General features: G+C 65.3%; 108 protein-coding genes and 1 tRNA gene (2 of these 109 cut by a window edge). 43 read left to right on the top strand and 66 right to left on the bottom strand.

Annotated features, from left to right (window positions below):
- On the bottom strand, positions 1-61 hold the 5' end (the start) of the coding sequence (locus tag ACW9UR_RS12575; RefSeq protein ID WP_458917337.1) for a hypothetical protein. It extends 404 nt beyond the left edge of the window; only the first 61 of its 465 coding nucleotides appear in the window; the start codon lies at positions 59-61; its stop codon lies beyond the left edge, outside the window.
- 124 nt (positions 62-185) lie between these two features.
- Here ACW9UR_RS12575 and ACW9UR_RS12570 point away from each other — a divergent pair, with 124 nt between their 5' ends.
- Positions 186-614, top strand: a complete 429-nt coding sequence (locus ACW9UR_RS12570; protein WP_458917336.1) for a SufE family protein — start codon at positions 186-188, stop codon at positions 612-614.
- Entirely contained in the window at positions 611-1,621 is a 1,011-nt protein-coding gene (gene bmt / locus ACW9UR_RS12565; RefSeq protein ID WP_458917335.1) for a betaine--homocysteine S-methyltransferase, read from the top strand. Before ACW9UR_RS12570 ends, bmt begins: the two co-directional genes overlap by 4 nt.
- Here bmt and ACW9UR_RS12560 read toward each other — a convergent pair.
- The gene (locus ACW9UR_RS12560; protein ID WP_458917334.1) at positions 1,618-2,703 is read right to left on the bottom strand and encodes a PA0069 family radical SAM protein; all 1,086 of its coding nucleotides are present in this window, start codon (positions 2,701-2,703) and stop codon (positions 1,618-1,620) included. The two genes, bmt and ACW9UR_RS12560, sit on opposite strands and share 4 nt — an antisense overlap.
- A 157-nt stretch (positions 2,704-2,860) precedes the next feature.
- Between ACW9UR_RS12560 and ACW9UR_RS12555 the strand changes: the two genes are divergently transcribed.
- Entirely contained in the window at positions 2,861-3,568 is a 708-nt protein-coding gene (locus ACW9UR_RS12555; protein WP_458917333.1) for a corrinoid protein, read from the top strand.
- An 8-nt stretch (positions 3,569-3,576) separates the two neighbouring features.
- Here ACW9UR_RS12555 and ACW9UR_RS12550 read toward each other — a convergent pair whose 3' ends face one another.
- A complete protein-coding gene (locus ACW9UR_RS12550) occupies positions 3,577-4,317 on the bottom strand; it encodes an aspartyl/asparaginyl beta-hydroxylase domain-containing protein (RefSeq protein WP_458917332.1) in 741 nt (246 codons plus the stop codon).
- Between the two features lie 67 nt (positions 4,318-4,384).
- Here ACW9UR_RS12550 and ACW9UR_RS12545 point away from each other — a divergent pair, with 67 nt between their 5' ends.
- Positions 4,385-5,032, top strand: a complete 648-nt coding sequence (locus tag ACW9UR_RS12545; protein WP_458917331.1) for a DUF1638 domain-containing protein — start codon at positions 4,385-4,387, stop codon at positions 5,030-5,032.
- Positions 5,033-5,105: 73 nt separating this feature from the next.
- On the opposite strand, the gene ACW9UR_RS12540 is transcribed toward ACW9UR_RS12545, so the two are convergent.
- Genes ACW9UR_RS12540 through purC form a run of 6 tightly spaced genes read right to left on the bottom strand, consistent with a single transcriptional unit; the run spans position 5,106 to position 11,027 of the window.
- Positions 5,106-6,455 carry a sigma-54-dependent transcriptional regulator gene (locus ACW9UR_RS12540; RefSeq protein WP_458917330.1) on the bottom strand — a complete coding sequence of 450 codons (1,350 nt, stop codon included), beginning with the start codon at positions 6,453-6,455 and terminating at the stop codon, positions 5,106-5,108.
- Positions 6,456-6,462: 7 nt separating this feature from the next.
- On the bottom strand, positions 6,463-8,253 hold the full coding sequence (locus ACW9UR_RS12535; protein ID WP_458917329.1) for a sensor histidine kinase: 1,791 nt from the start codon (positions 8,251-8,253) through the stop codon (positions 6,463-6,465).
- Positions 8,254-8,310: 57 nt separating this feature from the next.
- Positions 8,311-8,985 carry a phosphoribosylformylglycinamidine synthase subunit PurQ gene (gene purQ, locus ACW9UR_RS12530; RefSeq protein ID WP_458917328.1) on the bottom strand — a complete coding sequence of 225 codons (675 nt, stop codon included), beginning with the start codon at positions 8,983-8,985 and terminating at the stop codon, positions 8,311-8,313.
- Positions 8,982-10,019: a zinc-dependent alcohol dehydrogenase family protein gene (locus ACW9UR_RS12525; RefSeq protein WP_458917327.1), complete on the bottom strand. Its 1,038-nt coding sequence runs from the start codon at positions 10,017-10,019 to the stop codon at positions 8,982-8,984. Before ACW9UR_RS12525 ends, purQ begins: the two co-directional genes overlap by 4 nt.
- A 1-nt stretch (position 10,020) precedes the next feature.
- Complete coding sequence (purS, locus tag ACW9UR_RS12520) at positions 10,021-10,260, bottom strand: phosphoribosylformylglycinamidine synthase subunit PurS (RefSeq protein WP_458917326.1); 240 nt, start codon at positions 10,258-10,260, stop codon at positions 10,021-10,023.
- Positions 10,261-10,265: 5 nt separating this feature from the next.
- On the bottom strand, positions 10,266-11,027 hold the full coding sequence (gene purC, locus ACW9UR_RS12515; RefSeq protein ID WP_458917325.1) for a phosphoribosylaminoimidazolesuccinocarboxamide synthase: 762 nt from the start codon (positions 11,025-11,027) through the stop codon (positions 10,266-10,268).
- Between the two features lie 196 nt (positions 11,028-11,223).
- On the opposite strand from purC, the gene ACW9UR_RS12510 reads away from it, so the two are divergent.
- Together ACW9UR_RS12510 and ACW9UR_RS12505 are read left to right on the top strand one after the other, a co-directional pair.
- Positions 11,224-11,544 carry a DUF1476 domain-containing protein gene (locus ACW9UR_RS12510; RefSeq protein WP_458917324.1) on the top strand — a complete coding sequence of 107 codons (321 nt, stop codon included), beginning with the start codon at positions 11,224-11,226 and terminating at the stop codon, positions 11,542-11,544.
- 4 nt (positions 11,545-11,548) lie between these two features.
- Positions 11,549-11,695: a DUF2256 domain-containing protein gene (locus ACW9UR_RS12505; protein WP_458917323.1), complete on the top strand. Its 147-nt coding sequence runs from the start codon at positions 11,549-11,551 to the stop codon at positions 11,693-11,695.
- 43 nt (positions 11,696-11,738) lie between these two features.
- Here ACW9UR_RS12505 and ACW9UR_RS12500 read toward each other — a convergent pair whose 3' ends face one another.
- The 3 genes from ACW9UR_RS12500 to purB all read right to left on the bottom strand — a co-directional run bounded on the left by ACW9UR_RS12500 (position 11,739) and on the right by purB (position 14,233).
- A complete protein-coding gene (locus ACW9UR_RS12500; RefSeq protein WP_458917322.1) occupies positions 11,739-12,263 on the bottom strand; it encodes a glutathione peroxidase in 525 nt (174 codons plus the stop codon).
- A gap of 59 nt (positions 12,264-12,322) precedes the next feature.
- Positions 12,323-12,835 (bottom strand): superoxide dismutase family protein, encoded by a 513-nt coding sequence (locus ACW9UR_RS12495; protein WP_458917321.1) that lies wholly within the window; start codon positions 12,833-12,835, stop codon positions 12,323-12,325.
- A gap of 90 nt (positions 12,836-12,925) precedes the next feature.
- Complete coding sequence (gene purB / locus ACW9UR_RS12490; RefSeq protein WP_458917320.1) at positions 12,926-14,233, bottom strand: adenylosuccinate lyase; 1,308 nt, start codon at positions 14,231-14,233, stop codon at positions 12,926-12,928.
- A gap of 45 nt (positions 14,234-14,278) precedes the next feature.
- Here purB and ACW9UR_RS12485 point away from each other — a divergent pair, with 45 nt between their 5' ends.
- Positions 14,279-14,698: a DUF6314 family protein gene (locus ACW9UR_RS12485; protein WP_458917319.1), complete on the top strand. Its 420-nt coding sequence runs from the start codon at positions 14,279-14,281 to the stop codon at positions 14,696-14,698.
- A 68-nt stretch (positions 14,699-14,766) separates the two neighbouring features.
- Entirely contained in the window at positions 14,767-15,372 is a 606-nt protein-coding gene (locus ACW9UR_RS12480; RefSeq protein WP_458917318.1) for a biotin transporter BioY, read from the top strand.
- Between the two features lie 54 nt (positions 15,373-15,426).
- Here ACW9UR_RS12480 and ACW9UR_RS12475 read toward each other — a convergent pair whose 3' ends face one another.
- Positions 15,427-17,058: an ABC transporter substrate-binding protein gene (locus ACW9UR_RS12475; RefSeq protein WP_458917317.1), complete on the bottom strand. Its 1,632-nt coding sequence runs from the start codon at positions 17,056-17,058 to the stop codon at positions 15,427-15,429.
- A 208-nt stretch (positions 17,059-17,266) separates the two neighbouring features.
- Between ACW9UR_RS12475 and ACW9UR_RS12470 the strand changes: the two genes are divergently transcribed.
- The 3 genes from ACW9UR_RS12470 (at position 17,267) to ACW9UR_RS12460 (ending at position 20,487) form a co-directional block, all read left to right on the top strand.
- On the top strand, positions 17,267-18,880 hold the full coding sequence (locus ACW9UR_RS12470) for an ABC transporter substrate-binding protein (protein WP_458917316.1): 1,614 nt from the start codon (positions 17,267-17,269) through the stop codon (positions 18,878-18,880).
- 127 nt (positions 18,881-19,007) lie between these two features.
- A complete protein-coding gene (locus ACW9UR_RS12465; protein ID WP_458917315.1) occupies positions 19,008-19,430 on the top strand; it encodes an OsmC family protein in 423 nt (140 codons plus the stop codon).
- 181 nt (positions 19,431-19,611) lie between these two features.
- Complete coding sequence (locus ACW9UR_RS12460; RefSeq protein WP_458917314.1) at positions 19,612-20,487, top strand: DUF2189 domain-containing protein; 876 nt, start codon at positions 19,612-19,614, stop codon at positions 20,485-20,487.
- A 24-nt stretch (positions 20,488-20,511) separates the two neighbouring features.
- On the opposite strand, the gene ACW9UR_RS12455 is transcribed toward ACW9UR_RS12460, so the two are convergent.
- The 3 genes from ACW9UR_RS12455 to ACW9UR_RS12445 are packed head-to-tail and all read right to left on the bottom strand — an operon-like array spanning position 20,512 to position 24,202.
- Positions 20,512-22,170 carry an ABC transporter ATP-binding protein gene (locus ACW9UR_RS12455; protein ID WP_458917313.1) on the bottom strand — a complete coding sequence of 553 codons (1,659 nt, stop codon included), beginning with the start codon at positions 22,168-22,170 and terminating at the stop codon, positions 20,512-20,514.
- A 3-nt stretch (positions 22,171-22,173) separates the two neighbouring features.
- Positions 22,174-23,235 (bottom strand): ABC transporter permease, encoded by a 1,062-nt coding sequence (locus ACW9UR_RS12450; RefSeq protein ID WP_458917312.1) that lies wholly within the window; start codon positions 23,233-23,235, stop codon positions 22,174-22,176.
- A 10-nt stretch (positions 23,236-23,245) separates the two neighbouring features.
- The gene (locus ACW9UR_RS12445; protein WP_458917311.1) at positions 23,246-24,202 is read right to left on the bottom strand and encodes an ABC transporter permease; all 957 of its coding nucleotides are present in this window, start codon (positions 24,200-24,202) and stop codon (positions 23,246-23,248) included.
- 347 nt (positions 24,203-24,549) lie between these two features.
- On the opposite strand from ACW9UR_RS12445, the gene miaA reads away from it, so the two are divergent.
- Positions 24,550-25,467: a tRNA (adenosine(37)-N6)-dimethylallyltransferase MiaA gene (miaA, locus tag ACW9UR_RS12440; RefSeq protein WP_458917310.1), complete on the top strand. Its 918-nt coding sequence runs from the start codon at positions 24,550-24,552 to the stop codon at positions 25,465-25,467.
- Here the strand turns inward: miaA and hflX are convergent.
- The 9 genes from hflX to dusB all read right to left on the bottom strand — a co-directional run bounded on the left by hflX (position 25,456) and on the right by dusB (position 37,296).
- A complete protein-coding gene (gene hflX, locus ACW9UR_RS12435) occupies positions 25,456-26,724 on the bottom strand; it encodes a GTPase HflX (RefSeq protein WP_458917309.1) in 1,269 nt (422 codons plus the stop codon). The two genes, miaA and hflX, sit on opposite strands and share 12 nt — an antisense overlap.
- Entirely contained in the window at positions 26,725-26,967 is a 243-nt protein-coding gene (hfq, locus tag ACW9UR_RS12430; protein WP_458917308.1) for an RNA chaperone Hfq, read from the bottom strand.
- Positions 26,968-27,099: 132 nt separating this feature from the next.
- Positions 27,100-28,611, bottom strand: a complete 1,512-nt coding sequence (locus ACW9UR_RS12425) for a potassium transporter TrkG (protein WP_458917307.1) — start codon at positions 28,609-28,611, stop codon at positions 27,100-27,102.
- Between the two features lie 15 nt (positions 28,612-28,626).
- Positions 28,627-30,003 carry a Trk system potassium transporter TrkA gene (gene trkA / locus ACW9UR_RS12420; protein ID WP_458917306.1) on the bottom strand — a complete coding sequence of 459 codons (1,377 nt, stop codon included), beginning with the start codon at positions 30,001-30,003 and terminating at the stop codon, positions 28,627-28,629.
- A 10-nt stretch (positions 30,004-30,013) separates the two neighbouring features.
- Positions 30,014-31,426 carry a nitrogen assimilation response regulator NtrX gene (gene ntrX, locus ACW9UR_RS12415; RefSeq protein ID WP_458917305.1) on the bottom strand — a complete coding sequence of 471 codons (1,413 nt, stop codon included), beginning with the start codon at positions 31,424-31,426 and terminating at the stop codon, positions 30,014-30,016.
- A gap of 53 nt (positions 31,427-31,479) precedes the next feature.
- Positions 31,480-33,708 (bottom strand): sensor histidine kinase NtrY-like, encoded by a 2,229-nt coding sequence (locus tag ACW9UR_RS12410; protein ID WP_458917304.1) that lies wholly within the window; start codon positions 33,706-33,708, stop codon positions 31,480-31,482.
- Between the two features lie 74 nt (positions 33,709-33,782).
- Entirely contained in the window at positions 33,783-35,228 is a 1,446-nt protein-coding gene (gene ntrC / locus ACW9UR_RS12405) for a nitrogen regulation protein NR(I) (protein WP_458917303.1), read from the bottom strand.
- The gene (locus ACW9UR_RS12400) at positions 35,228-36,316 is read right to left on the bottom strand and encodes a two-component system sensor histidine kinase NtrB (RefSeq protein WP_458917302.1); all 1,089 of its coding nucleotides are present in this window, start codon (positions 36,314-36,316) and stop codon (positions 35,228-35,230) included. The genes ntrC and ACW9UR_RS12400 overlap by 1 nt, the downstream gene beginning before the upstream one ends.
- Positions 36,313-37,296: a tRNA dihydrouridine synthase DusB gene (gene dusB, locus ACW9UR_RS12395; protein WP_458917301.1), complete on the bottom strand. Its 984-nt coding sequence runs from the start codon at positions 37,294-37,296 to the stop codon at positions 36,313-36,315. Before dusB ends, ACW9UR_RS12400 begins: the two co-directional genes overlap by 4 nt.
- Before the next feature lie 103 nt (positions 37,297-37,399).
- Between dusB and ACW9UR_RS12390 the strand changes: the two genes are divergently transcribed.
- From ACW9UR_RS12390 to ACW9UR_RS12380, 3 genes are read left to right on the top strand one after another with little or no spacing between them, the layout of a single operon-like run.
- Entirely contained in the window at positions 37,400-38,575 is a 1,176-nt protein-coding gene (locus tag ACW9UR_RS12390; protein WP_458917300.1) for a bifunctional 2-C-methyl-D-erythritol 4-phosphate cytidylyltransferase/2-C-methyl-D-erythritol 2,4-cyclodiphosphate synthase, read from the top strand.
- On the top strand, positions 38,572-39,057 hold the full coding sequence (locus ACW9UR_RS12385) for a phosphatidylglycerophosphatase A family protein (protein WP_458917299.1): 486 nt from the start codon (positions 38,572-38,574) through the stop codon (positions 39,055-39,057). Before ACW9UR_RS12390 ends, ACW9UR_RS12385 begins: the two co-directional genes overlap by 4 nt.
- Complete coding sequence (locus ACW9UR_RS12380; protein WP_458917298.1) at positions 39,054-39,527, top strand: CinA family protein; 474 nt, start codon at positions 39,054-39,056, stop codon at positions 39,525-39,527. The genes ACW9UR_RS12385 and ACW9UR_RS12380 overlap by 4 nt, the downstream gene beginning before the upstream one ends.
- A 237-nt stretch (positions 39,528-39,764) precedes the next feature.
- Here the strand turns inward: ACW9UR_RS12380 and ACW9UR_RS12375 are convergent, their stop codons facing one another.
- Positions 39,765-40,226: a type II toxin-antitoxin system RatA family toxin gene (locus tag ACW9UR_RS12375; RefSeq protein ID WP_458917297.1), complete on the bottom strand. Its 462-nt coding sequence runs from the start codon at positions 40,224-40,226 to the stop codon at positions 39,765-39,767.
- 90 nt (positions 40,227-40,316) lie between these two features.
- Here ACW9UR_RS12375 and hpt point away from each other — a divergent pair, with 90 nt between their 5' ends.
- Entirely contained in the window at positions 40,317-40,868 is a 552-nt protein-coding gene (hpt, locus tag ACW9UR_RS12370; RefSeq protein ID WP_458917296.1) for a hypoxanthine phosphoribosyltransferase, read from the top strand.
- Positions 40,869-40,984: 116 nt separating this feature from the next.
- The gene (locus ACW9UR_RS12365) at positions 40,985-41,521 is read left to right on the top strand and encodes a CBS domain-containing protein (protein ID WP_458917295.1); all 537 of its coding nucleotides are present in this window, start codon (positions 40,985-40,987) and stop codon (positions 41,519-41,521) included.
- Between the two features lie 3 nt (positions 41,522-41,524).
- Here ACW9UR_RS12365 and lipA read toward each other — a convergent pair whose 3' ends face one another.
- Positions 41,525-42,481, bottom strand: coding sequence for a lipoyl synthase (gene lipA / locus ACW9UR_RS12360; RefSeq protein ID WP_458917790.1), 957 nt, complete (start codon positions 42,479-42,481; stop codon positions 41,525-41,527).
- Positions 42,482-42,769: 288 nt separating this feature from the next.
- On the opposite strand from lipA, the gene ACW9UR_RS12355 reads away from it, so the two are divergent.
- Together ACW9UR_RS12355 and ACW9UR_RS12350 are read left to right on the top strand one after the other, a co-directional pair.
- Positions 42,770-43,486, top strand: a complete 717-nt coding sequence (locus ACW9UR_RS12355; protein WP_458917294.1) for a hypothetical protein — start codon at positions 42,770-42,772, stop codon at positions 43,484-43,486.
- Between the two features lie 9 nt (positions 43,487-43,495).
- Positions 43,496-44,227, top strand: coding sequence for a VIT1/CCC1 transporter family protein (locus tag ACW9UR_RS12350; RefSeq protein ID WP_458917293.1), 732 nt, complete (start codon positions 43,496-43,498; stop codon positions 44,225-44,227).
- 573 nt (positions 44,228-44,800) lie between these two features.
- Here ACW9UR_RS12350 and ACW9UR_RS12345 read toward each other — a convergent pair.
- The 4 genes from ACW9UR_RS12345 to ACW9UR_RS12330 all read right to left on the bottom strand — a co-directional run bounded on the left by ACW9UR_RS12345 (position 44,801) and on the right by ACW9UR_RS12330 (position 49,954).
- Positions 44,801-46,732, bottom strand: coding sequence for an ATP-binding response regulator (locus ACW9UR_RS12345; RefSeq protein ID WP_458917292.1), 1,932 nt, complete (start codon positions 46,730-46,732; stop codon positions 44,801-44,803).
- Between the two features lie 88 nt (positions 46,733-46,820).
- Positions 46,821-47,975 (bottom strand): RsmB/NOP family class I SAM-dependent RNA methyltransferase, encoded by a 1,155-nt coding sequence (locus ACW9UR_RS12340; protein WP_458917291.1) that lies wholly within the window; start codon positions 47,973-47,975, stop codon positions 46,821-46,823.
- 898 nt (positions 47,976-48,873) lie between these two features.
- Positions 48,874-48,948, bottom strand: a tRNA-Asn gene (locus ACW9UR_RS12335).
- 112 nt (positions 48,949-49,060) lie between these two features.
- The gene (locus tag ACW9UR_RS12330) at positions 49,061-49,954 is read right to left on the bottom strand and encodes an MBL fold metallo-hydrolase (RefSeq protein WP_458917290.1); all 894 of its coding nucleotides are present in this window, start codon (positions 49,952-49,954) and stop codon (positions 49,061-49,063) included.
- Positions 49,955-49,999: 45 nt separating this feature from the next.
- Between ACW9UR_RS12330 and ACW9UR_RS12325 the strand changes: the two genes are divergently transcribed.
- Positions 50,000-51,334, top strand: a complete 1,335-nt coding sequence (locus tag ACW9UR_RS12325) for an ATP-binding protein (protein ID WP_458917289.1) — start codon at positions 50,000-50,002, stop codon at positions 51,332-51,334.
- A gap of 261 nt (positions 51,335-51,595) precedes the next feature.
- On the opposite strand, the gene ACW9UR_RS12320 is transcribed toward ACW9UR_RS12325, so the two are convergent.
- The 5 genes from ACW9UR_RS12320 to rplM form a co-directional block, all read right to left on the bottom strand.
- Complete coding sequence (locus ACW9UR_RS12320) at positions 51,596-52,564, bottom strand: TAXI family TRAP transporter solute-binding subunit (protein ID WP_458917288.1); 969 nt, start codon at positions 52,562-52,564, stop codon at positions 51,596-51,598.
- A 161-nt stretch (positions 52,565-52,725) separates the two neighbouring features.
- A complete protein-coding gene (locus ACW9UR_RS12315) occupies positions 52,726-53,136 on the bottom strand; it encodes a (R)-mandelonitrile lyase (RefSeq protein WP_458917287.1) in 411 nt (136 codons plus the stop codon).
- On the bottom strand, positions 53,072-55,036 hold the full coding sequence (locus ACW9UR_RS12310; RefSeq protein WP_458917286.1) for an acyltransferase family protein: 1,965 nt from the start codon (positions 55,034-55,036) through the stop codon (positions 53,072-53,074). Before ACW9UR_RS12310 ends, ACW9UR_RS12315 begins: the two co-directional genes overlap by 65 nt.
- Positions 55,037-55,156: 120 nt before the next feature.
- Entirely contained in the window at positions 55,157-55,651 is a 495-nt protein-coding gene (gene rpsI / locus ACW9UR_RS12305; RefSeq protein ID WP_458917285.1) for a 30S ribosomal protein S9, read from the bottom strand.
- Positions 55,648-56,118 carry a 50S ribosomal protein L13 gene (gene rplM / locus ACW9UR_RS12300; RefSeq protein ID WP_458917284.1) on the bottom strand — a complete coding sequence of 157 codons (471 nt, stop codon included), beginning with the start codon at positions 56,116-56,118 and terminating at the stop codon, positions 55,648-55,650. Before rplM ends, rpsI begins: the two co-directional genes overlap by 4 nt.
- Positions 56,119-56,460: 342 nt before the next feature.
- Here rplM and ACW9UR_RS12295 point away from each other — a divergent pair, with 342 nt between their 5' ends.
- From ACW9UR_RS12295 to speE, 3 genes are all read left to right on the top strand, one after another.
- Positions 56,461-57,045, top strand: coding sequence for a hypothetical protein (locus tag ACW9UR_RS12295; RefSeq protein WP_458917283.1), 585 nt, complete (start codon positions 56,461-56,463; stop codon positions 57,043-57,045).
- A gap of 200 nt (positions 57,046-57,245) precedes the next feature.
- Positions 57,246-57,773, top strand: coding sequence for an adenosylmethionine decarboxylase (gene speD, locus ACW9UR_RS12290; RefSeq protein ID WP_458917282.1), 528 nt, complete (start codon positions 57,246-57,248; stop codon positions 57,771-57,773).
- A 54-nt stretch (positions 57,774-57,827) separates the two neighbouring features.
- Positions 57,828-58,703: a polyamine aminopropyltransferase gene (gene speE / locus ACW9UR_RS12285; RefSeq protein ID WP_458917281.1), complete on the top strand. Its 876-nt coding sequence runs from the start codon at positions 57,828-57,830 to the stop codon at positions 58,701-58,703.
- 22 nt (positions 58,704-58,725) lie between these two features.
- On the opposite strand, the gene ACW9UR_RS12280 is transcribed toward speE, so the two are convergent.
- The 3 genes from ACW9UR_RS12280 to ACW9UR_RS12270 all read right to left on the bottom strand — a co-directional run bounded on the left by ACW9UR_RS12280 (position 58,726) and on the right by ACW9UR_RS12270 (position 61,135).
- Positions 58,726-59,106: a PaaI family thioesterase gene (locus tag ACW9UR_RS12280; RefSeq protein WP_458917789.1), complete on the bottom strand. Its 381-nt coding sequence runs from the start codon at positions 59,104-59,106 to the stop codon at positions 58,726-58,728.
- A gap of 46 nt (positions 59,107-59,152) precedes the next feature.
- Positions 59,153-60,286: a heme A synthase gene (gene ctaA, locus ACW9UR_RS12275; protein ID WP_458917280.1), complete on the bottom strand. Its 1,134-nt coding sequence runs from the start codon at positions 60,284-60,286 to the stop codon at positions 59,153-59,155.
- Positions 60,287-60,370: 84 nt separating this feature from the next.
- Positions 60,371-61,135 carry an RNA methyltransferase gene (locus tag ACW9UR_RS12270; protein WP_458917279.1) on the bottom strand — a complete coding sequence of 255 codons (765 nt, stop codon included), beginning with the start codon at positions 61,133-61,135 and terminating at the stop codon, positions 60,371-60,373.
- 99 nt (positions 61,136-61,234) lie between these two features.
- On the opposite strand from ACW9UR_RS12270, the gene ACW9UR_RS12265 reads away from it, so the two are divergent.
- The 5 genes from ACW9UR_RS12265 (at position 61,235) to ACW9UR_RS12245 (ending at position 64,831) form a co-directional block, all read left to right on the top strand.
- Positions 61,235-61,561, top strand: coding sequence for a TfoX/Sxy family protein (locus ACW9UR_RS12265; RefSeq protein ID WP_458917278.1), 327 nt, complete (start codon positions 61,235-61,237; stop codon positions 61,559-61,561).
- Positions 61,562-61,657: 96 nt separating this feature from the next.
- Positions 61,658-62,872 (top strand): NADP-dependent isocitrate dehydrogenase, encoded by a 1,215-nt coding sequence (locus tag ACW9UR_RS12260; protein ID WP_458917277.1) that lies wholly within the window; start codon positions 61,658-61,660, stop codon positions 62,870-62,872.
- Between the two features lie 104 nt (positions 62,873-62,976).
- Positions 62,977-63,579, top strand: a complete 603-nt coding sequence (locus tag ACW9UR_RS12255) for a YitT family protein (RefSeq protein ID WP_458917276.1) — start codon at positions 62,977-62,979, stop codon at positions 63,577-63,579.
- 9 nt (positions 63,580-63,588) lie between these two features.
- Positions 63,589-63,918, top strand: coding sequence for a DMT family transporter (locus tag ACW9UR_RS12250; RefSeq protein ID WP_458917275.1), 330 nt, complete (start codon positions 63,589-63,591; stop codon positions 63,916-63,918).
- 94 nt (positions 63,919-64,012) lie between these two features.
- Positions 64,013-64,831, top strand: a complete 819-nt coding sequence (locus ACW9UR_RS12245; protein WP_458917274.1) for a hypothetical protein — start codon at positions 64,013-64,015, stop codon at positions 64,829-64,831.
- Between the two features lie 64 nt (positions 64,832-64,895).
- Here the strand turns inward: ACW9UR_RS12245 and ACW9UR_RS12240 are convergent, their stop codons facing one another.
- The 4 genes from ACW9UR_RS12240 to recA all read right to left on the bottom strand — a co-directional run bounded on the left by ACW9UR_RS12240 (position 64,896) and on the right by recA (position 69,303).
- Positions 64,896-65,183 (bottom strand): DUF1330 domain-containing protein, encoded by a 288-nt coding sequence (locus ACW9UR_RS12240; RefSeq protein WP_458917273.1) that lies wholly within the window; start codon positions 65,181-65,183, stop codon positions 64,896-64,898.
- 1 nt (position 65,184) lies between these two features.
- The gene (locus ACW9UR_RS12235) at positions 65,185-65,469 is read right to left on the bottom strand and encodes a DUF1330 domain-containing protein (RefSeq protein ID WP_458917272.1); all 285 of its coding nucleotides are present in this window, start codon (positions 65,467-65,469) and stop codon (positions 65,185-65,187) included.
- Positions 65,470-65,471: 2 nt separating this feature from the next.
- Positions 65,472-68,129 carry an alanine--tRNA ligase gene (gene alaS, locus ACW9UR_RS12230; RefSeq protein WP_458917271.1) on the bottom strand — a complete coding sequence of 886 codons (2,658 nt, stop codon included), beginning with the start codon at positions 68,127-68,129 and terminating at the stop codon, positions 65,472-65,474.
- Positions 68,130-68,238: 109 nt separating this feature from the next.
- Positions 68,239-69,303 carry a recombinase RecA gene (gene recA / locus ACW9UR_RS12225; RefSeq protein WP_458917270.1) on the bottom strand — a complete coding sequence of 355 codons (1,065 nt, stop codon included), beginning with the start codon at positions 69,301-69,303 and terminating at the stop codon, positions 68,239-68,241.
- Positions 69,304-69,512: 209 nt separating this feature from the next.
- Here recA and ACW9UR_RS12220 point away from each other — a divergent pair, with 209 nt between their 5' ends.
- Positions 69,513-70,145 carry a hypothetical protein gene (locus ACW9UR_RS12220; protein WP_458917269.1) on the top strand — a complete coding sequence of 211 codons (633 nt, stop codon included), beginning with the start codon at positions 69,513-69,515 and terminating at the stop codon, positions 70,143-70,145.
- Here ACW9UR_RS12220 and ACW9UR_RS12215 read toward each other — a convergent pair.
- From ACW9UR_RS12215 to ACW9UR_RS12190, 6 genes are all read right to left on the bottom strand, one after another.
- On the bottom strand, positions 70,142-71,758 hold the full coding sequence (locus tag ACW9UR_RS12215; RefSeq protein ID WP_458917268.1) for a Na/Pi cotransporter family protein: 1,617 nt from the start codon (positions 71,756-71,758) through the stop codon (positions 70,142-70,144). The two genes, ACW9UR_RS12220 and ACW9UR_RS12215, sit on opposite strands and share 4 nt — an antisense overlap.
- A gap of 108 nt (positions 71,759-71,866) precedes the next feature.
- The gene (lpdA, locus tag ACW9UR_RS12210; protein WP_458917267.1) at positions 71,867-73,264 is read right to left on the bottom strand and encodes a dihydrolipoyl dehydrogenase; all 1,398 of its coding nucleotides are present in this window, start codon (positions 73,262-73,264) and stop codon (positions 71,867-71,869) included.
- Between the two features lie 78 nt (positions 73,265-73,342).
- Entirely contained in the window at positions 73,343-73,939 is a 597-nt protein-coding gene (locus tag ACW9UR_RS12205) for a DUF924 family protein (RefSeq protein ID WP_458917266.1), read from the bottom strand.
- A gap of 33 nt (positions 73,940-73,972) precedes the next feature.
- Positions 73,973-75,268, bottom strand: coding sequence for an MFS transporter (locus tag ACW9UR_RS12200; RefSeq protein ID WP_458917265.1), 1,296 nt, complete (start codon positions 75,266-75,268; stop codon positions 73,973-73,975).
- Positions 75,269-75,349: 81 nt separating this feature from the next.
- Complete coding sequence (queA, locus tag ACW9UR_RS12195) at positions 75,350-76,405, bottom strand: tRNA preQ1(34) S-adenosylmethionine ribosyltransferase-isomerase QueA (RefSeq protein ID WP_458917788.1); 1,056 nt, start codon at positions 76,403-76,405, stop codon at positions 75,350-75,352.
- Positions 76,406-76,432: 27 nt separating this feature from the next.
- Positions 76,433-79,786, bottom strand: a complete 3,354-nt coding sequence (locus ACW9UR_RS12190) for a hypothetical protein (RefSeq protein ID WP_458917264.1) — start codon at positions 79,784-79,786, stop codon at positions 76,433-76,435.
- A gap of 168 nt (positions 79,787-79,954) precedes the next feature.
- Between ACW9UR_RS12190 and bcp the strand changes: the two genes are divergently transcribed.
- The 4 genes from bcp to ACW9UR_RS12170 all read left to right on the top strand — a co-directional run bounded on the left by bcp (position 79,955) and on the right by ACW9UR_RS12170 (position 83,277).
- Positions 79,955-80,422, top strand: a complete 468-nt coding sequence (gene bcp, locus ACW9UR_RS12185; protein ID WP_458917263.1) for a thioredoxin-dependent thiol peroxidase — start codon at positions 79,955-79,957, stop codon at positions 80,420-80,422.
- Entirely contained in the window at positions 80,419-81,261 is an 843-nt protein-coding gene (locus tag ACW9UR_RS12180) for a ferritin-like domain-containing protein (protein WP_458917262.1), read from the top strand. The genes bcp and ACW9UR_RS12180 overlap by 4 nt, the downstream gene beginning before the upstream one ends.
- Positions 81,262-81,446: 185 nt before the next feature.
- Positions 81,447-82,772, top strand: a complete 1,326-nt coding sequence (locus ACW9UR_RS12175; protein ID WP_458917261.1) for a DUF5930 domain-containing protein — start codon at positions 81,447-81,449, stop codon at positions 82,770-82,772.
- Positions 82,762-83,277: a bactofilin family protein gene (locus ACW9UR_RS12170; protein ID WP_458917260.1), complete on the top strand. Its 516-nt coding sequence runs from the start codon at positions 82,762-82,764 to the stop codon at positions 83,275-83,277. The genes ACW9UR_RS12175 and ACW9UR_RS12170 overlap by 11 nt, the downstream gene beginning before the upstream one ends.
- Positions 83,278-83,816: 539 nt before the next feature.
- On the opposite strand, the gene ACW9UR_RS12165 is transcribed toward ACW9UR_RS12170, so the two are convergent.
- The 6 genes from ACW9UR_RS12165 to ACW9UR_RS12140 form a co-directional block, all read right to left on the bottom strand.
- The gene (locus ACW9UR_RS12165) at positions 83,817-84,998 is read right to left on the bottom strand and encodes an ammonium transporter (protein WP_458917259.1); all 1,182 of its coding nucleotides are present in this window, start codon (positions 84,996-84,998) and stop codon (positions 83,817-83,819) included.
- A 186-nt stretch (positions 84,999-85,184) separates the two neighbouring features.
- Positions 85,185-85,619 (bottom strand): DUF4112 domain-containing protein, encoded by a 435-nt coding sequence (locus ACW9UR_RS12160; RefSeq protein ID WP_458917258.1) that lies wholly within the window; start codon positions 85,617-85,619, stop codon positions 85,185-85,187.
- A gap of 4 nt (positions 85,620-85,623) precedes the next feature.
- The gene (locus ACW9UR_RS12155; RefSeq protein ID WP_458917257.1) at positions 85,624-85,800 is read right to left on the bottom strand and encodes a YqaE/Pmp3 family membrane protein; all 177 of its coding nucleotides are present in this window, start codon (positions 85,798-85,800) and stop codon (positions 85,624-85,626) included.
- 70 nt (positions 85,801-85,870) lie between these two features.
- Positions 85,871-86,992, bottom strand: coding sequence for a peptide chain release factor 2 (gene prfB, locus ACW9UR_RS12150; RefSeq protein ID WP_458917256.1), 1,122 nt, complete (start codon positions 86,990-86,992; stop codon positions 85,871-85,873).
- An 85-nt stretch (positions 86,993-87,077) separates the two neighbouring features.
- A complete protein-coding gene (locus tag ACW9UR_RS12145; RefSeq protein WP_458917787.1) occupies positions 87,078-89,579 on the bottom strand; it encodes a penicillin-binding protein 1A in 2,502 nt (833 codons plus the stop codon).
- Positions 89,580-89,693: 114 nt separating this feature from the next.
- Positions 89,694-90,884 (bottom strand): N-acetylmuramoyl-L-alanine amidase, encoded by a 1,191-nt coding sequence (locus tag ACW9UR_RS12140; RefSeq protein ID WP_458917255.1) that lies wholly within the window; start codon positions 90,882-90,884, stop codon positions 89,694-89,696.
- Positions 90,885-91,318: 434 nt separating this feature from the next.
- On the opposite strand from ACW9UR_RS12140, the gene ACW9UR_RS12135 reads away from it, so the two are divergent.
- The gene (locus tag ACW9UR_RS12135; protein WP_458917254.1) at positions 91,319-94,252 is read left to right on the top strand and encodes an Rne/Rng family ribonuclease; all 2,934 of its coding nucleotides are present in this window, start codon (positions 91,319-91,321) and stop codon (positions 94,250-94,252) included.
- 75 nt (positions 94,253-94,327) lie between these two features.
- Here ACW9UR_RS12135 and ACW9UR_RS12130 read toward each other — a convergent pair whose 3' ends face one another.
- A complete protein-coding gene (locus ACW9UR_RS12130) occupies positions 94,328-95,473 on the bottom strand; it encodes an aminotransferase class I/II-fold pyridoxal phosphate-dependent enzyme (protein ID WP_458917253.1) in 1,146 nt (381 codons plus the stop codon).
- Between the two features lie 87 nt (positions 95,474-95,560).
- On the opposite strand from ACW9UR_RS12130, the gene ACW9UR_RS12125 reads away from it, so the two are divergent.
- From ACW9UR_RS12125 to aat, 5 genes are all read left to right on the top strand, one after another.
- Positions 95,561-96,856, top strand: coding sequence for a M48 family metalloprotease (locus tag ACW9UR_RS12125; RefSeq protein WP_458917252.1), 1,296 nt, complete (start codon positions 95,561-95,563; stop codon positions 96,854-96,856).
- Between the two features lie 20 nt (positions 96,857-96,876).
- On the top strand, positions 96,877-97,623 hold the full coding sequence (locus ACW9UR_RS12120; protein ID WP_458917251.1) for a DsbA family protein: 747 nt from the start codon (positions 96,877-96,879) through the stop codon (positions 97,621-97,623).
- Positions 97,624-97,736: 113 nt separating this feature from the next.
- A complete protein-coding gene (gene accB / locus ACW9UR_RS12115) occupies positions 97,737-98,237 on the top strand; it encodes an acetyl-CoA carboxylase biotin carboxyl carrier protein (protein WP_458917250.1) in 501 nt (166 codons plus the stop codon).
- Positions 98,238-98,247: 10 nt separating this feature from the next.
- Entirely contained in the window at positions 98,248-99,591 is a 1,344-nt protein-coding gene (accC, locus tag ACW9UR_RS12110) for an acetyl-CoA carboxylase biotin carboxylase subunit (RefSeq protein WP_458917249.1), read from the top strand.
- A 29-nt stretch (positions 99,592-99,620) separates the two neighbouring features.
- Entirely contained in the window at positions 99,621-100,277 is a 657-nt protein-coding gene (gene aat / locus ACW9UR_RS12105; RefSeq protein WP_458917248.1) for a leucyl/phenylalanyl-tRNA--protein transferase, read from the top strand.
- On the opposite strand, the gene ACW9UR_RS12100 is transcribed toward aat, so the two are convergent.
- The 5 genes from ACW9UR_RS12100 to ACW9UR_RS12080 form a co-directional block, all read right to left on the bottom strand.
- Positions 100,241-100,828, bottom strand: coding sequence for a DUF2155 domain-containing protein (locus ACW9UR_RS12100; RefSeq protein ID WP_458917247.1), 588 nt, complete (start codon positions 100,826-100,828; stop codon positions 100,241-100,243). The genes aat and ACW9UR_RS12100 overlap by 37 nt on opposite strands.
- Positions 100,829-100,830: 2 nt before the next feature.
- Positions 100,831-101,286 (bottom strand): outer membrane lipid asymmetry maintenance protein MlaD, encoded by a 456-nt coding sequence (gene mlaD / locus ACW9UR_RS12095; RefSeq protein ID WP_458917246.1) that lies wholly within the window; start codon positions 101,284-101,286, stop codon positions 100,831-100,833.
- Positions 101,287-101,290: 4 nt separating this feature from the next.
- Entirely contained in the window at positions 101,291-101,665 is a 375-nt protein-coding gene (locus ACW9UR_RS12090) for an NADH:ubiquinone oxidoreductase subunit NDUFA12 (RefSeq protein ID WP_458917245.1), read from the bottom strand.
- 60 nt (positions 101,666-101,725) lie between these two features.
- Positions 101,726-102,109, bottom strand: a complete 384-nt coding sequence (locus ACW9UR_RS12085) for a RidA family protein (protein WP_458917244.1) — start codon at positions 102,107-102,109, stop codon at positions 101,726-101,728.
- Positions 102,110-102,184: 75 nt separating this feature from the next.
- On the bottom strand, positions 102,185-102,352 hold the full coding sequence (locus tag ACW9UR_RS12080; protein ID WP_458917243.1) for a hypothetical protein: 168 nt from the start codon (positions 102,350-102,352) through the stop codon (positions 102,185-102,187).
- A gap of 297 nt (positions 102,353-102,649) precedes the next feature.
- Between ACW9UR_RS12080 and ACW9UR_RS12075 the strand changes: the two genes are divergently transcribed.
- On the top strand, positions 102,650-104,752 hold the full coding sequence (locus ACW9UR_RS12075; protein WP_458917242.1) for an alkyl/aryl-sulfatase: 2,103 nt from the start codon (positions 102,650-102,652) through the stop codon (positions 104,750-104,752).
- Between the two features lie 124 nt (positions 104,753-104,876).
- On the opposite strand, the gene clpX is transcribed toward ACW9UR_RS12075, so the two are convergent.
- Both clpX and ACW9UR_RS12065 read right to left on the bottom strand, forming a co-directional pair.
- Positions 104,877-106,142, bottom strand: a complete 1,266-nt coding sequence (gene clpX, locus ACW9UR_RS12070; protein WP_458917241.1) for an ATP-dependent Clp protease ATP-binding subunit ClpX — start codon at positions 106,140-106,142, stop codon at positions 104,877-104,879.
- A 251-nt stretch (positions 106,143-106,393) separates the two neighbouring features.
- Positions 106,394-107,014: an ATP-dependent Clp protease proteolytic subunit gene (locus ACW9UR_RS12065; RefSeq protein WP_458917240.1), complete on the bottom strand. Its 621-nt coding sequence runs from the start codon at positions 107,012-107,014 to the stop codon at positions 106,394-106,396.
- A 190-nt stretch (positions 107,015-107,204) separates the two neighbouring features.
- Here ACW9UR_RS12065 and ACW9UR_RS12060 point away from each other — a divergent pair, with 190 nt between their 5' ends.
- Positions 107,205-108,098 (top strand): CE1 family esterase, encoded by an 894-nt coding sequence (locus ACW9UR_RS12060; RefSeq protein WP_458917239.1) that lies wholly within the window; start codon positions 107,205-107,207, stop codon positions 108,096-108,098.
- Positions 108,099-108,107: 9 nt separating this feature from the next.
- On the opposite strand, the gene ACW9UR_RS12055 is transcribed toward ACW9UR_RS12060, so the two are convergent.
- Together ACW9UR_RS12055 and ACW9UR_RS12050 are read right to left on the bottom strand one after the other, a co-directional pair.
- Positions 108,108-108,761, bottom strand: a complete 654-nt coding sequence (locus tag ACW9UR_RS12055) for a 5-formyltetrahydrofolate cyclo-ligase (RefSeq protein ID WP_458917238.1) — start codon at positions 108,759-108,761, stop codon at positions 108,108-108,110.
- 204 nt (positions 108,762-108,965) lie between these two features.
- The gene (locus ACW9UR_RS12050) at positions 108,966-109,490 is read right to left on the bottom strand and encodes an acyloxyacyl hydrolase (RefSeq protein WP_458917237.1); all 525 of its coding nucleotides are present in this window, start codon (positions 109,488-109,490) and stop codon (positions 108,966-108,968) included.
- Between the two features lie 169 nt (positions 109,491-109,659).
- On the opposite strand from ACW9UR_RS12050, the gene ACW9UR_RS12045 reads away from it, so the two are divergent.
- Entirely contained in the window at positions 109,660-110,529 is an 870-nt protein-coding gene (locus ACW9UR_RS12045) for a DMT family transporter (protein WP_458917236.1), read from the top strand.
- A gap of 155 nt (positions 110,530-110,684) precedes the next feature.
- Positions 110,685-111,395: a PRC-barrel domain-containing protein gene (locus ACW9UR_RS12040; protein ID WP_458917235.1), complete on the top strand. Its 711-nt coding sequence runs from the start codon at positions 110,685-110,687 to the stop codon at positions 111,393-111,395.
- An 82-nt stretch (positions 111,396-111,477) separates the two neighbouring features.
- Here the strand turns inward: ACW9UR_RS12040 and ACW9UR_RS12035 are convergent, their stop codons facing one another.
- Positions 111,478-112,619, bottom strand: the 3' portion of a protein-coding gene (locus ACW9UR_RS12035) for a phospholipase D family protein (RefSeq protein WP_458917234.1). 454 nt of this gene lie beyond the right edge of the window; the window shows 1,142 of its 1,596 coding nt (coding positions 455-1,596); its start codon lies beyond the right edge, outside the window; its stop codon occupies positions 111,478-111,480.

Here is a 112,619-nt window from a genome sequence, read left to right as displayed (position 1 = left end):
GCGGTTCCCCCTGGGAACAGGCCGTCATCGCAAAGATCGCCAGAACCGCAGCGCGCCGCATCCGTTTCCTCCGGAATACCAACTCCATGACCGTCGATACAGAAGCCGCGCGCCGATGAAAAGCCGCGACTGGACGCGCGCGGCGGATAGGCTTACCTAAAAGACCAGCAGAACGGAGCCGACCCATGTCCGCCAGTTTCGACGAGATCGCCGACAACTTCGCCTTCCTCGACGAGTGGGAGGATCGCTATCGCTATGTTATCGAGCTCGGGAAGGAAATGCCGCCCCTAGACGAGACGCAGAAGCTTCCTGCCACCAAGGTCGAGGGTTGCGCCAGCCAAGTGTGGCTGGTGCCGCACGTCGATGGCGAGGGGCAGGGCGCTCGGATAAGTTTCGATGGCGACAGTGACGCGCTGATCGTACGTGGCCTGATCGCGATTCTGCGCGCACTCTACAATGGCAAGACCGCCGCCGAGATCGCCGGGATCGACGCTCAGGCGCGGTTGGGCGACCTCGGTCTACAGCAGCATCTGTCCGCGCAGCGCTCCAACGGCCTGCGCGCCATGATCGGGCGGGTCGAGGCCATCGCCCGACAGGTGAGGGAAGCTGCGTGAAAGCGGCGCTCGATGCGCTGCTGGCCGAGCGCGACTGGCTGTTGGCGGATGGCGCGACGGGAACCACGCTCTTTAACATGGGTCTCGAGGCGGGCGAAGCGCCGGAGCTCTGGAACACAGACGCACCAGAAAAAATCCGCGCGCTCTACCAAGGGGCGGTGGATGCGGGCAGCGATCTGTTCCTGACCAACAGTTTTGGCGGCACTTCCGCCCGGCTGAAATTGCACCATGCCGAGGATCGCGTACACGAGTTGAACCGCACTGCCGCGCTTCTGGCGCGCGAGGTCGCCGATGCGGCCAACCGCCCGGTGGTCGTTGCGGGCTCGATGGGGCCGACCGGCGAGATCCTGGAACCCGTCGGCAGCCTGCCCCCGGAAGAGGCTGCCGCCATGTTCGAGGCCCAGGCGCGCGGATTGGTCGACGGTGGCGCGGATGTGTTGTGGGTCGAGACGATCTCGGCCCCCGAGGAACTGCGCGCGGCTGCAGCCGCGATCGGCCGAGTCGGTGCACCCTGGTGCTGTACGATGAGCTTCGATACGGCCGGGCGGACGATGATGGGCGTGACGTCGGCCGATATGGTGGCGCTGGTCGCGGATCTTGCCCCTGCGCCGCTGGCGTTCGGCGCGAACTGCGGGGTGGGGGCTTCGGACCTGCTGCGCACCATCAGGGGCATGACCGAGGCTGGCGCGCCGCTGCCGCTGATTTCCAAGGGCAACGCGGGCATCCCGCATTTCGTCGACGGTCACGTGCATTATGACGGGACGCCCGAGTTGATGGCGGACTATGCCGAGCTGGCCCGCGCGTGCGGCGCCCGGATCATCGGCGGCTGTTGCGGCACCGGTCCCGAGCATTTGCGGGCGATGCGCGCCCGCCTTGAGACACTCGACGGAACGCAGGCGATTCCGTCGCTCGCCGAGATCGCGGCCCGGCTCGGCGCCTTCTCGTCGGAAAGTGACGGGACCGGTGACGCACCCGTTGGCCGCCCTCGGCGTCGTCGGCGCGGCTAGAAGAGCGACAGCTGGTCTCCGGGTTTCGGCGGGACGCGGAACAGATCGCGGCGCAGTGCTGGAAGCTGGCGTGACAGGCCGTTGCGCGCCATGGCAACCTCGTAGCGCTTTGCCAGCAGCTCGGCCCAGAGCCCCTCGCCGCGCATGCGCTTGCCCCATTTGGGATCGTAGTCCCGCCCACCGTGCAACTCCTGCACCCGGCCCATGACCCGGCGAGCGCGATCCGGATAGACCTCGTCCAGCCATTCCCGAAACAGCGGCGAGACCTCGAGCGGAAGCCGAAGCACGATGTAGCTGGCTGCCTTGGCGCCTGCATCGGCCCCCGCTTTCATCAGTGCCTCCAGCTCGTGATCGGTCAGGCCCGGCACGACGGGCGCGATCATCGCCCGTACCGGAATACCGGCCTTCGCCAGCAACTCGATGGTGCGCAACCTGTGCGCAGGCGCGGCAGCGCGCGGCTCCATCTTCCGGCTCAGGCCGGGATCCAGCGTCGTCAGTGAGATCCCGACATGCACCAGGCTTTCCGCGGCCATCTCCGCCAGCAGACCGAGGTCCCGACGGATCAGCGCACCCTTGGTTACGATGGCCACGGGGTGCCGGAACTCCTGCAGCACCTCCAGCACGCCGCGCATGATTCCCAACCGCTGCTCCACGGGCTGATAGGGATCGGTGTTCGTCCCCATTGCGATCACATCAGGCCGGTAGCTTCTCTTCGAGAGTGTGGCACGCAGAAGCTCTGGAGCATGGGGCTTGGAAAACAGCCGCGTCTCGAAATCCAGCCCGGGCGACAGGCCGAGGTAAGCGTGTGTCGGCCGCGCGAAGCAATAGATGCAGCCATGCTCGCAACCACGGTAAGGGTTGATCGACCGGTCGAAGGGAATGTCGGGTGACGTGTTCCGGGCGAGGATGGATTTGCTGCGATCCTCCTGCACCTGGGTGCGAACCAGCGCCTCGGGCTCGCGCTCCCAGCCGTCATCGGCGTGCAGGCGGCGGTGGGGCTCGAACCTGCCCGCCGCATTGGATATGGCGCCACGGCCGCGCGCGGCGCCAGGTAGCACCCGTTCTGATTCGTGTTCGGACATTCCCCGATAAGAACATAACGGGAACATATGCGCCAGCGTGAGATGCCCATAGAGCACAGGTCGCCAGCGAGCAGTTCCGCGTCGCAAATTACTCTCCGGCTTGGCGAAATTCGTGCGACGCAAGTATTCAGGGAAACCGAATGCGGAGGCGTGGGCCATGTCCGACGAAGAAGACGACATCGTCCTCAGCGAGCTCGACGACGAAGAGCTTGTGCAGCAGATGCACGATGACCTCTACGATGGTCTGAAGGACGAGATCGAAGAGGCCGTGCATATATTGCTGGACCGCGGCTGGATGCCCTATGACATCCTGACCAAGGCGCTGGTGGAAGGCATGCGCATCGTCGGCATCGATTTCCGCGACGGCATCCTCTTCGTCCCCGAGGTGCTTCTGGCCGCCAACGCCATGAAGGGCGGCATGGCGATCCTGAAACCGCTCCTGGCCGAGACCGGCGCGCCGCGGCTCGGACGCATGGTGATCGGCACGGTGAAGGGCGATATCCACGACATCGGCAAGAATCTGGTCTCGATGATGATGGAGGGCGCGGGCTTCGAGGTGGTGGACCTAGGGATCAACAACGCCGTCGAGGCTTACCTGGAAGCACTGGAGAAAGAGCAGCCGGATATTCTGGGAATGTCGGCGCTGCTGACCACGACCATGCCATACATGAAGGTCGTCATCGACACGATGGTCGAGAAGGGGCTTCGCGACGACTACATCGTGCTGGTCGGCGGCGCGCCACTAAACGAGGAGTTCGGTCGCGCGATCGGCGCCGACGCCTACTGCCGCGATGCAGCCGTTGCTGTGGAAACCGCCAAGGAGTTCATGGCCCGAAAGCACAACCAGCCCGTGGTGTCGGGCTGATCGCGCGTTCAGCGCACGACTGCGGCCCGCTCGCCCATGCCGCGCACGCCCTGCGCGGTCTTGGCTACACCCAGCACGGATTTCGACATCCAGCCCAGCCACCACGGATGCGGGCGCAACACGTCCAGCAGCAGGACGATGCGCGGCGTCTCCGCCCGGTTGATCGCCGCGTGCATGTAGGTGTCGTCCCACAGCAGATCGTCGCCCGTGTGCAGGTAGTGGGTCTTGCCGTCGATCACCAACTCGCCCGAGGTCTTTCCCTCGCCCAGTTCCTCGACCAGGTAGGCCAGGTGATAGCGCCAGACGCCTTTCCACGGGCCCCGGTGCGGGCGCAGGTGTTTGCCACCCGGAAACACAGACACCGTCGCCGAGACCACATGCGGATTGCGCCGCAGGAAGTCCGCCATCAACGGCATCTGCTTGAGGTTCGCCTCGTAGTCGTAGCTGTAGGCCCGAAGCGCAACCATCTTCCACGGGATCTGGTCGTGGTCGTAGAAGGTTCTCTGCTCGGGCATGATCTCGTGGTTCGCGGGCAGATCGCGCCCGGTGGCGACCGCCAGAGCCTCGGCCCTGAAGGCATCGAAATTGGCGCGCAGTTCGGCCGCCTCGGGGAACTCGGCCAGCAGGTCGTCGGCGACGGCCGGCGTCGGAAACGCCTTTTCATAGGGCGCGCGCATCAATTCACGCCAGAAGCGGTAGCCCCAAGGGCCGTATTTGACGAACTTGCGCAGGCGTTTCTTCAGCTTCATTTCTGTCCTCAGCGCCGGAATATGTCCTCATGTCTACCGCATCCGGCCTGATGGTAAAGGGAAAGCCATGAACGGCGCGAAACCGGCACCGGATGACCATAGTCTCGCGGAGCGCGGGCTGCCTCCCGAGGGTGAGGGTCGCATCCTGCTGCTCGCCTGCGGGGCTTTGGCGCGCGAAATCCTCGCCCTTCGGCAGATCAACGACTGGGCGCATATGGACCTGCAATGCCTGCCAGCCAAACTGCACCTGACACCGCAGGCGATACCGGATGCCGTCGAGGCCGCGGTCAACGCTGCACGGGGCTACGAGCGCATCTTCGTGGTATACGCCGATTGCGGCACAGGCGGGCTGCTCCAGGCACGCTGCGCCGACCTGGGTGTCGAGATGATCGCAGGGCCACATTGCTACAGCTTTTTCGATGGCAACGAGGCCTTCGCCACCTGCGCCGAGGAGGAGGTCACCAGCTTCTATCTGACCGATTTTCTGGTACGCCAGTTCGACGCCTTCGTCTGGCGCCCGATGGGCCTCGACCGGCATCCGGAACTCCGAGACATGCTGTTCGGAAACTACGAGCGCCTCGTCTACCTCGCACAGACCCGCGATCCGGCGCTTGAAACCTTGGCGCAAGACGCTGCGCAGCGGCTCGGCCTCGAATACCGGTACCGCTTCACCGGCTACGGCGACCTCGCCACGGCGCTGGAAGGCCAGGCCTGACGCCCCGCCTTCTACGTTCTCCAAATATCCCCGCTGGAGGCTCCAACGTCGTCACCGGGAACCGCGGGCGGGATCAAAGGTACTCCGCCCGCACCAGCCCGTACTTCGCCATCTTCTCATTGAGCGTCCGACGGGGCAGGGCCAACTCCTCCATCACGGCGGACACGGCCCCCCGATTCCGCCGCAGCGCGTTGTCGATCAGCATTTTCTCGAAGGCCTCGACATGTTCACGCAAGGGCTTCTCGACCATGATGCTGGGTGCGGCGGGCATCGCCGTGCCCTCGTCCAACAGGTTCGCGATCCCATCCTCGCCGCGCCGTTTCTGAAGCACCGCGCGCTCGGCGACATTCATCAGTTGCCGGATGTTACCGGGCCATTGCGCCTGGATGAGCCGGGCAGCGTCCTCGGCCGAGACCTCGGGCGGCTCACATCCATAGTCTTCTGCAAAACGGGCGCAGAATCGATTGAAAAGCAACAAGATATCCTCCCCGCGATCACGTAGTGGCGGGGTCGACAGGTGCAACGCGGCCAGTCTGTAAAACAGCTCGTCGCGCATCCCTTCGGGCAGCGTATCCGTCGTGCTGATCTGGCTGGAAATCGAGATGATATGCAGGTTGCGCGGCGCCTGTTCGACGTCCGCGGTTTCGCCCCGGCGCAGTTCGGACACAAGTCGGGCCTGCAGCGCCTCAGGCAGGCTCTCGACATGTTCCAGGCACAGGGTTCCGCCGTCCGAGGCTTCTATTGCCGGGCGATCTTCCGGCTCCTCCGCAGGGCCGAACAGAAGTTTCTCAAGGTCTTCGGGCGAATGCGCCGCGCAGTTCACGTAGATGTAAGGCTTGCCCTTGCGCGGCCCGCAGGCGTGCAGAGCATGCGCGATCAGCGACTTTCCGGTGCCGCTTTCGCCCGTGATCAGCACATGACCGTCGGCCTGCGCCAGGTCCAGGATCGTCTCGCGCAGCTTCTCGATCACCTGGGACGAGCCGACCAGCCGGCGCAGCAGCATAGAGCCGTCGGTCATCTCGCGTCGCAGGTTGCGGTTGTCGAGCGTCAGCCGGCGGGTAACCGACGCGCGGCGAACCATTTCGGCCAGGCGCTCGGGGTCGAAAGGTTTCTCGATGAAGTCATAGGCGCCCAGTCGCATGGCCTCGACCGCCAGGCTGACGTCACCGTGGCCGGTGATCAGGATCACCGGTAAGCCCGGATCGACGCTCTGCAGACGGCGTAGCAGGGTCATGCCGTCCATGCCTGGCATCCGAATGTCCGAGATCACGACTCCGGCGAAATCGGCGCGGATTTCCCGCAGGGCGTTCTCGCCGGATTCGAAGCTGACCGGGTCATAGCCGGACAGGTTCAGCCATTGCGCGATGGAGCCGCGCATATCGGCTTCGTCGTCGATGATCGCAACGGGTGTCTTGGTGTTCATGCTTCACTCACTCCGCAGCTTGCGCGGCACGGCTTTCCGCCCGCGGCAACCGCAATTCGAAGATGGCGCCGTGCGGCTCCGCGTTGCGGGCCAGCAGTCGGCCGCCAAGCTCCTTGGCAATCCCGGCCGAGATGGCGAGGCCGAGGCCGACGCCCTCTCCGGGTTTCTTGGTAGTATAGAACGGCTCGAAAAGGGCGTCGGGATCCTTGATCCCGTGTCCGTTGTCACGCACCGAAAGCGAAACCTGTCGGCCCTGCACGACGAGAATATCGATCATCGGATCGTCCTCGTCCGCCACGGCCTCGACGGCGTTGCGCAGCAGGTTTACGATGATCTGGTCCAGACGCACCGGGTCGGCCAGAACCTTGACCGGCACGTTCGGCATTGTCTTGCGGATCTCGACCCGGGTTTCGCCCAGTTGCGGCGCCATCATCGACAGGCTGCCGTCTACCGCATCGCGCAAGTCCACCTCGACCAGCGTGTCGGTGCCCTTTCGCGCGTAACTCTTCATCTGCTTGGTGATCGTGCCCATGCGTTCGAGCAGGTCGTCGATCCGATGGAACGATGTCAGAGATTCGTCGACGCGGCCCCGTTGGAGAAGCAGGCGGGCACCCGCGAGGTAGGTCCGCATTGCGGCCAGGGGCTGGTTCAGTTCGTGGCTGACGGCCGCAGACATCTGCCCGATGGCCGCAAGTTTCGACGCTTGTTCAAGGCTTTGCTCGGCGACTTCGAGATTTCGTTCGACCTTCTGACGCTCCTCTATTTCGGCGCTGAGGCGAGCGTTGAGTAGGCGGAGCTGGTCCGACTCCTCGGCAATCAGCCGAGATTGACGCCGCAAGCGCTTATTCGCCAGGAACATCAGCCCGGCCATCAGCAGCGCCAGACCAAGGCCTTCGAGCGCGAGGATCGCGTTTACCTGCGTCCGCACGTCCTCGAGCGTGGCAAAAAACGTCAACCGCCAGCCACGGAAACCGGTCTTGATTTCGGTCCTCAGCAACCGCTCGCCGTCCATGAAGACATAAGGCGTCTCTTCCGCCGTATCGCGCGGGGCTACGCCGAAGGCCTGTCTTACCGTCGACGGTGGCGGTTCCGATGCAAGCACGTTCGTCAGCGTGTTGTTGCGCCATTCCGGACGTGAGGCCAGCACGATCCGGTCCGAGGCGTCGGTCACCGCGACAAGGTCGTTGCGATTGCGCCAGCTGAGCTCGACGATGCGCATGTCGACCTCGACCACGACCACCCCGATGGCGTTCGGTCCGTCGGTCACCTTCCGCGCATAGTGGAAGCGGATGTCGCCGCCGTTCTCCTCGCCGGTCACGGTAAAGATCGTCGCCGGATCCCGAAGCGCACTGCTGAAATAGGGCTGTTCAAGCAGCGTCGTGCCTAGTTCGCGCCGGTCAGAACTGGCGACGATCCGGCCCTGCTGATCCAGAAGCATGATCCGCTGGACGTTGATGTCCTCGGCAACCTCGATCAACCGCTGCGAGGTGTTGGTGAAATCCTTTGACTGCAGGGCGGTGATCAGCACCGGGTCTCGGGCCAGTAGCTGCGGCACCAGCGACTGTTGCCGCAGCAGCGTCACCATGTTCCCGGAATAGAGCGCCGCGCGCAGCTGGCTTTCAGTGCGCAGCGTCTCCGAGAACCGCGCCGTCAGCCAGCTGTTTGAGGCCAGCAGAAACGCGATGGCAGCGACGAGCAGCAACCCCGCCGCCGCCCGCATCCGGGGCGACATGCTGGTGCGCAGCATCTGGATGCGCGTCGGCTCGGGCCGCGCGCTGTCTTGCGCCGTCTCGTTCATGGTCGAAAGCTAGGCCGAAGCGGGAGGGGCGGCAAGAGCACCCAAGTCGACGCGCGGTCAGGCGCCGATGGACGCCATGCCCGCCAACCCCTTGAACAGCGCCGCCCCATCGGTCCCGCCGATCGCCGGGTCCACGGCGCGCTCGGGGTGGGGCATCATGCCCAGCACACGGCGGTTCTCGGATAATACGCCGGCGATGTCCGCGGTCGAACCGTTAGGGTTCCCGCGATAGGTGAACGCAATCCGATCATCGCCGCGCAGCCGCTCAAGCAGGGTGGCGTCGGCCAGGTAGTTTCCGTCGTGATGTGCCACCGGCACGGTTAGGGTCTGGCCCTTGGTGTACTCACTGGTGAAGACGCTGTCGGATGTCGCGACCTCGAGCGCCACGTCGCGGCATACGAAGGTCAGTCCGGCGTTGCGCATCAGCGCGCCCGGCAGCAGCCCGGCCTCGATCAGCACCTGGAAACCGTTGCAGACGCCCAGCACGTGCCCGCCCTTGTTGGCGAACTCGACGACCGAGCGCATCACCGGCGCCTGCGCGGCGATTGCACCGCAGCGCAGGTAATCCCCGAACGAGAAGCCGCCGGGGATCGCCACCAGGTCCAGCCCCTCGGGCAGGGCGGCGTCCTTGTGCCACACCATCTGGGGCTTGCGGCCGGTGGCCTGCTCCAGCGCGACGGCCATGTCGCGATCGCAGTTCGAGCCCGGAAAGACGATGACGGCGGTTTTCATGCGTCAAACCTCGTGATGACGGCGACGCCCGGAGCGGTCGGCCCGTTGAACGCGCGCAGCTCGGCCGAGGCGTCGGACAGCGCCACCTCGCGGCCGATCAGCGGCGACAGGTCCACAGCGCCTGAGCGGATCAGGTTGAAAAGTGGCGGATAAGCCCGCGTCGGCATACCGCGCGAACCATAAAGTGCGAGGTTGCCCATGTAGACGGCGCTCATGTTGATCTCCATGTGCGCGGTGTGGCCGACGGGCATGCCGACCTGCACATGACGGCCCAACGGACGCAGGCATTCCAGCGAGGCGTTTGCAACGGCCGGGTGGCCCAGCGCCTCGATGGAGACATGAGCGCCACCGCCCGTGATCTCACGGATCGCCTCGGCGGTGTTTTCGGTCTTGGCGTTGACCGCAGCATCGGCGCCCAATTGCTTGGCGTGGTTCAGCTTTTCGTCGACGATATCGACAACGACCACGCGTGCCCCGAGCGCCTTGCCCAAAAGCATCGCGGACAGGCCAATACCGCCAGTGCCGTGAACGGCCAGCCATTCGCCGGGGTGCAGGTTCGCGCGTCCGGTCAATGCGTGCCAAGCGGTAGTGACGCGGCATCCGAGCCCCGCCGCCATCACCGGCGACATGTCCTCGGGCAGAAGCGAAAGGTTGTGGTCGCGCGGGACGGCGATCATGTCGGCGAATGCGCCCGGTTCAATGAAGCCCGGCAGGCGCTGGTCGGCACAGGTGTTTTGCTCCCCCGCGCGGCAGGCGGGGCAGGTGCCACAGGACAGAATGAACGGGGCAATAAGCCGGTCGCCGACTTTGTGGGTTGCGCGAGGACCGGCAGCGACGACTTCGCCGCAATACTCATGGCCGGGGATCTGCGGTGGCTTCACACGGGGATGCTCGCCCACCCAGCCATGCCAATCCGAGCGGCAGATGCCACAGGCCAGCGTTCTGAGGACGACCCCGTCCTCGGGTACGGCGGGATCGGGCAGCGTCTGGAGTTCCAGGTCCGCATTGTACTCGACCATCACCGCCGCGCGCATGTTACAGAAGCTCCACGCGATAGTCTTCGATCACGGTGTTGGCCAGCAGCTTCTCGCACATCTCGGCCAGCTTGACCTCGGCTTCCTCGCGCGAGGTTGCGTCCAGCTCGATGTCCAGCAGCTTGCCCTGACGGATACCGCCGACACCGTCGAAACCCAGAGACCCGAGGGCGTGGCGCACGGCCTCTCCCTGGGGGTCGAGCACACCCTGTTTCAGGGTCACGTAGATCCTTGCCTGCATCGTCCTCACTGCACCAGTTTGGGGCCCTTGGTGGTTGCGCCGTTGCGGGGCAGGACGCCCAGTCGCCGCGCAACCTCGGTATAGGCGTCAGACAGGTCACCCAGATCCTGCCGGAAGACGTCCTTGTCCAGCTTTTGACCGCTTTCCACATCCCACAGCCGGCAGCTGTCGGGACTGATTTCATCGGCCACGATCAACCGTTGGAAATCGCCCTCGAAGATCCGGCCGATCTCGATCTTGAAATCGATCAGCTTGATGCCAACGCCATACATCAGGCCCGACATGTAGTCGTTCACCCGGAGGGCCAGCGCGATCATGTCGTCGATGTCCTGCTGGCTGGCCCAGTTGAAGGCTATGATGTGCTCTTCGGTGACCAGCGGGTCACCCAGCTTGTCGTCCTTGAGGTAGAACTCGATGATCGGACGGGGCAGGGGCGTGCCCTCTTCGATGCCCAACCGCTTGGCCATGCTGCCGGCGGCGGTGTTGCGCACCACGACTTCCAGCGGAATGATCTCGACCATCCGCACCAGTTGCTCGCGCATGTTGAGCCGGCGGATGAAGTGGTTCGGAACCCCGATCTGCGTTAGCCCCGACATGAAGAACTCGGAGAGCCGGTTGTTCAGCACGCCCTTACCCTCGATCACCGCATGTTTCTCGGCGTTGAAGGCGGTCGCGTCATCCTTGAAGTATTGGATGAGCGTGTCAGGCTCAGGCCCTTCATAAAGGATCTTGGCCTTGCCTTCATAGATCATGCGGCGGCGTGCCATGGGTCTGCTCCGATGCGTGGAATTGGCCGCAGCTATAGGGCAGGGGCGCATCGGGGGCAAGTGGACTCGCGTCCGTGATTTTCGGCGGCCCTGCGGCAAGATGGGGCGCAGAGCACTGGTGCATCGGGGGGTGCATGTGGCTATATGGGACAACACGGGCCAACACGGCCGGAATGGCCACAGGAGAGAGTGCGATATGACCACGTTCGACGATCGGGAACAGGCGTTCGAGAAGAAATACGCCCACGACGCCGAGATGCAGTTCAAGGCGGAAGCACGGCGGAACAAGCTGCTGGGTCTCTGGGCGGCGGAACTGCTGGGCAAGCGCGGTGACGAGGCTGATGCCTACGCCCGCGAAGTGATCAAGGCCGATTTCAAGGAAGCCGGTCACGAGGATGTCGTGCGGAAGGTTTCCGACGACCTCGGCGACATGGCGACCGACGAGGAAGTGCGGGCCAAAATGGCCGAGCTTCTGGGCCGCGCCAAGGACCAGGTCCTGACCGAAAAGGGCGACTGATCGGTTGGCTGCCCCGGTTCGCAACCCGAACGACCTGCCGGTGAAGACCTGCGCCGCCTGTGGGCGGCCCTTCACCTGGCGCCGGAAATGGGCGCGCGACTGGGAAAACGTCAAGTATTGCTCTGACCGCTGCCGGAAGGCGCGGGGATAAGACGGGGGCGGGCCACGGGGTCCGCCCTTTCGGTTTTAACGCCTCAGAGAAGCCGGTCGATTGCCGATATCAAAGCGGGATCGTCGGGGCGTACGCCGCTCGCGAAGTCCCCGGCAATCCGCCCGTCGCCATCCAGCAAGATCTTGTGGAAGTTCCAGCGCGGTTGGACACCCTGTGCCGCCGCCCAGGCGTAGAACGGGTGCGCCCCGCCGCCGCGCACCGTCGTGATCTCGGTCATCGGCAGGGTCAGGTCGAAGTTCACCTCGCAGAACGCCTTCACCTCGACCTCGCTCGCAAACTCCTGACCGCCGAAGTCCTGGCTTGGCACCGCCAGAACAAGCGCGCGGCCCTCGTAGCGCTCATGGAGTGCTTGAAGAGCGTCGTATTGCGGCGTGTAGGCGCAGCGAGAAGCGGTGTTTACCACGAGCACCGGCTTGCCGCGCCAGTCGGCGAGGTCGATCTCGCCACCGTCGATGCTGGGAAAGGCGAAACCGGGGGCCCCTGCGTACAGGCGCAGGGGGATGGCCGCGGCGAGCGCGGTCAGAGCAAATTGGCGTCGGTCGAGCATGAACATATCCTCCGTGCTGGGATTACGGCATGCAGCCGACGCCGGTTCACTTGCGCATCTCATCCAGCGAACGAGACCACACCGCAGGCGATCCGGCCGCCCGCTCCCGCATCCTCGCCATAGCTGTCCGGGTTCTCGTGGACGATGACGGCAGTGCCGTCGTTGTCATTCAACGTGGCGTCCCCATCGACCTGCAGGGTCACGTCCGAGGTGAACACGTCGGCTTTCGCCATACCATCCGCGGTCACCCAGATGTTCGGAAGATCGCCCGCGTGATGGTCAGCGCCCGCAAGCAGGCCGTGCCCCGCGCCGTCCGGGTTATAGTGATCCCCCGCGGCCGCGAAATCGGGATCGCAGCTGCCTGTCTCATGAAGGTGGAAGCCGTGCCAGCCCTCGGACAGACCGGTCAGTTCGGCGCGGATCAGGACGCCCTGATCGCTCTCCATGAAGGTCACGGTCCCGACGGCGTTGCCGTCCGTGTCCTTCATCTGCGCGGTCGCGCCCGGAGACTGCGCTGCGACGGGTGCAGCCAGTGCAAAAACGATAAAAGTTGTGAAAACGGCATTCGGCATCGTCGGATCCTCCCCCTTGCCCAAGGTGCCGGGTGCAACAATAGCACCCGGACGCCCAACGTGCGAAAGCTGGATTGGATACGGCGGATATCAGCTCTCGCCGAAGACCCGCGCGAAGATCGTGTCGACGTGCTTGGTGTGGTAGCCGAGGTCGAACTTTTCCTCGATCTCGGCGGCCGACAGCGCCTTGGTCACGTCGGCATCACCCTTGAGTTCGGCCATGAAATCAGCGCCTTGCTCCCAGACCTTCATCGCATTTCGCTGAACCAGGCGATAGGCGTCCTCGCGGCTGACGCCCTTCTGGGTCAACGCCAGCAGCACGCGTTGGGAATGCACGAGGCCGCGGAACTTGTTCATGTTGGCGATCATGTTGTCGGGGTAGATCACCAGCTTGTCGATCACCTGCGTCAGGCGCGCCAGCGCGAAGTCCAGCGTCACGGTGGCATCCGGGCCGATGTTCCGCTCGACCGAGCTGTGAGAGATGTCCCGCTCATGCCACAGCGCGACGTTCTCCATCGCCGGGACGACGGCCATCCGCACCAGTCGGGCGAGGCCGGTGAGGTTCTCGGTCAGCACCGGGTTGCGCTTGTGGGGCATCGCCGACGAGCCCTTCTGGCCTTTCGAGAAGAACTCCTCGGCCTCGAGCACCTCGGTCCGCTGCATGTGGCGGATCTCGGTGGCGACGTTTTCGATCGAGCTGGCGACGACACCGAGCGCCGCGAAGAAGGCCGCGTGACGGTCCCGCGGGATCACCTGGGTGCTGATCGGTTCGGGCTCCAGTCCCAGCTTTTCGCAGACATGCGCCTCGACCGCCGGGTCGATGTTCGCGAATGTGCCCACGGCGCCGGAAATAGCACCGGTGGCGATCTCTTTGCGTGCAACTTCAAGGCGTTCACGGTTGCGCTTCATCTCGGCATAGAAGCGGGCGAAGGTCAGGCCCATCGTCGTCGGCTCGGCATGAATGCCATGGCTGCGGCCGATGCGGATGGTGTCCTTGTGCTCCAGCGCGCGGCGCTTCAGCGCGTCCAGAAGACCGTCCATATCCCCCAGCAGGATGTCGGCGGCGCGCACAAGCTGCACGTTGAAGGTCGTGTCCAGAACGTCCGAGCTGGTCATGCCCTGATGGACGAAACGGGCTTCCTCGTTGCCGATGATTTCGGCCAGGTGCGTGAGGAAGGCGATGACGTCGTGCTTGGTCTCGCGCTCGATCTCGTCGATCCGGTCAACGTCGAACTCGACGTCCTTGGCTTTCCAGACCGCCTGCGCGGACTCCTTCGGGATCACGCCCAGATCCGCCTGGGCGTCGCAGGCATGGGCCTCGATCTCGTACCAGATGCGGAACTTGGTCTCGGGCGACCAGATGGCGACCATGTCGGGGCGGGAGTAGCGCGGGATCATCGGCAGGCCTTTCGTATGGGACGCGCGCTCTGATAGGGCAGGGGCATGACAGTGACAAGCCTTGCCGATTTCCGTGGCCTTTGGACCCTGACCCGCCGGATCGAAGATGCGCGCGCCGGCGAAGTGCTTGCGCTGACCGGCACCGCGCGGTTCTCGGACTATGTCGAGGGGCTGATCTGCGAAGAAGCAGGTACGCTGACCCGCGCCGGGCAGCCGCCGATGACCGCGACGCGGCGCTACCTCTGGCGGCAGTCAGGCCCCCGGATCGAGGTTCTGTTCGAAGACGGACGTCCCTTCCACGGTTTCGCGCCGGGGTCGCGCGCCAGTGCGAAACATCACTGCATGCCAGATACTTACGAGGTGGAGTACGACTTCACACGCTGGCCGGACTGGCGTGCGATCTGGACGGTCCGCGGGCCGCGCAAGGACTACGTGATGGTCTCGGACTACACGCTCTCCGGCTGATTGCATCTTGCACTGCAATGCGCGCTCGTGCCAAATCCCCGGCAACCGTTAACTGACGAGGGCATATCATGGCATTCGCGACGACCGACAAGGTTCTGGCCGACCTCGGCCCGGCCGAGGGCACGGGTCTCTGGGTAAAGCGTGCGGTACTGGTCGCCGCCGGCATCGCTGCAATGGCGATCGCGGCGAAGATCCGCGTGCCGATGTGGCCGGTGCCGGGTACGATGCAGACGTTCGTCGTGCTGTCGGTGGGCGCCGCTTATGGCATGCGCCTGGGCCTCGCCACCATGCTGGGCTACCTGCTGGTCGGCGCCTTCGGATACGACGTGTTCACCAGCTCGTCCGCAAGCTCGAATGGCCTCGCCTACATGGTCGGCCCGACCGGTGGCTACCTGGCCGGTTTCGCCGTCGCTGCCGGCGTCATGGGCTGGCTGGCGCGGAAGGGCTGGGACCGGACCTTCGTGAAGATGGCCGCAGCGATGCTGATCGGCAACTTGATCGTTTACGCTTTCGGCCTACCCTGGATGGCATACCTGTTCGCTGCCGAGAAGGGCATGGAATGGGTAATCAGCTGGGGCATGACCAACTTCTTGGTCTTCGACGCGCTGAAACTCGCGCTCGCCGCCATGCTGTTCCCAGTGCTGTGGAAGATGGTGGGCGACGCCCGCGGCTGAGCCTGTCTTCCAGACGACCGGAACGGGGCGTCCTTCGGGGCGCCCCTTTTCGTTTCAACCTGCTACCGCCCAGAGGTCGTGGTGATGCTCGTTCATCGGGTGCCGGGTCACGCCCAGAACGCCGGGACGGTGATGCAGGAACAACTCACGCCAGTAGGGCTGTATGATTGTGCCATCGGCCAGCAGTGTCCGCTCCATTGTTGCCATGTGCGGGCGGCGGGCTTCGGGATCCGGCTCGGCCAGGGCCCGCACAAGGGCGGCATCGAACTCGGGATCCGAGAAGCCGGTTTCGTTCCAAGCGCTGCCGCTGGCATAGGCAAGGGCCATGTTCTGCACCCCCAGGGGCCGCATGTTCCATTGCGTGCACGAGAACGGGTGCTCGCGCCAACCCTCCCAGAAGCTGGTGCCGTCCATCAGCGTTCGTTTGATCCGGAACCCGGCGTCCCGCAGTTGGGCTATGATCGCGTCTGTGCTGGCGCGGATCCAGTCGTCGTCGATGGCCCGCAGCTCGTGTTCTGCCTCTGCGGCGCCAGCCTCGCGGAGCAGGGAAAGTGCCTGTGAGGGATCGGGGTCCGGCGCCGAGATCTGTGCGTGATCCGGGTGCATCGGCCCCACATGGTGGTTTTGCGCCGGTAGCCCGAGCCCGGCATAGCCGAGTTCCAGCACGACCGTATTGTCCACCGCCAAAGCCATAGCCCGGCGCACACGCGCATCGCCGTAGAGCTCCGGTGCAGCATCACGGTTGCCGCGCGCCACCAGCGTCGCCCCCGAGAGCACCGCGCTGCGCTCCAGCCCCATGCCGTCCAGCAGGTCGACATAAATGCCGGTGCTTTCGTAGACCATGTCGATCAGTCCGGTCTCGAACCCAAACACAAACTCGGAGGGATCCGTACCGAGATCCAGATAGGCGATCCGCTCCAGCGCCACGGCACCGCCCCACCAGCCTTCGCGGCGCACCAGCGTTGCAGAGGTTCCCGGCGTCAGATTCTCAATCAGATAAGGACCGGTGCCAACGGTATCCGGTCCGATGCCCGCCGGCGCATCGAACCCGCGGTGCACGACGAGGGCAGGGTAGTCCGCCAGTCCCGCGATCAAGGTGGCGTCCGGGGCCTCGAGGCTCAGCCGGACGGTCAAATCGTCAACACGGTCCACCGCACCGCTCCGAAGCTGTCCGGTCTCCGTATCGACCAGCGCGGCCACCCGCTGCGCCATCGAGTTCCCGGGCACCGTGCGGTCCGCCCAGCGCTCCAGGTTGAAGATCACGTCGTCCGCGGTGAACGCGTCGCCGTTCGACCAGGTGACCTCAGGCCTAAGATGCAGGGTGTAAACCCGGCCGCCGTCGGTGATATCCCAGCGATCCAGAAGCCAGGGTTCCAGCGTGAAATCATGAGTGTAGCGAACCAGGTTCTCAAGCGTACCGCGTGCCAGGTTGCCCTTTTCCGACCAGTCGAACAGCCGCGGGTCGTCCAGTTCGAAAACCCGCATCTGACAGGTCAACTGGGCGTCGGTTTCGGCTTGGGCTCGCGCACTCCTTGGAGCCGCCGCCCCAAGCAAACCATAGGCTGAGGCTGTACCGAGCCCCAACGACGTCACGCCGGCCAGGAATTCCCGTCGCCCGAGATGTCCCCGGCGCAGGGCGCGGAGATGTACGTGCACGGCTGCGTCGTTCGTGATCGGGCGGGTCATTTCCGTCGCTCCCCTGGCTGCGGCTCCCGTTCCGGGGTTTCACAGAATGCGAAGCGCCCGTCTTCTCAATTGTGTTCCACATCACGGCGTTCGGGGCAACTCTCCGGGCGGCGTTGTTGCGTCCCGAAACTGTCGCTTTCATTTCACCGACAATGGGTTAGTTTCAAAAGGGCATCCAAGAGGAAACGCGAAACCAACGGGAGAGATCATGTCAGACAAGCAAATCGACCGTATCGTCGCCGAGATCATGGCACAGGCGAAGGCGAAGAAGCTTAACCGTCGCGGCTTCATGGAGGGCATGCTTGCCACCGGCGCCACAGTCGCCGGGGCATCGGCCCTGTGGGGAACCAAGGTTGCGGCGCAGACCCCGAAGAGAGGCGGGACCTTCCGCGTGGGTGTCCATGACGGTAATACCGCCGACAGCCTGGATCCGGGGACCACGGAATCGGTCTTCATGATCCAGCTCAACCACGCCACCCGTTCCTATTTGACAGAGATCACCAACACGAACGAGCTTGGCCCGGACCTGGCGGACAGCTGGGAAGCAACCAAGGACGACGCGTCGGAATGGCGCTTCGTGCTGAATTCGAACGCGACCTTCCACAATGGCAACAAGGTCACCCCGGAAGACGTTGTGGCGTCGATCAATTTCCATCGCGGGGATGAAACCGCCTCGGCCGCGAAAGCGCTGCTGACCGACGTGACCGACGTGAAGGCTGACGGCGACAATGCCGTCGTAATCACCATGGCCTCGGGCAATGCCGACCTGCCGTACCTGATGTCGGACTACCACCTGGTGATCCTGCCGGCGAACCCCGACGGCACCATCGACTGGGAAAGCGGCGTCGGCTCGGGTCCCTACAAGATCGAGAACCTTGAGGCCGGCGTGCGCGCGGAACTTGTCCGCCACGACGGCTGGCACCGGGAGGGCGCGTGGTTCGACAGCATCAACATGCTGGTGCTGAACGACCCGAACGCGCGTCAGACCGCGCTGATTACGGGCGAGGTGGACGCGGTGACGCTGGTCGACCTCAAGACCTCGTCGCTGCTGCAGCGCGCTCCGGGCGTCCTGCTCGACGATGTGCCGTCTGGCGCGCACATCACCCTGCCGATGTTCTGCGATGTCGAGCCGTTCAACGACGTCAACGTCCGCCTGGCGCTGAAGCATGCGATCAACCGCGAGGAACTGATCGACAAATTCCTGTTCGGCCATGGCACCATCGGCAACGACCACCCGATCGCGCCGACGTTGCCCTACCACGCGGCGGATATCGAGCAGCGGACCTACGATCCCGACAAGGCCAAGTTCCACCTCAAGGAAGCCGGGCTCGACAATCTTTCGGTCAAGCTTTCGGCGGCCGACTCGGCGTTCTCTGGTGCGGTCGACATGTGCGTGCTCTTCTCCGAGCAGGCCAAGAGCGCCGATATCGATATCGAGGTCGTACGCGAGCCGAACGACGGCTACTGGTCCAATGTCTGGCTGGTGAAACCGTTTGTCTTCGTCGCCTGGGGCGCGCGACCGACGCCGGACGTGATGTTCTCGCTGGCCTACAAATCGGACGCCGCCTGGAACGAGAGTCACTGGCAGAACGAGCGCTTCAACGAACTTCTGCTGCAGGCCAAGTCCGAACTGGACGATGCCAAGCGGACCGAGATGTACGCCGAGATGCAGCTGCTCTGCCGCGACGACGGCGGCACCATCGTCCCGGTGTTCAACAACCGTGTCGGCGCACGGCGCGACAACGTCATGCACGAGGAAAACATCGCCTCGAACTGGGAGCTTGACGGCGCGCGCGGTTACCACCGCTGGTGGTTCGCCTGATACTGACGGGGCCCGGACCAGCCCGGCTCTGATTTCGATTGCTGGCGCGGGTCGCGCCGGATCTTCACTTCATGCGGCGCGCCGGTGTGGACCCGGCGCGCCCTTTTCTCCCGGGAGGTAACTACCGATGAAACGTAAGGCTTCCGCCGTTTGGACCGGCGATCTGAAGAATGGCGAGGGCACCGTATCCAGCGCCAGCGGGGTGCTGGACGATACCCGCTACGGGTTCAAATCCCGCTTCGAGGAAGGTCCCGGCACCAACCCCGAGGAACTGATCGGCGCGGCGCATGCTGGCTGCTTCTCTATGGCGCTTTCGGCGATCCTCGGCGAACAGGGTGTGACGCCCGAACGGATCGAAACCAGCGCTACCGTGTCACTGGAGAAAGTCGGCGACGGGTTCGAGGTCACGAAAATTCACCTCGATGTATCTGCAAAGATTGCCGGAATCGATGATGAGGCCTTCCAGAATGCGGCCGCGGCGGCCAAGGCCGGCTGCCCAATCTCGAAGCTGCTGAAGGCTGAGATCAGCATGGACGCGAAGCTCGCCTGAGCCGTCGCACGGTGCGCCGGACCCCGGCGCACCGCAACACCGTATCGTGACAGCGAAACGGCTGATTTTTCCCTGAATTTCTGGTATCTTGAAGCTTGGGGTTGCCCGGGCCGCGCACTGGCTTGCCCGCTTTTCACGGCCTCGGCCGCCGGACACGGAAACGAATGCCGGAGGGGAAGCCATGGTCAAGACGATAGGGAACCCGCTCTCGTGGAGCGTCGGAGCGCTGGAAGAGGCCGGTCGCGGGGCCGGGCATCTGGCCGGTCGGTTGGGCGGCGTCGAGGAAACCGGGCCGCCCGTGGTCCGCACGCTCGATCAGGAGGATCTGCGTGAAGCCCTGCGGCGCGGGATCGAGGATTTCCGCGTGTTCCGCTCGGATGTCGTCATGCTCTGCCTGCTTTACCCGGTGATCGGCGGGCTGCTGGTTTGGTTCGCGCTCGACCGCGATCTGCTGCCACTGCTGTTCCCGCTTATTTCGGGGTTTGCTCTCGTCGGCCCGCTGGCCGCCGTCGGCCTCTATGAGCTCAGCCGTCGGCGCGAGCGGGGGTTGGAGGCAAACTGGGGCGATGCGCTCGGCGTGATCCGCTCGCCCGCCTTCGCGCCTATCATGGCGCTCGGGTTGTTCCTTCTGGCGCTGTTCGTTGCGTGGATGTTCGCCGCGTGGTTGATCTACGGTATCACGCTTGGCCCGGAACCGCCTGTTTCCCTTGGGGCTTTCATCATGGACGTGCTGACGTCGGGGGCGGGTTGGGCGATGGTCATACTGGGCGCAGCCGTAGGCTGCGTCTTCGCCATCGTGGCACTCTCCGTATCTGTCACCGCGTTCCCGATGCTGCTCGACCGGGACGTGGGCGTGCCGCTCGCCGTCATCACCTCGGTCGAGCTTTGCCGGCGCAATCCGCGCGTGATGGCGCAATGGGGCCTGGTCGTCGCAGTCTCGCTGGCATTAGGGGCGATCCCCGCGCTCCTCGGTCTCGCGCTGGTACTCCCGATCCTGGGGCACGCGACCTGGCATCTCTACCGGCGCGGCGTGGGCTTCGAGGGGCAGGGGGGCTGATACCCCCCTGGATGCAAAGGCGGTTCAGGCGCCCGCTGCGCCAGCCGCCTCGCCGATATTGTCGCGTCCACGCTCTTCCAGAAGCTCGGTCAACCAGTCCGGGTCCATCTCGGGCACCGAACTGAGCAGGAGGTCGGTGTAGGGATGGTGCGGCGGACGGAACATCTGGTCCTTCGGTCCCGCCTCGACAACCTCACCCTCCTTCATCACCACAACCTCGTCGGCGATGGAGCGCACGGTCGCAAGATCGTGGGTGATGAACATGTAGGCGAGGTCCAGCTCCTTCTGAAGCTCGTCCAGCAGCCGCAGGATGCCCTCGGCGACCAGTTGGTCGAGGGCGCTCGTTACCTCGTCACAGATGATAAGTTCGGGCTCCGCCGCAAGCGCGCGCGCGATACCGACGCGCTGTTTCTGGCCGCCGGACAGCTCTGACGGCAGCCGGTGATAGAACTTCGACGGCGACAACTCGATCTGGTCAAGCAGCCCGTCGACGCGTTTCTTGAGCTCGGCGCCCTTGAGCCCTTGGTAGAAGCGCAGCGGACGCCCGATGATCTGACCGATGGTCTGCTTCGGGTTCAGCGCCGTGTCCGCCATCTGATAGATCATCTGCGCCTGGCGCAGCTGTTCCTTGTTGCGGTCCTGGTATCGGGCGGGCAGGGGCTTACCGTTCCACAGGATCTCACCGTCGATCGGCGGCAGAAGTCCGGTGATACAACGCGCCGTGGTCGATTTTCCGGACCCCGACTCGCCCACGACAGCCACCGTCCTGCCCTTGTGGATGTCGAAACTGACTCCATCCAGCACTTTGGTATCGCCATAGGCCGCCGAGACGTTCTTCACCGATAGCAGTGGTACCGTGCCGTCGGCCGGTCGGGGCTTCTGCTCGCGCTTGAAACTGCGCACCGCCCAGAGCGACTTGGTGTAGTCCTCCTTCGGGTCTGAAAGCATCTCGCGCGTTGGTGCCTCCTCGACCTCGTCGCCACGCAGCAGCACCTTGATGCGGTCGGCCATCTGCGCGACCACCGCCAGGTCATGCGTGATGTAGAGTGCGGCCGTGTCGAACTGGTCGACGATGTCGCGGATCGCCGCCAGCACCTCGATCTGAGTGGTCACGTCCAGCGCGGTGGTTGGCTCATCGAAGATGATCAGGTCGGGCCGGCAGCTCATCGCCATGGCAGTCATCGCGCGCTGCAACTGGCCGCCCGAAACCTGATGCGGATAGCGGAAGCCAATTTCCTCGGGGTTCGGAAGACGCAGGCGGCGATAAAGCTCGATCGCGTCCGCCTCGCTTTCTTTCCGGCTCATCCGGCCATGTAGCACCGGCGCTTCGGTATGCTGGTCGATCAACTTGTGCGCCGGGTTGAACGAGGCCGCCGCAGACTGCGCGACATAGGCTATCCTGCTGCCGCGCAGAGCGCGCTTTTCGGATTCGCTGGCCGACGTCAGGTCCATACCGTCGAAGACAACCTCCCCACCCGAGAACCGGCAGCCGTCGCGTGTGAAGCCCATGGCCGCGAGACCAATCGTCGATTTCCCCGCACCGGATTCGCCGATCAGGCCCATGACCTCGCCGCGGTGCAGTTGCAGGTCGATCCCGTGGACGATCTCGAACCACTTGTCCTCGGCGAAGCCTTCGATCCGCAGGTCGCGAATGTCGAGCAGCAGCTCCTTGTTCTTGGCCATGGTCTACTCCTTCAGACCCGAGGAGATGTGCAGCATCCAGTCCACGATGAAATTCACCGCGACTGTCAGCAAGGCGATGGCGGCGGCGGGGATCAGCGGGGTGATCTCGCCGAAGCTGATGAGCGAGGCGTTTTCCCGCACCATCGAGCCCCAGTCCGCCGTCGGTGGCTGGATACCCAGGCCCAGGAACGACAGCGCCGAGATCGCAAGGAACACGAAGCAGAAGCGCAGGCCGAATTCCGCGGCCAGCGGCGCCGTGATGTTCGGAAGCACTTCTTTCGCGATAACGTACCATGTACGCTCGCCGCGCAGGCGCGCCGCCTCGATATAGTCCATCACGACGATGCCGCCAGCAACCGCACGGGTCAGACGGAAGATCAGCGGCGAATAGAGCAGGGCGATCACCAGCGTCACGTTCACGACGCTTGGCCCGGTGATGGTCAGCAGCAGCAGCGCGAAGATCAGTTGCGGGATTGCCAGCAGCGTGTCCACGATCCGACCTAGAACCTGGTCCACCCAGCCGCCCATGCTGGCGGCGATCAGGCCCGTCACGGTGCCGACGACAAAAGCGATGGCCGTGGTCACAAGAGCGATGCCGACGGTGTTCCGTGCCCCATAGACCAGCCGGCTGAACAGGTCGCGACCCAGCTGGTCGCCGCCCAAAAGCATACTCTCGTCGGCAGGCTGGAAGGCTGCGCCGACGACCTCGGACTCGCCATAGGGCGCGATCACCGGTGCGAAAATTGCCGTCAGGATATAGATCGCAACGACCAGCATGCCGAAGACCGCCGTCAGCGGCGCGGTCTTGATCAGCCGCCCCCCGGCCTCGGGCAGGATGTGCACGAGGCTCTCGCGCACCATGAACGAAATGCCTGCAGCGGCGGCCAGAACGGCGGCGAAATAGCTGATCGTGCGCAGGACGCCCGGTCCCATGATCATGGCCGCCAGCCCGGACAGGCAAAGCAGAACGAACAACAACAGCAGCGGTCCACGCCGCTGCATCAGCCCGGCGATCACGCCGCCCAGGATCAGCACCGCAAAATAGGCGAGGGTAAACCAGCTCATGTCCAGGCCCTCACTTCGGATGCCGCAAACGCGGGTTCGACAGGATGGCACCCACGTCCGCGATCAGATTGAACAGGATAAACGTCGCCGCGAAGATCAGACAGCAGGCCTGCACCACGGGGAAATCCCGTTTCGAGACGCTGTCGACCAGCAATTGGCCGACGCCCGGATAGACGAAGACCACCTCGACCAACACGACCCCCGTGATCAGATAGGCAAGGTTCAGCGCTACGACGTTGATGATCGGCGCCAGCGCGTTCGGCAGCGCGTGTTTCAGGATCACCCGGCGGTTCGGAACGCCTTTAAGCCGGGCCATCTCGATATACGGGCTGGCGAGCAGGTTGATGATCGCGGCGCGCGTCATCCGCATCATGTAGGCCGTCACGACCAGCGCCATCGTGATGGCGGGCAGGGCACAGGCCCGGATCCGGTCGGGCAGGGGCGTGTCGGGCGTGACATTCGCGATCGCCGGAAAGACCGGATTCTGCACCGCGAAGAAGAAGATCAGGATGTAGCCCAGGAAAAACTCCGGGCTCGAGATCGACACGAGGCTCGTCGCGTTCGCGACCCGGTCGAAGATCGAGTTGCGGAACAGCGCCGCCATGACGCCCAATGTGATCGCGAGCGGCACAGCGATGATTGCCGCCATGCCAGCAAGGAACAGCGTGTTCATGAAACGCGGCCCAAGCTGCTCGGCCACGGAGCGCTTGTTGGCCAGCGAGGTTCCGAAATCGCCCTGAAGTGCGTTTCCGAGCCATTCGAAATAGCGAATATAGGGCGGTTGATCGAGGCCGAGCTGACGGCGCAATTGCGCAACGGTCTCTTCGGTGGCGGACTGGCCCAGGATCTGCTGCGCCACATCGCCTGGAAGGAATTCGACCGCGCTGAAGATGATGATCGAGACAACCAGTAGAGTGACAAGTCCCAGAAGTAGCCGTTTTCCGATCAGCGGTAGAACGCTGCTCATTATGGATCACCTCCGGGGGATGTTGTCAGCATGATTTCGCGGCGTGTCCCTTGTTGTTCTTGTCCAGCGCGCCCGCAAGGCGCGGGCCGGGGCGAGCGACGAGCTATGTTGTCGATCAGCGGCGTTCATGTTTGCCGCGTCACTTGGATCGCCTTCAGTTATGTAGCCGCAATTTACGTGCGAAAACAACAGGGCACAGCAAAGGTTTCTTATGCGAAGCAGCGCAGGGCGGATATCTGAGGGCATGCAGCGTCGGGTTACTAGAATACCGATAATCATTATTATGTTAATTAAAGCATTGGCAAACGGGCTGGACGAGGCCCCTGAGTTTCCACAACATACCCGTAATGAGCAAACGTGAACACAAGCCGATCCTGATCGCCGGGCCGACCGCCTCCGGAAAGTCCGCGCTCGCGCTTGCGCTGGCGGAACGGCTTGGCTCGACAGTCGTCAACGCCGACGCGCTTCAGGTCTACGACGCATGGCGTGTCCTAAGCGCGCGTCCGTCTCAGGACGAAGAAGAGCGCGCGCCGCATGCGCTCTACGGCCACGTACCTCCCGAAACCGCGTATTCCGTCGGCGCGTGGCTGCGTGAACTTCGGCCCCTGATCGTGGCCGGCGAGCCTCTGGTCATCGTCGGCGGCACCGGGCTCTATCTCTCGGCGTTGACACGCGGCCTGGCGCCCGTGCCGCACACACCGCCGCAGATCCGTGCCGAGGGAGACCGCATCCGCTCCACCGGTGAATTCGAGGCATTTCGCAGCTATCTCAAGCAGTTCGACCCCGAGATCTACGGGCGCATCGACCTCGCGAACGGTATGCGCCTGCAACGCGCCTGGGAGGTTCATCGCGCGACCGGGAAACCACTTTCTGCTTGGCAAAGAGAGACACCGGAACCTTTGATTTCAAAGCGTAACGCGGTTGTTTTGAAGCTGGAAAGCAACGCTGAGTGGCTTGGCGAGCGCATTGCCGTGCGCTTCGGCAAGATGGTCGACCTCGGTGCGTTGAACGAGGTCCGCGCCGCCGAGGCCTGGTGGGATGAGAGCTTGCCGGCCTCCAGGGCGCTTGGCGCAACGGAACTGATGGAGCATCTTGAGGGTAGATTGACCCTGCAAGAGGCTGTAGACAAAGGAATAATCGCCACGCGACAGTTCGCGAAACGCCAACGAACCTGGTTCAGGTCCAACATGCAGGACTGGCAACCGGTCGACGCCTGCTCAGCCACTGACAAGGATGTGATTGATCACATCATTTCAATGGCTTGAATAGAGTTCCCTAAAGCGCTGCTGCTGCCGAGCAGTCCACTGGACCGACATCGCGTATCCGGTGTCGTCCTGCTTTTCGTCCTGCACCACATCCTGCTCGTGAAGCCATGCGCGCGCCCTGCCCTGGCTGAAATCTAGGTGCAGTTTGTCCTCGGTCACCGGATCGCCCAGGACCAGGTCGACGGCTTCGACCAGTTCCGAGATTCCGTCACCTGTCACCGCCGACAGCATCACCTGACGCGGGTTCCGTGCGGCCTGCTGGGCGACTCGTTTGCGCGGTTCCTCGTCCAGCAGATCGGACTTGTTGAGGACCTCGATGATGTTTTCCTGCCGGGTCTCGTCGATCCCCAGTTCGCGGAGGATCTTGTAGACGTCCTCGGCCTGTTCCTCGCTCTCGGGATGAGCGATGTCGCGCACGTGCAGGATCAGATCGGCGTCTAGAACCTCTTCCAGTGTCGCCCGGAAGGCAGCGACCAACTGCGTCGGCAGGTCCGAGATGAACCCCACGGTATCGGACATGATGACCCGGCGCCCGCCCGGCAGGGTGATGCCCCGCATGGTCGGATCCAGCGTCGCAAACAGCATATCCTGGGCCAGGGTCCCTGCCCCGGTCAGCCTGTTGAACAGCGTCGACTTGCCCGCGTTGGTGTAGCCAACCAAGGCAATCACCGGGAAAGGGACCTTCTTGCGGCCCGCGCGGTGAAGCGTCCGGGTCTTGACGACCTTGGCCAACTGCTTGCGTATCTGGATGATCCGCTCGCTTAGCGCACGCCGGTCGGCTTCGATCTGGGTCTCGCCGGGACCGCCGACAAAGCCCAAGGCGCCGCGCTGACGTTCCAGGTGGGTCCAGCTGCGCACCAGCCGGGTCTTCTGGTACTCCAGATGCGCCAGGTCGACCTGCAGCACACCTTCGCGGGTCTGCGCACGCTCGCCGAAAATTTCGAGGATCAGGCCGGTCCGGTCCAGGATCTTGACCTTCCAGGCCCGCTCCAGATTGCGCTGCTGGACAGGTGACAGCGGGCCATCGACGATGACCAGGTCGATTTCCTGTTCCTTGCAGCTTTCGGCCAACTCGTCGACCTTGCCAGGGCCGAACAGCGTGCCGGGGCGTGGCCGGGGGACGGGTACCACGAAGGCATCGACAAGCTCCAGCTCGTCGAGCGCCTCGGTCAGGCTGACAGCTTCATCCAGCGCACGCTCGGGCGCGCGCCGGTGTTCATTGCCAGTCAGGTTCGGATGTAGAACGCGTGTGCGCAATCAGGCCCCGTTGCCCTCGCCCTCGTAGAGCGAAACCGGCTGCGACGGCATGATCGTCGAGATCGCATGCTTGTAGACAAGCTGCGACTGACCGTCGCGGCGCAGCAACACACAAAAGTTGTCGAACCAGGTGATCACGCCCTGAAGTTTCACGCCATTCACCAGGAAGATAGTAACCGGGATCTTCGCCTTTCGGATGCTGTTGAGAAAGGCATCCTGCAGGTTCTGTTTGTCGGCAGCCATTTTTTTGAGCCTTGTTTCTGCTTTGCCCGTTATTTGGGCGTTATCGTTGTCGGTACCGGATAGGTATGTGCATTTTTGCGCGAATTTCCAGAGGCAATCACCACAATTCCGATGCAGTGCAACAAAATCGCGTCAACGGCGCCAGATATCCGGGTTCAGCAGCGAGACAAACACAAGGACCTCGACCCGGCCGAATACCATCGCCACGCATAGCACCGCCCGGGTCGCGGCGTCGAGGGTCGTGTACGAAAACGACGGGCTCAGAAGCTGCGCGGCAGGGCCGGTATTGGTCAGCGAGGCGACCGAAAGCGCCAGCGCATCTGCGAAGGGTTGGCCAAGGCCGGTCAGCACGACCAGCAGCAGGCTCATGCCCAGCAGGAAGAGCATCAGGAAGACCCAGGCGATCTGCGCACCCTCGCGCCGGATGCGCCGTGCGGTGATCCCTGCCCCGCCCACCGAGTTCGGGTGGATCAGCCGCTGCATCTCGCGCACACCATGTTTGTAGAGCGCATAGACCCGCAGAAGCTTTACGCCGCCGGCCGTTGTCGCGATGCCCCCGCCCACGAGGCAAAGCAGCAGCAGGATCAGGCCCGGCGTCTCGAGGCCGGACCACTGCCGCGCCTCGCTCCAGTCGCGGCTTTCAAAACCGGTGGTCGACAGGAACGAGACCACGTTGAACAGGCTGCCCCAGGTCGCAATCGCCGCCGCCTGGATGTCGCCCTGTTCTTCGACATCGACCGCGCCGAAGAAATGCCGCGCGAAAAGCAGGCCAGAAACGGACAGCACCAGCACTGCCGCAAGCCGGTACTCGGGGTCGTGGAACGGACCACGCCCCGATTCCGAGCGGCTGAACTGGATCGAGTTGCGGCTGAGCGCCAGCAGCAGGAACAGGAAGATCAGAGCCTCGCCTGCGTGGCCCGACGGCGCATCTCCGAGCGTCTTGAGCGGAGTGATCGCGCTGGTCGAAAGCGTCGACATCGCGTGGCTCACGGCCACCAGCACCCGATCACCGGCGATCAGCAGTCCCAGAGTCAGGATACCCGTCAGCGTCACGTAGATCGGGCCGATCGTCGTGGTGTAGTGCCAGAGGCGCTCGCCCGCGCCGCTGCCGCCTCCCATCGATTGCCTACGCAAACTGCGTCCCGGAGCGATAGCGGCCTCGATCTCGAAGCCGCCGAGTTGCAGCGGCTCCAGCAGAGCTACTGCGACAACCAGGATCAACAGCCCTCCGGCCCAGCCGCAGATCGCGCGCCACAGGTGAATGGCATCAGGAACCGCGGTCGGATCGGGAAGAAGCGTCGCACCCGTGGTGGTCAGGCTCGACATCATTTCAAAATAGGCCTGCCCGAATGTGATCGAGGGCACAAGGTAGTTCACGGGCGCAGCCATGATCGCCGGCAGAAGGGCATAGGCCAATAAAAGACGCAGAATCATCGACGTCGGCGAGGCCCGCAACGGCCGGGCCGACAGCGCCAAACCCACCATGATTGCGATCACCGCGAAAAAAGCGCTGTGATAGAAGAAGGCCCGCGCTGCGCGCCAGTCTTCCAGCCAGACCGAATGCGCCAGCGGCGCCTGCATCAGAAGGCAGGCGATCAGCACGAGGTTGACGGTTGGGGGAAACCTGCCGAAGACGCTCAGCATCGCGCGCGGATCCGGTCAAAAATAGTCAAGGCTGACCTGGAACAGGCGCTCGACCTCGGCCACATCCTTGCTTAGCGAGAAGACGGCGACCGTATCGCCCTCTTCGATGACGGTGTTCCCCTTGGGTAGAACCAGCTTGCCGCGCTTCGAGACCGCGCCGACCAGCGCGCCCTCGGGCCAGTCGATATCCCGGATCTGCTTGCCCGCGATTGGCGAAGTGCCAAGCACCATTGCCTCGATCACCTCGGCCTCTGCGTCGCCCACCGAATAGACCGCCTGGATCCGCCCGTGCCGGATATGGCGCAGGATCGAGCTGACAGTCGTCGCACGCGGGTTGATGAACGCATCGATGTTCAGCGGCCGTTTCAGGGTCGCCAGTGTCGGATCATTGGTCAGCGAGATCGCCAGCGGGCAGCCCTCGGCTTTGGCCCGGACGCAGGTCAGAAGGTTCGTCTTGTCGTCATCGGTCAGCGCCAGCAGCGCGTCGGCCTGCGCGAGATTGGCCTCGTCCAGCACCTGCAGGTCCAGCCCGTCGCCGTGCAGCACGACCGTGCGGTTCAACGCGTCTGCCGTCGCTTCGGCAACGCTCCGGTCAAGCTCGATCAGCTTGACCCGGCGCTTGGTCGGCGACTCCTCCAGCGCCCGTGCGACAGCAAGGCCAACGTTGCCGCCACCGATGATGATGATCCGTTCGGATTTGCGGTTATGCTTGCCGAAGATCTCCATCGTCCGTTCGACGTCTTCAGTCGCGGCGATGACGTAGACCTCGTCGTTTTCGTACAGCTGATCCGTCGGCTCGGGCGCGAACAGCGTGCTTTCGCGCCGAATGCCCACGACGACTGCCCGCAGGGTCGAAAACAGCTCGGTCAATTGCCTCAGCGGCGTATTCAACACCGCGCAGTCCGGCTCGATGGTCAGGCCGATCAGCTGGGCCGCGCCGCCAAGAAAACTTTCGGTGTCGAACGCGGCAGGTGCCGCAAGCCGGCGCAGCGCCGCCTCGGCCACTTCCTGCTCGGGGCTGATAACCACGTCGATCGGTAGGTGATCGCGCCGGTACAGATCCGAGTAGATCGCGTCGAGATAGGACTTGGAGCGCAACCGCGCGACCTTGCGCGGGACCGAGAAGACCGAGTGCGCGATCTGGCAGGTGACCATGTTCACCTCGTCGGACTGGGTCGCGGCGATCAGCATTTCGGCATCGCGCGCGCCTGCCCGCTCCAGCACATCCGGATGCGAGGCGAAGCCCGTCACCCCCTGCACGTCCAGCCGGTCGATCAGCCGCCGCACCAGGACATCGTCCTGATCTACGACGGTGACGTCGTTGTCCTCCTTCGCCAGGTGGCGCGCCAGCTGGCCGCCAACCTGGCCGGCGCCGCAGATGATGACCTTCATGGAATGGCTTTCACAGGCTCTCGTCGACTTCCGCCGCGTCGGCCACGCGGGCCCCGCCGCGCGCGGTAGTGATGACGTTCAGCGATTTCAACTTGCGGTGCAAGGCCGAGCGCTCCATGCCGACGAAACTCGCTGTGCGCGAGATGTTCCCGCCGAAACGGTTGATCTGCGCCACCAGGTACTCGCGCTCGAACTGCTCTCGCGCCTCGCGTAGCGGCATGCCTGCGAACAGCGCCGAGATCAGGGATCCCGCCCCCTCGCCCGCAGCGGCGGCGTTCTCCGTCGGGAACTCAGGCGGCTCGATCGCGCCACTATCCGGACCCAGGATCAGCGCCCGTTCGATCACGTTCTTCAACTGCCGGATGTTGCCGGGCCAGGACATGGTCTGCAGATGCGCCTCGGCCTCCGGGGAAAGCTCCCGCAGCGGCAGGCCCTGGGCCGAGTTCAGTTCGGCGATGAAATGCTTGGCCAGTTCCGGAATGTCGTCCCGTCGCGCGTCCAGCCCCGGTACCTGGATCGGCACCACATTCAGACGATGGTACAGCTCCTCGCGGAAGGTCCCCATCGTGATCAGCGACTTGAGGTCCTTGTTGGTGGCCGAGATCACCCGGACGTCGACCCGCACGATGTCCGAGCCCCCTGCCCGCTGGAAGCTCTGGTCCACCAGCACACGCAGGATCTTCGACTGGGTGCCCAGCGGCATGTCCGCCACCTCGTCGAAGAACAGCACACCGCCATGCGCCTGCTCGAACAGGCCCGGCTCGTGCCCGCGCTCGGGCGAGTTGCGGCCGAACAGGACATCTTCCATGCGCTCCGGCTCGATCGAGGCGGAGGAGGCAACCACGAACGGCCCCTTGGCCCGGTCCGACTGCTGGTGAATGTAGCGCGCGGCGACCTCCTTGCCGCAGCCGGCGGGACCGGTCAGCATCACCCGGCCATTGCCCCGCGCGACCTTTTCAAGCTGGCTTTTCAGGCTGCGGAACGCGGCGGAGGTGCCGAGCATCTCCTGCGCGGCGACGTCGCGGGTGCGCAACTCGGCATTCTCGCGGCGCAGGCGGCTGGTCTCGATCGCACGGGTGATGACCACCATCAGCTGGTCGATGTTGAACGGCTTCTCGATAAAATCGTAGGCACCCTGCTTCACGGCCGCGACGGCAATCTCGATATTGCCATGCCCCGAGATGATGACCACCGGAATCGAGGGATTGTCGCGCCGCACCGATTTCAGGATGTCGATCCCGTCGTGCTTGCTGTCCTTCAGCCAGATGTCGAGGATGACAAGATCCGGCGGCTCGCGGTTGATCTCGCCATACGCGCTGTCGCTGTCCCAGGCCAGACGGACCGTGTGCCCTTCGTCCTTCAGGATATCGCCGACCAGTTCGCGGATATCGCGCTCGTCGTCCACGACCAGAATATCACCCATGGTCTCTTACCTTTCCCCCGTTTCCGCCCCGCTCAATGCGTCCTCGTAAAGTCCTATGCAACATCTTGATGTTGCTGCGGAACGACCCCGTCCTGTCCGATCGGCAACAGGATCCGGGCCTCCGCCCCGAAATGCGCGTCTTCCTCGTGGAACGGCGGCGCGTCCATCAGTTCCAGCCGTCCAGCATGTTCCTCGATGATCTTTCGCACGATCGACAGCCCCAGCCCGGTGCCCTTGGATTTATGCGTCACATAGGGCTCGAACAGGCGGGAGCGGTGCTGAGCCGGCAACCCGATGCCGTTGTCCTGTATCTGGATAAGCAATGCACCATAGGTGTCGGTCACGATCACGCGAATTTCCGGAGCATAATCCTCCGGATGCTCTTTTTCGATATACTCGTCAATAGCTTCACCGGCATTCTTCAGAAGGTTCGTCAACGCCTGGCTGATCATCGTCTCGTCGATACTGGCCTCGATCGGCGCATCCGGCGCGTCCAGCACGAACTTGATGTCCGACCGCGCGCTGTCCTGCAGCAGCGTCGCATCGCGGATCACGCCCATCAGGTCGGCGCGGCGACGTTCGGCGGCGGGCATCCGGGCGAATTTCGAGAACTCGTCGACGATCCGGCGCAGATCGCCGGTCTGCCGGATGATGACGTCCGAGTACTGCTCCAGCGTCTCGCGCTCGTCGCCGACCTTCGGGCCGAACTTCCGCCGCAGACGCTCTGCGGACAGCTGGATTGGCGTCAGCGGGTTCTTGATCTCGTGGGCGATACGCCGGGCGACATCGCCCCATGCTGCCATGCGCTGCGCGCTCACCAGGTCAGACACATCGTCGAAGGTCACGACGAAGCCCTCGACCTGCCCGTCCGCACCGGCGCGTGTCGACATCCGCACCAGAAGCGTCGCCTCGCCACCGGTCCGCATCATCCGCACTTCGGATTGCGTGACGGCTCCGATCTCCCGGTCGAGCTTGTGGAAGAGGTCCGAGAATTCCGGCACCGCTTCTTCCAGGGTCATCTCGCCTGGCCTGACGGCCTGAATATCCAAAATCTCGGTCGCAGCGGCGTTGATCATCTCGATCCGGCCCGCGGCATCGAGGCCGATCACGCCTGCCGTCACGCTGGTCAGAATCGAGTCGAACAATCGCCGCCGCCGCTCGGTCTCGGCATTGGCCTCGACCAGTGCATCGCGCTGTCCCTTCACCTGGTGGGTCATGCGGTTGAAGACCCGGCCCAGCATCGAGATTTCGTCGTCGCCGTCATCCTCGGCCACCTGCACGTCCAGATCGCCCGCGCCAACGCGCTGCGCCGCCTCGGCCAGCTTGCCAACCGGATGCGACAGACGCTCGGCGAACCAGAGACCCAGCCAGATCGCCGCAAGGATCACGATCAGCGCGAAGCCCAGATAGATCAGCGCGAACTCGAACAGAAGCCGCCCGCGCTCGGTCTCGAGCTGCTGGTACAGCTTCACCGTCTCCTGGGTCTCATCCAGAAGCTGGAGGATCTCGCCGTCCACGTCGCGGGTCACATAAAGCAGGTGGTCGACGAAGGCGGGCAGTGCGACCAGCGCGCGAAATTCAAAGTTCGGCTGATCCTCGATGATCACCGTCTCGCCGTTCAGCGCGCGCTCGATCTCCTCGGGCGTCGGCTCTTCGTAGTCGAACAGGTAGCTGCGCTCGCCCCGCGCCCGAAGCTGGCCGTCGCCGTCGATCACGTAGGCTTCGGGCAGTTCACGCTGCATCTGCAGCTGGCCCCGGTTCAGCAGCTCCCGGAACTGCGCCGGCGAGATCAGCGGAAAGCGTTCCTTCTGATCGTTCAGGAACCCGGCCAATAGTTCGGCGTCCTCGATGAGGTTCGAGCGATGCTCTTCCTCATAGGCCTGCGCGGCGGCCAGCGAGTTGCCGACCACGTTGCGGACCCGATCCGAGAACCAGCCCTCCAGCCCGAAGTTGAGGGTCAGCGTCGCGAACACCGCGACGAGGATCGTCGGGATCAGCGCGATCAGGGCAAAGACACCCATCAGCCGCATGTGCAGGCGGGATCCCGCCGATTTGCGCCGCCGCGCGCTGAAGGTCGCGGCGACCCGTTGGGCCACCAGCCCCAGAATCACCAGTACGTAGACGAAGTCCAGCAGCAGCAGTGGACGCAGGACCTGAACCATCAGGATGCCGTCCTCGCTTAGCGCCAGCCCGGTCGCCAAAGCCAGCACCGGACCAAGCACAACCAACGCCAAAGTCAGCGTGTTTCGGGCGCGCCGGGTACGCAGGAGGTCCAGGGCCAAAGCGGGTAATCGAAGGGAAGGGCTCTGTTGCACCAAGGGGACAGTTTCGTGTTCAGACGGTGACTGTGGCGAGCCTACATCATTTTCTTCCCGCGCGTCACCGAAATGTCGAGGTCCTGAATCTTTTTGCGGAGCGTATTCCGGTTGATCCCCAGAAGCTCGGCGGTGCGCACCTGGTTGCCCCGCGTCGCGGCCAGCGACAGGGCGATCAGCGGCAGCTCGACCTCCTTGATGATGCGCTCGTAGAGCCCCGGCGGCGGCAGCCCGTCACCGTGCAGGTCGAAATACCGTTTCAGATGCGTCTCGATCGCCTGGCTCAGTTTCTGCCCCTGCTCCCCTTTCGGCCCCGCGACGGAACTGGGCCGCGCCTTGATCTCCTGCTGGACCACGCCGGCCGAGATGATCTCGTCCGGGCACAGCACCGCAAGGCGCTTCATCAGGTTTTCAAGCTCACGCACGTTGCCGGCCCAGTCCAGCTTGCGCAGCTCGTCCAGCGCCTCCTGGCTGATGGTCTTGCGCGGCAGTCCCTCGGCCTCGGCGTTGCGCAGGAAGGACCGCGCAAGGTCGGGAATATCCTCGAGCCGGTCCCGCAGCGGAGGCAGCCGCACGGGCACGATGTTCAACCGGTAGAACAGGTCCTCTCGGAATCGTCCCTCGTTGACCAGCTGACGCAGATCCTGGTGCGTCGCGGCGATGATCCTGGCGTTCGCGGTCTGTGTCTCGCGCCCGCCGACGCGGCTGAACTGGTTGTCCTGAAGCACTCGCAGCAGCCGGGTCTGCGCGGCCAGCGGCATGTCCCCGACCTCGTCGAGGAACAGCGTCCCGCCATCGGCCTGCTCGAACTTGCCCGCGCCTTCGGGACCCGGAACCTGAGCGGTGCCGAACAGTTCCACCTCGATCAGGTCCGGCGGAATCGAGGCCATGTTGATCGCCACGAAATCCCCGTCCTTGCGCAGGCCGAAATTGTGCAGCGCGCGGGCGACGAGTTCCTTGCCGGTGCCACTCTCGCCCGAAATCATGACCCCGAGATCGGTCGTCATCAGCCGCGCCATGATGCGGTAGACGTCCTGCATCGCCGGAGACCGGCCGATCAGCGGCAGCTGCTGCTGCTTGTCCTCGGGCCGCTCCTCTGTCGCGCCATTGCCCAGTGGGCGGCGCTGACGGCTGAGCGCCTTGTTCACCTGGCTCAGCACCTCGCGCAGATCAAAAGGTTTGGGGATGTACTCGTAGGCCCCCACCTCGGTCGCGCGGATCGCGGTCATCATCGTATTCTGGGCCGACATGACGATCACCGGAAGGTCCGGGCGCTTGCGCTGGATCGCCGGCAGCAGGTCCAGCGCATCGCCGTCCGGCATCATCACGTCCGAGACGACGCAATCGCCCTCGCCTTCTTCGATCCAGCGCCAGAGCGTGCTGATCGTCCCGGTCGAACGCACCCGGCATCCCGCGCGGGTCAGCGCCTGGCTCAGAACGGTGCGGATCGTGCGGTCGTCGTCTGCGACGATGACTGTGCCTTCCATCAGGCGATCTCCTGCTGTGCAGCCACCGCGCCGGTCATCAGCGGCAGGCGGATGCGGAATTCCGTACGTCCGGGCTGGCTGTCGACCTCGACCACGCCGCCGTGGTCGCTCAACACCTTGCTGACCAGCGACAGGCCCAGCCCCGAGCCATTCGCTTTCGAACTCACAAAGGGCTCGAAGATGTCGCGGATCAGCGCCTCGGGAATGCCGCCGCCGTTGTCCACGACCGAGACCAGCAGCGGCAGGCTTTCAGCCTTCCGACCGGGCAGTGACAGCTTCACCCCAGGCTGATAGCCGGTGCGGATGCGGATCACGCCGCCAACAGCCGGGCAGGCCTCGGCGGCGTTCTTGAACAGGTTCTGGAACACCTGCATCAGCTGATCTGGATCGCCCAGCGTCGGCGGCAGCGAAGGGTCATAGCTCTCGATAAAGCGCACATGCCGCGCGAATCCGGCCTCGGCGGCGCGCTTGGCCCGGTCGATCACGTCGTGGATGTTCACCGGATTGCGCGAGGCAGGGCGGATATCACCGAAGGCCTCGACTCGCTCGACCAGCTTGCCGATGCGGTCGGTCTCGGCACGGATCAGGTCGGTCAGTTCCTGGTCGGCCTCATCAAGGTTCATGGACAGAAGCTGCGCCGCTCCCGAGATGCCCGCCAGCGGATTGCGGATCTCGTGTGCCAGCATTGCGGCCATCCCCGTGACCGAGCGCGCGGCCGACCGGTGCGAGAGCGAGCGGTCCATCTGTTCGGCCATGCCTAGTGGGTGGAACAGCAGCAGAATGCCGCCGTTCGCATCCTGGACCTGCGCCGCGTGCAACGTATAGGGCCGCGCCGGGCGATCCGCCCACGAAACTTCGACGTTGTATTGCACGACAGAGGCGGCGCCGCCGCGGGTCTGGCCGATGCTCTCCATGATCGGGCTGTCCTCGCCCACGAAACCGCCCAGCGGCTTGCCCCGCATCTGCCGGTGCGACATCGAGAATGCGTTCTCGGCGGCACCGTTGCAGGACAGCACGTTGCCCTCCATCGAGATCATCAACGCGGGATAGGGAACCGCGCTCCAGAGCGGGTCGGTATGCAGGCTCATGCAGCCTCTCTTTCTTCGTCGGCCGGTCGCAGCCGGGCCAGAGCCGTCAGCACGATCTTCGGATCGCGTGCGGTCAAGATTTCGCGGCGCAGGGCCGTCGGCGTGCAAAGGTCGTCCATGTACCAGCCGAGGTGCTTGCGCGCGCAGCGCACGCCCAGATCGCCCCCGTAGAAGGACAACAGGTCCTCGTAGTGACGGCAGATTAGGTCGGCCAGGGCCGCGCCATCCGGGACCTGGGGCCGAGGCCCCTGCCCCAGGTCATGCGCGATCCGCGCCAGCAGCCAAGGCCGCCCCTGCGCGCCGCGCCCGACCATGACGCCTGCCGCCCCGGATTGCTTCAGGGCCTGCGCGGCAGTCTTGCCGTCAACGATGTCACCGTTCGCGATCACCGGTACGTCCACCGCATCGACCACGGGCCGGATCGCCGACCAGTCCGCGTGCCCCTTGTAGAACTGGCAGCGCGTGCGCCCGTGGATCGTTACCATAGAGACGCCCGCCTCCTGCGCCCGTCGCGCGATGTGATCGGCGTTGTGGCTGCCGTAGTCCCAGCCCAACCGCATCTTGACCGTTACCGGCACGTCGACCGCGCCGACGACCGCCTCGATAAGGCCCAGGGCGTGATCCGGATCGCGCATCAGGGCCGAGCCGGACAGCCCGTTCGTCACCTTCTTCGCGGGGCAGCCCATGTTGATGTCGACGATACGCGCGCCCATGTCCGCGACCATGCGGGCACATTCCGCCATCCAGCGCGCTTCGCGCCCGGCGATCTGCACGGCGCTGCCTTCGACGCCAAGGCCAAGCTCTGCCCGGGCGCGGGCCAACGGGCGCGCCTGCACCATCTCTTCGCTGGCGACCATTTCGGAAACGACGAGCCCCGCGCCGAAGGACTGGACCAGTCTCCGGGTGGGCAGATCGGTGATTCCGGCCATGGGTGCCAGAAAAACGGGCGTTTGCAGTGTTTGTGATCCGACAACTACCACTAACTGCTCAATCCTTGTGCAACGTTCCGCCCGGTGTAGCGCAAGCTGTCGAAACGGGCAATCCACTTGTGCAGGCTCTGCGCTTTCCCCTAGATGGCGCTGCATGAAGCCGCAACACACAGAATTCTCGGCGCTGATCGTCGCCGCCGGCCGGGGCTCCCGCGCGGGCGGAGGATTGCCGAAACAGTATCGCCTCTTGGGGTCCGAGCCGGTCCTCGCCCGGACGATCCGCGCGCTTGCCGCCCATCCGGGATGCACCGCGATCCAGGTGGTGATCCACCCGGAGGACGCCGAGATTTACGCGACGTCAGTCCCGGTCGATACCCGCCTGCTGCGCCCGGTGATGGGCGGCGAGACCCGCCGCGACTCGGTCCTCGCGGGGCTGGAGGCGCTGGCGGAACATGCGCCGGAACGGGTTCTGATCCACGATGCCGCCCGCCCTTTCGTGACTGTCGAGGTGATCGAGCGGGTCGCCGCAGCCCTCGCCCCCGACCGGGCCGCCTTCCCCGCGCTTCCCATCGTGGACGCGCTTTGGCGGGCCGAGGAGGGGCTCGTCGCCGCGCCTCAGCCGCGCGAGAACCTATGGCGGGCCCAGACCCCGCAGGGCTTTCCCTTCGCCCCGATCCTTGCCGCGCATCGGGCGGCTTCAGGGGACGTGCCGGACGATGTGGCGATTGCGCGCAGCGCCGGGATGGCGGTTGCGGTGGTCATGGGGGATGGCAACAATTTCAAGATCACGCTGCCGGGCGATTTCGAACGCGCCGAACGATTGTTGCAGCAGGAGAAGGGTCCGTCCCAGATGGATGTAAGAACCGGCAACGGCTATGACGTTCACCGCTTTATGCCCGGCGATGGGGTGGTGCTTTGCGGGGTGAAAATCCCGCATACGGCGGCGCTGAAAGGGCATTCGGATGCCGATGTCGCGATGCACGCGATCACCGACGCGATCTTCGGTGCGCTGGCCGAGGGCGATATCGGCCAGTGGTTTCCGCCCTCAGAGCCCGAGTGGAAGGGCGCTGACTCGTCAATTTTCCTGCTGAAAGCCATCGAGCGGGTCGCGGCGCGGCGGTTCACGCTGACCCATGTGGACTGCACGATCATCTGCGAGCGCCCCAAGATCGGCCCCCACGCCGAGGCGATGCGGGCGCGGATCGCCGAACTTTGCGGGATCGAGTCCGGGCGTGTCTCGGTGAAAGCCACCACGTCCGAGCGACTGGGCTTCACCGGCCGCGAGGAAGGGATCGCGGCACAGGCCACTGCGACGCTGGTGTCGGCATGAGCCGCTTTATCGCGAGCGTCGGTTTCGTCGGACTGATCCCTCTCGCGCCGGGCACGTTCGGCTCGCTGGCCGCCCTGCCCCTTGCCTGGCTTCTGCATGGGCTGGGAGGCTTCCCGCTTCTGGCCGGGGCGACGCTGGCGGTGTTCCTGCTCGGCCTCTGGGCGGTCGGGGCGCTGCCCGAGGGCGAGCATGACCCGTCCTGGGTGGTGATCGACGAGGTCGCGGGCCAATGGATCGCGCTCTTCCCGCTCTCGTTCGGACTGTGGCACGCGGGCGTGAACGGCTGGACCGTCCCCTGGCCGGGCTGGGTCGGGGCGTTCCTCATGTTCCGCCTCTTCGACATCTGGAAACCCTGGCTGGTCGGCCGCGCCGACGCGATGGGCGGGCCGATGGGAGTGATGCTGGACGACGTGGTCGCGGGGGTCTTCGCGGCGCTCGTGGTCGCGCTGGCCGCCGCGATCGCTCATGGGTGGCTGATGTGAGCCTGGCAGCGCAAGTTCTCGACGCCTGCCGGGCGCAGGGCTGGATGCTGGCCACGGCGGAGAGTTGCACCGGCGGGCTGGTCGCCGGGGCGCTGACCGAGGTGCCGGGCAGTTCCGATGTGGTCGAGCGGGGCTTCGTGACCTATTCGAACCGGGCCAAGGTCGAGATGCTGGGCGTGCAGAATGAAATCCTGGCGGCGCATGGCGCGGTGTCCGAGGAGACGGCGGCCGAGATGGCTTCGGGCGCGCTGGCACGGGCTGGCGTCGATGTTGCGGTCTCGATCACCGGGGTCGCGGGGCCCGGTGCAAGCGAATTCAAGCCCGAGGGGCTGGTCTGTTTCGGCCTCGCTGTGAAAGGCCGGCCGGTGGAGACGAAGGCGATCGAGTTCGGCCCACTGGGACGGAGTGCAGTGCGGGCCCGTTCTGTCGAGACGGCGCTGGAGTGGCTGCTGGAAGCGGCCTCGGGCTAAGGGGCGCGAAGACCGGATTTCAGCGTGAAAATCCGGGATTTCATCGTGAAAACCCCCTTAAGCCTTTGGGATTTATGATGAAAAGAATCCTGATAGATCGTTAACGGCAATTTCGAAGGCGCCAGCACGTGGCCAATGGCAAGATATGGCGGCGTCGCACGGGCGGCGGGTGGGGGCCTCCGGCGGGAGTATTTCGGGGATAGAGAAGGCCGGGGCGCCCGGTATGTCCGGTGCCTGTCAGGTGCTCTTCGGCGGGCCGTAAAGCTCGGCGGCGCGGCGTTCGAAGGCGCGCACGATGCGCTGCATCGCATCGTTGAAAACGAGGCCGATGAGCGCCTGGAGCGCGCGCGATTTGAACTCGAAATCGACGTGGAAGTGAACGTTGCAGCGGTTCGGGCCGAGCGGCTTGAACTGCCAGTCGTTGACCATGTAGCGAAACGGGCCGTCGAGATACTCGACGCCGATCTTGCGGCCCTTCGGGTCCAGAGTCACCCGGCTGCCGAAGCGCTCGCGGAAGACCTTGAAGCTGATCACCAGTTCGGCGTCGACGATCTCGCGCTCGCCCTGGGGGGTGCGGCGGCGGATCCGGGCCGCGCTGCACCAGGGCAGAAATTCGGGATAGCGTTCGATATCGGCCACCAGCGCATAAAGCTGGTCGGCGCTGTAGGGCATTTCGCGGTCTTCGGTGTGCGTCGGCATGGGGCGCTATATGGGGCGGGCAAAGCGGATTGACAAAACCCCGCATTGTCGCAGGGTGCGCGCGCCACAACACCACGGGAGTCGCACGCCATGCAACCGGATCATTCGGCCTATGTGATCGACGAGATGATTTCGGCGAAAGCCATCGCCGCACGGGTCGAGGACCTTGCCCGCCAGATCTCGACGCATTTCAAAGGGACCGACAAGCTGGTGGTCGTCGGGCTGTTGCGCGGCAGTTTCGTATTCATCGCCGACCTGGTGCGCGAGTTGGACCTGCCTGTGGAGGTCGATTTCCTGGAAGCGTCGTCCTACGGCAACTCGATGGAGAGCAGCCGCGAGGTGCGGATTCTCAAGGACCTGCGCGGCGAGATCGAGGGCCGCGACGTGCTGGTGGTCGAGGATATCGTCGACACGGGCTATACGCTGTCGCACGTGCTGAACATCCTGCGCACCCGCAACCCTGCCCGGCTGGAGGTCTGCGCCCTGCTCGACAAGCCGACGCGGCGCGAGATGGATATCAAGGCGACCTGGACCGGGTTCGAGATCCCGGACGAGTTCGTCGTCGGCTACGGCATCGACTACGCGCAGCGGAACCGAAACCTGCCGCATATCGGCAAGGTCCGGTTCACCGGCACGGATTGAGCCCCTACGTCCTGCGCAGCGTTCCGGATCACCCGCAACCCTGACAACTGCTTGACTGGGACAGGTTTTTGGCCGCCCTACCCTCCTGTCGGAATGAAAAGCGACAGGAGACGATCATGGACATCCAGACCGCCCCCATCATGCGCCTGAAGGACCGTCCGGAATACTCCGGAAAGCCCGCGCCCCTGTGTCATCCGCCCGAAGCGACCGTCGCCGACGCCGTTGCCGACATGTCGGAGAAAAACTACGGCTCGGTGATCGTGACCGACGCTGATCGCAAGGTGCTGGGCGTCGTGACCGAGCGCGACATCCTAAAGAAGCTCGTAAACCGTGGGCTGGATCCGAAGGCGACGGAACTCTCCGCGATCATGACATCCAACCCCCGCGTTGCCGGGGAAGACGACGATGTCCTGGACTGGCTGCGGGTCATGTCGAACGAACGATTTCGCCGCCTGCCGGTCGTCGACGCCGATGGGCGCATAAAGGCGGTCATGACCCAAGGCGATTTCGTCAGCTACACGTGGCCGGAGCTGGCCTACCAGGCGAAGCATATCGCGCGCGCCACGATTGGCCGAAACTGGGGGCTGGTCCTCGTTGGCGGCGCGGTTCTGCTGTGGATCCTGGCCGTGCTGGTGATCATCCTGTCCGTTTGAACATCAGCGTCCCGCCAGAGCCGCCTCACGCGCGGCACGGAGGCGGGCGAAATCGTCTCCGGCGTGGTAGGATGAGCGGGTCAGCGGCGTCGCCGAGACCGTGAGGAAGCCCTTGCCGTAGGCGGCCTTCTCGTAGGCGGCGAATTCCTCGGGCGTCACGAAACGGTCGACGTGGTGGTGCTTGGGCGTGGGCTGCAGGTACTGGCCGATGGTCAGGAAATCCACGTCCGCCGAGCGCAGGTCGTCCATGACCTGGTGGACCTGCGGCCGCTGCTCGCCGAGGCCGACCATGATGCCCGATTTGGTGAACATCGCGGGGTCGATTTCCTTCACCCGCTGCAGCAGGCGCAGCGAGTGGAAATAGCGCGCGCCGGGACGCACTTCGGGATAGAGGCCCGGCACCGTCTCGAGGTTGTGGTTGAAGACGTCGGGTTTCGCCGCGACGACCACTTCCAGCGCTTCGGGGGCGCATTTGAGGAAGTCGGGGGTCAGGATCTCGATCGTGGTGTCCGGGCACTTGCGGCGCACGGCGCGGATCGTCTGGGCGAAATGCTCGGCGCCGCCGTCCTCAAGGTCGTCGCGGTCGACGCTGGTGATGACCACGTGGTTGAGGCCCAGCTTGGCGACGGCATCGGCGACGCGGCCCGGCTCGAACACGTCGAGCGCGTTCGGGCGGCCGGTCGCCACGTTGCAGAAGGTGCAGCCGCGGGTGCAGATCTCGCCCATGATCATCATGGTGGCGTGGCCCTGAGACCAGCACTCGCCCACATTGGGGCAGCCTGCCTCTTCGCAAACGGTGACCAGCTTGTGCTCGCGCATGATCTTGGCGGTGTCGCGGTAACCCTGGCTCGTGGGCGCCTTGACGCGGATCCAGTCGGGCTTGCGCAGCATCGGCGCATCGGCCCGCTTCTGCTTTTCCGGGTGGCGCTGGGCGCGGTCGCTGAGGTCGCGGGCCCGCAGCGCGCGGGCCGCCGGGGGTGCCTTGAGCGCAACCTCGGGGATCTCGGGCGCGGTAATGTCGGCCGGAATTGCGCCGTCCTTCGGATCGCGGATCGTCATGCGCGGGCTCCTTGCAAGATCGTTCAGCGTTAAACGGCCTGCCTGCCGCCTTCGCCGGTTGGCCTGATACTAATACCTGCCGAGGCGGAATTGAACCCGTCCCGCGCGGCAGCGGCATTCGGGCGCGCGGCTTTCCCCGCGCCGCGCGCCGCGCTACTGTCCGCCCGAACAGGGCACCATGGGGGCGACATGCAGGACTTCGCGAGAACGGAACGGTTCAACGGCGGCGCGGTATTCATGGCCGCGGTGCGGCTGCTGATGGGCAACGCCCTGCCGCTGATCGGATTCGCGGCACTCGCAAACCTTGCCATGGCGGTGGTCTCGATGGGCGTGTCGGTGCTTCTGACCGGCAGCATCGTCGGGCCCGGAGGCATCCTGGAATACATCATCGGGCCGCTGATCTTTGCGATGCTGGTGCTGCGCAGCTCGGACGCACTGGCGGGGGCGCAGCGCCCGCTGGGCGATCAGTTGCGGCAGGTGCTTGCGCATGCGCCGGCGCTGATCGCGCTGTCGCTGGCGGCGTCGATCATCACCGGGGTCGGGTTCATCCTGCTGGTCATTCCCGGGCTCTATGCCGCCGCGGTGCTGCTGCCCCTGACTCCTGCGATCCTGTTCGAGAACGCGGGTTGGGACGCGATGAGCCGCAGCTACAAGCTTGCGAAACCTCATGCCTGGGCGATCGTCGGCGTGCTGTTGCGGATGACGTTGGTCGGGCTGATCGTGATCGTGCCGCTCATGCTGCTGATCCTGAATGACGAGGGCGGCGGCGGAATCGCGGTCACTCTGATCTCGGTTCTGGGCGGCGCGGCGCTGGCGGCGCTCTACGCGGTGGCGGGGTACATGATCTACCTGCGGCTGCGGGATCTTTCGGGCACCGGCGCCGATCTCAGCGACGTGTTCCGGTAGGGTCCGGGCATGACCCCTGCCCCGGACCGCTCGCGCGCCCGGCGCGCCCGGCGCATCGGAGGGGTGCAGACGCATCTGAAGCAGATCGTCTATGGCGGCAACGACGGGATCGTGACCACGTTCGCGATTGTCGCGGGATTCGCCGGCGCGGGCTCTGGCGCCGGGGCCGAGGTCGGAGGCATCGCTGTTCTGCTCTTCGGGCTGGCGAACCTGTTCGCCGACGGCACCGCGATGGGTTTGGGCGATTTCCTGTCCTCGCGCGCGCAGGCGGATGTCTATCGGCACACCCGGGCGGGCACAATTGATGCCTTCCGGCGGGATCCGAACGGCGAGGGCGACGGGTTGGTTGCGGCCTTCTCCGACCGGGGTATGACGCCGGAGGACGCCCGAGAGGTCGCCGGGATCCTCGGACGCTATCCGGAGGTGCACGCCGAGATGGTAATGCAGCACAGCCTCGGAATGGCGGACCAGACAGAAGAATCGCCCGGGTTGTCGGGGCTCGTCACTTTCCTGTCCTTCATCCTCTTCGGAGCTATCCCGATCCTGCCCTACGCGGTGCTTGGGCCGGAGCCCGGAACGTTCACCTGGTCGGTCTCGGCAACCGCGACCGCGCTTCTGGCGCTAGGCCTCCTGCGCTGGCAGGCGACGAAACAGAGCCTCGGCCGGGCGGTGGGCGAGACCATGCTTCTGGGCGGAATCTGCGCTGCGGTTGCTTTCGGGGTCGGCCTGCTGTTCCGGTAGCGCTTGGCGCGAACCGGAGCGCGACACCAAGGCCGCGTGCCAGGCTCAAACGGCAGGATAACCGGAACCGGAGGCAACCCTTTTCAAAACGGCAAGCTCGCCGGTAACGCGTTCGGCCTACCCTTTCTTCGCTACCGGCTTACGCCCACTACGGCTGGCGCACGACGGACAGCGGCGAACTCGAGTTGACCGGCCCCATCAGCGAGGCGTGGCTGGCCCGGCACAGGACAAGCGATAGCCGCCCTGCGCTGTGTGGTGCCTTATGCGATCCAAGTCGTGCCGCCGCCATTCTAGGCCAAGAAACCTCCGGTGGGCCTGCCAACAGTCAATGCGCTACAGTATCCAGGCCGCCCGCAGGTGTGCCAACGCACTGATCTCGCTGGTTTCTAGGCCAAAAATACTCCAGTACGACCGCCTCGTCCGCTGCGGTTGAAGACAAGGCGCCCCGGCTTCTTCATCCCCGAAATACTCCCGCCGGAGGCGTCCGCTGCGTGCCGAAGGCGCAAGGCCTGCCGGAACGCGTTCACGTTACGGTCCAAACATATTCTAAATTACAGATATATCACCGCCCCGTCAGGCGACATAGCGGTCCATGTGATCCCGTACCCTCTCGACCAGGTCGTTGAGCGAGAACGGCTTGGCCAGATAGCTGGACCGCGGCACCGCCGCCTTGCCGTCAGCGAACATGTCCTCGGAGTATCCCGAGACGAACACCGTGCTGGCCTCCGGGCGCATCTCGTAGGCTTGCCGCACCCAACTGGGACCGTCGATGCCGGGCATGATGACGTCCGAGACGAACAGGTCCACCTTCAGTTCGGGGTCCGAAAGCACCTCAAGCGCGGCCTCGCCGCAATCGGCCTCGAGCACGGTATAGCCGCGCATCTGAAGCGCCCGTGCGGCAAAGGCGCGAACCGGCGCTTCGTCCTCGACCAGCAGGACGACACCGCGTCCCGTGGTGTCGCGGAAGCCGGGCTTCTGGGGCGGATCCTCGGTGCGGCCTGTCTCCGACCGGTCGGTCTCGGTCTCGGCGGGCAGGTAGATCTGGAACAGCGTCCCCTCGCCCGGCGAGCTGTCCACGAAGATGAATCCGTCCATCTGCTTGACGATCCCGTAGGCGGTCGAGAGCCCCAGCCCCGTGCCCTCGCCCACCTTCTTGGTGGTGAAGAACGGCTCGAAGATCTTGCCGATCTTGTCGGGCGGGATGCCGGTGCCGGTATCCTCGACCTCGATCAGCGCATAGTCGCCGGCGGGCACGATGGCGCGGTCCCGCTCCAGCGGTTCGTCCAGCGTCGCCTTGCGGGTCCGCAGATGTACCACGCCACCCGAGGGCATGGCGTCGCGGGCGTTGACCACCAGGTTCACGATCACCTGTTCCAGCTGTCGCTCGTCGGCGCGGATCGGCCAGATGTCCTCGGCATTCGAAATCTCGAGCGCGACCTTCTCGCCGAGCAGGCGGTCCAGCAGGTTCGCGAGTTCCGCAAGCGTATCATAGAGGTGCAGCGATTCAGGGCGCAGCGTCTGCTTGCGGCTGAAGGCCAGAAGCTGCCGTACCAGCGCGGCGGCACGGTTGGCGTTCTGGCGGATCTGCATCAGGTCAGCGTGATCGGCGTCGCCCTGCAGATGGCGCAGCAGCAAGAGGTCGCAATGGCCGTTGATTGCGGTCAGCAGGTTGTTGAAGTCATGCGCGATTCCGCCCGCAAGCTGGCCCACTGCCTGCATCTTCTGGCTCTGGACAAATTGTGCCTCGAGCGTCTTCAGCTCGGTCGCGTCGCTGATCACGGTCAGCAGTTCCGGCCCGTCGGGCCCCGCCATGCGGGTCATCGTGACCTGAAGAAAGCCTGTGTGCGCGCTGTCGCGTCGGCGAGCGACCTCGGACCTGCCCTGCGCGCGGCCCGCAAACGTGTCGCGCAGCCGGTCGGGGATCGACTTTCCCAGTCCTTCGAGCAGATCTGGCAGGTCCCGACCGCAGGCCGGTTCGACGCCCAGCAGCGCCCGCGCCGCGGCGTTGGCCGAGAGGATCTGGCCGCGCGCGCCGATCCGTGCCAGCGCCACCGGCAGCGGTTCCATCAGGGCGTCCGGGTTCGCCGTCGGCTGAGGCTCTGCCTCGGGCGCGGGGCGCAATCGCCAAAGTTGGCAGTCTGTGCCAAGCGGCTCGACCACGAGCGTCCAGTCGGTGCCGCGATAGCGCAGCCGCGCCTCGGCCCGCCCGTCGGCGATTGCCTGCCGCGACAGCCGGTAGGCGCTGGCACCATCCTCCGCGAGCCCGTCATCGAAGGCCGCGTCGATCTGGTCCCCTCGGGTCAGAAGACCCTGTGCCGCGTCATTGGCGCTCAGGACCACGCCGCAGGGATCGACCAGCGCCGCCGCATCCCGCGAGTGGCCGTGGAGACGGTCGAACGCGTCCGCGAGATCCGTCCTGGCTCGTCCACGCCGCCAGATCTGCGCCGCGCTGCCGGCCGAGACCATGCGCAGTCCGCGCCGTCCGGATCCCAAGTTTGCCGCCATCGTGCCCGCCCCGGTCGTTGTCGATTGCCGCACCGTATTGCGCTCTCGAAGTAAACAAGTGCTGAAGAGGATGCACGCAAAGATTGCGTCAGGCTACGGTAATCTCGCAAAAATAGAAGCCATCCCCTGGCGCGCCGGGAAGCCAGCGGCGCTCCGTGCCCTTATGGCAACCTTTGGAGCGCGCCAGGAACGCCGCGACGCGGTCCTCGTTCTCGCACGCGAGCAGGCTGCAGGTGGCGTAGGCGATCCGGCCGCCGGGGCGCACCACGGCGCGGGCACGCTCCAGAACCTCGGTTTGCACCGATGCGAGCCGGTCCAGGTCCCGCGGTGCAATATTCCATTTCTGCGCCGGATCGCGCCTCCAGGCGCCGCTGCCGGAGCAAGGCGCATCGACCATCACCAGGTCATAGGGTCCCTCGTCCTCGACCTGGGGCGAGTCGAGCAGTCGGATGCTCACGCCCGCGCGCTGCGCGCGCGACGGAAGGTCCCGCATACGGCGCGGGTTGGCATCGAAGGCCGAAAGCCGCCCCTGCCCGGCCATAGCCGCGGCCAGTGCCAATGTCTTGCCGCCGCCCCCAGCACAGAGGTCGAGCACAGTTTCTCCGGGCTGAGCGCCCGCCAGCGCGGCGACGGCCTGGCTCGCGGCGTCCTGCAATTCGACCAGCCCCGCGCGGAACGCCTTGCCGGCGGCAACGCGGCGGGGGTTCTCGGTGACACGCAGCGCACCGGGCACCTCCGGAACGGGCTCGGCGGCCACGCCATCGGCGGCGAGTGCCGCGCGTGCCTGTTCGGGTGTGGCCTTGAGCGTGTTGACCCGCAGATCGACCGGCGCGCGATCCTTGAGCACTTCGGCCACGTCAGGCAGCGCTGTGCCGAGCGATCGCACCAACTCGTCATGAAGGAAATCGGGATAGTCGCCCCGTACCGACGCGTGCGCATCTTCGAGCGTTCGGAAGGCCCTGCGCTCGTCAGCCGTCAGTGGGAACGGTGCGTGCGTCTCGCCCGTGAATAGTTCTAGCGCCTGCGGATTGGTCTGCAGAAGCAAACCGGAGATCAGCGCGCGGCCGGTTTCGACAACTCCGCCAGAACACCAGAGCGCGCTGCGGCGACGCCGGAGGACATCATAGACGAGATCGCGGATCGCGGCCCGGTCCTTCGACCCGGCATAGCGATTCTCACGCGCCCAACGTGTCAGGATTCGTTCTGCGGGATCGCCTGCGATAATCGCATCGATGACGTCCATGGCAGCGGTCAGACGGGCGGCAGGGGTCAATTATGAACAGCTGAAACGGTAACAGGCATAGGCGCCCGCGCCATGGAAGCCAGAGAGATTAAATTTCGCGGTTTCAGTACAACAACCATGTCACATCAAACCGTCGCCAGGTCCCGGGTCGGACCATAAGCATGAATACCCCCATACTCCGCCCGCAAATTTCGTTCGCCCCTGCTCTAGCGCCGGTTAGTAGTACGCGTCCAGTCCTTTCAGGGACAAAGCACTTTACGAACGTACTGCACCCATCGAGATCGCGTCCTGCCACGGGCCTCCTGAGTCGGCGATGCTCCTCACATTGTGGTCCAACTCACGTACGGACCACGAAGCCTCAGTTTGGTACTTTCCAGCCGCTTTGCAGATTCTCCTGTGCTTCGAGCGAGACGCCTATTGCGGCGACGGCGAAGCACTGCCTGTCGGGCTCCATCTCGTCGAGAGCAACGTAAAACCACGCTGCAACTTCGCGTCGCGGTGCGCGCTTATTCACGCCCCCGGTAGACAGATTGCGTGGCGCAAGGGTTCGATAGCGGCGTTGGGACAGGCAAGCTCGTGGGCTGCGATCTCCGAACTCCGAACCGGGGCGATGTCGCTCAGTAGCGTCCGCCTGTGAGTGTGCACCTTCGCGTTGCAGGCGGGCATGAGAACGCAGCGGCAAGAGCATAGCATCTTTTTGTGCATGGTCCCGACTCCAAGCCCTCGGGTTGGGGGGAGGCCGACGCCAATTTAACCCAGCGGGTCGGTATTCGAGATGCGGCCGCTAAAGGGAACGAAATCCGCACGGCTCCAACTCCCGAACCAGGAATCGAGAGAAAGGGCGGTCTCTGGCATTCACCAGATAAAACCCAGCATTGTCAGGTTCTTGAGTAGGTGTTGGCTCCGGCGGTAGGATTCGAACCTACGACCGATCGATTAACAGTCGAGTGCTCTACCACTGAGCTACGCCGGAACAACAACTGCGTCTTGCGAACGCTGGGAGCGTATAGCGCAGGGATTTTGCATCGTCCAGAGGAATTCCCTCGGTTTTCCGCATTTCCTGGCGAAGCAGTTCTGGCCCTCCGTCAGTCTGCCGCCAAGGTGTATTCGGCCTCGGTCAGGGGCCTATCCGGCAGGGCGACGCGGCCCTGCTCGACAAGATCCAGAAGATGCGCCAACACGTTGCGGCGCGCAGCCGGGCGCAAGGCCTCGGCGAGGTGCGTGTAGATCTGCTCGGTGAGCACGGTCACAGTTGCGGGGCGCTGCTGCAACGCGGCGACGATCTGGGATTCGCGGATCCTGCGGTGAAGCGCCTGGGCGCGCGCCGCCTTGGGCCCCTCCGGCACCGGGTCTCCGTGGCCCGGCAGATACAGCGACTCGGTTCGATCCCCCAGAAGCGCCATGGATCCGAGGAAAGCGCCTATGCTGCCGTCGGGCGGAGAGATCACCGTCGTCGACCAGCCCATCAGTGTATCCCCGGTGAAGATCGCCCCGGCCTGCGGACAGGCGAAGCACATGTGGCTCGACAGGTGCCCCGGTGTGTGAAGCGCCTCGAGCATCCACTCGCGGGTTTCGATCCGTTCGCCGTGCGCCAGTTCCCGGTCGGGGCGGAACGCGGCATCGATCCCCTCACCGCCTGCCAGGTCTCCGCGGTCGGCGATCGCCTGCATCATCGGGCTGCGGCCGGCGCTGGCGGGCCCGAAGGCCAGCACTTCGGCGCCGGTGGCGGCTTTAAGCGCGGCGACGCCCGCAGAATGATCGCTGTGCGCGTGAGTCACCAGGATGTAGCGCAGCCGGCCCTGCCCCAGCGCGCCCAGGACGGCGGCGAGGTGGCCGCTATCCTCGGGGCCCGGATCGATGACGGCACAATCGCTGGCGCCCAGAATGTAGGTGCGTGTCCCCTTGAAGGTCATCGGACCTGGGTTCGGCGCGGTCAGCGCGCGGATGCCCGGCGCGACGGTCTGCGGGGTTCGGGTCATTGCATGTCCTTGCGGCGGGACCGGGGGCTGGGTAACGCTCCTACCATGAAGCCGCCCGTTCTCAAGTACCCGCTGCCACGCTCGCTGTTTCCGCGCGCCACGCTTATCGTGGTCGTGCCGCTGATCGCCCTGCAACTGGTCGTCGGCTTCGTCTTCGTGCAGCGGCACTTCGAGGACGTCACCCGGCAGATGACGCAGAACATCGCCCGCGAGATGGCGGTGGCGCAGCAGGTGATCGATACCTCGTCCACGACCGAGATCGCGCAGTTGCGTCTCGACAACCTGTCCACCCCGCTTGCGATCACCTTCCGACTCGGCGCAGACGAGTTGCAACCGGGCGCTCATGCCCGCGACTGGTTCGATCTGTCTGGCCGCGCGCTGATCGCCGAGATGGCGGATCTGCTGGGCGACGGGATCCAGGTAGACCTGGCCGACGACCGCAAACGGGTGGACGTGCGGATGCCGACCGAGATGGGCGTGCTGCGCGCGGTCATTCCGCGCAGCCGGATGACCGCCTCGAACCCGCACCAGCTACTGGTTCTGATGGCTGCGGCGTCGCTGATACTGGCAATCATCGCACTTCTGTTCCTGCGCAATCAGATGAAACCGATCCTGCAACTGGCAGAGGCAGCGGATGCGTTCGGCAAGGGCCGCTCGGTTCCGTTCCGGCCGGCCGGCGCCGACGAGGTCCGCCGCGCCGGCGCTGCGTTCATATCGATGCGCCACCGGATCGAGCGCGCGATGGAACAGCGGACGCAGATGCTCTCGGGGGTCAGTCACGACCTGCGCACGCCCCTCACGCGGATGAAGCTGAGCCTCGCCTTGGCGGACGACCTGCCCGAAGCCGAAGAGATGTCCCACGACGTCGAGCAGATGGAGCAGATGCTGAACAGCTTCCTCGCCTTCGCCCGGGGCGATCAGCTGGACGATGCCGAGGAAGTCAACCTCTGCGCGCTGCTCGAGGAGTTGGAAGAGCAGGCGCGACGCGTCGGTCACAGGTTGGAATGCGAGATCGACCTCGGCGGCGAAGAGGCCCCGGTGGCGATGCTGCGTCGCGCCGCGGTGGTCCGGGCATTGCAGAACCTGCTGTCCAACGCTGCTCGCCACGGAACCCGCGCACGGCTCTCCCTGAAGGTCGCGCCCCGAGCAATCCTGTTTACGGTGGAGGACAATGGGCCCGGCGTGCCCGAGGACAAGCGCGAAGAGGTCATGCGCCCCTTCACCCGCCTTGACAGCGCGCGCAACCAGGACCGTGGCGGCGGCGTGGGCCTCGGCCTTGCCATTGCGCTTGACGTTGCGCGATCGCACGGCGGCGCCCTCGAACTGGGCGAAAGCGAGGCGCTGGGCGGCCTCAAGGCCGTACTGCGGCTGCCACGTTAAAACTTTGGAACGGCGCAGCGCCCATTATTGGCAGCGTCACTCGCCTGTTGACAGGTTTTGTTAATTCCACCGCGCCTGCCTTCTCGAACTGGAAGCTGGGATTTCCCACCATAGGGGTGGCGAACCTGCCGGTCACACGGTGGACAAAGCGCCCCTGCGAGACCGTATCCGCGAAACCGGATCTCCCGCTCGGTCAATTGCTGGGATTGGGCGGTCCAGATCCCGATGATCCGTTCAGTCGGCGGCCTTCACGTCGATGCCTTATTCCGCAAGGCCCAGTTCCTTGTAGGCTTTCTCCGCGCCCGTGTGCAGCGGGGCCGAGAGGCCGTCCTTGACCATTTTCGCAGCCTCGAGGTCGGCGAAAGCGGGGTGCAGGCCGCGGAAGTCGTCGAGATTCGACATCACTGCCCGTGCGACCGTATAGGCTACGTCTTCGGGGACGCTTTCCGAGGTGATGAGCGCCGCGCTTACGCCAAACGTGAGCACATCTGCGTCTGTGCCGTCATACATGCCACCAGGGATGGTGGCGACGCTATAGTAGCGGTTATCGGCAACCAGTTTGTCGATCGCTGCGCCTGAAACATCGACCAGTTTCACCGTACAGTTGGTAGTCGCTTCCCTGATCGCCGCCGCCGGGTGGCCGATCGTGTAGATCATGGCGTCGATGTTGTTCTCGCAGAGCTGATTTGCCATTTCCGACCCTCGGTACTCAGCTGCGAATGCGAAATCGCCCATCGTCATGCCCACGGCGTCCATGACGACCTCCATCGTTGCGCGCTGCCCCGAGCCTGGGTTGCCAACATTCACGCGCTTGCCCTTCAGGTCTTCGAGGCTGTCGATACCGCTGTCGGCACGTACCACCAGCGTGAAGGGCTCCGGGTAAATCGAGAACATCACTCGCAGGCCAGGAAAGGGGTTACCGGAAAACTGCGAGGACCCATTGAAAGCGTGGTACTGCCAGTCCGACTGAACGATTCCGAACTCCAACTCTCCCGCCTTGATGGCGTTGATGTTGTCGACTGAACCGCCGGTCGACTCCACCGCGCAGCGGATCCCGTGATCTTTGCGACCGCGATTCACCAGTCGGCAGATCGCACTCGCAGTCGGGTAATACACACCGGTAATACCGCCGGTGCCGATCGAGATGAACGTCTCGTCCTGAGCGATCACCGGAGCACCAACCAACATGGCCGCGGCCGCGGTTCCTGCGATCAGGGTCCTGAAGTTCATGGCTTTTCCCTACGTTGGACCATGGCGGCGCTCCGGCGTGCACATGTGGCGCCCGTCGCGCGAATCGCCGATGGCCCGAGTTTATCGTCAAAACTTTGGAATTGCCCATGCGATCCGCAGAAAACCCGCGTAACGCATGGAATTCATTTCTCAAAATGCCGTCAGCCCCTGTGCGGCTCGCGGTTGTAGTCCGCATCGGAGACCGCTTCCAGCCAGGCGGTCTCGTCGCCGTGTGGACTGGGCTGGACTGCCATGTGGGTCATGGCGTTGTCGGGCCCCGCTCCGTGCCAATGCTCAACATCCGCTGGGATCCATACGCTGTCACCTGCCCTGATCCGGCGCGGCGCCTCGCCCCGCAGGGCGATGAGCCCGGATCCCTGCGTGACATGGAGCACCTGTCCGTGGGTGTGGCTGTGCCAGAAGGTCCGCGCCCCCGGGGCGAAGGTCACGACATTCGCCCGGATGCCCGGCGCATCTGGCGCTGCAGCCACGGGATCGAGCCGGACGCTACCGATAAACGTGCTCTCTGGCCCGTTCTGTGTCGGCCGGCTGCCGCAGGGATAGATGATCATGACGCCCTCCATTCTGTCGGAGGTCAGCATCGACGATATCCATCAGCCGGGCAACGACCGGTGTCGCCCCGGCCGGAGAAAGATGCGAAGCATCGCGCCAGAGTGGCGTCCCCCGCCGGTCCAGCACCCGACAGGCGTCTGCGCCGGGCGCACAGAAAAGGTCTCGCAGCGGTACCAGCTGAGCACCGGAGCGCAGCGCGAGCTTGGCTAGGGCCGTCTGCGTCGCCTGAACCCGTTCCCCGCCCAGGGGCACAAGAGTACCCGTCGCGTCTCCCGCCCAGGCAAGGCGTGCCAACCTGTCGGGGACTGAGCCGTCGAACTCGGGGACCGGTTCAGGCATCAGAACCAGCTTTCCGGACAATCTTAGCTGCTCGGCCAACGGCGCGAAGGCCACCTCCATCGCGGTCACATTGTCCTCGGGCGCACGGGCAGCAAGCGCAGCGCTGCCGTAGCGGACCGACGGCAGCATGCCCCGCCCGCCCTCGACGACATTGCCCCATTGCGCCGCGGCGATTACGGTGGTCAGCGCCGGATCGTCCAGCACCTCCTGCCACGCCGCGCTCATCTTCCCGGCACAGTCCCTGCCCCGCCCCGGCGCCCGCGCACCGAATCCCGGCACCGGCACGCACCAGCTGCCCGTGTAGACCACCGCCGCCTGCCCGCGCGCGGCCAGCGCCCGGCTCAGCGCCGGACCCAGGTGATCCGCATGGCTGTCGCCGATCAATGCAAGGCTCGGTGCAACGCCAAGCGCCCCGATCAGGCATCGCTCACCCCGCTCGATCGCCGACGCGTCCAGACTGTCATGGCACCGCGTGGTGGCGGTCTGCGTCAGGGCAAGGATTTCCCGCGTCTCGCCCGGAAGCCGGCCCGGCAGGCCGTTCAGCAGATGATACCCCGTGCCGGTGACGACCAACGCAAGCGCTACACCCGGTGCCCAGCCGCAGCTGCCCTCGCCCCGGAATGGCCGCTCGATCCAGCGCCAGCTTGCCCAGCCGAGCAGTACCGAGCCAAGCACCAGCCACGGTCCGGCGACAGCCATCGAAACCTTGGGGTGGGCCAGCGCGAAGAAAGTCAGCACCGGGTAATGCCACAGGTAGACACCATAGCTGATCCTCCCCAGGAAAACGGGGCCGCGGCGCGCGAGCACGTCACTCCCACCGGCAATCACGAGCATCGCTCCGACGACCGGTAACAACGCCGCCGCCCCCGGCCAGGCCGTGGCGCCGTCGAGCGTCCAGAACGCGATCCCGATCAAGCCGAGCCCAAGAAAGCCCGCGATGCGCGGCAACTGCACCGGCCAAAATGCCAAGAGCGCCCCGGCAAGGAACTCCCACAGCCTGAACGGGGCCAAGTAGAATGCCGCTTCCGGAACTTCGCGGGCGGCCCAGGACGCCGCCACAAATCCCAGTACCGCCAGCCCGGCCACCAGCCCTCGGCCGCGCAACAACACCAGCGGTGCCAGAAGGTAGAACTGCCCTTCGACGCCGAGACTCCAGAGGTGCAACAGGGGCTTCTCGGCCGAGACCGCAGCGAAGTAGCCGGCCTCCTGCCAGTAAAGCAGGTTCGCAAGGAAAAACGGTGCCGCTGCAACGCCTTGCCCGAAGTCTTTCAATTGCTGCGGAAGCAGGACCAGATAGGCTACTGGAACGCAGACCACCAGAAGCGCAAGCAGCGCGGGAAGCAACCGTCGTAGCCGCCGGGCGGCGAAGGCAGGAAGGTCGACCCGTCCGGTCCGCGCCTGCTCCTCAAGAAACAGGCTGGCGATCAGGTAGCCGCTGATGACGAAGAATACGTCGACACCGGCGAAGCCCCCGCCCAGTCCAGGCAGCCCGGCATGGCTGAGCACCACACCTGCAACCGCAACCGCCCGCAACCCGTCGATATCCGCCCGATACTGCATTTTGCCTCCGCCATAACGGGGCGAGCGAACAGCAACAGGGTTAAGAAACGGATAACTGAAAGCCGTAAAAGAAAAGGCCCCGCGCGATGCGCGAGGCCTCTGATCTGCGGAAACGCCGGATCAGCGCTTCGAGAACTGGAAGCTCCGACGGGCCTTGCGGCGGCCGTACTTCTTACGCTCGACGGTACGGCTGTCGCGGGTCAGGAACCCGGCGGCCTTCAGCGCAGGGCGCAGCGACGGCTCGTAGAGGGTCAGCGCCTTCGAGATGCCGTGCTTGACCGCACCGGCCTGGCCCGACAGACCACCGCCCTTGACGGTCGCCATGACGTCGAACTCGCCTTCCACGCCAGCGACGGTGAAGGCCTGGCCGATCACCATCTGCAGCACCGGACGGGCGAAGTACTGGTTCATTTCCTTGCCGTTGACGATGACCTTGCCGTTGCCCGGCTTGATCCAGACACGGGCAACCGCGTCCTTCCGCTTGCCGGTGGCATAGGACCGGCCCAGTTCGTCGCGGACCGGCTCGTAGCTCGGCGCGGCCTGAACGGCGGCGGGCGTGTCGACGCCGTCGACGGCTTCACCGAGGCTGTCGAAGCTTTTGATTTCGTCGTTCATCGGGCCTGCTCCCGGGTGTTCTTCGAGTTCATGGCGCGGACGTCCAGAACTTCGGGCTGCTGCGCTTCGTGAGTGTGCTCGGTCCCGGCGTAGACGCGCAGGTTCGAGAGCTGCTTGCGGCTCAGCGGGCCGCCCGGCAACATGCGCTGCACGGCCTTCTGGATCACGCGCTCGGGGTAGCGGCCTTCCAGCAGCTGGCCGGCGGTGCGGGACTTGATGCCGCCCGGGTGCCCGGTGTGCCAGTAGTAGTTCTTGTCGGCGCGCTTGTTGCCCGTCAGCTGCACCTTGTCGGCGTTGATGACGATAACATTGTCGCCCATGTCCATGTGCGGGGTGAAGCTGGCCTTGTGCTTGCCACGCAGGCGCATGGCGATGATCGAGGCGAGGCGACCCAGAACAACGCCTTCGGCGTCGATCAGGACCCACTTCTTCTCGATCTCGGCCGGTTTGGCAGAGTAGGTTTTCATCGCAGTCTTCCAGATCATCTAAGGCAAGCGGGCCAAAGCCACGCCACCCGGATTGCGGATGCGCCGTTTCTATTAGGTTCTACACTCATGTCAATGGGGCGAATATCAATATAAACCAGCAATATCAATGATTTAAAAAATAGGTATCATTTTACCCCATATTTTACGCCATCATTCCGCCGCAAATATAACGATTCCATGAAAGAACCGGCACAGATGTTCAAACTGCCGTAGTCCTGAGTAAGTTATGGTAAGCAAATGACGTTACAGTCCAATTTCCCCCTCCGTTCTCCTGGCACTGCGTATGTGCAAAGGATCCGAATCCACGACCTCTACAAACCGATGTTTGTCGCAACCGTTTCGGGCGCGTTTGTCTGCCTTGCAGCACTGTTGGCGGAGTTGAACGGATACACGGCGACATTGCTCGTTCGTGACCCCGCGGCGAGTTTCGACTTTCCACCATTTGTCGGCATGATCTCGAATATCGGCATCTCGATCATGGTCGCGACTGCCGCTATCTGCACGTTCGCTTCGACTTTTCGCGGCGCCACGCTTGCACCTTTGCTGCGTATTGCAGGGATCTTTACTTGCTTTGTAGCGGTTGATGATCTTTTCATGTTGCATGAGCGGCGCGGAATGATAGCGGGTGCAGTACCCGACTATATAATATTCCCGCTCTACATCATCTTCGGGCTTTGGCTTATGGGCCGCATCTTTCATGCAGGCAGAACGGGACATATGCCCACTCTCATTTTTGCGGGTGCCCTTCTGCTTGGGTCGATGGTCACCGACATGACTCTCCCGCAGCACCGGGCAACTGTAATGATCGAAGACGCACTGAAGTTCATGGGGTATTCCGTCTGGGCGCTATATTGGATCGGCCTCGCACGGCGCGCGCTGCATCCTCCAGCGTCCGCACACATCTGACTCGAGACCTCGATACGCCCCGGAGTGTTTGAGACACCATGTGTCGGATGTTTCTGTCCCATTCGGCAGAAACCACTTGAAACGGCCGTCCTCTCCCATTAGTTCGCCGCCCACAGGGTTGCCGATCCCAACTTCGGGTTATCTCGGGGGGGCGCTAAGGAACCGCTGGATTCATTCTACTGGCTGGCATGGAGGACGCGATGAAAAGCGCCACCCACGTCCAACTGGGGAACGGTCTGGAGACAGGCGCCACCCACGCGGGCTTTCCCGTGCAGACATCGGTGTCTGCGCAAGAAACTCAACTTGAACTGGTCCACGACCGCGATCTCTTCGATGAAACGCGGGACGATCACTTCATCCGTCGCGGCGGCAAGGTCTTCGCGGGCACCCATCTGATCATCGAGGTGATCGACGGCACCGGACTGGATGACCAAGCCCGGATCGAGCAGGCCTTCCGCGACTGTGTCGACGAGTGCGGCGCGACGCTGCTGCATCTGCACACGCACAAGTTCTCGCCCCAAGGGGTGAGCGGCGTTGCTGTCCTGGCCGAAAGCCACATCTCGGTGCACACCTGGCCGGAGATCGGCTATGGCGCCTTCGACGTCTTCATGTGCGGCGACGCGGAACCGTGGCGTGCGGTCAGCGTGCTGCGCAATGCGTTCGCCGCCGGCGATGTCCGCGTGCGCGAGCTGCTGCGCGGCGAAGAGATCGTCGCCGAACGCCTCTGAAGAAACCGGGCCGACCCTTTGCCGGCCCGACCTTCCATCCGTGAGGAGAGCGAGATGACCGACGCCCCCCGCACCACCCTGCCCGGCTGGACCTTCGAGGCGCTCTACGACGACTACCGCCAGGCGCTGGCCGAGGACGAGGTTCTCTACGACAGCGAGACCGACCATCAGCGCATCCGCGTCTTCACCAACCCGCGCTTCGGCCGGGTGCTGACGCTGGACGACGTGGTGCAGACCACCGAGGGCGACGAGTTCATTTATCACGAGATGCTGACCCACGTGCCGATCCTGGCGCATGGCGCGGCAAGGCGTGTGCTGATCATCGGCGGCGGCGATGGCGGCATGGCACGTGAGGTGCTGCGCCACACCTCGGTCGAGCATGTCACAATGGTCGAGATCGACGCGGGCGTGGTCGAGTTCTCGAAGAAATACCTACCCAGCCTCTCCGCCGGAGCCTTCGACGATCCGCGGCTGAACCTGGTGATTGCCGATGGAGCCGAGTTCGTGCGTGAATGCGCCGACCGCTTCGACGTCATCATCGTCGATTCCACCGACCCGGTGGGCCCCGGTGAAGTGCTGTTCACGGACACGTTCTACGGTCGGGCGAAATCCTGCCTGGCCGAGGGCGGCATTCTCGTCACCCAGAACGGCGTGCCCTTCTTGCAGGGCGAGGAACTGACCAACACCATGCGGGCCTTCAAGGCGCTGTTCGCGGATGCGACGTGCTACATGGCAACCATCCCGACTTATGCGGGCGGCCCGATGGCGTTCGGCTGGGGCACCGACGGCGCCGCGCGCGAGACCTCGCCAGAGGTTCTTGCGCAGCGCTTTAAGGCTGCCGGGATCAGCACGCGCTACTATACGCCGCAGGTCCACACGGGCGCTTTTGCCCTGCCCCGCTACGTTCTGGACCTGATCCCGAACGGCTGACACCGACCGGTCGGTCGCGAGGTCACCTCGATGGTGGGATCGAATATGTGATGCTGGCCTGCGCCACCGGCGCGTCCATGCCGACCGAATACAGCAGCACATCCCCGACGCTCAGGCTGCGCCCGAGTTTCAGGATCCGCGCCTCGGCCCGGATCGGACCCGGAGCAGGCTTGCGCATGAAATTGATATTGGCCGCCGTGGTCACCGTCAGCGCCTCGCGCCCGATCATTGCCAGCGTCGCAAGATAGAAGGCGCAATCGGCGGCCGTGAACATCGCCGGCCCCGAGACCGTGTTGCCGGGTCGCAAATCGTCCTCGGTGACGCTCATCTCGCAGGTCAGCCGGTACGGCACAAGTTCCAGGATTCGGAACCGCCCGGTGATCTGCGGAAAGACCTCGCCCATGAAGGCCAGAAGTTCGTCCGGCTCAAGCTTCAATCGGGGGAGCGACTTATCCACGGGCGATCCTCTGCTCGGGCGGATACATCGCCAGAAACCGCGCGCGCAGCACGGTGACAAAGACCAGAACCGCGCCAAGCTGGTGCAGGATCGCGATCTGCCAGGGCGAGGCGTGGATCAGCGTCACGATCCCAAGCACCACCTGCGCGAACAGCGCCACCGAGGCCCAGTCGATCCCTCGCCGCACCGCCATGATCGGCGAGCGGCGCGCGCGCTGCCACAGCACCACGGCGACGACCAGCAGCGCATAGGCCCACATCCGGTGCACGAACTGCACGAGGCCCGCGTTTTCGAAGAAGTTCCGCCACGCGGGCTCGAACATCCACGGTTCGGGCGGCAGCACCTGACCGTTCATCAGCGGCCAGTCGATATAGGTCCGGCCCGCGTCGATCCCGGCGACAAGCGCGCCGATCACGATCTGGCCGAAGACCAGCGCCGCAAGAACGCCGGCAAAGGCGGCAAGCCCCGCCTCGCGTCGCCGCCGGGCCTGTATCAGCGCCATCTGGCTCTGCGACAGCTCAAACGCGTACCAGGCGATCAGCCCGAGGATCAGGAATGCAAGGCCCAGATGCGTCGCCAGCCGGTAGGAGGCCACGTCCACCATCTCGCCGCCGAGGCCCGAGGACACCATCCACCAGCCGATCGCGCCCTGCAGGCCGCCCAGCAGGCCGAGGCCAAACAGCCGCGGCGTCCAGCCCGAGGGAATACGGCCGCGCAGCAGGAACCACAGGAACCCCGCGGCCCAGACCAGGCCGATCACGCGGCCCAGCTGGCGGTGGCCCCATTCCCACCAATAGATGAACTTGAACTCCTCCAGCGTCATCTCGCTGTTGACCAGTTCGAACTCGGGGATCTGTCGGTATTTGTCGAACTCGGCCAGCCAGTCGGCGCCGCTCAGCGGCGGGATCGCCCCGGTGATCGGTGCCCATTCGGTAATCGACAGGCCGCTGTCGGTCAGCCGGGTCAGGCCGCCCACGGCGATCATCACCACGACCAGTCCGAAGAGAACCATCAGCCAGGCCCGGATCGCGCTCCGCGCGCCCTCGCGCGGGTCTGCGCGGCGCGGCGCCGGTGCCGCCTCTTCGCGGGTCTCGACTTCCTGAAATATGCTGCGTTTCTGGCTCATTCCGGGCTCCTCGTCTGATCCGGACATAAGCCGGGGGACGGGGGCAGGCAAGCGGACAGAACTGCGCAGTCTCCTGACCTGCGGTCAGTCGCGGGGTTTCTTGTCCGCCAGCGTCCGGAACACGCCGTAGAGCGTCCGCACGTCCGGATCGGTCAGATCCATGCGCAGGAACAGGTTCCGCAGGTTGTCCTCGAGGCTTTGCCGCTTGTGCTCGGGCCAGAAGAAATTGCGCGCGTCGAGCCGAACGGACAGCTCGTCCACCATGCGCGTGATTTCTTCGCGGGTAGCGGGCCGCGCCTTTTCCGGGCGGTCCGGCAGGCTCGCATCCCCCGACCGCCGCCACTCGTAAGAGGTCAGCAGCACGCACTGCGCCAGGTTCAGCGAGGCGAAGGCCGGGTTCACCGGCACGGTGATGACCGCGTTCGCGCGGATTACGTCGGCATTCTCCAGCCCTGCGCGCTCGGCGCCGAAGAGAACGCCGACCCGCTGCCCCTCGGCAATCCGGGCGCGCGCGTCGCGCATCGCCTCTTCGGGCGTGAAGACTGCCTTGGTCAGATCACGCGGCCGCGCGGTCGTGGCGTAGACGTAGTTCAGATCGGCGATCGCTGCGTCTGTGTCGGCATCCACCCGCACCCCATCCAGCACCCGCGCCGCGCCCGTGGCCATCGCCACCGCCGCCGGGTTCGGCCAGCCGTCGCGCGGCTCGACAAGGCGCATGTGCTCGAGACCGAAGTTCCACATCGCGCGCGCGGCGCCGCCGATGTTCTCGCCCATCTGGGGGCGCACCAGCACCATGACCGGCTGGGGACCGCCCCATTCCGCACCCTGACCGTGATCCGTTCCCGACATCCGTCCCTCTCCGTTCCGCCGCTGGCCCTAAGCCATCGCAGGCGGTCACGCAAGCCGCACCCACTGTGCTAGGCTGACGCGAGACAACGGGGGAGGCTCATGGCCTACAGCGAGGAAAGCGCGCAGATCCTGCGGGACCGCCTGGACGGCTTCCAGGGCGTCGAGGAGAAACGCATGTTCGGCGGGCTCTGCTTCATGCTTCAGGGCAACATGCTCTGTGGTGTGCACAAGGGCGGCGCGATGTTCCGGGTCGGCAAGGACCGCCACGCCGAGGCCCTGAGGATCGAGGGCGTCCGCGAAATGGCCTTCACCGGGCGTCCGATGGGCGGCATGGTCGAGGCGGACGGCGATCTGTTCGAGGACGACCGGCTCGAGTCGGTGCTGCGCCTGGCGCTGGACTTCGTGACGGCGCTTCCGGCGAAGTAAAGGCATTTCCGGTATACCTGCGTATACCGGGCTTTCCCTACGCCGCGCTTTCGCCTATACCGGCGCCGACGAATCCCTTTTTCAACGAGGACCGACATGACCAAGATCAAGGTGGAGAACCCCGTCGTCGAGCTCGACGGCGACGAGATGACCCGGATCATCTGGCAGTTCATCAAGGACAAGCTGATCCTGCCCTATCTCGACATCGACCTGCTTTACTACGATCTGGGCATCGAGGAGCGCGACCGCACCGACGACCAGATCACGGTCGATGCGGCCAACAAGATCAAGGAAGTCGGCGTCGGCGTGAAATGCGCCACCATCACCCCTGACGAGGCCCGCGTCGAAGAGTTCGGCCTCAAGCGCATGTACCGCTCGCCCAACGGCACGATCCGCAACATCCTGGGCGGCGTCATCTTCCGCGAGCCTATCATCTGCTCGAACGTGCCGCGCCTGGTGCCGGGCTGGACCCAGCCGATCATCGTCGGCCGTCACGCCTTCGGCGACCAGTACCGCGCCACCGACTTCAAATTCCCCGGCGCCGGCAAGCTGTCGATCAAGTTCGTCGGCGACGACGGCGAGACCATCGAACACGAGGTCTTCCAGGCCCCGGGTTCGGGCGTCACCATGGCCATGTACAACCTCGACGACTCGATCCGCGACTTCGCGCGCGCCTCGATGAACTATGGCCTCGCCCGCAACTACCCGGTCTACCTGTCGACGAAGAACACGATCCTCAAGGCCTATGACGGCCGCTTCAAGGACATCTTCCAGGAAATCTACGACGCCGAGTTCAAGGACGAGTTCGAGAAGCGCGGCCTAACCTACGAGCACCGCCTGATCGACGACATGGTCGCCGCGGCGATGAAATGGTCCGGCGGCTACGTCTGGGCGTGCAAGAACTACGACGGCGACGTGCAGTCGGACACCGTCGCACAGGGCTTCGGCTCGCTGGGCCTGATGACCTCGCAGCTGATGACCCCGGACGGGAAGATCGTCGAGGCCGAGGCGGCCCACGGCACCGTGACGCGCCACTACCGTCAGCACCAGGCGGGCAAGGAAACCTCGACCAACTCTATTGCCTCGATCTTCGCCTGGACCGGCGGCCTGAAGCACCGCGCCAAGCTGGACGGGAACGAGGCGCTGGGCAACTTCGCCGCGACGCTGGAGAAGGTCATCGTGCAGACCGTCGAGTCGGGCGACATGACCAAGGATCTGGCGCTGCTGGTCGGCCCCGACCAGAAGTGGCTGACCACCATGGGCTTCCTCGAGAAGATCGACGAGAACCTGAACAAGGCCCTCGCCGGCTGAGTTCTGCCTGACATTCGGGCACTTCGGGGGCGGTCCGCACGGGCCGCCCCTTTTCGTTCCCTGTTTCCCTTGCCGTCAGCGTCAACCTCGGCCATAGCGGAACCATGGTCGAGAAGGTCGAACACAGTACGCTGGACGATATCCAGGGCATTGCCATTGGCGTGCTCTGCTGCGCGCTTGGTATCCACATCCTGACCTTTCTCGGGCTTTTCACCGGCCAGACTGCGGGACTCGCGGTGGTGATCTCCTACCTCACCGGATGGAGCTTCGGGGCCGTCTTCTTCACGGTGAACCTGCCCTTCTACTGGCTGGCGTGGAAGCGCCTCGGCCCGGTCTTCACGGCGAAATCGCTGGCCTCCGTCACCCTGCTCTCGGTGTCTACCGAACTGCTGCCGCACGGTTTCGTTCTGGATCAGGTCGCACCTGCCCTCGGGGCCGTGATCTTCGGGGTACTGGCGGGCCTCGGCCTGCTGGGGCTGTTCCGGCACGGAGGCTCGCTCGGCGGCGTCGGGGTTGTCGCGCTGCTCCTGCAGGATACGACCGGCTTCAAGGCGGGTTACACGCAGCTCGCCTTTGATCTGGTGCTTTTCTCCATCGCCGCCTTCCTGTTTCCGCCCGGCATTGTCCTCTACTCTCTGCTCGGTGCGGTGGTGCTGAACCTCGTGATCGCGATAAACCACCGCCGCGACCGCTACATCGCCACCTGAGGCCCGCCCATGCCCTATGTCCTTCTTGTCCTCGCCGTCATGGCCGAGACCATCGGCACCTCTGCCCTGCAAGCCAGCCAGCAGTTCACGAGGCCCCTGCCCTCGGTTCTTGTGGTGATCGGCTATGGGCTGTCGTTCTACCTGCTGTCGCTGGTTCTGCGCACGATTCCGGTAGGCGTGGCCTACGCGATCTGGTCGGGCCTCGGCATCCTGCTGATCGCCGGCATCGGGCGCGTGGTCTTCGGCCAGCGGCTGGACCTGCCCGCGATCCTCGGCATGGCGATGATCCTGTGCGGCATTGTGGTCATACAGCTCTTCTCGAGTGCCGCCCGCCACTGACAGCGCACCACGCACCGTGCCATCCTGTCGCCCATCTTGAGGCGCAAAAGTCGCCCCGACGCGGCCACCGGGCCGCGGCAACGACGGATGGTTCATGCTGCTGCGCGCACTGATATTGCTCGGGCTTGTCGCCTCCGCCTCGGTGGCGCTCAGCTACATGTTCGGCGCCGAGGTGCTGGCCGCGCTCGGCATGATGATCAGCCAGGCAAAGATCGTTCTGGCGAAGCTTTTCACCGTCACCACAAAGGGCGCCTTCATCTGGCTCAAGGCGCAGGGCATCAATTTCGCGCGGGTCGAGATCGGCAAGCGCTGGTTCATGAAATCGCTGGTTCCGATGCTGATCGGCGCGGCGAACCAGCGCCGCATCGCGGGGTTCTTCGCGACCTTCAAGGAGTCCGCAAAGACCCGCTACGCCGCGATGATGGACTGGTACAAGGAACTGCCCCTCGCGGTGAAGATCATCAGCATCCTGATCGTGATGTTCGCGACGCTGGCGCTTGCCATCAGCTCGATGAGCCTCTGGCTGCTGGTCTTCTCGGTCCAGCTGCCGTTCTGGATCATCGCCGGTGCCACGGCCTTCGGCACGATAATCTGGAAGTCGGTACAGAAACTGGTGTTCCGTACCATTGCCTTCATGCAGCTTTACCGGATCTGGGGCTTCCTCAAGAAACGCGTGCCGCCCGAATACCTCGCACGCAAGCGCCGCTTCGACTACCGCATTGCCCGGATCGTGGTGCGACGGCGCAAGATGACGCTGGCGCAGATGAAGACCGGCAAGGACAGTGTCGCGATGCGCCTCGCGCTGATCCGCGAGTACTTCCGCCACGTCCGTCCGGCCGTCCCCTCGAAAGAGGAACTGGACCGCGCCCGCGCCAACCGCGCCGCCCGGACCGAGGACACGCCCGCGGAATGACGCGCCCAGCTTCCACGTTCCGAAAATATCCCCGCCGGAGGCATCCCCCGGCGGGCACCGGGCGCTATTCGTCGGTTTCGACGATCACCAGCTGCCGCTCGGCGGCATCGCCTGCAATCCCGACCACAGCCTGGTATTCCGCGGACTCGTAGCAGCCCTGCGCGGCTTCGAGCGTCGGGAACCAGGCCACGACATTGCGCGGGAAATCCCGGCCCTCGAGCTGCACATAGCGCCCGGCGCGGGCGATGAACTTCCCGCCATGTGCCGGGATCACCTCGCTCGCGACCTTGGCGTAGCGGCCGTAGGCCTCGGCATCCTTAACATCGACATGCGCGATCCACAGCGCCGGCATGTCAGGCCCCTTCCACGATCACCAGGTCCCGCTTGGCCGCGCCAAGCGCGATCGGCAGGATCTTCTGGTAAGCGTCGGAATTGTAGAACGTCTCGGCGGTCGCGCGGTCGGGAAACTCGATCACGACGTGCCGACCCGGACCAGAGCCCTCGACCTGGGTCATCTCGCCGCCCTTCACCAGGAACCGGCCGCCATGCTCCTCGGCCAGCGCCACCGTCTGGACCGCGTATTTCTTGTATTCGTCGAGATCGTGCACGTCGATCCGGCCGATGATGTAGGCAGCCATGCTCAGGCCTCCAGAACTGCGCGGGCGGCGCGGATCGCGTCGTCCGCTTTCGACGGATCGGGCCCGCCCCCCTGCGCCATGTCGGGACGGCCACCGCCGCCCTTGCCGCCCATGGCTTCCGCCGCCGCGCGGACCAGGTCCACCGCCGAAATCCGGCCGGTCAGGTCCTCGGTCACGCCCGCAGCAATCGCGGCCTTGCCGCCGGTATCGGCCAGCAGCAGCACCGCGCCCGAGCCCAGACGGCTTTTCTGCTCGTCGATCAGCCCGCGCAGGTCCTTGCCCGAAACGCCGGTCAGGGCCTGGGCCAGGAATTTCACGCCCGCAACTTCCTCGGCCTGCGGGCCTTCGCTGCCACCACCGCCAAGCGCCAGCTTGCGGCGCAGCTCGGCTACCTCGCCCTGCAGCGCGCGGCGCTCGTCCATCAGCGCCTTGACCCGCGCGACGACATCCTCGCCGCCGGTCTTGAGCACGCCTTCCACCGCCGACAGTGTCACGTCACGCTCGCGCAGCAGCCGCTGCGCATCTGGCCCGGTCACCGCCTCGATCCGGCGCACACCGGCAGCAGACGCGCTTTCCGAGACCAGCGCGAACAGGCCGATATCGCCGGTGCGCTCGACATGGGTGCCGCCGCACAGCTCGATCGAATAGGTCTTGCCGTCGACGCCCTTGCCCGAGCCCGCATCGGTCCCCATCGAGACCACGCGCACCTCGTCGCCGTATTTCTCGCCGAACAGGGCCTGCGCCCCGATCCCGCGCGCGCTGTCCGGATCCATGATCCGCGTCTCTACCGCGGTGTTCTGGCGGATGAACGCATTCACCTCGGCCTCGACCGCCGAGAACTCCTCGGGGCTCAGCGCCTTCTGGTGGCTGAAGTCGAAGCGCAGCCGGTCCGGCGCATTGAGCGAGCCGCGCTGCGCGACGTGATCGCCCAGACGGCGCCGCAGCGCCTCGTGCAGCAGGTGCGTCGCCGAGTGGTTGGCCCGGATCGCCGTGCGCCGGCTGTGATCCACTTCCAGTTCCGCCGGCTCGCCGGTCTTCAGCGTGCCCTCGACCACCTCGCCGATGTGCCGGAAAATTCCGGCGGTCTTACGGGTGTCGGTGATCCGCACTCGGCCATCCTCGGTCCGGATCTCACCGGTATCGCCGACCTGACCGCCCGACTCGGCATAGAACGGGGTCTGGTTCAGCACGACCTCGACCGTGTCGCCCTTCGCGGCGGTCTCGACCGGTGCACCGCTCTTGACCACCGCAAGGATCTGCCCCTCGGCGGCCTCGGTGTCATAGCCCAGGAACTCGGTCGAGCCGTTCTTGTCGGCGATGTCGAACCAGACGCTGGCGTCAGCTTCCTCGCCCGAACCGGCCCAGGCGGCGCGCGCCTTGGCCTTCTGCTCGGCCATGGCGGCATCGAAACCGGCCACGTCGACCTCGCGGCCGCGCTCGCGCAGCGCATCCTGCGTCAGATCCAGCGGGAAGCCGTAGGTGTCGTAGAGCTTGAACGCAGAGGCACCGGGCAACGGCTGGCCTTCTTCCAGCTGCTCCAGTTCCGCATCCAGCAAGCTCAGGCCGCGGTCGAGCGTCTGCTTGAAGCGGGTCTCTTCCAGCAGCAGCGACTCCTCGACCAGCTTCTGCGCACGGACCAGTTCCGGATAGGCTTGGCCCATCTGCCGCAGCAGCACCGGCACCAGCTTGTACATGATCGGATCCTGCGCGCCGAGCAGGTGCGCATGGCGCATGGCGCGGCGCATGATCCGGCGCAGGACATAGCCGCGCCCCTCGTTCGAGGGCAGCACGCCGTCGGCGATCAGGAAGGACGACGAGCGCAGGTGATCCGCGATCACACGGTGGTGCACGTTCTGCGGGCCGTAAGGATCGACCGAAGTCAGGTTCGCGCTTGCCTCGATCAGGTCGCGGAACACATCGGTGGCATAGTTGTCATGGCTGCCCATGAGCGTCGCACCCATGCGCTCCAACCCCATGCCGGTATCGATCGAGGGCTTGGGCAGCGGCTTGCGCGTACCATCCTCGAACTGCTCGTACTGCATGAAGACCAGGTTCCAGATCTCGATGAACCGGTCGCCATCCTCTTCCGGGCTTCCCGGAGGTCCGCCCCATATGTGCTCGCCATGGTCATAGAAGATCTCGGAGGACGGGCCGCAGGGACCGGTCGGCCCCATCATCCAGAAATTGTCGTCGGTCGCGATGCGGATGATCCGCTCGTCCGGCAGACCGGCGTATTTCTTCCAGATCTGTGCAGCCTCGTCGTCGGTGTGGTAGACCGTGACGTAGAGCTTGTCCTTCGGAATGCCGAAGTCCTTGGTGATCACGTCCCAGGCGTGGGGGATCGCCGCTTCCTTGAAATAGTCGCCGAAGCTGAAGTTCCCCAGCATCTCAAAGAATGTGTGGTGGCGCGCTGTGTAGCCCACGTTGTCTAGGTCGTTGTGCTTGCCGCCGGCGCGCACGCATTTCTGGCAACTGGTGGCACGCGTGTAGTCGCGGCTCTCGACGCCGGTGAAGAGGTTCTTGAACGGCACCATGCCCGAGTTCACGAACATCAGCGTCGGGTCGTTGCGCGGAACTAGCGGCGCACTGGGCACGACTTCGTGGTCGGCGGCCCGGAAATGCTCCAGGAAGGTGGAGCGGATGTCGTTCAGGCTGGTCATGGCACTCCTCGGTCAAAGGCGCGCCGCGCGCGGCGCGCCCATCGTCAAGGAGCGGTGTTAGCTTGGATAGGCGGGGCTGTCCACAAGCCCCGCACAACGTGCCGGAGGGTCAGTCCTCCAGCACGTCCTCTGCGTCGGGCGACGCATCGAAGTCCAGCCCGTGCGCGGCACGGATCTTGTCCTCGATCGTCGTGGCGATATCCGGGTTTTCCTTCAGGAAGGTCTTGGCGTTCTCACGACCCTGCCCGATCCGCTCGTCGCCGAACGAATACCAGGAACCTGACTTCTCGACCACGCCGGCCTTTACGCCGAGGTCGATCAGCTCGCCCATCTTCGAGATACCCTCGCCGTACATGATGTCGAACTCGACCTGCTTGAACGGCGGCGCGACCTTGTTCTTCACGACCTTGACGCGGGTCTGGTTGCCCACCGTCTCGTCCCGATCCTTGATCGAGCTGATGCGGCGGATGTCCAGCCGGACCGAGGCATAGAACTTCAGCGCGTTCCCGCCCGAGGTGGTCTCGGGAGAGCCGAACATGACGCCGATCTTCATGCGGATCTGGTTGATGAAGATCACCATGCAGTTCGAGCGGCTGATCGCACCGGTCAGCTTGCGCATCGCCTGGCTCATCAGGCGGGCCTGGGCACCGACCTGATGGTCGCCCATGTCGCCCTCAAGCTCGGACTTCGGCGTCAGCGCAGCGACCGAATCGACCACAACGACCGAGACCGCACCCGAGCGCACCAGCGTCTCGGTGATTTCCAGCGCCTGCTCGCCGGCGTCGGGCTGCGAGATCAGCATCTCGTTCAGATCGACGCCGAGCCTCTTGGCGTACTGCGGATCGAGCGCATGTTCGGCGTCGACGAAGGCGCAGACGCCGCCCTTCTTCTGCTCTTCCGCGATCACGTGCAGCGCGAGCGTGGTCTTGCCCGAGCTTTCCGGCCCGTAAACCTCGATGATCCGGCCCTTCGGCAGACCGCCGATGCCCAGAGCGATATCCAATCCAAGCGAGCCCGTCGAGGTCGCTTCGATGTCGGCCACCGGATTGTCGCCGCCGAGCTTCATGATCGAGCCTTTGCCGAAGCTCCGCTCGATCTGACTCAGCGCCGATTCCAGCGCCTTTTCCTTGTCTATGCTGCGCTTTTCTTTCACGTCGAAGAGAGAAGTTGCCATTGGGATCGGACCTCTTATTTCACGTCTCGCACCCCCCTGCAATCGGGGGCCGAACGCCGCTCTGTTCGCCTCTTGTTCTCGCGAACATGGAGACAAAACCGGAACATTGCAAGTTTATTTTAACTCTGTCCCAACTTTCCCGGCTCTGGTTTAACAAAGCGTGAAGGCACCCGGAGCGGTGCTGCGGAAAAGACCGAAGAGGTGCAGGCGTGCTTTTGAACATCGACGGCCGGTTTGCTTATCTGGCGATGACAAAGACCGGATCGACCTCGGTCGAAAACGCGATCCGCAGGCATTGCCACGTCATGTTCACGCGCCATCACCGCGCCACCCATATGCCCGCGCACCATTTCGAACGGTTCATCCGGCCGTGGCTGGACGAAAGCGGCATCGAACATGTCGATACCGTCTGCCAGCTTCGGCATCCGGTCGACTGGCTGGAAAGTTGGTGGCGCTATCGCTCGAAACCGGCCGAGTGGGAGCCGCACGTGTCGACCAAGGGCATCAGCTTCGAACAGTTTGCCGAGGAGTTCGCCGCCGGCGAGGAGCGTCCCTACCTGGGCCTTCACCGGCCGCAAAGCTTCCTTTGCGACGCGGAAGGCAAGCTGTTGGTGGACATCGTCTACCGGTTCGAGGACATGGGCCTATTCGCCGACTTTCTCGAAGTCCGCCTGGGCAAGCCGGTCAAGATCGAGCGCCATAACAGCTCTCCGCGCCGCTGGGCCCGCATGTCCCGCGCCGCCCGGTCCCGGCTGGAAGCCCACTTCGCGCCCGAACTCGACATTTGGGAGAACAGGACCGCCCGCAGCGCCGCGCCGGACTGCCGCGCCACCAGAGCCTAATCCTGCCGAACATCCACACGGGCTTCCTCCAACGACGGCACAGCGATCACCTCAGGCGCGGTCAACGCGTTCAGGTGCAGGCGTATTCGCCAGAGGTGATAGGCAACACGGTGCAGCCAGCGGGCGGCGTCGAGCCTTAGCCACACCACCTCGTCCGGGATCGTATCGTCCGCCGCATCGGCGATCAGCCTGCCCCTCTGCACCTCCCGCTGACGGCGGAAGAAGCCGCGCGTTCGATCCAGCAGGTTCTCGCAGGCCTGCCCGTCGGTCGCTGCGGCCTCGTGCCCGGTCACCGAGATCAGGACCCCTGTCAGGCGTTTGAGCCGCCTGTCGCGCGCGAGTTCGGCAATCCGCTCGTGCTGTGAACAGCGATAGAGCAGCCGGCCGAGATGATCGAGGATGTGGAACATGCCGGTGATCTGCCGCATCGACGCGCTGTCGCCCTCGGGCACGACGATCCGGCCGAGGTAGTCACGCGTGTCGGCCAGCGCCCGTTCGAGGCTTTCGGCACGGAGCGTTTCCTGATCGACACCGGAAGCGCCGATGACCCCGCGCAAATGCGTGACGACCGCTTTCGCCAACCGCTCGACGGCGGTACGGGCCGCGGCCGTGGCGGCTTCGGGATCGCGCAGCATCATTTCGTCGAGCGACCGGGTCAGGATATCCCCGCGCTCGGGCACTAGCGCCTCGACCAATCGCGCGAACTGTCGCGCGAACGGAAGGATAAGAATGACCCCCAGGAAATTGAAACTGCTGTGAAATGCGACCAACGCGGTCAACGGATCTCCATTTTCGACCCAGCCCGAAACCGCCACGCTGAACGGCCCCAGAAGGAAGAAGGCCATCATTCCGGTCAGCACATTGTAGATCACATGCGCATATCCCGTGCGCTTTGCCATTGTACCGCCACCCAAGGTCGCAAGCGCCGCGGTGAACGTCGTGCCCACGTCCATGCCGATCACCAGCGCGGCAGCCTGCTGGAAGTTCAGCGCCCCCGCACTCAGCGCCGCAAGCGCAGTCGCGACGCCCGCACTCGAGGACTGCGTGATCAGAGTGATGACGATTCCAAGCAACACCAGCTTGAACCGCCCGAAGAGCGTATCGGGCGGGAAATCCTCGGGCGTGATCACGCCGCCAAACGCATCCAGCCCCAGCTTGAGCTGTTCGATCCCGACAAAGATCAGGCTGAACCCCGCCAGCGCCTGCCCGATCACCGAGAGCCGCCGCCGGCCAGAGAGCTTCATCAGTGCGCCTATGAAAACCAGCGGCATGACCACCTGCCCCAGGTCCAGCTTGAAGCCGAGCAGCGCCACAAGCCAACCGGTTAGCGTTGTGCCGATGTTCGCGCCGAAGATCACTCCCAGCGCCTGTGGAAATGTCAGAAGCCCCGAGGCCACGAACCCGACTGCCGCGACGGTGGTCGCGCTCGAGGACTGGATCGCCGCCGTGGTCAACGCACCGGTGACCGCGCCCGAGAAAGGCGTCGATGTGAACCCCGCCAGCACATTGCGCAGCCGATGACCGGCCAATGCTTTCAGCCCATCGGTCAGCATCATCATGCCGACCAGGAACAGGCCGATACCGCCGAGTGCAGACAGGATACTCAGGACCATGCCCGCCATCTTGCCGGATCAGCAGATCGTCGGCAAACCTCTGACGAACCGGGAAAAAGAAAAACGGCCGGAGTCTCCTCCGGCCGTTCTTCGGTCAGGAGCGCGCGGTCAGAAGTGGATCGCGCGGCCGTAGGCGTCGAGCACACTTTCGTGCATCATCTCGGACAGCGTCGGGTGCGGGAAGACGGTGGCCATCAGGTCCTCCTCCGTCGTCTCCAGCTGGCGGCCGACGACGTAGCCCTGGATCAGCTCGGTCACCTCGGCGCCGACCATGTGCGCGCCAAGAAGCTCGCCGGTCTTGGCGTCGAAGATCGTCTTCACCATGCCCTCGGGTTCGCCCAAAGCGATGGCCTTCCCGTTGCCGATGAACGGGAAGTGGCCGACCTTGACGTCGAAACCCAATTCCTTGGCCTTCGCCTCGGTGTAGCCGATGCTCGCCACCTGCGGCTGGCAGTAGGTGCATCCGGCGATGGCCTCGGGGCGAACCGGGTGGACATCGTTCTTGCCGGCGATCAGCTCGGCGACCATGACGCCTTCGTGGCTGGCCTTGTGGGCAAGCCAGGGCGCACCGGCGAGATCTCCGATGGCATAGACGCCTTCAACGCCCGTGCGGCAGTACTCGTCGACCACCACATGGGTGCGGTCGACCTTTACCCCGAGTTTCTCCAGCCCCAGGCCTTCCGTGTTGCCGACGATACCGACGGCGGAAATCACCGTGTCGACCTCGATCTTCTCAACCTTGCCGCCGGCCTCGACATGCGCGACGACCTTGTCGGACGAGCGGTCCAGTTGTTTGACCGTCGCCTTCTCGAGGATCTTCATGCCCTGCTTGGCGAACTGCTTCTTGGCAAAGCCCGAGATCTCGGCGTCCTCGACCGGCAGGATGCGGTCCATAACCTCGACCACGGTCGTCTCGGCGCCCAGAGTGTTGTAGAAACTGGCGAACTCGATCCCGATCGCGCCCGAGCCGATCACCAGCAGCTTCTTGGGCATGTGCGGCGGCTGAAGCGCATGCTTGTAGTTCCACACCCGCTTGCCGTCCGGCTCCAGCCCCGGCAACTCGCGCGCCCGCGCACCGGTCGCGAGGACGATGTTCTTCGCCTTCAGCTCTTCGGTGCCCTTGTCGGTCTTGACCGAGACCTTGCCCTTGGCGGGAACGGTCGCCTCGCCCATGATCGCGGTCACCTTGTTCTTCTTCAGAAGATGCGCCACGCCCGAGCTGAGCTGCTTTGCGACGCCGCGAGAGCGCTTCACCACCGCGTCGATGTCGTAGCCGATGCCGTCCGCCTTGAGGCCGAACTCCTTGGCGCGCTCCATCAAGTGGAACACCTCCGAGGAGCGCAGCATGGCCTTGGTGGGGATACAGCCCCAGTTCAGGCAGATGCCGCCATAGTGCTCGCGCTCGATCACGGCGGCCTTCAGCCCCAGCTGCGCCGCGCGGATGGCGGCAACGTAGCCGCCGGGACCAGCGCCGATCACGACGACATCGAATTCAGTATCGGCCATGTATCGCTCCTTCCCCAGGAATTTGCTTAACCCTAAACGATCCCTGCGCGCATGGCCATGCGCGCGAGGTCAAAGCCGCTATGACTTCTGCAACTCACGCAGGATGCCCGCGTACCCCTCGCCGTCCAGAAATGCCTGCTCCTCGGGCGTCGTTTCGCGCCCCAGGGCGGCGTTGCGATACGGAAACCGGCCGAACCGGGCGATGATCTCCTGGTGGACCAACGCGTGCACCAAAGTCTCGCCCTCGCCCATGCGGTTACGGATCAGCTCGACGCCTCGGGCCTGGTCCAGTGGGTCCTCGGAATGCTCGTAGGGCAGATAGAAGAACTGGCGCTGGGGCACCGGCGTCTCGCGGTCGTAGTTCCAACTGATCGCCGCCGCCGCGCAGGCCCGGGCCGGTCCGTCGGTGGCGAAGCTGCGCGGATCGCCGCGGAACATGTTGCGCGGAAACTGGTCCATGAGGATCAGCGAGGCGAGCGCGCCTTCGGCATCGTCCATCCATGGCGCGGCCCCGGCGTGGTGCACCGCCTCCCACGCGGGGAGAAACCGCTCCACAATTGCCGCATCCACTGCGTCGTCAGCCTTGTACCACCCCGCCTCTCCGACTTCCTCAAGCCAGAACTGCAGGATTTCGCGGGCCGTTTCGGGAGCGAGCGCGTCTGTCATGACGGCCATGAAACACGCACGCTCGAAGCTTGGCAACCGGGATCAGGCACCAACCTCCGCCTTTTCGCGCGCGAGTTCGTCGGCCTCGGTCTCCTCATCCTCCAGCGCCAACTCGGCCGCGTATTCCTGTGCGATCTCGACCGCCACCGCCGAGGCCTGCGACAGCACCGGCACGTAGGTCGAGGTCTCGTCCGCCGACGGCGCCGCGCGCTTGGACATCCGGTAGACCGCATAGGCCGCGATCGCCGCCATCAACGCTCCGGTAAACCCGAAGAAAGTCCAGGTGCCGAACTGATCCATCAGCACACCGATCAGGATGGGCCCGGAGATCGCGCCCAGACCGTTCGCGAACATAAGCCCGCCCGAGGCGGCGGCCATGTCCTCGTGCTCGAGAAAGTCGTTGGTATAGGCGATCAGCAGCGCATAGAGCGGGTTCGCCACGCCGCCGACGATGAAGCCAGCGATACAGACGACGGTGAAACTGTCGAGCAGCGGGATCGAGCCGAACACCACCGCCGCCCCGAGCGCAGTCGAGCCGGCGATCAGTACGCGCCGGTCCATGCGGTCCGACAGCCAGCCTATGGGATACTGCAGGATCAGACCGCCCGCGTAGATCAGCGCGACGAAAATCGAGGTCTCGGCAGCCGAGAACCCGGCCTCGGTCGCGAAGATCGCCGACATGCCGAAAATCGCCGACAGTACCCCACCGAGCGCGAACATGCCGACCATACCCAGCGGCGATGCCTCGTAGAGCTGTTTCAGCGACATTGGCTTGGCAGCCTCGAACACGGGCGCGGGCGTCGCCGACAGCAGGATCGGCGCGACCGACACCGAAACCAGCACCGAGATCACCACGAACAGCGTGTAGCCCGTCGGGTCCGCGACGTTCAGCAGCAGCTGCGCCGAGATCACGCCGACCATCTGCACCATGACATACATCGACAGCGCCTGGCCGCGCGTCTCGTTGGTCGCGCTCTCGTTCAGCCAGCTTTCCGAGACGATGTAGACCCCGGCGAAACAGAAGCCGACCATCAGCCGCATGATGCCCCAGCTGATCGGATGCGGGATCGCCGCGTAAAGGATGAAGCCCGCCGAGATCAGCGAGGCCAGCGCCGCGAACACCCGCACGTGCCCTACCCGCCGGATCAGGTTGCCGCTGACCCGGCTGCCGATCAGCATGCCGAGGAAGTAGGCCGACATCACAAGCGACATCGTGCCCGCCGAAAACCCTTCCAGCGAGCCGCGCACACCAAGCAACGTGCCTTGCAGCCCGTTCCCGATCATCAGCAGCAAGAGCCCGAACAGCAGCGCCCAGGCATTGGTCAGCACGGCAAGCATCAGCGCCTCCGGTTACTCGTGTCCTTGTGTGAATCCCCCGCCGACGCCTATCAAGGCTGCCAGCGACTTCAACCGTCGTTTTCAGCCCTCGGGCAGAAGTAGCGACGAGTCGCCGTACGAGAAGAAGCGGTAGTCGTTCGTGATGGCGTGGGAGTAGATCGCGCGGATCCGCTCCACCCCCATCAGCGCGGAGACCAGCATCATCAGCGTCGAGCGCGGCAGGTGGAAATTCGTCATCAGCCCGTCCGCCACCCGGAACTCGAAACCGGGCCGGATGAAGATGTCGGTCTCGCCCCGGAAAGGGGCGATGGCACCGGTCTCGCGGGCTGCCGACTCGATCAGGCGCAGCGCAGTTGTACCGACCGGGATCACCCGACCGCCCTTCGCGCGGGCCTCGGCGATGGCCTGCGCGGCAGCTTCGGTCACTTCGCCCCATTCGGCGTGCATCTTGTGGTTCGCAATGTTGTCGACCGTCACCGGCAGAAACGTCCCCGCCCCCACGTGCAGCGTGACATGGGTACTGCCGACACCGGCTGCCTTCAGACGCTCCAGCAGATCCTCGTCGAAATGCAGCGAGGCCGTCGGCGCCGCGACCGCCCCCGGCACCCTGGCAAAAACCGTCTGGTAATCCTCGAGGTCCTGCGCATCCGCCGCGCGCTTGCCGGCGATGTAGGGCGGCAGCGGCATTTCGCCGAGCCGCTGAAGCGCCGCGTCGAATGCGTCGCCCTCGGCATCGAAGCGCAAATGCACCTCGCCGCCTTCCCGGTCCAGCACCTCGGCGCTCAAGGAACCGTCGAAGCGGATCTCATCGCCCGCGGCGAGCCGCTTGGCGGGCTTGGCCAGCACCGTCCAGGTCCCGTCGGGCCGCGCGGTGGCCAAAGTCACCTCGATCCGGGCCTCTCCCGAACCGTGCGCGCTGTCGCGTTTTCGCACGCCGCGCAGGCGGGCGGGCAGCACGCGGGTGTCATTGAAGACCAGCAGATCACCTGGGCGCAGGATCTCGGCCAGATCGCGCACATGGCGATCCGCAATCGCGTCGCCCTGCGCCAGCAGCATGCGGGACGCCGGACGCGGTTTCACCGGGCGCAGCGCGATCAGCCGCTCGGGCAGGTCGAAGTCGAAATCGTCGAGCGTCAGCTCGGCCATCGGCGCATCCCTCGGGGTTCAGCCCCCGGGTGCGTTCCGGGAGCGGCTCTGGAAAATCTCCCGCGCCGCGCCGGGTGTCAGCAGCGACAGCGGATTGACCGCCACCTGAGGCGCGGACGCGCGGCCCGTAACCCGAAAATTCGCGCCCAGCAACCCCTCGCCCGGCCGGCCGCCCAGCAGCCGACCGATCCCCTGCACGCGCTGCACGATCCCGTTGAGCGCATAAATCGGCGAGACGACCCCAACGAGGTCGAGCGCATCGGCGCGGGTATCGTAGATCCCGTCGAGCGTGATCCCGAGACTGCTCCCCACGGCCCGCGCCTGCTGGATGTAGATCCGGCTGCCGTCGATTGTAAACTTGCCCTGAGCGTCGCGGAAGTTGATCCCGGAACTCGACAGCCGCTCGGCCAGTCCGATCACGCTGATGTCGGACAGCATCTGCGCCATGACCGGCGCATTGATCAGCGTCGCGTTCTGAAGCGAGAACGTTCCCCGCATCGGCCCGCCCGGATTGGGCGCCACCGAAACCCGGAGCGTGCCGCCCTTCACGTTCCTGTTCAGCCCGGCCGCGCGAAGGATCGCGCCGCCCTCGCCCTCGGCGCTCTGCAGGTAGATCTGGCCGTCATCGCCGATCACGCCCGAGATCGGGACCTGCCCGTTTACCCGTCCACTGAACCGATCCGCGCCCGCACGCCCCGAGGCGATCTGCCCCTGGAAGCCTGTCAGCCGGATCGCGTCCGAGACGACCACCTCGGTTCCCGACAGCTCCAGCACTGGCCCCGTGCCGCTGGCCGAAGGCGGCAATCCCGCCCGCAGATCGACCCGGCCTCCACCGATCGTGACCCGGCCGCCATTCGCCGCCGACCAGCGCACAGGTGCATCCAGCCAGTTGCCAAGACTGAGCCGGCTCAGCTCGGCCCCGGCAAGGCCCGATTGGGTCAGGTTCAGCCGTCCGGCAAGGCTCAGCCCCGGCCCGTCGAGCGCGATCCGATCCACGCGCACCGGCTTGGTCAGCGCCCCGGAGAGCCGCAGTGTGCCGCCTGAGCCCGCCGATTTCTGCCAGCCGAGCGCCGGCACCCGAACGGTCGCGCCCGAAAGTGCCACATCGACATCGAAGGTCGGCGCCGTCCCCTCCGGCAGGGTCAGGCTGAACGTGCCCGTCCCGCGCCCATCCAGAGTGCCGCGCGGCAGATCTATGCCGAGCCCGGCGACAGCGGTGGGCGTGACGTCCAACGTGCCCGTGACGGTCGGAGGGGCCGCGTCGGGCCCGAAGCCGCGCGCGAAGGCAATTTCCATCGGTACGTCCGACAACTCCACGGGCCCGGCAAGCCGCATGTTCTCGGTATCGGCGGTAAGCTCCAGCCGCTCGGCGGTCAGCGTCTTGTCCTCGATCAGGCTGTCAGAGGCCACGTCCGTCAGAACCGCGCGCGCCGCGACTTTCACCTGCTCCGCCTTGATGCGCCGCATCAGCGGCAACTCGAGCTCGGCCTCGGCCACCGCTTGCCCCGACGCCAGGTCTGGTGTCCGTCCGGCGCGAGACAGCAGACGGAGTGGCGGATTGTCGATCAGCGCAAGGATATCCGGGATCGCCCCCTCGGCCTTCAGCGCCACCGTCCCGGTCGAGGGCTTCGGCCGCGTGTCCGCCACTGTGAACCGGCTGCCTGCCAGGTCGACGCCCGAACCCGCCCCAGGCCCGGTCACGCCTTTTTCCAGCATCAGGTCGAAGCGCGTGCCGACCAGTTGCCCGCGCCCGGCCGCATCGACCAGCGGCGGCATGTGATCGAGGATCTGTCCGCGCGCCTCGCGGAACTGGAAATCGAGCCCCAGCTTCGGCCTGCCGCCATCGGCGCGAATGAACGCATCGGCGCGGGTCATCATCCCCCCCTCGATACGCTCCTGGAGCCACTGGCGCAGCTTCGGCTCCAGCGCTGCGGGCCACCCGGCCATGATCTGTCCGGCGGTCAGCTCCTCGGCGCGCGCGTCGATCGAGACCTGCCAACGGTCGGGACGCGCGGCGACATGCCCCGAAAGCTCTGCCCTCAGCGGCCCCTCACGGAGATCCACCTGACCCAGATCGACCCGGAACGGATCGAGAGAGACCCGCGCCAGCGCGCTCCCCTGCGAGAAGGTCAGCGCTTCGCCCTCGCCGGCATTGGCGCGCAGGCTGAGGTCCGTCAGGTCCAGCTGCGCCGTCAGCGTCTCTATCGCGCCCTCGGCATCGCGTCCCAGCATCACATCGCCGCGGGTGCCCAAGGCGCCATACATCGTGTCGACCCGAAGCCCGCTGACCTCGAAAGCGTCGCGCTCCGCATCGTAAGTGAAATAGGTGTCGGCCCCCGCGAACGCGATTGTGCGGCCCGGCATCGGCGTCACCGCACCCTGCTCCATTCTCAGGTGTCCCGACAGTGACAGAAGCCCGCCATCGTCGTGGATTTCGGCAGCGAGCGCGCCGCTTACGGGTGCATCGACCAGCGCCAGCCAGGCCAGCACCTCGACCTGCTCGGCCAGGTCCGAGGGGCGCGCGTCCTGGAACCGGATCTGGTAGCGGGTCTCGCCGATCCGATCGTTGCGCGTCACAGAGGCCTGCACCGGGAGCGGCGCGCGCCCGTCCTGCGTCAGCACTGCATTGACCGAGCCGCTGTAGATATCGCCGTCGCGCAGCAAGCGTGCGCCTGCGTTGTCAGCCTGCCAAACCTCGCCATTGCGCTGATCGCCGAAGCGCAGCGCGACATCCTCGAAGCTGACGTTCTCCAGCGCATCCAGCATTAGCGGTCCATCGCCGCGCGTCGCCTCGCGCAGGAACGCGGTCAGCTGCGCCAGCTCGTCGCCGCTGCCGACCGGCGGCCAGACCTGCAGCGGGGTTTCATCGCCCGCCGCGCCGAGGCGCAGGACGCCTTGGGCGTCGCGAGCGAGGGTCAGGTCGATCCCGTTCAGCTCCAACGATTTCGGCCGGATCCGCCCCTGAAGACTGTCCATCATCGAGAACCCGGTGGCGATCCGCGGAACGACGACCTGGCCGCCATTGGCCAACCCGCCGATGCGCACATTCGACAGCGTTAGGCCCGCTGGCCCCTCACCTTCACCCAGGCTCAGCGAGACGTCACCAACCTCGATCCTGCCCTCGCCGCCAAGCCGGCCGCTGGCCCATTCCCCCAGCTGCGGTGCGATCCGCGCCAGCGAGAATTTGCCGTCCTGCAAGATCATCATGGCCGCGACCGCAAGGATAATCAGCGCAGTGACCGCCTTGGTCAGGACCGAACAGCACTCGCGGATGCAGAAACTGCAGAAGGCAGCGCCCGGACCACGGCGCGCACAATTGCGCGCGCGCACCGATGGCACGGCCTGGTTGTCCTGCAGTCGCTTCGCCTTCAAGCGATGTCCCTCGCGGTCCGTCCATGGCGCAGCTTCTGCGGCGCGCCCACCCGTTTCTACGTGGCCCGGCGCCGATTCCGGCGCCTTTGACCTGCCCTCACCCTTGCCGGGCGCGGATCACGTAACATAACAGTGTCAACAGACGGTACCAAGCCAAAGGGTTCAGACATGACTCAACCAAACGTCGGCGATCCCGCGCCTGAATTCACCCTGCCCCGCGATGGCGGCGAAACCATGTCGCTCTCGGATTTCGCCGGAAAGGCGCTTGTGCTGTATTTCTACCCCCGCGACGACACCAGCGGCTGCACCAAGCAGGCGATCGCCTTCACCGGCATGCTCGACCAGTTCCGCGCTGCCGGAGCCGAGGTCGTCGGCGTCTCCAAGGATCCGGTCGCCAAGCACGACAAGTTCGTCGCGAAGCATGAACTCGGCATCCCTCTGCTCTCGGATGAGAATAGCGACCTTTGCGAGCGCATGGGCGTCTGGAAGGAAAAGAGCATGTACGGCAAGACGTACTTCGGGATCGAACGCTCGACCTTCCTGATCGACGCCGAGGGCCGCATCGTGCGCGAGTGGCGGAAGGTAAAGGTGCCGGGTCACGTCGAAGAGGTGCTCGAGGCGGTCAAGGCCCTGTGACCACCGGCCCCGCTGCAACCGACTGCGCTTCGCTGGCCGAGGCTGCCGTCGCCGTCCTGACCACCGCGAACGCGCGCGACAAGACCGCACTCTCGCGCCGGCTGGCCGCACGCTGGTTCGAAGGCCGTGCCGCCAGCACGCCGGTGCCACTGGGCTCGGCCAGCCCGCCGGACATGCCCGCACGGCCTGAAAAACCTGAGCTTCTGGACCCGCGCGACGTTCCGCGCAGGCGCCCCAACACCGGTCCGGGGCGGCGCGCGATCCTTCATGCCATCGCGCATATCGAGCTTAACGCCGTCGATTTGCACTGGGACATCATCGCCCGTTTCGCACACGTTCCGATGCCCCCCGGCTTCTACGACGACTGGGTGAAGGCTGCGGACGAGGAGTCGAAGCACTTCAACCTGCTCGCAAACCGGCTCGAGGCCCAGGGCAGCCACTACGGCGCCCTGCCCGCCCACGCCGGCATGTGGCAGGCAGCCACGGACACCGCCGATGATCTCGAGGCCCGTCTCGCCGTCGTGCCGATGGTGCTCGAGGCGCGTGGGTTGGACGTGACGCCCGGCATGATCGCGCTCTTCGAGAAGGCCGGTGACACGGAAACGGTCGCCGCACTGAACGTGATCTACGAGGAAGAAGTTGGCCACGTCGCCTATGGCTCGAAGTGGTTCCACTTTCTTTGCGGCCGGCACGAGCACGATCCGAAGGACCGGTTCCACGCGCTGGTTCGGCGCTACTTCCACGGCGCGCTCAAGCCGCCATTCAACACCGAGAAGCGCGCCGAGGCCGGGCTTCCGCCGGACTTCTACTGGCCGCTGGCAGAAGGTGCCGGGACCTAGCCGCCCCTTCGGTTCCCTCCCACCTCTACACGAGACCGTGAGCGGGATTTCGCCGACACTGTCCAGCACTTCCTGTCCGGGCGTTGCTTCAAGGCCACGTCACCGTTAAGCACCTTGGAACAGGCAACCGGGCCCGCTGGCAGGTGTGGACCCGCAAGAAGCAACGAACGGAAGTTTCATACACGATGGCGGCTGAAACCCCCGCGACCGACGTCGAAACGCGCTCTCACCGAATTCTCATCGAAACGCCCTGCGGATCCCGCGAGATCCGCCTGACCCGGGCGCGGATGACGGCGCTTGCCGCCGCTGCCGCGCTTGGCATGGGCTGGACCCTGACCGCGACGGCCGGCTTCCTGGTCTCCAGCCTTGGCGACACCGGACAAGGTGTCGAAGTCGGCATGGTCGAACAGGCCTATGGCGAGCGGATCGATCTTCTCGACAAGCGCCTCGCTGCGGCGACCGCACGCGCTGCCGACGCCACGGCGAAACTCGACGCGGCGCTGGGCCGGATCCTCGAGCAGCAGACCGAACTGCGGGCCAGCCTCAGCGCCGAGGAAGAGCTCCGCGCCGAGCTTGATGCCATGCGCGGCAAGCTCGTCGCCGCCGTTGCCGCCCGTGACACCGCCACCGAGAAGACTGCCGCTCTGACGGCCCGTCTCGCCTCGATCCGCGAGGACCTGGGCGCCGACGCCGAGCAGGCCGGCGAGATGCAGGTCGTGCTCGATGCGATGTCGGACGTCCTGCACACCGCCGTGCGCGAGCGTGACGGCCAGAAGGAAGACCTGACCCGGCTCCAGGCGCAGATCGCCGCCATGGAACTGAAGATGGAGATCAACGCCGAGCGGCAGGAGCGCATGATCGCCACGCTCGAGGACGCTGTGCAGGTTTCGTTCAAGCCGCTCGAGTCCATGTTCGAACGTGTCGGCCTCGACGTCGACAGCATCCTGCGGAAGGTCTCGGTCGACTATAGCGGCGTGGGCGGTCCCGAGATGATCATCCCCGCCAGCGTCGGCACCAGCGACGCGCCCGAGATGAACGCCCGCCTCGCTGCCCTGATGACCGACATGGACCGGGTCAACATGATGCGGATCGCCGCACAGCAGATCCCGTTCGCGATGCCGGTCCGTCAGGCACACCGTTTCACCAGCGGCTTCGGCAGCCGCCGCGACCCCAAGACCGGCGGTCGCCGGGCGCACAACGGCATCGACCTTGCCGGCCCTCGCGGCACCCATATCGAGGCGACCGCCGACGGCGTTGTCGTGCATGCCGGCTGGCAGAGCGGGTTCGGTAAGCTGATCAAGGTCCGGCACGCCTACGGCTTCGAAACCTACTACGCGCATCTGAACAAAATCCACGTCAAGGTCGGCGATCGCATTGCCCGCGGCGAGCATATCGGCGATATGGGTACCACGGGCAGAAGCACGGGTGTCCACCTGCACTACGAAGTGCGGCTGGGCGGCTCTCCCGTGAACCCGCTGACCTACATAAAGGCTGCTCAAGATGTTTTCTAAAAGCAAACCGACCAACGAGGGGAACGACCAGTCCATGACTTCGACGACCGCAAAGCCGTCCGCTCCGCCGTCCTCGCCGCCCTCCTCGGCGCCGTCGACCGCCAGTTCGGCCCCGTCGTCGCAGCCCAAGCCGAAGGCGCAGCCCTCGGTGCTGTCTTCGGACCTGGTCGTGACCGGTCACCTGAAGACCACCGGCGACATCCAGATCGAAGGCTCGGTCGAAGGCGACATCCACGCTCACCTGCTGACCGTCGGCGAGAACGCCACCGTGAAGGGCGAAGTCGTCGCCGATGACGTCGTGGTCACCGGCCGCGTCGTCGGCCGCGTCCGCGGCCTGAAGGTCCGCCTGACCTCGACCGCCCGCGTCGAAGGCGACATCGTGCACAAGACCATCGCCATTGAAAGCGGCGCCCACTTCGAGGGCTCGGTCCAGCGCAACGACGATCCGCTCAAGAACGACGGCAAGGCCGCACCGGTCAAGACCGCAGCGACCACCGGCTCCTGAGCCGGGCACAGATTGACGAACATGTTCGGCACCGCTCTGCGGTGCCTTTTTTTGTCGTCGGACACGGGGCAGAACAGCCACCAGCGCCCGACCGCGGCTGCGGGTCCGTACCATCGCGACGCCCGGATGTTATGTCCGGCTCTCGTGGTCGTAGTGCATCAGCCATATCAGCAGCAGTACTGGGACACGTCGTCGAGCCGTCCTAGAAACTGTACAGGTCAGGCGCACAATTCCGTTTCCTGTTCAGTCACAAAAGAGCGTCGCGCGCCTTTCACTGCTACGAATTGCAGACCTCCGACTCGCTTGTCCGCATCGCGGTTCTGTCGGTGCCTCGCAATGGGGCAACCGACGCTTATTACTCCGGCCCGAGAGGTGATCTCACCCCCGCAAGCCGTTCAGCTTCGCACCATCACGCGGTTCGCCTCAGGCAGGCCCTACCCGCGCCTATGGACCTCTGCCATGTCCGTTCCCCGAGGCGTCTCCCATGAGAAACGCCGCGGCCCATCTCCGGTGCCGCGGCGTCTTAGATGGGGCGGGTCTCAGGACACCACGTCATAGGCCCGTTCGCCATGCGAGGCCAGGTCGAGGCCGATAACCTCGTCCTCTTCGCTGACGCGGATCGGGAAGACCAGCGCGCACAGCTTCACCAGCACATAGCTGACAACCAGCGTATAGACGCCTACGACGGCCAGCGCGCCCAGCTGCGGGAACAGGCTGCCCGCGCCGAAGATCCCGATCATGATCGTCCCGAAGATGCCGCCGACGCCGTGCACCGCGAACACGTCGAGCGTGTCGTCGATGACCAGCAGCTCCTTCACCAACCGGCAGCACTCCTGGCAAAGCACGCCCGCCACGGCGCCGATGATCAGTGCCTCGACCGGGCCGACGAAACCCGAGGCCGGTGTGATCGAGGCCAGACCCGCGATCGTGCCCGTAACCAGGCCCACCATCGACGCCTTGCCGTACTTGATCCGCTCCCAAAGCGCCCAGGACAGCGAGGCGGTGGCGGCCGAGATATGCGTGACGACCAGCGCCATCGCGGCACCGCCGTCGGCGGCCAGTTGCGAGCCGGCGTTGAAGCCGAACCAACCGACCCAGAGCATCGAGGCCCCGACCATCACGTATCCCGGATTGTGCGGCGGCTTCGACTTGTCTGTGCGCGCGCCCAGCACCAGCGCGACGACCAGCGCGGCAAGGCCGGCGGTCTCGTGCACCACGATGCCGCCCGCGAAGTCCTTGACGCCCTCCGCGCCCAGGATACCGCCGTCAGCCAGCATTCCGCCGCCCCAGACCCAGTGCGCGACCGGCGCATAGCACAGCAGCATCCACAGCGCCGAGAACAGCATCACGAACCCGTAGGAGATCCGCTCGACATAGGCGCCGACGATCAGCGCAGGGGTGATGATCGCGAAGGTCATCTGGAAGGCGAAGAAAAGAACCTCGGGGATCGTGCCCGAAAGCGTCTCGGCATCGACGCCCGCAAGGAACATCTTGCCGAAACCTCCGAAAATCCCGCTCTCGCCCGGCCCGAAGGCGATCGAGTAGCCCGCGACCAGCCAGAGCACCGACATCAGGCAGGCGATCGACATTGTCTGCATCAGAACGCTCAGCACGTTCCGCGAGCGCACCAGCCCGCCGTAGAAAAGGGCAAGCCCCGGCAATGTCATAAAGAGAACCAGCGCCGTGGCCACGATCAGCCAGGCGGTATCCGCGCCATTCATACGTTTCGACTCCCGTCCAGGGCCGCTTCATGCGGCCGCTTTTCCATTGGCGGGAACTGGTCTGCGCAGCGCGGTCCGCGCACAAGGCCGAAGCCTTAGCGCGACTCGCCCCCTGCGCGAAATGCCGGGATAAACAGCAGTTACGGGGTATTTTGCCCGTTACACAGGCAGAGTGAGAGGGGCGGCCTAGCGCGCCCGCCCCTCAGTAAAGTTCTGCGGTTGCCAGCGGTGCGCGGCCGAGGTGGCCCGCACCGAGGCAGAGTTTTTCAGCTCGCGCCGCAGCAAGTCGACATTGCGGCGGTTGCTCTTGAACGCGATATCGAAGAGATCGCCGATGACCGGGATGCCGCCGATCACGGTGTCGATGCCGGTGTTGACGGCCATCCGCGCCAGCGTCCGGCGGCGCGCGCCCATTCGGTGAGCGCGCCAGATCAGCCAGGCGGCAGGCGCCAGCGTGGCGGCGTCACCGATACCCGGCACGAAGCCCAGCAGGCTGTCCCAGCCGAGGCGGATGCCGAGTACCGGCACCCGAAACCGGGCGTCCAGCAAACCGGCCAGCTTGTCCAGTTCGGCCAGGCGCGGACCGTCCTTCGCGACGATTTCGGCGACGGACTCGCGCACGGACTCAGGCGGTACGCGGGCTGTCATTGCGCGCAATGATGTAGACGGCGTGAACGATGCCCGGGATGTACCCCAGAATCGTCAGCAGGATGTTCAGCCAGAAATGCTTGCCAAAGCCGACCTGAAGGAAGACCCCCAGCGGCGGCAGGATGACGGCCACGATGATACGGACAAGGTCCATTTTGTCTTCTCCCCTTCTCTACGGGGGAAGAACGCGGAACCGGGCGTGCCGGTTCCGGATACACCCGATTTCAGTCCTCGGCGTTGGCTTCGGCGCGGCTCTTGCCCGAGACTTCCTGTGCCAGCGCGGCGGCCATGAACGCGTCCAGATCGCCGTCCAGCACGCCGGACGTGTCCGAGGTTTCCACGTTGGTCCGCAGGTCCTTCACCATCTGGTAGGGCTGCAGGACGTAAGACCGGATCTGGTTGCCCCAACCGGCGCTGCCCTTGGCCTCGTGCTGGGCGTTGATCTCGGCGTTCCGCTTGTCCAGCTCCATCTGGTACAGACGCGATTTAAGCGCCTTCATGGCGATGTCGCGGTTCTGGTGCTGCGACTTCTCGGAACTGGTCACCACGATACCGGTCGGCGCGTGGGTGATCCGCACCGCCGAGTCGGTCGTGTTGACGTGCTGGCCGCCCGCCCCCGAGGACCGGTAGGTGTCGATCCTGATATCGGCCGGGTTCACCTCGATCTCGATATTGTCGTCGACCACCGGATAGACCCAGACCGACGCGAACGAGGTCTCGCGCGTGCCCTTGCCGAAGGGCGAGATCCGCACAAGCCGGTGCACGCCCGACTCGGACTTCAGCCAGCCATAGGCGTTGGGTCCGGAAATCTTGTAGGCGACCGACTTGATCCCCGCCTCGGAGCCCGCTTCCTCGGACTGCAACTCGACCTTGTAACCATGTGCCTCGGCCCAACGGACGTACATGCGCTGCAGCATCTGCGCCCAATCGCAGGCCTCGGTGCCACCGGCGCCGGCGTTGATCTCGAGGAAGGTATCGTTGCCGTCGGCCTCACCGTCCAGCAGCGCCTCCAGCTCGGCCTGGGCGGCGCGCAGCTTGAGATCGGCAATCGCGGCTTCGGCTTCGCTGACGACCTCGGCGTCTTCCTCGGCCTCGCCCAGTTCAATCAGGTCGCGATTGTCCTGAAGCTCGGTCTTGAAACTATCGAACCGGTCCAGCGCGTCCGACAGCTGTTGCCGCTCGCGCATCAGCTTCTGAGCGCGGGCCGGATCGCTCCACAGTTCGGGGTCCTCGGACATCGCGTTCAGCTCTTCCAGCCGATGCTCGGCCGTCTCGCCCAGGCGTTGCCGCAGCAAGGCCAGCGATTTCTCGATTTCCGCGATGTGGTTTTCGGTCTCTGCGCGCATCGGATGCCGTCTTTTCAATGTCATGGGCCGGCGCGCTGCCGCACCGGCCCGGATGTTCTAAGGGTTGCAGCGCTGGGCTACAAGGTCAGTAGAGCCCCCCCGAGGACAGGACACCGAACGTCGGGTTGGTCCGGATCACCTTGCTCTGCCCGTCCTGTTGCACGCGTTGCGCGGCCTGCCCGCCTCCGTCACGGGAATAGAGCGGCAGGTCAGCGCCCATGGCGAAGCCGCCATCGACGTAGGTACCGTAGCCACCGATCGCCGGCTCTTCGCCGCTGCGGAACAGCTCGGTCACGACAGTGTTGCCCGAGGCGTTGTCCGGCAGGCGCTGACCGGTGAACCGGTCGATCTTGACGAAGACCGTCTGCGGCGGCTGCGGACGCTCGAAGCTCCCGTGGTTCTTCAGCGCGACTTCCATGAAGTCCGAGAACACCGGACCGCAGAGCGTGCCGCCATAAGCGCCCGCCCCCATGGGTCGCGGCGTATCGAAGCCGATATAGCAGCCGGCAGCGATGTGCGGGGTGAAGCCCAGGAACCAGGCGTCCTTCGACTCGTTTGTGGTGCCGGTCTTGCCCGAGATCGGCACGCCCAGACGAGCGCCGACGGTCGAGGCGGCGGTGCCGCGCGCCACCACGCCCTGCATCATCGAGCTCAACTGGTAGGCCGTCACCGGGTCCATCACCTGCCGCGCCGGGTTCCAGATCCAGGGCAGCTTGCCGTCATAGGCCTCGGCCTCGCAGCCACGGCAGCCACGCTGGTCGTGGCGGTAGATCGTACGGCCATAGCGGTCCTGCACGCGGTCCACCAGCGTCGGCTCCACCCGCTTGCCGCCGTTGCCGAACATCGCGTAGGCGGCAACCATCTTGAACAGCGTCGTCTCGCCCGCCCCCAGCGCGTAGCTGAGGTATTCCGGCATGTCGTCATAGACGCCGAACCGCTCGGCATACTCGCTGACCCGGTCCATGCCGATATCCTGCGCGATACGCACGGTCATCAGGTTCCGCGACTGCTCGATCCCGGTCCGCATCGGCGCGGGGCCGTAGAACCGGTTCGACGAGTTCGTTGGCCGCCAGATCTCGCCGCCCGACTCCACCTCGACCGGTGCATCGACGACGATCGACGCGGGCGTGTACCCGTTGTCGAGCGCGGCGGCATAGACGAAGGGCTTGAAGCTGGAGCCCGGCTGCCGCGTCGCCTGCGTCGCGCGGTTGAACACCGAATGCTGATAGCTGAAGCCGCCCTGCATCGCCAGAACGCGGCCGGTGGTCACGTCCATCGCCATGAACGCACCCTCGATCTCGGGGATCTGACGCAACGACCAGCGGACAAAGGCGCCGTCTTCGGTGATCGCCTTGACCAGCACCACGTCGCCAACCTGGTAGAGCGCACCCGCCGTCGACGGCTTTCCGCCGCTGCGGTCGCCCGCACGGATACGGCCGATCCAGTCCGCATCGCCCAGCGTCAGCCAGTGGCCATCCTCGTCGTCCTCGACGCCTTCGATCCCGATACGGGCAGCGTTGTCGCCGACCTCGAGCACCACGGCGGGGATCCAGCCGACGATGTCTCGCGGTACGCGGGTCTCGGCCAGCGCATTGCGCCAGCTGGTCTCGTCGCCCAGCTGGGCAGGATCGACCGTCGCTTGCGGACCAAGATAGACGCCCCGTCCGCGGTCGTATTTCTCCAGCCCCGTGCGCAGCGCCTTGGCGGCGGCGTCCTGAAGCTCGGGATCGACCGTGGCGCGCACCGTCAGGCCGCCGGTGAACAACTCGTCCTCGCCGCCCTCAAGCTTCTCGCCCAACTGGCGCCGGATCTCGTCGGTGAAATAGTCGCGCGGCGGCAGCGCATCTCGCGCCGACGGGATGTCGCCCGACTGCACGGTGATCAGGTCCGAGGCCACCGCCTCCTGGTATTCCTCTTCCGAGATGTATCCGTTCTCGCGCATTTCGCGCAGCACGAAGTCGCGCCGGGCCAGCGCCGCACCCTTCTCGCGCACCGGGTGATAGCGCGAAGGAGCTTTCGGCATTGCCGCAAGATACGCCGCCTCCGCCGGGGTCAGCTCCTCAAGCGTCTTGGCGAAATAGGTCTGCGCCGCCGCTGTCACGCCATAGGAGTTCTGCCCGAGGAAGATCTCGTTCATGTAAAGTTCGAGAATGTCGTCCTTGGTCAGCGAGGATTCCGCACGCACCGACAGGATCAGTTCCTTGATCTTCCGGGTGGCCGACCGCTCACCGTCCAGCAGGAAGTTCTTCATCACCTGCTGGGTGATGGTCGAAGCGCCGCGCAGACCGTCGCCCTGTGCCGCCTGAACCGCCGCCGCGACCATGCCGCGCAGATCGAAACCGGGGTGCTCGTAGAAGTTCTTGTCCTCGGCCGACAGGAACGCGCCCTTCACGAGTTCGGGGATCTCGTCGATCGGCGTGAAGATCCGCCGCTCGCGCGCGAACTCGTCCATGATCAGGCCGCGCGCCGAATAGATCCGGCTCAGCGTGGCCGGTTCGTACTGGGCAAGCTGCTGCGTATCGGGAAGATCGCGGCCATAGGACCAAAAGATCGCGGCCAGCACGCCCACGCCCAGCAGCAGGCCCATGACCAGCCACGAGAACAGGAAGCCGAAGAAGTTCAGCGTCCCGCGAATGCCAGATTGCGCGCTGTCGCCCGCACGGCGGAGTAAAGGTGTCATGCCCATATATGTAGCTCCCGCCTACTGGCGCATCAACGCCAGGAAGTCCTCGTCCGCTTCGCGCCATTCGTCAAGCGCCCGGATCAGGGCCCGTCCCACGTCAGCCCGCCACTCGGGCGACTGCATGTCCGCCAGATCGCCCGGATCTGACAGGAAACCCAGTTCCAGCAACAGGGACGGCATGTCAGGCGCTCTCAATACGCGAAAATCCGCGGCCCGCAAGGGCCGAGACCGAATGACGCCGGTGGTTTCCCCAAGGGCAGCGACAACCCGCTCGGCCGCCATCCGCGCGCGGGCCTCGGTCGCGGGCCGCGCCATGTCGAAAAGCGTCAGCGTCACATCGTCCTGCTCGGCATCCCCCGGCATCCCCGCCGCCTGGTCCGAGCGGTTCTCGAGCAGCGCGACCCGCGCGCTTGCCGGGTCCGAGGCAATGCGCGAGGTCACGTAGATCGCAGCCCCGCTGGCCTTGCCCTCGGTGACCGTGTTCGCGTGCAGCGACAGGAACAGCGCGGCTTCGGCGGCACGGGCGAACGCCACCCGGTCGTCGAGCAGCAGGAACCGGTCATCGCGCCGCGTCAGCGCCACGTCATAGCGCCCGGTGTCCTCGAGCATCGCCGCGAACTCCAGCCCGAAGGCCAGCGCGATGTCCTTTTCCCTGACACCGCCCCGGCTGGCGCCAGGATCAACGCCGCCGTGGCCGGGGTCGAGCACGATTCGCAGCTTCCCAGCTTCGGGCGGCCTAGCGCCTTCGGGTGGGCCAGCCAGTGCCTCCCGCCCCGGAGCAAGGCGCGCCGCCTTCTCGAACCCACCCTGCCCGATCCGCTCCAGCGAGATCGCCAGTACTCCGTCGTCCAGTCCGGCCTTCTGAACCGCCAGCGTCCGCTCCAGTGTCAGGACCAGCCGCGACCACCCACTGGCAAGCCGCCCGGCGCTGGCCCCGACGATCGCGCCCGAAAGCAGCGACGGATCGGCTTCCAGCCCGTCTGCCTCGACGTCGACCACCAGGCGCGGAGGCCCGTCGACGACGAAAGCGCGCCACGCGACAGGCTCCGGCAGGTCGAGCTCGACTCGGTGACCGCCCCAGAACGACGCCTCGATACGGGCCAGCCGGACCGGCTCACCGGTCTCGGCAAGCAGGGGCGCACAGCTCGCCAGCACGGCAAGAAAGGCGCCGGCAAGCCGGCGCAGTGGGGTGGACGTCACTTGCTTCACTGCTCGTTCCTCGGTCCCGCCCTGGCGGCGGTTGTGTCACAATGATGGCAGAGTACACGATCTTGCACCAGAATTCGATTGTGCTTGCCGGTCTTGCGCGGTTATCGTCGCCTCATCGCTGATAAAAAACCGTCAGCGAACTGTATTTGTCGCTCACACCGGGGCTGCACCGGCAGACCCTGCCCCTGAGCCCCGACGCAAAGCGACCGGCGTTCGCGCCACACCCGCCCGGCAGGTAGCCGGGCCCGCAACATGCCCGGCCAAACCCGGGCCAGGAGACAAACCGCGATGGACCGCGCAGGCCTTTCTAACTTGACCCGAAGGACGGCGACTGCCTCCCGGGTCGGGCCTATAGCGCGCGACCTAGCCCAATTCGCCCCCGTCCTTCCGCGCCCGCCAGGGCCGCGGCCCTACGGGGGCGGCAGAAAGACACCATGGCAAAGAAAATGCTCATCGACGCCACGCACGCCGAGGAAACTCGCGTCGTCGTGGTCGAAGGAAACAAGGTCGACGAATTCGATTTCGAGTCGCTGAACAAGCGGCAACTGGCAGGAAACATCTATCTCGCGAAGGTCACACGGGTGGAGCCGTCGCTCCAGGCCGCCTTCGTGGACTACGGCGGGAACCGCCACGGCTTCCTCGCCTTCTCGGAAATCCACCCCGACTACTACCAGATACCCGTCGCCGACCGTGAGGCCCTGCTGGCCGAGGAACAGGCGCTCGAACGCGCCGAAAACGACGAGGAAGAGGAAGAGCGCAGCAACCGCAAGGGCGGCTCGCGCTCCCGCAGCCGGTCGCGCTCGCGCAGCCGCTCCAAATCGCAGGCCAACCGCGAAGGCGCCCCGAGCGCCGAGGACGCCGTGCTGGTTCAGGACGCACCGCACGAAGACGGCGAATCCACGCTGGTCGAGGATCTGCCCGAAACCGCAGGCGACCGCCCGGCACAGGGCGACACGCCCCAGGACACGTCCGAGGCCCAGGCCGAAGTTGCGCCCGAAACCGCCCCGGCAGAGGGCGCGGATACGCCAGAGGTGACCGAAGCGGAAGCCCCGGCAGCGGACACCACCTCCGAGGCCGACGCACCCCAGACCGAGGCGGATGCCTCCGAAGAGGTCAAGACCGAGGAAGTGGACGCCAAGGCGGCCCCTGACTCGACCGATGCCGACGAGGACGACTCCGAAGACGACGAGGACGCCAAGGCCGAGGACGTTGACACCGTCGGCGCTGACGATCCCAAGGAAGAGATCGCCCCCCGCCGCCCGCGTCCACGCCGCTACAAGATCCAGGAAGTCATCAAGGTCCGGCAGATCCTGCTGGTTCAGGTCGTCAAGGAAGAGCGGGGCAACAAGGGCGCCGCGCTAACCACCTATCTCTCGCTCGCCGGCCGCTACTGCGTGCTGATGCCGAACACCGCGCGCGGTGGCGGCATCTCGCGCAAGATCACCAATGCCGCCGACCGCAAGAAGCTGAAGGAAATCGCCTCGGACATCACCGTGCCGCAGGGCGCAGGGCTGATCATCCGGACCGCCGGCGCCAAGCGCACCAAGACCGAGATCAAGCGCGACTACGAATACCTGCTGCGCCAGTGGGAGCAGATCCGCGACCTGACGCTGCGCTCGATCGCGCCCGCCCACATCTACGAGGAAGGCAGCCTCATCAAGCGCTCGATCCGCGATCTCTACAGCCGCGACATCGACGAGGTGCTGGTCGAGGGCGAAGCGGGCTACCGCGAGGCCAAGGACTACATGAAGATGCTCATGCCGTCCCACGCCCGCAACGTGAAGATCTACACCGACCCGATGCCGCTGTTCGCGCGCTATCAGGTCGAGAACTATCTCACCGCGATGTTCAACCCGACGGTCCACCTGAAGTCCGGCGGCTACATCGTCATCGACGTGACCGAGGCGCTGGTCGCCGTCGACGTCAACTCGGGCCGCTCGACCAAGGAAGGCTCGATCGAGGAAACCGCGCTCAAGACCAACCTTGAAGCGGCCGAGGAAGTCGCCCGCCAGGCCCGCTTGCGGGACCTTGCCGGTCTGATCGTCATCGACTTCATCGACATGGACGACCGCAAGAACAACGCGGCTGTCGAGAAGCGCCTGAAGGACAAGCTGAAGACCGACCGCGCCCGCATCCAGGTGGGCCGGATCTCCAGCTTCGGCCTGCTCGAGATGAGCCGCCAGCGACTGCGTCCCGGCATGCTCGAGGCGACGACCGCGCCCTGCGCCCATTGCCACGGCACCGGCCGCGTGCGGTCCTCGGACAGCATGGGCCTCGCGATCCTGCGCGAGCTCGAGGAAGAGGGCGTCCGCCAGCGCGCGAAGGAGGTGCTTGTCACCTGCCCCGTGGAGATCGCAAACTACCTGCTCAACGCCAAGCGCGATCATATCGCGATGATCGAGGCCCGCTTCGGCCTATCGGTCCGGGTCGAGGGCAAGCCGGGCATGATCAGCCCCGACTACGAGATCCAGCGCTTCAACACCGCCAGCCGGTCGGTGCCGCAGGCGCAGGAACTGGAAACCATCCGCATCGCGCCGATCGCCGACCTCGAAGAGGACGAGCCCGAGGCCGAGGTCGAGGCCGAAGAGGTCCAGGCCGAAGCCGCGCCCGAGGCGCAGGCCGAGGACGATCAGCCCAAGAAGAAGAAGCGCCGGCGTCGGCGTCGGGGCGGCAAGAACCGCACCAACGGTGACGAGCAGAAGGCATCGGAAGACGGCGATAGCGCCAAGTCCGACGGCGAAGGCGAAGCTGATGCCAAGCCGGACGAGGCCGTAACCGAGGGTGCTCAGCCCGAGGCAGCCGAGGCTGGTTCAGGCGACGCAGCCGAGGCCGACGCGCCCCGCAAGCCCCGTTCGCGCAGCCGAAAGCGTAAATCGGCCACTGCGGAAGTCGCTGAGACCGCAAGCGAGACCGTGAGCGGCGACGATCCGTCGATCGATCAGACCCCCGAGGCGGCGGAAGCCGCGCCCGAGGCTACGGTCGAAGCACCGACCCAAGCCGAGCCCGAGGTACAGGCCGAAGCAGCGCCCGAACCGGAAGCAGAGCCCGACGCACAGGCCGCGGCCCCTGCCCCCGAAGCAACCACCGAAGCACCCACGGAAGCCGCACCGGACACCACTGAGGAAGCGACGCCCGAGACCCCGCAGGAGCCTTCCCCTGCAACCGGAGCCAAGCCCCGCAAGGAGCGTGTCCGCGCGTCGGCCAAGGAAACCATCGAAGCTGTCGTCGGCGCTGCCGCTGCCGTGGTCGCCCCCGAGGCGGACAAGGCTGAAGGTGAAGCCGGCCCCGAGACGGCTGACGCGGAAGGCGGCGAGGAGCAGCCTCGCAAGCGCGGCTGGTGGTCCCGTGCCCTCTCCGGCTCGGACTGACGCCTGACACGATCCCGAACAGGAAACGGCGCGGCCCTTGGGGACCGCGCCGTTTTCATTTCCGGCAAATGAGCCTCAGCCGCGCGCCTGGTACCAGGCCTTCAGCCGCTCCGCGCCCTCGATCATGTCCGCGTGCGATCCGGCATAGGAAAAGCGCAGCGTCTGGTGTCCGCGCACCGGGTCGAAATCTAGCCCCGGCGTGACCGCGACCCCCGCCACCTCCAGCAGTTCCGCCGCCAGCGCCCGGCTGTCATCGGTCAGGTGCGAGACATCCGCATACAGATAGAACGCCCCGTCCGGCGGCGCGATCCGGTCGAAGCCCGCGCGTGGCAGCGCGTCCAGAAGCAGCGCGCGATTCTTCGAATAGGTCTCGACGTTGCGGGCCATCTCATCCTGCGCATCCAGCGCGGCCAATGCGGCGACCTGCGCCACGTGGGGCGCACAGATGAAGAGGTTCTGCGCCAGCCGCTCGACCCGGCGCACATGATCCTTCGGAACCACCATCCAGCCGACGCGCCAGCCGGTCATCGAGAAGAACTTCGAGAACGAGTTGATCACGTAGACCTCGTCGCTCACCTCCAGCGCCGTGGTCGCCCGCCCGCCATAGGTCAGCCCGTGGTAGATCTCGTCCGAAATGAAGTCGATCCCCGCCGCATCGCAGGCGCCGATCAGCGCGGCCATGTGGTCCTTGTCCAGGACCGTGCCCGTCGGGTTCGCCGGGCTCGCCACCAGCAGCCCGTCCAATCCCAGCCCCGGCAAATGCTCGGGCGCGACCTGAAACCGGGTCTCCTCGCCGGTCTCTATCCTGACAGGATCGAGCGACAAGGCCTTGAGAATGTTGCGATAGCTCGGGTAGCCCGGATCGCCGATCCCGACCCGCTGCCCGGCATCGAACAGCGACAGGAACGCCAGCTGGAACCCGGCCGAGGAACCGGCAGTCACCACCACCCGCCCCGGATCAAGGTCCACCCCGTACCACTCGCCATAAAGCCGGGCGATGCGCGCGCGCAGCTCCGGCAGGCCGAGCGCGACCGTGTAGCCCAGCGTCTCGCCGCCCATGGCCCGGGTGACCGCGCCGCGCGCGGCCTCGGGCGCGGGCGTGCCGGGCTGGCCGATCTCCATGTGGATGATCCGCCGGCCCGCTTCCTCGGCCAGCCGCGCCTGCTCGGCGACATCCATCACGATGAAGGGATCGACATCGCCGCGGCTTGAAGTTCGCATCGCTATCGCCTTTGCTGTTGCGGAACACTTCGGAGGCACACCATTTTCCGCGCACGCTGGCAAGGGGCCGTCGCCCTGCTCTGTGCATTGCTGCTGCTCGCGGCCGGCCCCCGCCAGGCCGCCGCGCAAACGCTGATCCGTGACGCCGAGATCGAGAACACCCTCGACCGGATCGCCCATCCGATCCTGACCACGGCCAACCTCAGCCCCCGCCGTACACAGATCTACATGCTGAAGGACGATGCGCTCAACGCCTTCGTTGCCGGGCGCGACGACATCTTCCTGTTCACCGGGCTTCTGCGGAAACTCGAGAGTATCGACCAGTTGCGTGCGGTGATCGCGCACGAGGCCGGACATATCGTCGGCGGCCACATGGTACGCCGGAACGAGGCGATCAAGCGCGCCCGCGGCACCGCGGTGCTGGGCATGATCCTCGCCGCCACCGCTGCCGCCGCCGGGGCTCCGCCCGAGGCGGCGCTTGCCGCAACGATCACCGGCAGCCAGTTCGCCGAGCGTGGCCTTCTGGCCCACACGCGGGCCGAGGAATCCGCCGCGGACCAGACCGGGCTCTATCTGCTGGCCGCCTCGGGCGCCGATCCACATGCGATGGTCGAGCTTATGCGCCTGTTCAGCGGCCAGGAGATCCTCAGCGCCCGGCAAGCCGATCCCTATACCCGCACCCACCCGCTCTGGTCGCAGCGCCTGCGCCAGATCGAGACCGAGGTGTCCAGGCTGGGCCCGGGCGAGCCGATCGATCCGGATCTTGCCTACTGGCACCGGCGGATGGTCGCGAAGCTAGACGCATTCCTACTGCCACCGGACCGCGTGCTGAGGGACTATCGCGGCGACGGAGAGATCGAGCTGCTCGCGCAGGCCGTCGCCTGGCACCGCCGACCCGACCTTGCCAAGGCGCACGCCACGATGTCCCGCTTGCTGGAAATGCAGCCGGACGATCCATATTATCACGAGCTCGACGGCCAGATACGGCTCGAATCCGGCGATGCGTCAGGCGCTGTCGCAGGCTATCGCCGCGCCGCCGCACTGGCCCCGGACGAGCCGCTGATCCTGTCCGGGCTGGGCCGGGCACTGATCGCCATTGACACGCCGGCGGCGACGCGCGAGGCACTCGAGGTGCTGACCAGCGCGCGCCGTGTCGACAAGGCCGACGGCATGGCGCTTCGCAATCTGGCCATCGCCCACGCCCGGCTCGGCCAGGAGGGACTGGCCGCGCTCGCCACCGCCGAGCGGATGATGCTGGCGGGCCGCACCCGCGACGCCGCGATCCACGCGGCCCGCGCGCAGAACCAGCTTCCGGCCGGCTCGCCCGGCTGGCGGCAGGCCGACGACATACTACGCGCCTCCAGGCGCGCCGAAACGCGCTGACGCTGACGAAGGAAAACCGCATGAAACTGCTTCTCCCGCTGCTCCTCGTGCTCGGAATGGGCTCCGCCGCCGCGGCCGGCCCGTTCGACGACCTGACCGACGAGGACCGCGCGCAGCTCGGCGCCGAGATCCGGGGCTACCTGCTGGAAAACCCTGAAGTTCTGATGGAGGTCATCTCCGAACTCGAATCGCGTCAGGCCGCCGCCCAGGAAGTCGAGACGCAGCAGGCGCTCGAAGAGTACCGCTCCGCCCTGTTCGACGACGGCCACTCGTTCGTAGGTGGCAATCCAGAGGGCGACATCACCATCGTCGAGTTCCTCGATTACCAGTGCGGCTACTGCAAGCGCGCCCACCCCGAGGTGACTGAACTGCTCGCGCGGGACGGCAACATCCGCTTCGTCCAGAAGGAATTCCCGATCCTCGGGCCGGCGTCCGAGACCGCCTCGCGCGCCGCGATCGCCGTTCTGCTGGAGCAGGACGCCGAAATCTACAAGGCCTTCTCCGACCGGCTGATGGAGCACAACGGTCCCCTGAACGACAAGATCGTCGAAGGTCTGGCGAAGAAAGCCGGCGTCGACGTGGACGCGATGACCGCGCTGGCCTCCTCGGACCGGGTCACCGCCGTGATCCAGGCCAACCGCGAACTGGGTGCCGCACTGCAGATCAGCGGCACGCCCACCTTCGTGATCGGCAATGAGCTGGTCCGCGGCTACCTGCCCCTTCCGCAGTTGCAGGACGTGGTGGACGCCGAGCGCGAGGCGATGTAGGCGAAACGCGGGGACGGATCGCACTTTTCCTGCGCGCCCGTCCCCCTTATAAGGCATGAACCGCGCGCCCCGGCCGGGGCTGCGCATCAATGCGAGGCAGAGCCGGGGAACGGATGAAGAAGAGCGATCACACCTCCGACGTGGAATTCATCGCGGCGCTCGCCGCACTTCTGCGCGAGCACGACCTGAACGAGGTCGAAGTCCGCCGCAGCTATGGCGAGGACGACACGCTGGACGTCCGGGTCGCCCGCGGCTCGATGGCGGCGGTCCCGCAGCAGGTGGTGCACGCTGCACCGGCGCCCGCTCCTGCGGCGCCCGCGGCTGCCGCCCCGGCGCCCGCACCGGCCGCTGCCGAGGTTTCGGACGATCCGGCGCAGCATCCCGGTGCCGTGACCTCGCCCATGGTCGGCACCGCCTACCTGCAGGCCGAACCTGGCGCACCCGCGTTCATCAGCGTCGGCGACAAGGTGACCGAAGGTCAGACCGTCCTGATCATCGAGGCGATGAAGACCATGAACCAGATCCCCGCGCCGCGCGCCGGCACGGTCAAGCGGATCCTGGTCGAGGACGGATCGCCCGTCGAATTCGGCGCCCCGCTCCTGATCCTCGAGTGAGGGCGGACCCGTGTTCAAGAAAATCCTGATCGCCAACCGGGGCGAGATCGCGCTGCGCGTGATCCGTGCCTGCCAGGAAATGGGCATCTCGACGGTCGCGGTGCACTCCACCGCCGACGCCGACGCGATGCACGTCCGCATGGCCGATGAAAGCGTCTGCATCGGCCCGCCACCGGGCACCGACAGCTACCTTTCGGTCCCCTCGATTGTTTCCGCCTGCGAGGTCTCGGGCGCCGAGGCGATCCATCCAGGCTACGGCTTCCTGTCCGAGAACGCCGCCTTCGTGCAGGTGCTCGAGGACCACAACATCACCTTCATCGGCCCCTCGTCCGAGCACATTCGCCAGATGGGTGACAAGATCACCGCCAAGGAGACCATGCGCCGCCTGGGCGTACCCTGCGTGCCCGGCTCCGACGGCGGCGTGCCCGACCTTGCCGAGGCGCATCGCCTCGCCGACGATATGGGCTACCCGGTCATCATCAAGGCCACCGCCGGCGGCGGCGGGCGCGGCATGAAACTGGCCCGCTCGAAATCGGAACTCGACCACGCCTTCCAGGGCGCCCGGTCCGAGGCCAAGGCCGCCTTCGGCAACGACCAGGTCTACATCGAGAAATACCTGCAGAAGCCGCGGCATATCGAGATCCAGGTCTTCGGTGACGGCAAGGGCCGCGCGGTGCATCTGGGCGAGCGCGACTGCTCTCTGCAGCGCCGCCACCAGAAGGTCTTCGAGGAATCGCCCTCGCCCGCCATCGACGACGAGACCCGTGCCCGGATCGGCAAGATCTGTGCCGATGCCGTCGGCGAGATGGGCTATTCCGGTGCCGGCACGATCGAGTTCCTCTACGAGGACGGCGAGTTCTACTTCATCGAAATGAACACCCGCCTCCAGGTCGAACATCCGGTGACCGAAGCGGTCTACCGCGTCGACCTCGTGCAGGAGCAGATTCGCGTCGCCGCGGGCGAACCGATGACGCTCAGGCAGGAAGACCTGTTGCCCGTCGGCCACGCCATCGAAGTGCGGATCAACGCCGAGAAACTGCCCGAGTTCCGGCCCAGCCCGGGCCGGATCGCGGCCTATCATGCGCCGGGCGGCCTTGGCGTGCGCATGGACAGCGCGCTTTATCAGGGCTACTCGATCCCGCCCTATTACGACAGCCTGATCGGCAAGCTGATCGTGCATGCCTCGGACCGCCCGCAGGCACTGGCGCGTCTGCGCCGCGCTCTGGGCGAGTTGATCGTTGACGGTATTGATACGACAACGCCGCTCTTCTACGATCTGCTTGACCAGGCAGATATCCAGACGGGCGACTATACGATCCACTGGCTCGAGAAGTTCCTGGCCAAGGGTGAGTGAGTAGCAGTTCGGGGGATAGCCGAGACGGGATGAGAGACGACCCGAACTACCCCCCGATCAACGCCCGCCTCTTGCTCGAGGCCTACGCTTCGGGCATTTTCCCGATGGCCGAAGGGGCCGACGCGTCGGAAATCTTCTGGGTCGATCCCAAACTGCGCGGCGTGCTTCCCCTCAACGGGCTGCACGTCTCCCGCTCGCTGAAGCGCACGATCAAGCGTGGCGGTTTCGACGTACGGATCAACTCCCGCTTCATGGATGTCGTGGACGCCTGCGCCGACCGGGACGAGACCTGGATCAACCCGCAGATCGAAGAACTCTACCACGACCTGTTCCGCATGGGGTACGCTCATTCGGTCGAGGTCTGGTCCGAGGGCGAGCTGGCCGGCGGTCTCTACGGCGTCGCACTCGGCGGCGCATTCTTCGGCGAAAGCATGTTCTCGCTGAAACCGGACGCCTCGAAGATCGCGCTGGTCTACCTTGTCGCCCGGCTTCGGGTCGGCGGCTTCAGCCTGCTCGACACCCAGTTCGTCACCGAACATCTTGAACGCATGGGCGCGGTCGAAATCCCCCGCGCCCGCTATCATCAGCACCTTGAAGAAGCCCTGCGCCGCCCCGCCGATTTCTGGCGGCTGCCGCTGTCAGAACCGCCTCAGCTGGTGCTGCAGCTCAGCACCCAGACGTCATAGCGCGGGTGGTCCAGGGCTGACAGCGCCGGGCTTGAGGCCAGCATCCACCCCGCGAACCGCTCGTCGTCTTCACGCTGATCGCGGATCCGCAGGAAGGCATAGGCCTCCTCGGTGATCTCGCCCTGGGGGTAGCGGCAAGCCTCCAGCGTCACGATCAGGCGCTTGAACGCCAGGGTCTGGCCGACCTCGATCTCGAAATCGTTGACGGTGTTGGTCAGCTTGTCGAGCCCGCGCAGCCGCGCCTTTGGCGCCTCGACCATCGTGCCGGGGATGACCTGCACCGCATTCGCAGGCGGCTCTTCCGGGATCCGCGCGCGCGGCTCGTCCGCAAACGGATCCTCCAGCTCGCTCGGCTCGTCGGCCAGATCCTGCGGAAGGTCGCGCAACTGGTCCTCGACGCTGGGCTGCGGATCGTTTGGCCCCGATGGCAGCTGATCCAGCGGCAGCGTCAGGATGCCCGGATCGCTCAGGTCGATGTCTTGCGCAACTGTGGGCAGCGCCGCGACCGCAGCCGCGGTCACGAGCGCCGCGAAGCGGACGCCTTGGCGCATTCTCAGTTACCCTCGTCGTCGCCGGTGACGAATTTCATCAGCAGGTTCAGGAAGCTGATGGCGCTCTGGGTCAGCACGATCTCGTCACCCTCTTCCAGCATGTACTCCGAGCCGCCGGGGGTGATCTCGACGAAGTTCCCGCCCAGCAGCCCCTCGGAGGCGATCTTCACGTCCGAGTCGTCCGGGATCTGGATCGCGTCATTGATCGCCAGCCCGACCTCGGCCTGGTAGGTCTGCGGGTTCAGCGCAAGCTTGTTGACCGCGCCGATCTTGACCCCAGCCATCCGCACGTCGGTCCCGACCGCGATCCCTTCGACCGACACGAAGCGCGCGTTCAGGTCATAGCGCCCGTCCCCGCCGACACCGAGCCCGGTGGTCTGGCTGCCGTAGAACACGAACCCCGCGGCCGTCAGCAGAACCGCCGCGCCCAGCAGCGTCTCGGTTACCGAATTGGCCATACGCTTACTCCGGCGACCAGGCTTCGTAATCCGCGCGCGCCTTGGGCTGCGCGGAATAGAGACTGCCGGGCGGGTGATAGGCGGCGGGCGTACCGGTCATGTTCGGCTGGTGCGGCTTCTCCCAGGGCTTGGTCGGAAGAGGCTCTTCGGTCGGCGGCGCCTGGAAGGTGTGGTGCAGCCAGCCATGCCACTCCGGGCTGACCCGGCTGGCCTCGGCCTCGCCGTTGTAGATGACCCAGCGGCGTTTGCCGTCGGCGGTCTGATAGAACACGTTGCCCTGCGCATCCTCGCCCACCTTCTTGCCGTGGCGCGAGGTGAAAATGCGGGTTCCGACGGTCTGGCCGTTCCACCAGGTGAATAGCTGTGCCAGCAGGCTCATGGCGTGCCTCTCCTTGAACTCACACCCCTTCTATTGAGGCCGGGGGCCAAGGTCCAGAGCCTAGGCGCGAAGCCGCGCGGTAACCTCGATCTCGATCTTCATCGCCGGGTCGATCAGCCCCGCCTCGATCATCATCGACGCGGGCCGCGCTTTGCCGAAAGCGGCCCGCAGCGCCGGCCAGCAGGCCTCGAAGTCCGTCCGGTCCGGCAGCACGTAGGTGACCCGCACCACGTCGTCGAGCGTCGCCCCCGCCTCGGCCAGGGCCGCTTCGATATTGCGCAGCGCCTGAACCGCTTGCGCCGCGGCGCCATCGGCCAGCGTCATCGTCGCATAGTCCATCCCCGTGGTCCCCGAGACGAACACCCAGCCATCGCAGACCACCGCCCGGGAATACCCGATCTCATCCTCGAACCGCGATCCCGAGGAAATCCGTCTGCGCTCCATATCCCGTCCTTCCACGCCACCCGCCCCCTGCTCGCGCACCTCGCGGGGTGCGTCAAGCCGGAGGCGCGGCGGGGCTTAGACGATTAGCGGCAGCACACAATGCGCGAAGGCGGCGCCGATCCCGGCAGTGCCGACGAGGATCCCGACACGCCGCGGCGATACGGCCGGCCGGCGGCGGGGCCACTGCGAATAGGGGCCGACGATCTGGTGAATTACAGGGCCATAGCCGGTCTGAACAGTCATCTCATGTCCTTCCATGTTGTTGGTTGCAGGAAGACCATGCGCCCGGACTGTTTCAGTCGTTCTCCGCGGGGAGCACGAAGGTGTTTCGATTGTTTCTAGAAGCAAGGATTGCACCCTAACCCGCCAAACTTGATCGCGCGCAATACCTCAGTAGATGCCCCTGGGGGATAATAGTGTTGATATGTCAGTGCCTAATGCAAACTTCTTAAAGCGTCATGTTCAAGTTGATCCAAATCAGTGATCCAGTTTTCCGGCAAGGCAATACTGGATCACGATGCACGATCAGGAGCCATGGCCATGACTACCCGTCGCGACTTCATGAAAGCTATCCCCGCCGCAGGGGCGGCCTTCGCTGTGACGCCTACATTCTTGTCAGAAGACGGCACCGTGCGGGCGCAAGACGCCGCGCCAGCGGACGGCCACTTCCATCCCAAGGGAAAGCCACCATCCGAGCACACGCTCCGTGTTCTGGCGGAGGCACGTGAGGGGCTTCCGTTTAGCGACACACGCGACTTCGACGAGCAGCAGCGCGGCTTCATTGCTGAAATGCCGGACCGTCAAATAATGGCCGATGCCGGTCACGTTGCCTGGGACAAGGGTGCGTTCGACTTCCTCGACGAGGATCGGGAGTGGGAGACGATACACCCGTCACTGCTCCGGATATCCAAGCTAAACCAGAACTACGGTCTCTACGAGGTGATACCCGGCATTTACCAGGTCCGAGGCCTGGATCTCTCCGATGTCTCTTTCGTACGTGGAAAGACGGGCTGGATCGTGATCGATCCACTTCTGACGGCGGAACCGGCCCGCGCGGCCTTGAAGCTGTTCCAGGAACATGTCGGCGAGGGCCTGCCGGTAACCGCGGTGATCTATTCGCATTCGCATGCTGACCACTGGGGCGGCGTTCGTGGCGTCGTGGATGAAGCGGACGTCCGCGCGGGCAAGGTGGAGATCATCGCCCCCCGGGACTTCATGGAACATACGATCTCGGAAAACGTCTACGCCGGGAATGCAATGAACCGCCGGCTGTCCTACCAGTATGGTTCTCAACTAACGGTCAGTCCCTACGGTTTTGTCAATCAGGGGCTTGGGAAACGCGTGTCATTCGGCGCGATCGGCCTCATCGCACCGACGCGCATCATCGAAGAAGACATCGAGTATATCGAGGTGGATGGCGTGCGGATGGTATTTCAGAACACGCCGGGGACAGAGGCTCCCTCCAACATGAACACCTACATCCCCGAGATGAAGGCACTCTGGATGGCCGAGAACGTCACCGGGACGCTGCACAACATCTATACGCTGCGCGGTGCACCGGTTCGCGACCCACTTCGATGGTCGAAGTATACAGCTCGCGCGCTGCATCTTTTCGGGACGGAAGCAGAGGTGATGTTCTATTCACACCACTGGCCGCGTTGGGGAAACGATCGCATCCAGGAAGTGCTTCGCGGGCAACGTGATCTATACGCCCACATGAACAACCAGGTGCTGCACCTTGCGAACCAGGGCGTGACGATCAACCAGATCCACAATGTCTACGAGCCGTCCGAGGGACTGAAGCAGACGTGGCATGCGCGTGGCTACCATGGTTCTCCACAGCACAACAGCCGCGGCGTGATCCAGCGCTTCCTTGGCTTCTGGGATGCGAACCCGGCGACGCTGATCCCGCTCTCACCCGAGGCTTCCGCACCACTCTACGTCGAAATGATGGGTGGAGCGGAAAAGATCATGGCCAGGGGAAAGGAGTTGCACGATGCCGGCCAGTACATGGAGGCTTCCGAGATTCTCAACCGGCTGTTCCTGTCCGACCCCGGCAATCAGGATGCCCGCGATTTGCTGGCGGACGTCTGGGAGCAGCTCGGATACCAGCAAGAGAACCCGGGGCTACGCAATAGTTTCCTGGCCGGCGCCTACGAACTGCGTTCCGGAATCTCCGACGCAGAAATCCCCGACAGTACGAGCGCGGACGTGATCCGAGCGATGTCGACCGAGCTCTTCCTCAACTTCCTCGGCATCAAGATGGATAGCCGCAAGGCGGAAGGGTTGCGCTTCACGATCAACCTCATCACCCCGGACAACGGCGAAAGATTCACCATCGATATGGAGAACGCGACGCTCACCAATCTCGAGGGCTTTCTTTCTGACGCGCCGGATCTGACGCTGGTGATCGACCGTGCAGAACTCGAGAAGACAATGACCGGCGAGGTCAATCTCGAAGACCAGATCGCGTCCGGCGCAGCGCAAGCCGATGGTGACCTCACGGTGCTGGCAAAACTCGCTGGGACGATGGTGGAATTCGACCCTCTGTTCGAGATTTTGCCAGGTACGAAGCGCGGAGAAGCGGAGGTTGCGCAATCCAACGCCTTCGAGGCCGTTCCAGGCGCGCCAATCGCGGAATGATCGGGCGAACTCCAACTCGGCTTCTTGACCGGTCGGCATCTGTTGCCAGAATCCATCAACCAAAAAGCCCGCCGGAACGCATCCGGCGGGCCAAATGATACCCGGAGCCTCGGCCCCGCGCCTGTCAGCTGGCGCTGGCGGGCTCCTGTTTCTTGTCGGCGTAGATCAGCAGCGGATCGCCCTTGCGGTCGATGGCTTCCTCGTTGACCACGACCTCCTCGACGCCCTGCATGCCGGGGATCTCGAACATCGTGTCCAGCAGCACTTCCTCGAGGATCGAGCGCAGGCCGCGGGCGCCGGTCTTGCGCTCGATGGCGCGCTTGGCGATCGAGGTCAGCGCCTCGTCGGTGAACGTGAGCTGCACGTCCTCCATCTCGAACAGGCGCTGGTACTGCTTGACCAGGGCGTTCTTCGGCTTGGTCAGGATGGTGACCAGCGCATCCTCGTCCAGATCGTTGAGCGTTGCGATCACCGGCAGACGGCCGACGAATTCCGGGATCAGGCCGAATTTCAGCAGATCCTCGGGCTCCAGCTCCTTGAAGACCTCGCCCACGCGGCGGTCTTCCTCGTCCTTCACGTCCGCACCGAAGCCCATGGCCGAGCCCTTGTTGCGCTGCGCGATGATCTTGTCGAGCCCCGCGAAGGCGCCGCCGCAGATGAACAGGATGTTGGTCGTGTCCACCTGCAGGAACTCCTGCTGCGGATGCTTGCGCCCGCCCTGCGGCGGCACGGAGGCCACGGTGCCTTCCATGATCTTCAGCAGCGCCTGCTGCACGCCCTCGCCCGAGACGTCGCGGGTGATCGAGGGGTTGTCGGACTTGCGGGAGATCTTGTCGACCTCATCGATGTAGACGATGCCGCGCTGCGCCCGTTCGACATTGTACTCGGCGGACTGGAGCAGCTTCAGGATGATGTTCTCGACATCCTCGCCCACGTAACCGGCCTCGGTCAGCGTGGTGGCGTCGGCCATGGTGAACGGCACGTCCAGGATCCGCGCCAGCGTCTGCGCCAGCAGCGTCTTGCCGCAGCCGGTCGGGCCGATCAGCATGATGTTCGACTTCGCCAGCTCGACCTCGGGGTTCTTGCTGGCATGGTTCAGCCGCTTGTAGTGGTTGTGCACGGCGACCGAGAGAACGCGCTTGGCGACCTCCTGCCCGATCACGTAGTCGTCCAGAACGTTGCAGATCTCCTGCGGGGTCGGAACCCCTTCGGACGACTTGACCAGGCTGGACTTCGTTTCCTCGCGGATGATGTCCATGCAAAGCTCGACGCATTCATCGCAGATGAACACGGTCGGGCCGGCAATCAGCTTGCGGACCTCGTGCTGGCTCTTGCCACAGAACGAACAGTAGAGCGTGTTCTTGCTCTCGCCGCTGCCTGATTTGCTCATCGTTTCCTCCTCTGCCCCAGCGGCCCGGTGGCCTGCGGGGCATCTGCTCTGCCCGAGTCATTTTCCGCCTGAGCCATTAAGGCATGGTCAAAGCGGAAATGACAAGAGACGGCGCCAAAAATGCCAAGGCGGCAAAGGACCCGTGACCACATGCCCCGGTCCTCCGCACCCCGTGCCGGGCGGCAACGACGCCCCCGCGGCATGCGAAATATCCGTCATGTCCTGCCCGGACGCGCCGGGCGCGGCCGCGCTCAGTCCTCGCCGGCGCGGCTGGCGACCACTTCATCGATCAGGCCCCATTCCTTGGCCCGGTCCGCGGTCATGAAATTATCGCGATCCAGCGCCGCTTCCACCTCTTCCAGCTTCTGGCCGGTATGGCGGACGTAGATCTCGTTCAGGCGCTTCTTCAGCGACTGGGTCTCGCGGGCGTGGATCATGATGTCCGTCGCCTGGCCCTGGAACCCGCCCGAGGGCTGGTGGACCATGATGCGCGCGTTCGGCAGCGCATAGCGCATGCCGGGGCTGCCCGCCGCCAGCAGCAGCGAGCCCATCGAGGCCGCCTGCCCGATGCACACGGTCGAGATCTTTGGCCGGATGTACTGCATCGTGTCGTAGATCGACAGGCCCGAGGTGACGATGCCACCGGGACTGTTGATGTACATCGCGATGTCCTTCTTCGGGTTCTCCGCCTCGAGGAACAGAAGCTGCGCGACGATCACCGTCGCCATCTCGTCATGGACCGGACCCGAGACGAAGATGATCCGCTCCTTCAGAAGGCGCGAGAAGATGTCGTAGCGGATCGAGCCGCGTGCGGTGGTTTCATCCACGGTCGGGATGATGAAGCTCGTCAGCGCGGAAAGCGGATCGTTCATGTCGTCCTGCCTCTCAAGGGCCCGCCCGATCTGGGGCGGTTCGTGAATGTCTTTGGCGTCACTCTGCTGTCAAAAAGGAATAAGCCTCGTGGCGGGCGGCTGCAAGGGGCGGCGGGTGACCGCATCGTGAATTGACCCCGTGCCGGGGCGGCCACATCGTCGCGGCAGATGGTCAAGGAAAGGTGAACTCGTGCGCGCGTCCCGAACATTGCTCGCGGCCCTTGCCGCGCTGATCGCAACCGCCCTGCCCTCGGGCGCGCAGGATTGCGGCCAGGACGGCCCCGCGTGCGAGGTTCCGCTGGGCAGCTACCGCATGGCAATCCCCGAGGGCGAGCCGCCCGCCAGCGGCTGGCCCGCGCTGCTGTTCTACCACGGCGCCGGCGGCACCGGCGCGCGGACCCTGTCGAACACCGGCATGGTCGACACCTTCCTCGACCACGGCTTCGCGGTGATCGCCCCGGACGGTCTGCCGCGCCCGGGCTCCCGCTTCGGCCCGGGCTGGTCCTTCCACCCCGAGCGCGAGAAACTCCGCGACGAGGCGCAGTTCACCCGCCAGCTGATCGACGACGCCGCGCGCCGCCACCGCGTCGACCGCGACCGCGTCCTGATGTCGGGCTTCTCCATCGGCGGCTCGCTGGTCTGGTATCTCGCCTGCGAGGATCCCTCGCTGGCCCGCGCCTATGCCCCGGTCGCCGGGGCATTCTGGCGTCCGCACCCGGTCACCGAGGATTGCGCGGGGCCGGTGCAACTTCTGCACACCCACGGCTGGCGCGACACGACCGTGCCCCTCGAAGGCCGCCCGCTCGGCGGCGGCACGATCCTGCAGGGCGACGTGTTCTACGGGCTCTCGGTGCTGCGCGAGCTGAACGGGTGCGAGATCCTGCGTGCCGACACGTTCGACACCTCAGGCTCGTTCTGGCGCCGCTCGTGGACCGAATGCACCCCCGGCACCGCGCTGGAATTCGCGCTCCACACCGGCGGCCACAGCGTCCCCGCTGGCTGGTCCGAAATGGCGCTCGACTGGTTCGAGGCCCTGCCCCCGCCCGCTGCCGAGGCGCGCGTCACGCCGGTGTCCGGCAACTAGGATTGCAGCTCAGGGAAAGGCCCGGCCAGCCTCGGTGACGATCTCGCCCATCGGCACGTCGTGGGGCTGGGGGAAGATCGTCGGGATCGCCTGCCCCGCATAGCCCACGCCGATCACCCTGCGCGGGCCGAGCTTTGCCAGCGTCCGGTCATAGAACCCGCCGCCATAGCCCAGCCGGTAGCCTTCGGGATCGAAGCCCACCACGGGCGCGATCACCACATCGGGCACCACTTCGGGGCCGGCCTCTGGGATCGGAATGTTCCACACGCCCCGCGTCATTGCGCAGCCCGGGCTCCAGAGCCGGAAGATCAGCGGCGCCGCCTTCTCCACGACCACAGGCAGGGCGCAGGCCCCGCCCCGGTCAATCACTGCCCCCATCCACGGGCGCAAGTCCGGCTCTCCGCGAAACGGCCAGTAGGTGCTGACGGTCAGCCCTTCTAGGTCCGGCAGCAGCGCATCCAGCGTCGCGGCGATCCTTTCGCCGAACGCCGCCCGCTCCGCCTGGCTCAACGCCATCCGCGCCTCGATCAGCCGCGACCGCTCGGCCTTGCGCCAGCGCGCCACGTCCCGCGCGGTCTGCGCATCGGTCACGCCGCTATAGGCCGGGTCCAGTTCATGCAGGAAACAGGGCGGCGATCCGCCCGCGTCTTCCGTGCCGCTCATGTGCCCCCCCTTTCGGGCGGATGCTGGCACCCGCAGCGGGTCAAGTCACGCCGGTTTTCGCCCTGCGATGTCCCGCCTGCGACCGCGGCTCAGAACCGGTGAAGACGCCGTTTACGAAGTTTTAAGAAACTTTTCACTTTATACTTCAAGGACTTAAGGGGGTTTTCACGATGAAATCCCTGATTTTCACGCTGAAACGCGCACTCAGAACGGCATGTGCAAGCGCAGGCCGATGGTCTCCATCCCGGCGTTCTCGGAATAGATGTTGGCGTTCGAGCGATGGTCCGCCATCACCGAAACCCGCGCCCCGTTCAGCCCGTCGAGATGCACGCCAAGTTCGACGCCCGAGCGCACGGTGAACGCCCCGCCCAGCTCGTCCGGGCGGTCTCCGATCCAGACACCCGGCACGAACTCCATGCCTGCGTAAAGCGGAAGCGGCCCCAGATCGAAATCCTTTTGCAGCGCGAACCCTGCCCCGGCAAAGCCCAGCCCCTCGGTATTGGCCGAGACATCCAGCACCGGCCGCAGCGGCCCGTAGGCCACGCCCGGGTAGTAGCTGACCCGAAGTTCGGTCCCGAAACTGTCGCCCTCAATCTCGGGCGCGGCGATGCCGACGGTCCCGAAAGCCTGCCGGCCTTCCATCTCGAAAAGCCCGTCTTCCCGGTCCAGCGCGGCCGAGCCGAGCGCCAGCAGCCAAAATAACACCGCAACGGTCCCGTCTTCGATCATCCTGCGCCTCTTCTTTTCTGCTCGTCCCGCCGTGCTAGAGCCGCGCGCCCGGCTTGTCACTTGGAAACCCGCGAGTTGCGCCCGCCGGTTGCAAAGCCGCCGCACCGGCGCTAGGCGAAAACCTCGCGAATTGCAGCGTGAAAGGCGGGCGATGACGGGAACGGCACGAATGCTCGGCATTGCCTCGGTGATCGCGGCGGCGATGCTCTGGGGGACGACCGGAACCGTGCAGGCCCTGCTCCCGCCGGAACGCCAGCCGTTGGTGGTCGCCGCCCTGCGCGTCCTGATCGGCGCCCTCGCCCTTTTCGCGCTGGCGCTTTCATCGCGCAACAGCCGCCTCGGCTTCCGCGACCTTCCCCTGCCGGGCGTCATCTTCGCAGGGCTTTCGATCGGCCTTTACAACCTGCTCTTCTTCCTCGCCGTGATCGAGGCCGGGGTCGGCGTCGGCACCGCCATCGCTATCGGCAGCGCCCCGGTCTGGGTCACGCTCTACGAGATCACCCTGCAACGCCAGATGCCCGGTCCGGTTCGCGCCGGAGGCCAAATGCTCGCTATCGCCGGGGCCTGCCTGCTGGTTTTCTCGGGCGGCACCGCCTCGGGTTCCGCGCTCGGCTACCTGCTGGCCGCGGCTGCCGGGGCCGCCTATGCCAGCTACTCGCTGGCCACCAGTCGGATCTCGCAGCATGCGCCTTCCACAACCCTCGCGGCGGCCACCTTCGGCACCGCCGCGCTCGCCCTGCTGCCGGTCCTCTTCCTCGTCCCCGTCGGCTGGGCCGCCGCCCCCAGCGCCTGGCCCGGACTTCTGTTCCTCGGCATCGGTGCGACGGCGCTGTCCTACGCGCTTTATACCTGGGGCCTCGGGCGGGTGACGGCCTCCACCGCCGTGACCCTGGCATTGGCCGAGCCGCTGACCGCATGGCTCCTCGCAATCTTCGTGCTGGACGAGCCGGTCACGCCCGCCCGTCTGGCCGGCGCCGCGCTGCTTCTTGCGGGGCTTGCCATCGTAACCCTCGCGCCGCGCAAGTCAGGTGGCAATTGAATGCTCTAACGCCCTGCGTTTCGGGCTGAAAACTCGTCAGAAAAAATCTTCTCAATGGAACCGGCGAGTTTCCGCCATAGCGGGAACCGCAGGACAACATCGGCGTTATCCGGTCATCTGACGCGCCCTTTCGGCGCCAGAGAGGAGGAACTACGATGCGTATGACCAAAACCTTTGCTTCCGTAACCGCGATGGCCCTGATCGCAGGCACCGCCTTCGCCCAGGACGCCGTGACCACGGAAACCGAAACCGACGCCGAGATCCAGGCCCAGACCGAGGAAGCCGTGCCCGCCGAAGGCGGCGCCGTGCTGACCACCGAGGCCGAGGTCGAAGGCGAAGTCGAGACCGAGGCTGATGTCGCCACCGACGGCGAGGCCCTGCCCACCGAAGGCGAAGCGGAAACGACCGCGGAAACCGACGCGATGCCCGCCGAAGGCGAAGCGGAAACGACGGCTGAAAGCGATCCGATGCCGGCCGACGGCGAAGCCGACGCCGAGATCACCGCCGAGGGCGACGCTCCGCTCGAAGGCACGATGGACACCTCGGCCGAAGCCGAAGCCGGCATGTCGCTGGCCGACATCAACAGTGAAGACCTGGATGGCGCCCCCGTCTTCGGCATCGACGATGATCGCCTGGGCGAGATCTCGGAGCTGATCCTCGACGACACCGGCAAGGTGAAAGAGGTCGTGATCGACGTTGGCGGCTTCCTGGGTCTCGGCGAAAAGCCGGTGGCCGTGAACTTCGAGGAACTGCGCCTGCAGCCGGAAGGTGATGGCATGGTCGAGGGCGATGCTACGGATAACATCCGTATCTATGTCGACATGACCGAAGAGCAGCTGGAGAACCTGCCCGAATACGAAGGGTAAGTCGTCACTCCAAAGCGCACAAAAAGAGCGGGCCCCGATCGGGGCCCGCTTTCTTTTTGCTCAATGGATTATCGCGTTTTCTTCAGACCATTTCCTCGGGCATCCCCGGGACCGGGATCGCCGTCGCACGTGCCGCGCGGATGTCATAGGGCACCAGGAAGCCGCGCCGCTGCTCCGGCTGGCTGCGGGCATTGTCGGACAGGATCTGTTTCCAGTGCTCGAAGGACGTGTCCGGGTCGAGCGCTTCAGGTGTCGGGTCGTCGGGCATCCACTTGCGGAAGATCTGCTCGCGCACCTTGCGCACCTCCTCGGGGTCGGTCAGGCAGACACCGGTTTCCGTGTCCCATTTCATGGACCGGCCGTTCAGGTTGGCGGAAGACACCACCGCCGCGTTGTTGTCGAAGATCGATACCTTGGAGTGCAGGTAGATCAGCGGCGAGCCCCAGAGGGCCGCGCGCTCTGCGTCAAGATCCAGATTGTTCCGGACGCGCCGCTGCACCGGGCTGGCGATCAGCATCCGGTCGCCGAAAGCACGCTTGACCAACTGCAGATACTTGGTCTGCAGGAAATCCCCGAACCGGCCGTCGAGCGGCGGTCTTTTGGTGAACGCCACAACCTCGGGCGCGCCGGGCAGCAGCAGCACCAGCTTCAGATCCTTCGCACGCCGGGCACGCGCCGCGAGACGCAGCGCGATACGGCGGTCGCGGAAGAATTGGGTTTCCAGGTAGATCAGCTTCTCGGCCTTGGAGATCTGCCGGTGATGCGCCTCGGACAACTCGCGCACGACGTTCTTGGGCGAGAGCGCGAGCGAAGCCCTGCGGCGGCGGCGCGAGACCGTGCGCAGCACGCCCGGCGTCGCGGGCGGCTGCTCGTCGCCAGACGTCACCGCAGGCAGGCTGCGCAGGTGGGTGCGCCCTGCCCGCGCCATCTCGGGATCGCGGATCAGCACCTGCACGTCGTGCCAAGTCTGCTGAGCCGGCTGGTCATGATCGTGATCGTCCCAGCGCCGCTCGTCGAGATCCAGCCCACCAATGTAGAGTCGGTCCTCGTCGATCACCGCGATCTTCTGGTGATGCGAGACCGGGAACAGCGGCACCGGACTGAACGGCGGCAGGCCCTGAAGGGCGCGGAGACCGGGGGTTTCGGCAGCGCAAAGGTCGCGCTCGCCCTCTGGCAGGTTCCGCAGCCAAGCGGATTTCCGGCGCCGGATCAGGGCAGTGAGCG

The sequence above is a fragment of the Halovulum sp. GXIMD14794 genome (assembly GCF_054457455.1).
Note: the sequence above shows the minus strand (reverse complement) of the source record. Positions and strands in the feature narration are given on the sequence as shown.

Bases quoted from the DNA above. Each gene is read 5' to 3' on its own strand.
- ACW9UR_RS12065 (WP_458917240.1), bottom strand. From the start codon at position 107,014: ATGAACGATCCGCTTTCCGCGCTGACGAGCTTCATCATCCCGACCGTG.
- ACW9UR_RS12310 (WP_458917286.1), bottom strand. From the start codon at position 55,036: ATGCAGTATCGGGCGGATATCGACGGGTTGCGGGCGGTTGCGGTTGCA.
- ACW9UR_RS12325 (WP_458917289.1), top strand. From the start codon at position 50,000: ATGAAGCCGCCCGTTCTCAAGTACCCGCTGCCACGCTCGCTGTTTCCG.
- ACW9UR_RS12350 (WP_458917293.1), top strand. From the start codon at position 43,496: ATGACCCCTGCCCCGGACCGCTCGCGCGCCCGGCGCGCCCGGCGCATC.
- speE (WP_458917281.1), top strand. From the start codon at position 57,828: ATGACCGACGCCCCCCGCACCACCCTGCCCGGCTGGACCTTCGAGGCG.
- ACW9UR_RS12100 (WP_458917247.1), bottom strand. From the start codon at position 100,828: ATGCGCCAAGGCGTCCGCTTCGCGGCGCTCGTGACCGCGGCTGCGGTC.
- ACW9UR_RS12215 (WP_458917268.1), bottom strand. From the start codon at position 71,758: ATGGTCCTGAGTATCCTGTCTGCACTCGGCGGTATCGGCCTGTTCCTG.
- ACW9UR_RS12445 (WP_458917311.1), bottom strand. From the start codon at position 24,202: ATGAGCAGCGTTCTACCGCTGATCGGAAAACGGCTACTTCTGGGACTT.
- ACW9UR_RS12260 (WP_458917277.1), top strand. From the start codon at position 61,658: ATGACCAAGATCAAGGTGGAGAACCCCGTCGTCGAGCTCGACGGCGAC.
- ACW9UR_RS12315 (WP_458917287.1), bottom strand. From the start codon at position 53,136: ATGATCATCTATCCCTGCGGCAGCCGGCCGACACAGAACGGGCCAGAG.
- ACW9UR_RS12280 (WP_458917789.1), bottom strand. From the start codon at position 59,106: ATGGGCGAGGTCTTTCCGCAGATCACCGGGCGGTTCCGAATCCTGGAA.
- ACW9UR_RS12500 (WP_458917322.1), bottom strand. From the start codon at position 12,263: ATGCTCGACCGACGCCAATTTGCTCTGACCGCGCTCGCCGCGGCCATC.
- ACW9UR_RS12130 (WP_458917253.1), bottom strand. From the start codon at position 95,473: ATGCGAACTTCAAGCCGCGGCGATGTCGATCCCTTCATCGTGATGGAT.
- ACW9UR_RS12560 (WP_458917334.1), bottom strand. From the start codon at position 2,703: ATGTCCGAACACGAATCAGAACGGGTGCTACCTGGCGCCGCGCGCGGC.
- purB (WP_458917320.1), bottom strand. From the start codon at position 14,233: ATGATCCCGCGCTACTCCCGCCCCGACATGGTCGCCATCTGGTCGCCC.
- hpt (WP_458917296.1), top strand. From the start codon at position 40,317: ATGCAACCGGATCATTCGGCCTATGTGATCGACGAGATGATTTCGGCG.
- ACW9UR_RS12165 (WP_458917259.1), bottom strand. From the start codon at position 84,998: ATGAATGGCGCGGATACCGCCTGGCTGATCGTGGCCACGGCGCTGGTT.
- ACW9UR_RS12255 (WP_458917276.1), top strand. From the start codon at position 62,977: ATGGTCGAGAAGGTCGAACACAGTACGCTGGACGATATCCAGGGCATT.
- ACW9UR_RS12040 (WP_458917235.1), top strand. From the start codon at position 110,685: ATGCGTATGACCAAAACCTTTGCTTCCGTAACCGCGATGGCCCTGATC.
- ACW9UR_RS12485 (WP_458917319.1), top strand. From the start codon at position 14,279: ATGACAGTGACAAGCCTTGCCGATTTCCGTGGCCTTTGGACCCTGACC.
- ACW9UR_RS12425 (WP_458917307.1), bottom strand. From the start codon at position 28,611: ATGCTGAGCGTCTTCGGCAGGTTTCCCCCAACCGTCAACCTCGTGCTG.
- ACW9UR_RS12135 (WP_458917254.1), top strand. From the start codon at position 91,319: ATGGCAAAGAAAATGCTCATCGACGCCACGCACGCCGAGGAAACTCGC.
- ntrC (WP_458917303.1), bottom strand. From the start codon at position 35,228: ATGGAAGGCACAGTCATCGTCGCAGACGACGACCGCACGATCCGCACC.
- ACW9UR_RS12240 (WP_458917273.1), bottom strand. From the start codon at position 65,183: ATGCCGGCGCTGTGGATCGCGCATGTCGATGTTAAGGATGCCGAGGCC.
- ACW9UR_RS12320 (WP_458917288.1), bottom strand. From the start codon at position 52,564: ATGAACTTCAGGACCCTGATCGCAGGAACCGCGGCCGCGGCCATGTTG.
- ACW9UR_RS12540 (WP_458917330.1), bottom strand. From the start codon at position 6,455: ATGAACACCAAGACACCCGTTGCGATCATCGACGACGAAGCCGATATG.
- ACW9UR_RS12365 (WP_458917295.1), top strand. From the start codon at position 40,985: ATGGACATCCAGACCGCCCCCATCATGCGCCTGAAGGACCGTCCGGAA.
- ACW9UR_RS12525 (WP_458917327.1), bottom strand. From the start codon at position 10,019: ATGCGCGCGGCGGTGATGGTCGAGTACAATGCGGACCTGGAACTCCAG.
- aat (WP_458917248.1), top strand. From the start codon at position 99,621: ATGAGAGACGACCCGAACTACCCCCCGATCAACGCCCGCCTCTTGCTC.
- ACW9UR_RS12555 (WP_458917333.1), top strand. From the start codon at position 2,861: ATGTCCGACGAAGAAGACGACATCGTCCTCAGCGAGCTCGACGACGAA.
- ACW9UR_RS12085 (WP_458917244.1), bottom strand. From the start codon at position 102,109: ATGGAGCGCAGACGGATTTCCTCGGGATCGCGGTTCGAGGATGAGATC.
- ACW9UR_RS12050 (WP_458917237.1), bottom strand. From the start codon at position 109,490: ATGATCGAAGACGGGACCGTTGCGGTGTTATTTTGGCTGCTGGCGCTC.
- ACW9UR_RS12330 (WP_458917290.1), bottom strand. From the start codon at position 49,954: ATGACCCGAACCCCGCAGACCGTCGCGCCGGGCATCCGCGCGCTGACC.
- ACW9UR_RS12455 (WP_458917313.1), bottom strand. From the start codon at position 22,170: ATGGCCAAGAACAAGGAGCTGCTGCTCGACATTCGCGACCTGCGGATC.
- recA (WP_458917270.1), bottom strand. From the start codon at position 69,303: ATGGCAACTTCTCTCTTCGACGTGAAAGAAAAGCGCAGCATAGACAAG.
- rplM (WP_458917284.1), bottom strand. From the start codon at position 56,118: ATGAAAACCTACTCTGCCAAACCGGCCGAGATCGAGAAGAAGTGGGTC.
- ACW9UR_RS12155 (WP_458917257.1), bottom strand. From the start codon at position 85,800: ATGGACCTTGTCCGTATCATCGTGGCCGTCATCCTGCCGCCGCTGGGG.
- alaS (WP_458917271.1), bottom strand. From the start codon at position 68,129: ATGACCAGCCTGAACGACATCCGCTCCACCTTCCTGGAGCATTTCCGG.
- ACW9UR_RS12390 (WP_458917300.1), top strand. From the start codon at position 37,400: ATGAAGCCGCAACACACAGAATTCTCGGCGCTGATCGTCGCCGCCGGC.
- ACW9UR_RS12355 (WP_458917294.1), top strand. From the start codon at position 42,770: ATGCAGGACTTCGCGAGAACGGAACGGTTCAACGGCGGCGCGGTATTC.
- hfq (WP_458917308.1), bottom strand. From the start codon at position 26,967: ATGGCTGCCGACAAACAGAACCTGCAGGATGCCTTTCTCAACAGCATC.
- ACW9UR_RS12235 (WP_458917272.1), bottom strand. From the start codon at position 65,469: ATGGCTGCCTACATCATCGGCCGGATCGACGTGCACGATCTCGACGAA.
- ACW9UR_RS12340 (WP_458917291.1), bottom strand. From the start codon at position 47,975: ATGGACGTCATCGATGCGATTATCGCAGGCGATCCCGCAGAACGAATC.
- rpsI (WP_458917285.1), bottom strand. From the start codon at position 55,651: ATGAACGACGAAATCAAAAGCTTCGACAGCCTCGGTGAAGCCGTCGAC.
- ACW9UR_RS12475 (WP_458917317.1), bottom strand. From the start codon at position 17,058: ATGACCCGCCCGATCACGAACGACGCAGCCGTGCACGTACATCTCCGC.
- ACW9UR_RS12535 (WP_458917329.1), bottom strand. From the start codon at position 8,253: ATGAACGAGACGGCGCAAGACAGCGCGCGGCCCGAGCCGACGCGCATC.
- ACW9UR_RS12270 (WP_458917279.1), bottom strand. From the start codon at position 61,135: ATGTCGGGAACGGATCACGGTCAGGGTGCGGAATGGGGCGGTCCCCAG.
- ACW9UR_RS12545 (WP_458917331.1), top strand. From the start codon at position 4,385: ATGAACGGCGCGAAACCGGCACCGGATGACCATAGTCTCGCGGAGCGC.
- ACW9UR_RS12450 (WP_458917312.1), bottom strand. From the start codon at position 23,235: ATGAGCTGGTTTACCCTCGCCTATTTTGCGGTGCTGATCCTGGGCGGC.
- lpdA (WP_458917267.1), bottom strand. From the start codon at position 73,264: ATGGCCGATACTGAATTCGATGTCGTCGTGATCGGCGCTGGTCCCGGC.
- ACW9UR_RS12470 (WP_458917316.1), top strand. From the start codon at position 17,267: ATGTCAGACAAGCAAATCGACCGTATCGTCGCCGAGATCATGGCACAG.
- ACW9UR_RS12175 (WP_458917261.1), top strand. From the start codon at position 81,447: ATGGCGGCTGAAACCCCCGCGACCGACGTCGAAACGCGCTCTCACCGA.
- ACW9UR_RS12480 (WP_458917318.1), top strand. From the start codon at position 14,767: ATGGCATTCGCGACGACCGACAAGGTTCTGGCCGACCTCGGCCCGGCC.
- ACW9UR_RS12265 (WP_458917278.1), top strand. From the start codon at position 61,235: ATGGCCTACAGCGAGGAAAGCGCGCAGATCCTGCGGGACCGCCTGGAC.
- ACW9UR_RS12090 (WP_458917245.1), bottom strand. From the start codon at position 101,665: ATGAGCCTGCTGGCACAGCTATTCACCTGGTGGAACGGCCAGACCGTC.
- accB (WP_458917250.1), top strand. From the start codon at position 97,737: ATGAAGAAGAGCGATCACACCTCCGACGTGGAATTCATCGCGGCGCTC.
- ACW9UR_RS12345 (WP_458917292.1), bottom strand. From the start codon at position 46,732: ATGGCGGCAAACTTGGGATCCGGACGGCGCGGACTGCGCATGGTCTCG.
- speD (WP_458917282.1), top strand. From the start codon at position 57,246: ATGAAAAGCGCCACCCACGTCCAACTGGGGAACGGTCTGGAGACAGGC.
- ACW9UR_RS12570 (WP_458917336.1), top strand. From the start codon at position 186: ATGTCCGCCAGTTTCGACGAGATCGCCGACAACTTCGCCTTCCTCGAC.
- miaA (WP_458917310.1), top strand. From the start codon at position 24,550: ATGAGCAAACGTGAACACAAGCCGATCCTGATCGCCGGGCCGACCGCC.
- mlaD (WP_458917246.1), bottom strand. From the start codon at position 101,286: ATGGCCAATTCGGTAACCGAGACGCTGCTGGGCGCGGCGGTTCTGCTG.
- ACW9UR_RS12200 (WP_458917265.1), bottom strand. From the start codon at position 75,268: ATGCTTGCCGTGCTGACCAATGCCTGGGCGCTGCTGTTCGGGCTCTTG.
- ACW9UR_RS12510 (WP_458917324.1), top strand. From the start codon at position 11,224: ATGACCACGTTCGACGATCGGGAACAGGCGTTCGAGAAGAAATACGCC.
- ctaA (WP_458917280.1), bottom strand. From the start codon at position 60,286: ATGAGCCAGAAACGCAGCATATTTCAGGAAGTCGAGACCCGCGAAGAG.
- ACW9UR_RS12295 (WP_458917283.1), top strand. From the start codon at position 56,461: ATGTTTGTCGCAACCGTTTCGGGCGCGTTTGTCTGCCTTGCAGCACTG.
- ACW9UR_RS12245 (WP_458917274.1), top strand. From the start codon at position 64,013: ATGCTGCTGCGCGCACTGATATTGCTCGGGCTTGTCGCCTCCGCCTCG.
- ACW9UR_RS12075 (WP_458917242.1), top strand. From the start codon at position 102,650: ATGACTACCCGTCGCGACTTCATGAAAGCTATCCCCGCCGCAGGGGCG.
- ACW9UR_RS12460 (WP_458917314.1), top strand. From the start codon at position 19,612: ATGGTCAAGACGATAGGGAACCCGCTCTCGTGGAGCGTCGGAGCGCTG.
- trkA (WP_458917306.1), bottom strand. From the start codon at position 30,003: ATGAAGGTCATCATCTGCGGCGCCGGCCAGGTTGGCGGCCAGCTGGCG.
- ACW9UR_RS12375 (WP_458917297.1), bottom strand. From the start codon at position 40,226: ATGCCGACGCACACCGAAGACCGCGAAATGCCCTACAGCGCCGACCAG.
- ntrX (WP_458917305.1), bottom strand. From the start codon at position 31,426: ATGGGTGATATTCTGGTCGTGGACGACGAGCGCGATATCCGCGAACTG.
- ACW9UR_RS12400 (WP_458917302.1), bottom strand. From the start codon at position 36,316: ATGAGCCTGCATACCGACCCGCTCTGGAGCGCGGTTCCCTATCCCGCG.
- clpX (WP_458917241.1), bottom strand. From the start codon at position 106,142: ATGAGCAAATCAGGCAGCGGCGAGAGCAAGAACACGCTCTACTGTTCG.
- ACW9UR_RS12080 (WP_458917243.1), bottom strand. From the start codon at position 102,352: ATGACTGTTCAGACCGGCTATGGCCCTGTAATTCACCAGATCGTCGGC.
- purC (WP_458917325.1), bottom strand. From the start codon at position 11,027: ATGGCACGCCGCCGCATGATCTATGAAGGCAAGGCCAAGATCCTTTAT.
- ACW9UR_RS12495 (WP_458917321.1), bottom strand. From the start codon at position 12,835: ATGCCGAATGCCGTTTTCACAACTTTTATCGTTTTTGCACTGGCTGCA.
- ACW9UR_RS12465 (WP_458917315.1), top strand. From the start codon at position 19,008: ATGAAACGTAAGGCTTCCGCCGTTTGGACCGGCGATCTGAAGAATGGC.
- ACW9UR_RS12205 (WP_458917266.1), bottom strand. From the start codon at position 73,939: ATGGCCGTCATGACAGACGCGCTCGCTCCCGAAACGGCCCGCGAAATC.
- ACW9UR_RS12120 (WP_458917251.1), top strand. From the start codon at position 96,877: ATGAAACTGCTTCTCCCGCTGCTCCTCGTGCTCGGAATGGGCTCCGCC.
- bcp (WP_458917263.1), top strand. From the start codon at position 79,955: ATGACTCAACCAAACGTCGGCGATCCCGCGCCTGAATTCACCCTGCCC.
- ACW9UR_RS12170 (WP_458917260.1), top strand. From the start codon at position 82,762: ATGTTTTCTAAAAGCAAACCGACCAACGAGGGGAACGACCAGTCCATG.
- ACW9UR_RS12145 (WP_458917787.1), bottom strand. From the start codon at position 89,579: ATGGGCCTGCTGCTGGGCGTGGGCGTGCTGGCCGCGATCTTTTGGTCC.
- ACW9UR_RS12385 (WP_458917299.1), top strand. From the start codon at position 38,572: ATGAGCCGCTTTATCGCGAGCGTCGGTTTCGTCGGACTGATCCCTCTC.
- purQ (WP_458917328.1), bottom strand. From the start codon at position 8,985: ATGAAAACCGCCGTCATCGTCTTTCCGGGCTCGAACTGCGATCGCGAC.
- ACW9UR_RS12055 (WP_458917238.1), bottom strand. From the start codon at position 108,761: ATGAGCGGCACGGAAGACGCGGGCGGATCGCCGCCCTGTTTCCTGCAT.
- ACW9UR_RS12550 (WP_458917332.1), bottom strand. From the start codon at position 4,317: ATGAAGCTGAAGAAACGCCTGCGCAAGTTCGTCAAATACGGCCCTTGG.
- purS (WP_458917326.1), bottom strand. From the start codon at position 10,260: ATGCAGGCAAGGATCTACGTGACCCTGAAACAGGGTGTGCTCGACCCC.
- prfB (WP_458917256.1), bottom strand. From the start codon at position 86,992: ATGCGCGCAGAGACCGAAAACCACATCGCGGAAATCGAGAAATCGCTG.
- ACW9UR_RS12045 (WP_458917236.1), top strand. From the start codon at position 109,660: ATGCTCGGCATTGCCTCGGTGATCGCGGCGGCGATGCTCTGGGGGACG.
- ACW9UR_RS12250 (WP_458917275.1), top strand. From the start codon at position 63,589: ATGCCCTATGTCCTTCTTGTCCTCGCCGTCATGGCCGAGACCATCGGC.